Raw genomic sequence first — 115,343 nt, 5'->3', positions numbered from 1 at the left:
CCGCCGAGCAGCTCACCGGCTTCGTCGAGGAGGCGGGCCTGGCGATCGGCGCGGTGCACGGCGTACGGGTCTTCGCCGACCTGGTGCCGGGCGTGCTGGTGGACACCGAGCCGGGGGCGCTGGACGCCCTGCTCCAGCTGGAGGCGGCGGCGGCCGAACTGCCGGCGTTTCACTCCGTGGCCACCCAGCTCCACGTCCTCGGTGAGACCCGGGGTGCGCCCGGGGCCTGACCGGCCTGGTGCGACGGGCCGCCGGCCGGCGGCCCGGCCGGGCATGGAGTGTGCCACAGGCCCCCCGATCCAGGTGGTGGCGCCGTATGATCGAGGGAGGCCGCCCGGCATGACGGGCCGGTCGCCGGGGAATGAAGCCTCAGCGAGCCGGGTTCCGTCATGGTGATCCGGTTGGCCAATTGGCGTAGAGGGGCGGGTTTCACGGGGGCGATTCCCTGCCTATCCTGAAGGGACCCCCCGGGTCGCCCCGGCGACTGCACGATGAGGAGGACTCCGTGCCGCTCTCGGAGCACGAGCAGCGCATGCTCGAGCAGATGGAGCGAGCGCTGTACGCCGAAGATCCCAAGTTCGCGTCGGCGCTCGAGGGAAGCGGGCTGCGTACGTACACCCGGCGGCGGGTCTACCAGGCGGTCGCGGGCTTCCTCGTAGGTATCGCGCTCCTCATGGCAGGTGTGATCGCCCAGTATCCCTGGGTGAGCGTGGTGGGCTTCCTGGTGATGCTGGGATGCGCGCTGCTGGCCGTGACCGGCTGGCGCAAGGCTCCCAAGCCGGGCGAGCGGCCCGCCGTCGGCCCGCACCCGGGCCGTCAGGCCCGTTCGAAGCGCTCCATGATGGACCGCATCGAGCAGCGCTGGCAGCGCCGCCGCGACGAGCAGGGACGATAGCCCCCGCCCGAGCGGCACATCACGAACGGCTTGTGTGAGGAGCCGACCACGACTCGTGGTCGGCTCCTTGCTCATGCCGTGCCTCGCCTCCATGGCCGGCCAGCCGGCCCCGGCCCCGGCGCCCGGTCGCCCGGCCCCGCCCGTCCCGCCCGCGGTGGTTTGTCGGCCCAGGAAGACGCGCCCCGGCAGGACGCGGCTCGGCGGGCTCGGCGGTGGACGATCCCGGGGCAGGACGCGGCCCGGTCCGTCACGACGCGGCTCGGAGCGCCCCCCGGCCGGTCCGTTCCCCTCGGTGGTCGCCCGGGGCGGGCCCTGGCGACCACCTCGCGCCGGGCGGTCAGCCCTGCTGGCGCGAGGGCTGGCGCGAGGGGCGGCGCAGGGCCGGGCGGAGAGCCGCGGCGCGGGCGCGGAGGGCGGCCGAACGGGCGGAGAGGGCCCAGGACAGACGCGCGGTCGAGCGGGGGGCGAGGGCGGCGCGCAGCCGGGCGCCGCGCGAGGCCGAGCCGCGCAGCCCCGCGACGACCCGGCGGACGTCGTCGGCGAGCCCCGGCATCGGGCTCGGGCTCGGCGCGTAGAGCACCTGCTCCAGGGCGTCGGCCAGCCGGTGGGCCGAGGCGGCGGCCACCGGGTCGATCCGTCCCGCCCGGACGATCCGCTCCGCCGTCCTGCGCGGGGTCTGCGACTCGTCCGGGAAGATCCCGAAGTCCCAGGCCGTGTCGGTCAGTTCCTGCCAGACGGCCAGCCGGTGCGGGAGCGCGTCCGCCGGGCCCCGGCCGTGCGCCCCCAGCCGGACGGCTCTTCTCCGCTTCCGCCACAGCAGCGGTGACAGCAGCAGGACGAGCACGGCGAGCCCGCCCAGGGCCCAGCCCGTGACCACCCCCCACGGCGTGCCGCTGTCCCCGGCGGGCAGCGCCGCCTGCGCGGACGGGCTCGGGCACTCCTGGAGCCGCTTCATCTGCGGGGTGCAGCCGGTGCTCGCGGACGGCGCGGCGGACGGCTGCGAGCTGGCCCCCTGGGACGGCAGCGCCGGGTTCGGCAGCGTCGAGTTCGAGGGGTCCGAGGTGGTGTACTGCGGGACCGTGCCCCGGGTCGGCGTGGGCTCGAAGCGGGTCCAGCCGACGCCCTGGAAGTACAGCTCGGGCCAGGCGTGCGCGTCCTTGAGCCCCACCTGGACACTGCCGTCGCCCTGCGCGGCACCGGGGGCGAAGCCCACCGCCACCCGCGCGGGGATGCCGAGCGTACGGGCCATCGCCGCCATGGTGAACGAGAAGTGCACGCAGAAGCCCCGCTTGTCCCTGAGGAACCGTGTGATCCCCTGCGAGCCCGAGCCCACCTCGACCTGAGTGTCGTACTGGAAGCCGCCTTCGAAGGAGAACCAGTTCTGGAGCTTCACCGCCTGCTCGTAGTGGTTCGCCGCTCCCGCCGTGACCCGGCGCGCGGTGCTCGCCACGACGCCCGGCAGGCTGTCGGGCACCTTGGTGTACTCGCGCTCCAGGGCCGCGGGAGGCTGCCCGGCAGTGGCGAGCTGCTCCGCCGTCGGCTGCACCTCCAGGCTCTTGACCTGGTACGACAGCCCGCGGGTGTTCTGCCCGTGGTCGCCGACCAGGGTCATGCCCACGGGCTCGTAGCGCCAGCTGCCATCGACCCGCACACCGCTCGGTGGGTACGGCATCGGCAGCCAGTCCTGCGCGTACCAGTCGGCGGCGGCGACGGAGGTGGTGATCTCGGTGCGCCGGACGCCGCCGTCCAGGCCGGACGGGCTGGGGAACGGGTCCGGCACGCCGACGATGTGCCGCTGGGACGGCTTCCAGGTGGTGCCGTCGAAGTCGTCCAGGGAGACGATGCGCAGATACAGGTCGGAGGCGTTCGGGGAGTTGGTGCGCAGGCTGAGGACCGTGCGGTTCTCGTCGACGTTCAGGCTGTCGCGCAGGGACACCAGCGGGTTCACCGCCGAGATGGTGCCGCCGCCCCCGATGCCCGAGCCCACGCCGCCGTCGCCGTCCAGCAGGCCGCCGCGCATTCCGGGCAGGGCGAGCGGCACCACCAGGGCGACACCCAGCGCGACCGCGCCGATCCGGCGTCCGGTGCGGATCGGGGCCACCGCGCCGCCGGACCCGCCGCCCGGCGCCCGTGCCGCACCGCCGAACACCCGGCCCCACTGCGCGAGCCGGTCCCGGCCCTCGACCAGCAGCAGCATGAGGTAGCCGGCCGCCGCCAGGAGGAACCACAGCCAGGCCGAGCCGCCGTCGGACAGCCCGGCCGCCACGGAGTACAGCGCGAGCAGCGGGAGTCCGGCGGGGGCCGCGCTGCGCAGGGTCACCGCGAGGGTGTCCACGATCAGCCCGATCACCAGCACACCGCCGATGAGCATCAGCCGGATGCCGTCGGACAGCGGCGCCGGGATCGCATAGCGCCCGACGTCGTCACCGCCCTGCTGGAGCAGGGCGGCCAGCCGGCGGAAGGCGTCCGGACCGGGGATCAGCCCGGCGATCGCCTGCTGCCGGGCGAAGAGGAGGGTGAGCAGCAGCAGGGTGGCCAGGGCCTGCGCCGCCACGGTCAGCGGGCGCGCCAGCGGCACCCGGCGGGCCGCCACGCCGACGCCCGACTGCACCGCGAGCATCAGTGTCGCCTGGAGGATCCAGGTGGCGGGGGAGACCAGCGGCAGCAACGCGCACGCCGCCATCAGTGTGGCCACCGCCGCACACAGCGCCAACCGCGTCCGCCCGCTCATCCCCGCCCCTCCCGCCGGCCCACCGGCCGGGTCACGCCGCTCATGCCCCTGTCCCCACTCGCCCGCGCCCCGGCCAGGGACGCCGCGACATCCCGACGCGCCCGGAGCCGGGACCCGGCCCGCGCTCGCTGCCGGAGACCGCGCCCACTTCTGCGCGCGTTCCCGCTCCCGCACCCGACGCGGGGCCCGAGCCCACTGCCACGGCCTCGCCGCCCGTTCCGTCGGCCACCCCGGGCCGCCCCCGCACCTCCGGTGGCGGATCCCGGCCCGGTACCCGGCGGTGATCCACCCGGCCGCCGCGGCGCCCGGCCCGCCGCCGTGCCGCCCATCACGGCCTTTCCCCGGCCGCGCCCGCGCCGCGCGCCGCCACCGGTCCGCCCGTGCCCGGCCCCGCCGGGCCGGATCCCGCCCGGCTCGCCGCCGTCGACGGGGCGAAGTGGGAGCCGCCGACCGGGCCTGAGGCGGAGCGCTCATGGTCCGCCCGGCGCCATGCCTCGTCCAGGGACATGCCCCGGGGCACGCGCACGGCCGTCCAGCCCGTGTCACGGAGCATCCGCAGCCGCGCACCGGCCGCGTCACCCGCCGCGGGTGCGCCCGCCGGGTCACGGTTCCAGTCCTCGCTGTCCAGGACGAAGGCGACCGCGCCCCCGCTGCGCTGCCGCATCTTCGCGGCCATCGTGGTCTGTGCCTCGTCGAGATCGCCGAGGAAGGCCACGAGCAGGCCCTCATTGCCGCCGCGCAGCACGTCGTAGGCGCGGGAGAGGCCCGCTCCGTCCGAATGGTCGATCACGGCGAGGGTGTCCATCAGCAGCCCGGCCGCGTCCGCCGAGTCCTGGCCGGCCCCCGCGAAGCCCTCCGAGCCCTCGCCCGGCACCGAATCACCGGTGTCGGTCAGCAACCGCACCGAGAAGCCGCGCTCCAGCATGTGCACCAGGACGGAGGCGGCACCGGAGACGGCCCACTCGAAGGCCGCGTCGGGGCCCGCGCCCCGGTAGGCGACGGCGCGGGTGTCCAGCAGCACCGTGCAGCGGGCCCGCTGCGGCTGCTCCTCACGGCGCACCATCAGCTCGCCGTAGCGCGCGGTGGAGCGCCAGTGCACGCGGCGCAGATCGTCCCCGTAGCGGTAGCCGCGCGGGATCACGTCGTCCTCGCCGGCCAGCGCCAGCGAACGCTGCCGCCCGTCGCCGTACCCCTTGGCCTCACCGCTCAGCCGCACCGGCGGCAGCGGCTCCACGCGCGGGACGACCGTGAGCGTGTCGTAGGCGGAGAAGGAGCGGGTCAGCTCGCACATCCCGAACGGGTCGGTCAGCCGCAGTTGCAGCGGGCCGAGCGGATAGCGCCCGCGCAGGTCGGAGCGGACCCGGTAGGACACCTCGCGGCGTCCGCCCGGCTCCATCCGGTCCAGGACGAAGCGCGGCCGGGGCCCGAGGACGTAGGGCACCCGGTCCTGGAGCATCAGCAGGCCCGTGGGGAGCCGGGAGACGTTGTCCATCCGCAGATGGACGCGGGCCTCGGCGCCCGCGGGCACCCGCCCGGGGCTGAGGCGGCGGCTGCCCGCGACCCGGTGGCGGGTGCGGTGGAGCACGGCCGCGCAGACCAGGGGCAGCACGGCCAGCAGCAGCCCGACCCGCAGCAGTTCGCCCTGCCCGAGGATGTACGCGCACACGGCCGCCGCGATCCCGGCGGCCAGGAAGGACCGGCCGCGGGTGGTGAGACCCGAGAGCGCCGTACGGAAGCCGCCCCGGCCGCCCTGCTCGTCCTCCGCGCGCGCGGGCCCCGGGCCGGTCATCACAGCCTCCGCGGCTGCTGCCGGCCGAACTCCGGCGCGGTGTTGCCCATTCCGAGGCCGCCGCCCGCCTGGGCCGCCGCGGGCACCGGGGTGCGCTGCACGATCTCGTCGACGACCTGCTCCGCCGTCCGCCGGTTGAGCTGCGCCTGCGCGGTGGGCAGCAGCCGGTGGGCCAGCACCGCGACGGCGAGCGCCTGCACGTCGTCGGGCAGCGCGTACTCCCGGCCGCTCAGCGCGGCCGACGCCTTCGCCGCGCGCAGCAGATGCAGGGTCGCGCGCGGGGAGGCGCCGAGTCTGAGGTCGGGGTGGGTGCGGGTGGCGGCGACCAGGTCGACCGCGTACCGCTGCACGGCCTTGGCGACGTGCACCGCGCGGACCGCGTCGATGAGCTTCACGATGTCGTGCGCGTGCGCCACCGGTTGCAGGTCGTCCAGGGGGCTGACGCCGCCGTGCACGTCCAGCATCTGCAACTCGGCCTCCGGGCTGGGGTAGCCGATGGACACCCGGGCCATGAAGCGGTCGCGCTGCGCCTCGGGCAGCGGGTAGGTGCCCTCCATCTCGACCGGGTTCTGCGTGGCCACCACCATGAAGGGGGCGGGCAGTTCGTAGGTCTGCCCGTCGATGGTGACCTGGCGCTCCTCCATGGACTCCAGCAGCGCCGACTGGGTCTTGGGGGAGGCGCGGTTGATCTCGTCGCCGATCACGATCTGCGCGAAGATGGCGCCCGGCTTGAACTCGAAGTCCCGGCGCTGCTGGTCCCAGATGGACACACCGGTGATGTCCGACGGCAGCAGGTCGGGCGTGAACTGGATGCGCCGCACCGAGCAGTCGATGGAGCGCGCCAGCGCCTTGGCGAGCATCGTCTTGCCCACGCCGGGGACGTCCTCGATGAGGAGGTGCCCCTCGGCGAGCAGAACGGTCAGCGAGAGCCGTACGACCTCGGGCTTGCCCTCGATCACTCCTTCCACCGAACCGCGGACACGCTCCACGGTGGCGGTCAGATCACCCCCCACGCCCGACCGCGCTCGCGCGGGGGCACCCCCATGGCTCGCTCGATCGTCATAGGTCGTCACCGGCCCTCCTCGGCCCGTCCCCGCACCCGTCGCCGGGCGGGGGATTCCCCAGATTTCCGGGCCGACGCCCCGCTGCGCGGACCGGGCCCACCCCGAACACGACATCACCCGGAAGGTCCCGCGTGATGTCACACCCCGCATTCTTGCCGCCGTTACCGATTCGTGTCACTCGCCTGTGGACAACTGGCCGCGATATTCGGGTTTCACGACTTTTCACCGTGGACGACGCGCAACCCGCCCGCATGGCGTCGCGGTCCCGCCCGCATGTCACCGACGCCCCGCCCCGGCACCCCGGGGCGGGGCCCGGGGTCACTCCGGGTCGATCTCGCGCAGCCGGCCCGTGCGGACGTCGAACACGAAGCCGCGCACGTCGTCGGTGTGCGGCAGGAACGGCGAGGTGCGCACCCGCTGCATCGACTGCCGCACGTCCTGGTCGGCGTCCTTGAAGGCCTCCACCGCCCAGGAGGGGCGCTGTCCGACCTCCATCTCCAGGTCGTGGCGGAAGTCCTCGGTGATGGTCTGCATGCCGCAGTTGGTGTGGTGGATGAGCACCACCCGGCGGGTGCCGAGCGCGCGCTGGCTGATGGCGAGCGAACGGATCACGTCGTCGGTGACCACACCGCCCGCGTTGCGCAGCGTGTGGCAGTCGCCGAGCCGCAGACCGAGCGCGGCGTGCAGGTCGAGACGGGCGTCCATACAGGCCACGACGGCGACCTGGAGGACCGGCCGGGCGTCCATGCCCGGGTCGGTGAACGCGTCGGCGTAGGTCCCGTTGGCCGTGACGAGCCGGTCGATGACGGAACGGTCCGTTATGGCGTCCTCGGGACCGGCGGGAACTGATGCGGAAGTCGTCATACTCATGACGTTACTGGGCGTGCGCGCCGCGGTCTCGTCGTGGGAGCGGACAAAGAACATCACAGTGGCTTGTTGTGAGAGAACCCACACACAGGGTGATCCGCGTCCATGCGGGTGAACCGGCGGCCCGCGCCGTGTCCCGGCACTCCGGCGGGCGACGCGCAGGCCGGTTGATTGACCGGGCGACACGGTGGACTAAAGTGACGCGAAGCGGGAGGCGCAGCCCTCCCTGCTGCACGGCATTTCCCCGGAGACCACGGCTCGCGCCCGACAGTCTCCCCACGTGCGCGGCGCGTACGTACGGCTCGGCCTCCTCCCGCTCCCGGTCGGCTGACGCTTCCGGCGCCGGCAGGGCCCCCTCGTCCCGCGAGCGGTCGGGGACCCGGCGGTGCGTGCGGGCCCGCCGGACCTGAGAGGGCCCCTTGAGCGACAGCCGACACGTCCCCGTGATGCTCCAGCGGTGCCTGGATCTGCTGGCACCCGCCCTGGAGCGGCCGGGAGCGGTGGTCGTCGACTGCACCCTCGGGCTCGGCGGACACAGCGAGGCGCTGCTCACCCGCTTCCCCGAGGCCCGCCTCGTCGCCCTGGACCGCGACAAGGAGGCGCTGCGCCTGTCCGGCGAACGCCTCGCCCCCTTCGGCGACCGCGCCACCCTGGTGCACGCCGTCTACGACGAACTGCCCGACGTGCTCGACAGGCTCGGCCTGCCGCGCGTGCGGGGCGTCCTGTTCGACCTCGGGGTCTCCTCCATGCAGCTCGACGAGGCCGACCGCGGCTTCGCCTACGCCCAGGACGCGCCCCTGGACATGCGCATGGACCAGTCGGCCGGCATCGGTGCCGCCGAGGTGCTGAACACCTACCCGCCCGGCGAACTGGTGCGCATCCTGCGGGCCTACGGCGAGGAGAAGCAGGCCAAGCGGATCGTGGCCGCCGTGGTGCGCGAGCGGCAGAAGGAGCCCTTCACCCGCAGCGCCCGCCTGGTGGAGCTGATCCGCGACGCGCTGCCCCAGGCCGCCAAGCGCACCGGCGGCAACCCCGCCAAGCGCACCTTCCAGGCGCTGCGCATCGAGGTCAACGGCGAACTCGCCGTGCTGGAGCGGGCGATCCCGGCCGCGGTAAAGGCCCTCGACGTCGGCGGAAGGATCGCCGTACTGTCGTACCAGTCGCTCGAAGACCGCCTGGTCAAGCAGGTGTTCGCGGCCGGAGCCGCCACGACCGCGCCCTCCGGGCTCCCGGTCGTCCCCGAGCGCTACCAGCCCCGGCTCAAGCTGCTCACCCGCGGTGCCGAACTTCCCACCGAGGAAGAGATCGCCGAGAACCGGCGGGCGGCACCGGCCCGGCTGCGCGGTGCCGAGCGCATCAGGGAGGACGCCGAGTGAGCCAGGGGGACCAGTGAGCAGCAAACCCGAGCCGCGGGGGCGTGCCGCCCGGCTGGCGCGGCTCCTGCCGGGAAAGGGGCCCCAGGCCGCCCGCGCCCCCTTCGTCCTGCTCGTCGTGCTGCTCCTGGGCGGCGGCCTCATCGGACTGCTGGTGCTGAACTCCGCGCTCAGCGAAGGCGCCTTCCAGATGGACGACCTGAAGAAGGACACCAAGAACCTCACGGACGAGGAGCAGGCCCTCCAGCGGGACATCGACTCCTACTCCGCCCCCGACGCCCTCCAGCGCCGCGCGCGGCAACTGGGCATGGTGCCCGGCGGTGATCCCGCCTTCCTGAACCCCGACGGCACCGTCAAGGGCGTGCCCTCCGCCGCCGCCGAGCAGTCCGCCGCCTACGACCTCCCGGTGTCCGTACGGCCGCCCGAGAGCCTGACGGGCAGCGTGCCGCCCGCGGCCCCCGCTCCCGCGGCCGACGGCACCGCCCCGGACACCGGGCAGAGCGCGCCCGCCGCGCCCCCCGGGAGCGACACCGCCGCGCCCACCGGGCAGGCCGACGCGACCGGACCTCAGCCCGCCACGACCCCGACCCCCGGCAGGTGACGGAAGTGACCGACAGGGAACCGCCGCGCCGCCGCGTGCCCGGACCCGCCAGGCCCGCCAGGCAGGCCCGCCCCGGCGGCGGCAGGCAGCGGCCCGGCCCCGGCGCCCGTCCGGCCCGCCGCCCCAACTCCACCTGGCGGCCCCCGCCGGTGCGCGTCCTGCGCCTGGGCAGCCCCCGGCCCAGACTGCGCATGGTCGCCCTCGCGCTGACCCTGGTGATGCTCGTCTTCGTGGTCCGGCTGCTCCAGGTGCAGGCCGTCGACGCCGGTGCCTACGCGGCCAAGGCCGAGGCCAACCGCTACGTGGTGCACACCATCGCCGCCGAGCGCGGCGGCATCACCGACCGCAACGGCGTCTCCCTGGCCACCAGCGTGGACGCGAACGACATCACGGCCGACCCGACGATGTTCACGCGCGAGAGCCTCAAGGTCGGCGACGGCCCCGAACAGGCCGCCGCGCTGCTCGCCCCGATCATCGGCCAGGACCAGGCCCAGCTGGCGAAGAAGCTGCGCACGGCGAACACCCGCTACGTGCTGCTGGCCCGCCGCCAGACCCCGCAGGTCTGGACGCAGATCAAGGACCTGAAGGCCGCGCTCGCCCAGAAGGCGCGCACGGACAAGACCGCCGCCAACGTCCTGGCCGGGGTCTTCTCCGAGCCCAGCACCAAGCGCGTCTACCCGGGCGGCGACCTGGCCGCCGCGCTGCTGGGCTGGGTCAACGCCGAGGGCAAGGGCGGCGGTGGCATCGAGCAGCAGCTCGACAAGCAGCTGGCCGGCAAGCCCGGCAAGATCCGCTACACCCAGTCGGGCGGCCGCGAGGTGCCCACCGCGGGCACCACCGGCACCCCGGCCGTCCCGGGCACCGACGTCGAGCTGACCATCGACCGCGACATCCAGTGGGCCGCGCAGAACGCCATCACCCAGCAGGTGCGCGACTCCCGGGCGGACCGCGGCTACGTGATCGTGCAGGACACCCGGACCGGCGAGATCCTCGCCATGGCGAACTCCCCGGGCTTCGACCCGGGCGACCTGGCCCACGCCGACCCGGCGGCGCTCGGCAACGCCGCCGTCCAGGACGCCTTCGAGCCCGGCTCCACCGCCAAGCTCATGTCGATGGCCGCCGTGCTGGAGGAGGGCGTGGCCACCCCGGGCACCCATGTGGTCGTACCCAACCGGCTGCACCGCGGCGACCGGCTCTTCCAGGACGACGTCGACCACGAGACCTGGTACCTCACGCTCAACGGCGTGCTCGCCCGGTCCAGCAACATCGGCACGATCCTGGCCACCGGACGGCTCGGCAAGACCCAGCCGGAGGCCAACAAGGTCCTCTACTCGTATCTGCGCAAGTTCGGCATCGGCGGCTACACCGGCATCCACTTCCCCGGCGAGACCAAGGGCATCCTGGCGCCGCCCGAGAAGTGGTCCACTTCGCAGCAGTACACGGTCCCGTTCGGCCAGGGCTTCTCCCTCAACGCGCTCCAGGCGGCGTCCATCTACTCGACGATCGCCAACGGCGGGGTCAGGATCCAGCCGAGCCTGGTGCGCGGCACCAAGGGACCCGACGGCCGCTTCACCCCGGCGGCCGAGCCCGCGAAGCAGCGGGTCGTGAGCGCCGAGACGGCCAGGGAACTCTCCCAGATGCTGGAGTCCGTGGTCGACGACGAGCAGGGCACCGGCCTCAAGGCCCGCATCCCCGGCTACCGCGTCGCGGGCAAGACCGGTACGGCCAACCGTGTGGATCCGGCCACCGGCAGATACCGCGGCTACACCTCGTCCTTCGCCGGTTTCGCCCCGGCCGACAACCCCCGCATCACCGTCTACTGCGCGATCCAGAACGCCACCAAGGGCAACTACTACGGCGGCCAGATCTGCGGTCCGATCTACAAGCAGGTCATGACGTTCGCGCTGAAGACCCTCCAGGTGCCGCCGACCGGCGCGCAGACCGCGAACCTGCCCGTCGACTACAAGCCCTGACCCGCCGGGCAGCCCCTTTCGGCCCAGCCCGCCCGAGCCCGTACCCCGAGCGCCCCAGCGGCCCCCGACCGGCACGCAGCACCCGCCGGAACCCGTACCACCGGACCAGAACCACCAGGAACCAGCCCGTGACAACGATCACCCCCGACCCCGGGAACCGCCGGCCGCCCGCGGCCTCGCTTCGCCCGCAGGCCGGTGAGCCCGGTACGCTCACCGCCGTGTCACACCCTGATCAGTCCCAAACCACCCAGAAGGGCGCTTCCGTGACGTACCCGGGACCGCCGCGACCGGTTCAGGTCACCGCCATCCCCCTCGCGGAGCTGGCCGATCAGCTGGGTACCGCGCGACCGGACCGCAGCGCCGAGGTCACGGGCATCACCCACGACTCGCGTGCCGTGCGCCCCGGCGACCTGTACGCCGCCCTGCCCGGAGCCCGCGCGCACGGCGCCGACTTCGTCACCCAGGCGGCGAGCCTCGGCGCGGTCGCCGTGCTCACCGACCCGGCGGGCGCCGCCCGCGCCGCCGCGACCGGCCTGCCCGTGGTGGCCGTCGAGGACCCGCGCGCGCGGATGGGCGAGCTGGCGGCGTCCATCTACGGCAGGCCCGGCCGCGACCTGCTCCAGATCGGCATCACCGGCACCTCCGGCAAGACCACCACCGCCTACCTCGTCGAGGGCGGCCTGAAGACCGCGCGGTCCACCGGTCTGATCGGCACGGTGGAGATGCGCATCGGCGACGAGCGCATCAAGTCCGAGCGCACCACACCCGAGGCCACCGACCTCCAGGCCCTGTTCGCCGTGATGCGCGAACGCGGCGTCGAGGCGGTCGCCATGGAGGTCTCCAGCCACGCGCTGGTGCTCGGCCGGGTCGACGGCTGCGTCTTCGACATCGCCGTCTTCACCAACCTCAGCCCGGAGCACATGGAGTTCCACTCCGGCATGGAGGACTACTTCCAGGCCAAGGCGCAGCTGTTCACCCCGGAGCGCAGCAGGCTCGGCGTGGTCAACCACGACGACGAGTACGGCCGCCGGCTCGCCCGGGAGGCCACCGTCCCGGTCGTCACCTTCTCCGCCGAGGGCCACCCGGACGCCGACTGGCGCGCCGAGGACGTGCAGGTCGGACCGCTCGACTCGACGTTCACGGTGGTCGGCCCCGAGGGGCAGCGGATCGCCGCCAGGTCCCCGATCGCCGGCCCGTTCAACGTCGCCAACACCCTCGCCGCGATCGTCGCGCTGGCCGCCGCCGGACTCGACCCGCAGTCCGCCGCCGACGGCGTGGCCGCCGTCCCGGGCGTGCCGGGCCGCCTGGAGCGCGTGGACGCCGGACAGCCCTACCTCGCGGTCGTCGACTACGCGCACAAGACGGACGCCGTCGAGTCGGTGCTCAAGGCCCTGCGCAAGGTCACCAAGGGCCATCTGCACGTGGTGCTCGGCTGCGGCGGCGACCGCGACACCACCAAGCGCGCCCCGATGGGCGCCGCGGTGGCCCGGCTCGCCGACACCGCCGTGCTGACCTCCGACAACCCCCGCTCCGAGGACCCGCTCGCGATCCTGGCCACCATGCTCCAGGGCGCCGCCTCGGTGCCCGCGCACGAGCGCGGCGAGGTGCTCCTGTTCGAGGAGCGGGCCGCCGCCATCGCCGCCGCCGTGGGCCGGGCCCGGCCCGGGGACACCGTCCTGGTCGCGGGCAAGGGCCATGAGCAGGGCCAGGACATCGCCGGTGTGATCCGCCCCTTCGACGATCGAGAGGTCCTGCGCGAAGCCGTCCGCACCAGCCAGGGATGACCGCCCGTGAGACCAGGGACGGCCCCGTAGAACTGAACGCCCAGGGACGACCGTCCGTACGACCCAGGGATTGAAAATCCAGAAGACCCAGGGGATGAACTTGTGATCGCCCTCTCCCTCGCCGAGATCGCAGCAGTCGTCGGCGGGCAGACGCACGACATACCGGATCCGTCCGTCCAGGTCACCGGACCCGTCGTCCGGGACTCCCGGGAGGCGGTGCCCGGCAGCCTCTTCGTCGCCTTCGCCGGCGAGCGCGTGGACGGCCACGACTTCGCCGCGGACGTCGTCGCGGCGGGCGCCGTCGCCGTGCTGGCCTCCCGTCCCGTCGGCGTGCCCGCGATCGTGGTCGAGGACGTGCAGTGCGCCCTCGGGGCCCTCGCCCGCCACGTCGTGGCCGAGCTGGGCGCGACCCTCGTCGCCCTGACCGGCTCCGCGGGCAAGACCAGCACCAAGGACCTGATCGCCCAGGTGCTGCGGAGCAAGGCCCCGACCGTGTTCACGCCCGGCTCGCTCAACAACGAGATCGGGCTGCCGCTGACCGCCCTGACCGCCACCGAGGAGACGAAGTACCTCGTCCTGGAGATGGGCGCCCGCGGCATCGGCCACATCCGCTACCTCACCGGGCTGACCCCGCCGAAGGTGGGCCTCGTGCTCAACGTCGGCAGCGCCCACATCGGCGAGTTCGGCGGCCGGGAGCAGATCGCCCAGGCCAAGGGCGAACTGGTCGAGTCCCTGCCGCCGGCCGCGGAGGGCGGCACCGCGATCCTCAACGCCGACGATCCGCTGGTCCGTGCCATGGCCTCCCGTACACAGGCGAAGGTGCTTCTTTTCGGAGAGGCGGGCGAAGCGGACGTACGCGCCGAGAACGTGAGACTCACGGACAGCGGACAGCCCTCCTTCAGGCTTCACACACCCTCCGGTGCATGCGATGTGACCATGCGCCTGTACGGTGAGCACCACGTGTCGAACGCGCTCGCCGCGGCCGCCGTCGCCCATGAGCTGGGCATGTCCGCAACGGAGATCGCCACCGCGCTCTCCGTTGCGGGCTCCCTCTCCCGCTGGCGGATGGAGGTCACCGAGCGCCCGGACGGCGTGACCGTCGTCAACGACGCCTACAACGCCAACCCGGAGTCCATGCGAGCCGCCCTGCGCGCGCTCGCGGCCATGGGCAAGGGGCGGCGGACCTGGGCGGTGCTCGGCAAGATGGCCGAGCTCGGGGACGAGGCGCTCGCCGAGCACGACGCGGTCGGACGGCTCGCCGTCCGGCTCAACGTCAGCAAGCTCGTCGCGGTCGGGGGCAGGGAAGCGTCCTGGCTGCAACTGGGCGCATACAACGAGGGTTCGTGGGGTGAGGAGTCGGTGCACGTGTCCGACGCACAGGCGGCGGTCGACCTGTTGCGCAGCGAGTTGCGCCCGGGGGACGTCGTGCTCGTGAAGGCGTCCCGTTCGGTCGGTCTGGAGAGCGTGGCCCAGGCGCTCGTCGAGACCGGTGCCGAGGGTGAGGTCGCCGCCCGATGATGAACCAGGTCCTGTTCGCAGGAGTCATCGGTCTCTTCCTGACGCTGGTCGGCACCCCGCTGCTGATCAAGCTGCTGGCCCGCAAGGGCTACGGCCAGTACATCCGGGACGACGGCCCGCGCGAGCACGCCAGCAAGCGCGGTACGCCGACGATGGGCGGTATCGCCTTCATCCTGGCCACGGTCGCCGCGTACTTCCTGTCCAAGGTGATCTCCGGCAAGCCCCCGACGTACTCGGGTCTGCTGGTGCTCGGCCTCATGGTCGGCATGGGCATGGTCGGCTTCCTCGACGACTACATCAAGATCGTCAAGCGCCGTTCGCTGGGTCTGCGCGCCAAGGCGAAGATGGCGGGCCAGCTGATCGTCGGCATCGGCTTCGCGGTGCTGTCGCTGATGTTCTCCGACAACCGCGGCAACACCCCCGCGTCCACGAAGCTGTCGTTCATCACGGACTTCGGCTGGACCATCGGCCCGGTGCTGTTCGTGATCTGGGCGCTGTTCATGATCCTGGCGATGTCCAACGGCGTGAACCTCACCGACGGTCTGGACGGTCTGGCCACCGGCGCCTCCGTGCTGGTCTTCGGCGCCTACACCTTCATCGGCGTCTGGCAGTTCCAGGAGTCCTGCGCCAACGCGATGACGCTGACCAACCCCAACGCCTGCTACGAGGTGCGCGATCCGCTGGACCTGGCGGTCGTCGCCTCCGCGCTGATGGGCGCCTGCCTCGGCTTCCTGTGGTGGAACACCTCGCCGGCCAAGATCTTCATGGGCGACACCGGTTCGCTGGCGCTCGGCGGCGTCCTCGCGGGCCTGGCCATCTGCTCGCGCACCGAGCTGCTGATGGCGCTGCTGGGCGGCCTGTTCGTCCTCATCACCATGTCGGTGGTCATCCAGGTCGGCTCCTTCCGGCTCACCGGGAAGCGGGTCTTCCGGATGGCGCCGCTCCAGCACCACTTCGAACTCAAGGGCTGGTCCGAAGTGCTCGTCGTGGTCCGTTTCTGGATCATCCAGGGCATCTGTGTGATCGTCGGACTCGGCCTCTTCTACGCGGGATGGGCAGCGGACAAGTGACCGACTGGCAGGGGAAGAACGTCACCGTCGCCGGACTCGGCGTCTCCGGGATCCCGGCGGCCAAGGTCCTGCACGGCCTCGGCGCGCACGTCACCGTCGTCAACGACGGCGACGACGAACGGGCCCGTGCGCAGGCGGCCGAACTGCGCACCCTGGGCGTCACCGTGCGCCTCGGCGACGGCGACACCCTGCCCGAAGGCACCGAGCTGATCGTCACCACGCCCGGCTGGAAGCCGGACAAGCCGCTGTTCCTGGCGGCGGACCGGGCGGGCGTCCCGGTCTGGGGGGACGTCGAACTCGCCTGGCGGCTGCGCGGTCTGGACGGCCGCGAGCCGGCCCCCTGGCTGGCCGTCACCGGCACCAACGGCAAGACCACCACCGTGCAGATGCTCGCCTCCATCCTGACGGCGGCGGGCCTGCGCACGGCGGCCGTGGGCAACATCGGCGTCTCGCTGCTGGACGCCGTCCTCGGCGAGGAGCGCCACGACGTGCTCGCCGTCGAACTCTCCAGCTACCAGCTGCACTGGGCGCCCTCGCTGCGCGCCCACTCCGCCGCCGTCCTCAACCTCGCCCCGGACCACCTCGACTGGCACGGCTCCATGGAGGCGTACGCCGCCGACAAGGGCCGCGTCTACGAGGGCAACCAGGTGGCCTGCGTCTACAACGCGGCCGACCCGGCCACCGAGGACCTGGTGCGCGCGGCCGACGTCGAAGAGGGCTGCCGGGCCGTCGGGTTCACCCTCGGCACCCCGGCGCCCTCCCAACTCGGCGTGGTGGAGGGCATCCTGGTCGACCGGGCCTTCGTCGAGAACCGGCACAAGAACGCCCAGGAACTGGCCGAGGTCTCCGACGTCCGCCCGCCCGCCCCGCACAACATCGCCAACGCCCTTGCCGCCGCGGCCCTCGCGCGCGCCTTCGGCGTGCCCGCCACGGCCGTACGGGACGGCCTGCGGGCCTTCACCCCGGACGCGCACCGCATCGCGCACGTGGCCGACGTGGACGGCGTCGCCTACATCGACGACTCCAAGGCCACCAACACCCACGCGGCCGAGGCGTCGTTGGGAGCATATGAGTCGATCGTATGGATTGCGGGCGGTCTGGCGAAGGGCGCGGACTTCGACGAGCTGGTCGCCCGCTCGGCGAAGCGGCTGCGCGGCGCCGTCCTCATCGGCGCCGATCGCGCGCTGATCCGCGAGGCCCTGGCGCGACACGCCCCCGAAGTCCCCGTCGTCGACCTCGACCGGACCGACACTGGGGCCATGCTCCAGGCGGTCCGGGAGGCGCGGCGGCTGGCCGCCACGGGCGACACGGTACTCCTCGCCCCGGCCTGTGCCTCCATGGACATGTTCACCAACTACAACCAGCGCGGCGACGCGTTCGCGGAGGCCGTTCGCGAACTCGGCACCCGCTGACCCCGGCCGCCCCCGCCGCCGGGCGACCTTGGGAGGGACGCGTGGGACCCGCGAGCCGAGCCAGGCGTACGCCGCCGACGTACCGCGGAGGCGGAGATGCCCGGTAGTCCCGGCAGCCGCCAGGGCCGCCCGCCCGTGCAGCGGGCCGGCCGCGGGCCCGCCGTGGCCCGCGGCCCGCGCGACAACGCCGTACGCACCCTCGTCACCCGCGCCCGCAAGGCCTGGGACCGGCCGCTCACCGCGTACTACCTGATCCTCGGCGGCAGCGCGCTGATCACCGTGCTGGGCCTGGTGATGGTCTACTCGGCCTCCCAGGTCACCGCGCTCCAGATGGCGCTGCCCGGTTCGTACTTCTTCCGCAAGCAGCTCCTGGCCGCCGTGATCGGCGCCGGACTGCTGCTGGCCGCCGCCCGGATGCCGGTGAAGCTGCACCGGGCGCTGGCCTACCCGATCCTGGCGGGCGCGGTGTTCCTGATGGCGCTGGTGCAGGTGCCGGGGATAGGGATGTCGGTCAACGGCAACCAGAACTGGATCTCGCTGGGCGGCTCCTTCCAGATCCAGCCCAGCGAGATCGGCAAGCTGGCGCTGGTGCTCTGGGCCGCCGACCTCATCGCGCGCAAGCAGGAGAAGCGGCTGCTCACGCAGTGGAAGCACATGCTGGTGCCGCTCGTCCCGGTCGCCTTCATGCTGCTCGGACTGATCATGCTCGGCGGCGACATGGGCACCGCGATCATCCTCACCGCCATCCTGTTCGGCCTGCTGTGGCTGGCGGGCGCGCCCACCCGGCTGTTCGTCGGCGTGCTGTCGGTCGCCGGCCTGATCGGCCTGGTCCTCATCAAGACCAGCCCCAACCGCCTGGACCGGTTCGCCTGCGTCGGCTCCACCGACGTGACCAAGTGCTGGCAGGCGGTGCACGGCATCTACGCCCTGGCCTCCGGCGGATTCTTCGGTTCCGGCCTCGGGGCGAGTGTGGAGAAATGGGGTCAACTCCCCGAAGCCCACACCGACTTCATCTTCGCCGTGACCGGTGAGGAACTGGGTCTCGCGGGCACTCTGTCGGTGCTCGCCCTGTTCGCGGCTCTAGGCTATGCGGGCATCCGCGTGGCCGGACGCACGGAGGAACCCTTCGTCAGGTATGCCGCGGGAGGCGTGACCACCTGGATCATCGCGCAGGCGGTGATCAACGTCGGTGCGGTGCTCGGTCTGCTGCCGATCGCCGGTGTCCCGCTCCCGCTGTTCTCCTACGGAGGATCCGCCCTGCTGCCGACCATGTTCGCCATCGGGCTGCTGATCGCCTTCGCGCGAGACGAACCCGCTGCGCGGGCGGCGCTTGCCATGCGGCAACCTCGCTTTGGTAGAAAGCGGGCAGGAGGCTCCGCGGCCGGCCGCTCAGCCGGCCGGAGGGCCGCGCGGACCCCCGGCCGGAATCCCGGACGGGAGGCCGTCGGGGGCTTCGGCCGCGGCTCGGACCGGGGATCCGGTGCAGGATCGGGTCAGGGTTCCGGCCAGGGGCCTCGGAGATGGAACACGATGCGACGGCGCGCCTCGGCGGCGCGTTCGTCCGGAGAGCGGTGAATTTCGGTGCATGTCGTACTCGCCGGCGGAGGTACCGCGGGCCACATCGAGCCCGCGCTCGCCCTCGCGGACGCCCTGCGCAGGCAGGACCCGACCGTGGGGATCACGGCCCTGGGCACGGAGCGGGGCCTGGAGACCCGGCTCGTGCCGGAGCGCGGTTACGAGCTGGCGCTGATCCCGGCGGTACCGCTGCCGCGCAAGCCCACGCCCGAGCTGATCACCGTCCCGGGCCGGCTGCGCGGCACGATCAAGGCGGCCGAGCAGATCCTGGAACGCACCAAGGCCGACGCCGTGGTGGGCTTCGGCGGCTATGTCGCCCTGCCCGGCTATCTGGCCGCCAAGCGGCTCGGTGTGCCCATCGTGATCCACGAGGCCAACGCCCGCCCCGGCCTGGCCAACAAGATCGGTTCGCGCTACGCGGCCCAGGTCGCCGTCTCCACCCCGGACAGCAAGCTGCGCGGTGCCCGCTACATCGGCATCCCGCTGCGCCGGGCCATCGCCACGCTGGACCGGGCGGCCGCGCGGCCGGAGGCGCGCGCGATGTTCGGACTCGACCCCAACCTGCCCACGCTGCTGGTCACCGGCGGCTCGCAGGGCGCCCGCCGGCTCAACGAGGTGGTCCAGCAGGTCGCTCCCTGGCTCCAGCAGGCGGGCATCCAGATCCTGCACGCGGTCGGCCCGAAGAACGAACTGCCGCGCGTGCACCAGATGCCGGGTATGCCCCCCTATATCCCGGTAAGTTATCTGGACCGGATGGACCTCGCGTACGCCGCCGCCGACATGATGCTCTGCCGCGCCGGCGCGATGACCGTCGCCGAACTCTCCGCCGTCGGACTGCCGGCCGCCTATGTCCCGCTGCCCATCGGCAACGGCGAACAGCGGCTGAACGCCCAGCCGGTGGTCAAGGCGGGCGGCGGACTGCTGGTCGACGACGCGGACCTCACCCCGGAGTGGGTGCAGCAGCAGGTGCTGCCCGTGCTCGCCGATCCGCACCGGCTGTACCAGATGTCCCGCGCCGCCGGTGAGTTCGGCCGGCGCGACGCCGACGAACTGCTCGTCGGCATGGTGTACGAGGCCATCGCCTCGCGCCGTTAGGACCATATGAACGAAGGGGATCGACAGCGTGGCCGGAGCGACTTCCGAGGAACGCGGTGAACGCCGGCGGGAGTCGCCGTCCGGCCCGCCCCTGATCCGCCGGTTGCGGCGGCTGCCCCTTCGCGCGCTCGTCCTGGCGGCCGTGGCCGTGCTCCTGCTCGGCGGCGGCACCCTCTGGGTCCTCTACGGCTCCTCGTGGACCCGGGTGGAGCGCGTCTCGGTCTCCGGGACAAGGGTGTTGACCGCCGCGCAGGTGCGCTCGGCCGCCGCGGTGCCGGTGGGCGACCCGCTGGTCTCCGTGGACACCGGCGCCGTCGCCGCCCGGCTGCGCCACCGGCTGCCCCGCATCGACTCGGTCGCCGTGGTGCGCTCGTGGCCGCACGGAATCGAGCTGAAAGTCGTCGAGCGCACCGCGGTCATGGTGGAGGAAAAGGGCGGAAAGTTCGTCGAAGTGGACGCCTCCGGCGTCCGTTTCGCCACGGTTTCGCAGGCGCCGAAAGGCGTTCCCGTCCTGGAATTGTCGCTTTCCCGCACCGCCGCCACGGCGGCGAGTCTGCGCCGTTTCGACGAGGCGCGCCTGGTGCGCGAGGCCGTCACGGTGGCCGGCCGCATCCCGGCCGCGGTGGCCCGCACGACCCGCGCCGTCAAGGTCCGTACCTACGACGACATCTCGCTGGAGCTGAGCGGCGGCCGCACCGTGTCCTGGGGCAGCGGGGAGGGCAGTGCCGCGAAGGCCCGGGTGCTCACCGCGCTGCTGAAAGCCACCCCCGACGCCCGGCACTTCGACGTGAGTGTCCCCATCGCCCCGGCGTCATCCGGGAGTTGACGGGTATACGTGCAGGCCAGCACCCTGGTTGGGCACCGCTATGCCTGATCACATAGGGTGAAAAGAAAAACGGGAGGTTCGGCGTGTTCGTTGAACGGGCGCCACTTGTCGACTTAGTGTCCTGTTCAGAAGACTTCAAGGAACAGGCACACTGGTAACCCTAAACTTCAGGGTTAGGGTTCGGGTCGGCGTTACGGACCGTCCCATTCGGCATCAGCCGTCGCGGCGCGGACAGCGCGCAACGACGGCGACGTAATTCGAGGCGAGAGGCCTTCGACGTGGCAGCACCGCAGAACTACCTCGCAGTCATCAAGGTCATCGGTGTCGGCGGCGGTGGTGTCAATGCCATCAACCGGATGATCGAAGTCGGTCTCAAGGGCGTCGAGTTCATCGCCATCAACACCGACGCACAGGCGCTGTTGATGAGCGACGCCGACGTCAAGCTGGACGTCGGCCGCGAACTGACCCGCGGACTGGGCGCCGGGGCCAACCCGGCCGTCGGCCGCAAGGCCGCCGAGGACCACCGCGAGGAGATCGAAGAGGTCCTCAAGGGGGCCGACATGGTCTTCGTGACGGCCGGTGAAGGCGGCGGCACCGGCACCGGCGGCGCGCCCGTCGTGGCCAACATCGCGCGCTCCCTGGGCGCCCTCACCATCGGCGTGGTCACGCGCCCGTTCACCTTCGAGGGACGGCGCCGCGCCAACCAGGCCGAGGACGGCATCGCCGAACTCCGCGAAGAGGTCGACACCCTCATCGTCATCCCCAACGACCGGCTGCTGTCCATCTCGGACCGCCAGGTCAGCGTGCTCGACGCGTTCAAGTCCGCGGACCAGGTGCTGCTGTCCGGTGTGCAGGGCATCACCGACCTGATCACCACCCCCGGCCTGATCAACCTGGACTTCGCCGACGTCAAGTCGGTCATGTCCGAGGCCGGTTCGGCGCTCATGGGCATCGGCTCGGCCCGCGGCGACGACCGCGCGGTGGCCGCCGCCGAGATGGCGATCTCCTCCCCGCTGCTGGAAGCCTCCATCGACGGCGCCCGCGGCGTCCTGCTCTCCATCTCCGGCGGCTCCGACCTCGGCCTGTTCGAGATCAACGAGGCCGCCCAGCTGGTCAGCGAGGCCGCCCACCCCGAGGCCAACATCATCTTCGGCGCGGTCATCGACGACGCCCTCGGCGACGAGGTGCGGGTCACCGTGATCGCGGCCGGCTTCGACGGCGGCCAGCCCCCGGCCCGCCGGGAGAACGTCCTCGGCTCGGCCTCCTCCTCGTCGTCCGCGCCCCGCCGCGAGGAGCCCGCTCCGGTACGGCAGTCCGAGAGCCGTCCGACCTTCGGCTCGCTGGGCAGCGTGACGCCCAAGGAGGAGCCGGAGCCGGTCGCGCCCGAACCGCTGAGCGACCTCACCACCGCTCCGCCCGCCCCGCCGGCGCCGCGCACCTACACCGACAGCGCGGCCGAGGAACTGGACGTCCCGGACTTCCTGAAGTGATAGGACCGCGCGACACCGTGAACGGCGCGCACTTCGCTTTCACCGACCGGTGGGGCGGGGTGAGCGCCGTTCCGTACGAGGAGCTGAACCTCGGCGGCGCCGTCGGCGACGACCCCGGTGCCGTACGGGCCAACCGCGCACGGGCCGCCGCCGCTCTCGGGCTCGACGCGGCCGACGTGGTCTGGATGAACCAGGTGCACGGCGACGACGTCGCGGTCGTGGACGGCCCCTGGGACCCCGGCGCGGACGTCCCGTCCGTCGACGCGCTCGTCACCGCCCGCCGGGGACTCGCCCTCGCCGTGCTCACCGCCGACTGCACCCCGGTGCTGCTCGCCGACCCGGTCGCCGGGATCGCCGCCGCGGCCCACGCGGGCCGGCCCGGCATGGTGGCCGGGGTGGTGCCCGCCGCCGTGCGGACCATGGTGGAACTCGGCGCCGACCCCGCCCGGATCACCGCCCGCACCGGACCCGCCGTGTGCGGCCGGTGCTACGAGGTGCCCGAGGCGATGCGCGCCGAGGTGAGCGCCGTCGAGCCGGCGGCGTACGCCGAAACGAGCTGGGGTACGCCGGCGCTCGATGTGAGCGCCGGAGTGCACGCACAACTCGAGCGCCTGGGAGTGCGCGACCGGGAGCGGTCGTCGGTCTGCACCCGGGAGTCGGACGACCACTTCTCGTACCGCCGCGACCGCACCACCGGTCGGCTCGCGGGCTATGTCTGGCTGGACTGATGAGGCATGACGGAACGTAAGGACGAACTCGCCGCGAATCTGGCGAAGGTGGAGGGGCGCATCGCCGCCGCGTGCGCCGCGGCCGGGCGCCCCCGCGAGGACGTGACCCTCATCGTGGTCACCAAGACCTACCCGGCCTCGGACGTGCGGATCCTGGCGGACCTCGGGGTGCGCCAGGTCGCCGAGAACCGGGACCAGGACGCGGCGCCGAAGGCCGCGGAATGTGCGGATCTGCCCTTGAATTGGCATTTTGTCGGTCAACTTCAGACCAACAAAGTGCGATCCGTCGTCGGTTACGCGGACGTCGTGCAGTCCGTGGACCGCGCCCGGCTGGTCACCGCGCTCTCCAAGGAGGCCGTGCGCGCGGGCCGCGAACTCGGGTGCCTGATCCAGGTGGCCCTGGACGCGGGCGAGCAGGCGCGGGGCGAGCGGGGCGGCGTGGCGCCGGGCGGCGTCGGGGAGTTGGCGGACCTCGTCGCGAACGCTCCGGGACTGCGGCTCGGCGGCCTGATGACCGTCGCGCCGCTGACCGGGGAGTACGCCGGCCGCCAACAGGCGGCGTTCGAGCGGCTCATGGATTTGTCGACCTCCCTGCGCCGGGACCATCCTGCTGCCACCATGGTCTCGGCAGGGATGAGCGCGGACCTCGAACAGGCCGTGGCCGCCGGAGCGACACATGTGCGCGTCGGCAGCGCGGTACTCGGAGTCCGCCCCGGCCTCGGGTAACGTCGCCAAGAAGTCGGACCACAGCAGAAAATATGGTCAATACCGCCGAAGAAGGCGCAACGACCTCGTGGATCGCGGGGACTTGGCGGTCGTCAGTCGATCCACCACAGAGCGGAGGACTCAGAGAATGGCCGGCGCGATGCGCAAGATGGCGGTCTACCTCGGCCTCGTGGAGGACGATGGGTACGACGGCCGGGGTTTCGACCCCGATGACGACTTCGAACCCGAACTCGACCCGGAGCCCGAGCGGGACCGCAGGCGGCACGAGCCGTCGCACCAGCCGCACGGTACACATCAGCAGCAAAGGGACGAACCGGTACGGGTGATGCAGCCTCCGGCACCCCGCGAACCCGTGTCCCATTCCGCTTCGCTCCCGGCGGAATCCCCTCGTCCGGCGCGTATCGCGCCCGTGGCATCCATCACACAAGAACGCGCGAGCCTGGAGAAGAACGCACCGGTGATCATGCCCAAGGTCGTGTCGGAACGTGAGCCGTACCGCATCACCACACTTCACCCCCGGACCTACAACGAGGCCCGTACCATCGGGGAACACTTCCGTGAAGGCACTCCGGTGATCATGAATCTGACGGAGATGGACGACACGGACGCGAAGCGACTTGTCGACTTTGCGGCCGGTCTGGTGTTCGGTCTCCACGGCAGCATCGAGCGGGTGACACAGAAGGTGTTTCTGTTGTCGCCTGCTAACGTCGATGTCACGGCGGAGGACAAGGCCCGCATCGCAGAGGGCGGGTTCTTCAACCAGAGCTGAGACGCACCACCGGACAACCGGCACGGAACAGGGGAGAGGGAAGCACCGATCATGGGCGTGGCCATGGAGGTTCTCTACATCGCGCTGATGGTGTTCCTCATCGTACTGATCTTCCGATTGGTCATGGATTATGTGTTCCAGTTCGCCCGCTCGTGGCAACCCGGCAAGGCGATGGTGGTCGTTCTGGAGGCCACCTACACTGTCACCGATCCACCGCTGAAGCTTCTGCGGCGGTTCATCCCGCCGCTGCGTCTCGGGGGCGTGGCGCTCGACCTGTCCTTCTTCGTTCTGATGATCATCGTCTACATCCTCATCTACATCGTGGGAAGCCTCGCGACGTGAGTGTGGACGATACGGTCTTGCCGACTGCCGATGACTACGTTGAGGTGAAGAGATGCCGTTGACCCCCGAGGACGTGCGGAACAAGCAGTTCACGACCGTCCGCCTCCGAGAAGGCTATGACGAGGACGAGGTCGATGCCTTCCTCGACGAGGTCGAGGCCGAGCTGACCCGTCTGCTCCGTGAGAACGAGGACCTGCGCGCCAAGCTGGCCGCGGCCACCCGTGCCGCCGCGCAGAACCAGCAGAACATGCGCAAGCCTCCGGAGCAGCAGCAGGACCAGCAGCAGCACCCGCAGCACCCCCAGCACCAGCAGCACCAGCAGCAGGGGCCGGGCATGCCCCAGCAGGGCGGGATGCCGCAGCAGGGCATGCGAGGTCCCGGCGCTCCGGTGCCCGCCGGCATATCGGGCCCGCCGCAGCAGCAGATGGGTGGCCCCATGGGTGGTCCGCCCCAGCTGCCGAGCGGTGCCCCGCAGCTGCCCGCCGGCCCCGGCGGACAGGGCCCGCAGGGCCCCGGCCCGATGGGTCAGGGTCCCGGACCGATGGGCCAGGGCCCCGGTCCGATGCAGGGGCAGATGGGTCCGGGCCCGATGGGCGGTCCGAACCCGATGGGCGGTCCCGGTCCGATGGGCCAGGGTCCCGGTGGCGACAGCGCCGCGCGGGTGCTCTCGCTGGCCCAGCAGACCGCCGACCAGGCGATCGCCGAGGCCCGTTCCGAGGCCAACAAGATCGTCGGCGAGGCCCGTTCGCGCGCCGAGGGTCTGGAGCGCGACGCCCGCGCCAAGGCCGACGCGCTGGAGCGGGACGCGCAGGAGAAGCACCGCGTCGCGATGGGCTCCCTGGAGTCCGCCCGTGCCACGCTGGAGCGCAAGGTCGAGGACCTGCGCGGCTTCGAGCGCGAGTACCGTACGCGTCTGAAGTCGTACCTGGAGTCGCAGCTGCGCCAGCTGGAGACCCAGGCCGACGACTCGCTGGCCCCGCCGCGCACCTCGCCGGCGGCCGCTTCGCTGCCGCCGTCCCCGGCGCCCTCCATGGCTCCGGCCGGTGCGAGCGCTCCGTCCTACGGCGGCAACGGCGCGATGGGCGGTCCGTCCGGCCCGTCCGGTCCGTCCTACGGCGGCCAGCAGCAGATGTCCCCGGCGATGACCCAGCCGATGGCACCGGTCCGGCCGCAGGGCCCGTCCCCCATGGGCCAGGCCCCGTCTCCGATGCGCGGCTTCCTGATCGACGAGGACGACAACTGAGGCGCCCTGACGGGTTCCTGAGCGAACGCACGAACAAGGCGTCGGCAGCCTGAGAGAACGGCCCCGGAGGATTTCCTCCGGGGCCGTTCTCGTGTGCACGGGCAGCGGCTGGTCGCACGGGCGCCCCGCGCCCCCCGGGAGGGGGCGCGGGGCGCCGCACGCGGCTACGCCTTGCGCAGCCGGAACGTCAGGGACAGGCCCTCGTCGGTGAACGGGTCACCGTAGGTGCCGTCCGCCTCGCCCCGGGCGAAGTCCGTGGCCAGGACCTCGTCGGAGATGAGCCCCGCGTGCTCGGACAGGGCCGCGATGACCGCCGGGTCCGTGGAGGTCCAGCGCAGCGCGATCCGGTCCGCGACGTCCAGGCCGCTGTTCTTGCGCGCCTCCTGGATGAGCCGGATGGCGTCGCGCGCCAGACCCGCCTGCCGCAGCTCCTCGGTCAGCTCCAGGTCGAGCGCCACCGTCGCGCCCGAGTCGGACGCCACCGACCAGCCCTCGCGCGGGGTCTCGGTGATGATCACCTCGTCCGGGGCCAGCGTGACGGTCTCGCCGTCGACCTCCACCGACGCCGTGCCCTCGCGCAGCGCCAGCGACAGCGCCGCGGCGTCGGCCGCCGCGACGGCCTTCGCCACGTCCTGGACGCGCTTGCCGAACCGCTTGCCCAGCGCACGGAAGTTGGCCTTCGCGGTGGTGTCCACCAGTGACCCGCCGACCTCGCTGAGCGACGCCAGCGAGGAGACGTTCAGCTCCTCGGTGATCTGCGCGTGCAGCTCGCGGTCCAGGGTGTCGAAGCCCGCCGCCGCGACCAGCGCGCGCGAGAGCGGCTGGCGGGTCTTGACGCCCGACTCCGCGCGGGTGGCCCGGCCCAGCTCGACCAGCCGCCGTACCAGCACCATCTGCCGGGACAGCTCGGGGTCGATCGCGGACAGGTCGGCCTCGGGCCAGGAGGCCAGGTGCACCGACTCCGGGGCGCCCGGCGACACCGGCACCACCAGGTCCTGCCAGACCCGCTCGGTGATGAACGGGGTCAGCGGGGCCATCAGCTTGGTGACCGTCTCGACGACCTCGTGCAGCGTGCGCAGCGCGGCCTTGTCGCCCTGCCAGAAGCGGCGGCGCGAACGGCGGACGTACCAGTTGGACAGGTCGTCCACGAACGCGGAGAGCAGCTTCCCGGCACGCTGCGTGTCGTACGCCTCCAGGGCCTGCGTGACCTGGTCGGTCAGCGCGTGCAGCTCGCTCAGCAGCCAGCGGTCCAGCAGCGGGCGGTCGGCCGGGGCCGGGTCCGCCGCGCTCGGGGCCCAGTTCGACGTACGGGCGTACAGCGCCTGGAAGGCGACCGTGTTCCAGTAGGTCAGCAGCGTCTTGCGCACCACCTCCTGGATGGTGCCGTGGCCGACCCGGCGGGCCGCCCAGGGCGAACCGCCGGCCGCCATGAACCAGCGCACCGCGTCCGCGCCGTGCTGGTCCATCAGCGGGATCGGCTGGAGGATGTTGCCCAGGTGCTTGGACATCTTGCGGCCGTCCTCGGCGAGGATGTGGCCCAGGCACACCACGTTCTCGTACGACGACTTGTCGAACACCAGGGTGCCGATCGCCATCAGCGTGTAGAACCAGCCGCGGGTCTGGTCGATCGCCTCGGAGATGAACTGCGCCGGGTAGCGGCTCTCGAACAGCTCCTTGTTCTTGTACGGGTATCCCCACTGCGCGAACGGCATCGAACCCGAGTCGTACCAGGCGTCGATGACCTCGGGCACGCGCACGGCCGTCGCGTGGCAGCCCTCCTCGGGGCAGGCGAAGGTCACCTCGTCGATGAACGGGCGGTGCGGGTCGAGGCCCGACTGGTCGGTGCCGGTCAGCTCGGTCAGCTCCGCGCGGGAGCCGACGCAGGTGAGGTGGTCCTCGGCGCAGCGCCAGACGGGCAGCGGGGTGCCCCAGTAGCGGTTGCGGGAGAGCGCCCAGTCGATGTTGTTGTTCAGCCAGTCGCCGAAGCGGCCGTGCTTGACGGTGTCCGGGTACCAGTTGGTCCGCTCGTTCTCCGCCAGCAGCCGGTCCTTGACGGCGGTGGTGCGGATGTACCAGGACGGCTGGGCGTAGTACAGCAGCGCGGTGTGGCAGCGCCAGCAGTGCGGGTAGCTGTGCTCGTAGGGCAGGTGCCGGAAGAGCAGGCCGCGCTCGCGCAGGTCCTCGGTGAGCCGCTCGTCGGCCTTCTTGAAGAAGACGCCGCCGACCAGCGGCAGGTCCTCCTCGAAGGTGCCGTCCGGGCGGACCGGGTTGACCACCGGCAGCCCGTAGGAGCGGCACACCCTGAGGTCGTCCTCGCCGAAGGCGGGGGACTGGTGGACGAGGCCCGTGCCGTCCTCGGTGGTGACGTACTCGGCGTTGACCACGTAGTGGGCGGGCTCGGGGAACTCGACCAGCTCGAAGGGGCGCCGGTAGGTCCAGCGCTCCATCTCGGCGCCGGTGAAGGACTCGCCGGTGGTCTCCCAGCCCTCGCCGAGCGCCTTGGCGACCAGCGGCTCGGCGACGACGACCTTCTCCGCGCCGTCCGTGGCGACGACATAGGTGACGTCCGGGTGGGCGGCGACGGCCGTGTTGGACACCAGGGTCCAGGGGGTCGTCGTCCACACCAGGAGCGCGGCCTGCCCGGCCAGCGGTCCGGAGGTGAGCGGGAAGCGCACGTACACGGACGGGTCGACGACCGTCTCGTAGCCCTGCGCCAGCTCGTGGTCGGACAGGCCGGTGCCGCAGCGCGGGCACCAGGGGGCGACGCGGTGGTCCTGCACCAGCAGGCCCTTGTCGAAGATCTGCTTCAGCGACCACCAGACCGACTCGATGTACTCGGGGTCCATGGTCCGGTAGGCGTCGTCCAGGTCGACCCAGTAGCCCATGCGCGTCGTCAGCTCGGCGAAGGCGTCGGTGTGCCGGGTCACGGACTCGCGGCAGCGGTCGTTGAACTCGGCGATGCCGTACGCCTCGATGTCCTGCTTGCCGGTGAAGCCCAGCTCCTTCTCCACCGCCAGCTCGACGGGCAGGCCGTGGCAGTCCCAGCCGGCCTTGCGGCCCACGTGGTAGCCGCGCATGGTGCGGAAGCGGGGGAAGACGTCCTTGAAGACGCGGGCCTCGATGTGGTGGGCGCCGGGCATGCCGTTGGCGGTGGGCGGGCCCTCGTAGAACACCCATTCGGGGCGGCCCGCGGACTGCTCAAGGCTCTTGGCGAAGATCTTCTGCTCGCGCCAGAAGTCGAGCACCGCGTGTTCGAGCGCGGGCAGGTCGACCTGGGCGGGCACCTGGCGGTACTGCGGCTGCGTATTCAACGAGCTTCCTCCGGCGGATGTGCTGCCTACCGTCGGAGGGACGAGAGCGTTCGTGCTTCCACGCCGTGCGGCGCGCTCCCGCGGTACCACCCTCCTTGGCCCGCCGGTGCGCCGTACGCTCCGGTGAGCCCCCTCATTGGGCTCGCGATGCCGGTTCTACTGGCCCCCGGGCTGCTCCCGTGGGGTGTTCTTCCGGCGGCTCCGGGGTGATCTTCGCGTCGCGCTCGCCCCCGGGCTCACACCGTCCCCGGGTCGCTCTGGGCTGCCTGCGCCGCTACTCGTCCCCATCCACGCTTCTCGCTCCGCCCAGTGTACGGCGCTCCAGGAGCCGCGGCCGACCGGTTTTCGGCTCCCGGCGCCGGGAGCGGGGCGGGGCGCGGGTGACCCGAACGGCGGTGGCGCCGGCCGCTGGGATCGTCCGACGTGCGTCTTGTCGGATTACCGGGCGGGGAGCTGGGCACAACGCTTGCATGCCGGGCGCGGTACGCGCGAGGCGGGCGAATCGGGCGGCGTGCCCCGTTGCCGCGGGGCTTGAGTCGATTTATCGTCCCAGCACGATTCGCGAGCAAGATCACAATATGTGAAGGGGCCGCGTCCATGGTGGCGAAAAAGACCGCCGAGCAGTCGGCGTCCGACGGGTCCCGGCACACCGGCGCGGACGGCCGGACGACCGGATCCGCGCGGTCCACCGGCGCGAAGGGCGCCGCCCGCGAGACGGCCACGGGCCGCGCGAAGGGCCGTACGAAGGCCCCGGCGGAGGGCGGCACGGCCGGGGATCCGGAGCGGACCGAGGCCGCCGCACCCCGGCGCACTCCGGAGCGGAAGGCCGCCGCCCACAAGACCCCCGCGCGCAAGGCCGCCCCGGCGAAGGAGCCCGCGCCGGGCGACTCCCCGCCGAAGAGCGCCGCGCAGGGTGGGAGCGGTGCCGCTGTGGGCAGGAAGAGCTCGGGCAAGAAGGCGGGCGCGGCCGAGGCCGCGAAGCAGACGGGAGCCACGACGGTGGTTGCGAAGAAGACCCCTGGTAGGGCCAGTAGGGCCGGTACGGCCAGTACGGCCACGGCGGCCAAGACCGCGGTCCCCAAGGCGCGCGTCGCCGCGGCGGTGGAGCCGGGCGACCTCGCGGTTCGCCCGGGTGAGGACCCGTGGACCGAGGAGGAGGTCGCCGAGGCCCGCGCGGAGCTGGAGTCCGAGATGGAGCGGCTGAGCACCGAGATCAGCTCGTCCGAGGCGTCCCTCGCGGGTCTGATGCGGGACTCCGGGGACGGCGCGGGCGACGACCAGGCGGACACCGGCACCAAGAACATCACGCGCGAGCACGAACTGGCGCTGGCCGCCAACGCGCGCGAGACGCTCACCCAGACCGAGCGCGCCCTCGACCGGCTGGACGCGGGCACCTACGGCGTGTGCGAGAACTGCGGCAACCCCATCGGGAAGGCCCGCATGCAGGCCTTCCCGCGGGCCACCCTGTGCGTGGAGTGCAAGCAGAAGCAGGAACGCCGGTAGCGACCGGCGGTGAACGGGCGCCGGCGCCCCTCCTGAGCGCGTCGGCCCCGCGGGACGTGCCGTAGTCTCGTCCTCAGTCAGGTACCTAGGTCGAGGGACTCACGTGGCAGAGGCGGAGCGCATCATCGGTACGCCGGACGACACCCCGGACGCGGAGCGTCCCGGGGAGCAGCGGCAGCCCGACGTCGCGGCGGAGACGGCCGCACCAGCAGGGACGACGCCGGACGCCGGTGGCGGCGCGCCGAAGGAGTCCGGCGCCGCCGCGGACGGGCCGCCGCGGGGCAGGCGCCGCGTCGGCGTGCTGTTCGCGGTGGCCGCCGTGGCGTACGCCCTCGACCTCGTCAGCAAGATCCTCGTGGTGGCCAAGCTGGAGCACCACGCCCCGGTGCAGATCATCGGGGACTGGCTCCAGTTCCAGATGATCCGCAACTCCGGCGCCGCCTTCAGCTTCGGCGAGGCGTACACGGTGATCTTCACGGTCATCGCCGCCGCCGTGATCGTGGTGATCGTCCGGCTGGCCCGCAAGCTGTACAGCCTGCCCTGGGCGTTCGCGCTCGGCCTGCTGTTCGGCGGCGCGCTGGGCAACCTCACCGACCGGATCTTCCGCTCGCCGGGGGTCTTCAAGGGCGCGGTCGTCGACTTCATCTCGCCCAAGCACTTCGCCGTCTTCAACCTCGCCGACTCGGCGATCGTCTGCGGCGGCATCCTGATCGTGCTGCTCTCCTTCGGCGGCCGGGACCCGGACGGCACCGTCCACAAGGACTGACGGCACCGTCCACCACGACCGGGGCCCGCACCGGCGCCCGCCGGGGGAAGGCCGCACCCGGCGGACGCCCGCGCGTACGGGAGTGTCCGGCCCGTCCGGCATACTCGACGGGTGAGCACCCTTCCCGAGATCCGTACCCTGCCCGTGCCCGACGGCCTGGAGGGCGAGCGTGTCGACGCCGCCATCTCCCGCATGTTCGGCTTCTCCCGTACGAAGGCGGCCGAGCTGGCCGCGGCGGGCAAGGTGCTGGTCGACGGCACGGCGGTCGGCAAGTCCGAGCGGGTGAGCGGCGGCGCCTGGCTGGAGGTCGAGATGCCGCAGGCCCCCGCGCCCGTGCAGCTCGTCGCCGAGCCCGTGGAGGGCATGGAGATCGTCCACGACGACGACGACGTCGTCGTGATCGTCAAGCCGGTCGGCGTCGCGGCGCATCCCAGCCCCGGCTGGAGCGGACCCACGGTCATCGGCGGGCTCGCCGCCGCCGGGTACCGCATCTCGACCTCGGGCGCCGCCGAGCGCCAGGGCATCGTGCACCGCCTGGACGTCGGCACCTCCGGCCTGATGGTGGTCGCCAAGTCCGAGTACGCGTACACGTCGCTCAAGCGCCAGTTCAAGGAGCGCACGGTCGACAAGCGCTACCACACCCTGGTCCAGGGCCACCCGGACCCGACCAGCGGCACCATCGACGCCCCCATCGGACGCCACCCGAACCACGACTACAAGTGGGCGGTCACCGCCGAGGGCAAGCCGTCCGTCACGCACTATGACCTCATCGAGGCCTTCCGCGCCGCCTCCCTGCTCGACGTGAAGCTGGAGACCGGCCGCACCCACCAGATCCGCGTCCACATGGCCGCCCACCGCCACCCCTGCGTCGGCGACCTCACCTACGGCGCCGACCCCACCCTGGCCAAGCGGCTGAAGCTGACCCGGCAGTGGCTGCACGCGGTGCGGCTCGGCTTCGAGCACCCCGGCGACGGCCGCTGGGCGGAGTTCGCCAGCGACTACCCGGCCGACCTCCAGCAGGCCCTGGACCAGGTCCGCGAGGAGACCTACGCGTGACCCGGGCCGCGTACCGGACGCGGGTGGCCGCCGGCGCCGCCGACCGCGAGGCGTGCTTCGCGGTGCGCAAGGAGGTCTTCGTCACCGAGCAGGGCGTCCCCGAGGACCTGGAGTACGACGAGCTGGACGCCGTGGCGGTGCATGTGCTCGCCGTCCGCGACGACGGCACCCCGCTCGGCACCGGACGGCTGCTGCACGGCGCGGCGGCGGCCGGCCGCACCGGCGGCGACCCGGCCGTCGGCTCGCTGGGCCGCCTCGCCGTCACCGCCGCCGCCCGGGGCCTCGGCGTCGGCGCGGCCCTGGTGCGCGCCCTGGAGGACGCGGCCCGCGCGCACGGCCTGACCGCGATGGACCTGCACGCGCAGACCCACGCCCTCGGTTTCTACGAGCGGCTGGGCTACACGGCCCACGGCCCCGAGTTCCCGGACGCCGGCATTCCGCACCGGGCCATGCGGCGCGCCCTGTAGCCGCGGCCACGCGGTTCCCAGCAGGCCGACGCGGCGGACGGCATGGCACGCTGGAGGCTGCCGTGTGACCGTCCGACCCCCGGAGCGCCGAGCGTGGATCAGTTGGCCCTGTTGTTCGTCGTCCTGCTCGGGGCCGTGATCAGCGTCCCCATAGGGGACCGGCTCGGGCTGCCCGCCCCGGTGCTGATGACGCTCCTCGGGATCGTCCTGGCGGTCCTGAACTTCGTGCCGAACGTCGACATCCCGCCCGAGCTGATCCTGCCCGCGCTGCTGCCGCCGCTGCTCTACGCCGCCGTACGGCGCACCTCCTGGCGGCAGTTCGCGGCGAACAGACGGCCGATCTTCCTGCTGGCCGTGGCCCTGGTGTTCGTCACCACCCTGTGCGTCGCGGTCGTCGCCCACACCATCGTGCCGGGGCTGCCGCTGGCCGCCGCCGTGGCGCTCGGCGCGCTGGTCGCGCCGCCCGACCCGGTCGCGGCGACCGCGGTGGCCGGACAGCTCGGGCTGCCCCGCCGCCTGGTGTCCATCCTGGAGGGCGAGGGCCTGTTCAACGACGTCACCGCCATCGTGCTCTACCACGTCGCGATCGCCGCCGCCGTCAGCGGCGAGTTCTCCGCCTGGCAGGCCGGACTCGACCTGGTGCTGTCCGCGGTGGTCGCCGTGGTCATCGGCGTCGCCCTCGGCTGGGGCGCCAACAAGCTGCTGGACCTGCTGGGGGACGCCACCCTCCAGATCGGCCTGACGCTCCTGGTGCCGTACGCCTCCTATGTGCTGGCCGAGGAACTGCACGGCTCCGGCGTCCTCGCCGTGCTCACCACCGCGCTGTTCCTGGCCGAGTACGCCTACGGGGCCGACGACGTGATGAGCCGGCTGGCCGGGCACACCGTCTGGGACGTCGTCGACACCCTCGTCACCGGAGTCGCCTTCGGACTGATCGGCCTGGAGCTGCACAACGCGATCCGCACCGCGTCCGGCCGCTGGCTGGAACTGCTCGGCTGGGCCGGGGTGGTCGTGGGCGTCGTGATCCTCGTCCGGCTGCTGTGGCTGCTGCCCGCGACCTGGCTCACCCAACGTCTGCACGCCCGGCGGGACTACGACGAGGACATCCCGACGAGCTGGCGGGAGACCGTCGTCATGTGGTGGTCCGGGATGCGCGGGGTGGCCTCGGTGGCGCTGGCGCTGGCCATCCCGCTGAAGACGGACAGCGGCGCGCCCTTCCCCGACCGCGACGAGATCGTGTTCATCGCCTTCGGCGTGATCATGGTGACGCTGGTGCTCCAGGGGCTCACCCTGCCGTGGCTGGTCAAGCGGCTCGGGGTGCGCGCCGACACCGAGCGCGAGAAGGAGTTCGAGAAGGAGCTGGCGGTGCGGGCGGCGCGCGCGGCCAAGCGGCGGCTGAAGGAGATCGAGTCGGTCGAGGACCTGCCCGACGAGGTCTCGGAGCAGATGCTGCGGCGCGCCTTCGAGATCGGCCTGCGGATCAACCCGCAGATCGGCGACGAGGAGCGCCGGGAGGCACAGGAGCACCGGGTGCGCCGGATCAAGCGGCTGCGCAGGATCCAGGCCGAGATGCTGAGCGCCGCCCGGCACGAGGTGCTCGCCGCCCGCAGCGAGCCGGGCGCCGACCCGGAGATCGTGGACCGGGTGCTGCGCCACCTCGACGTGCGCAGCCTGCGCTGACCCGTCGGCGGCCGGGCCGAACTAGTCTCGGTGGCATGACACGCAACGTAGTGATCAGCGGTGGCGGTACGGGCATCGGGCTGGCCGCGGCGCGGGCGTTCGCCGCGGACGGGGACCGCGTCCTGCTGCTCGGACGGCGCGAGGAGGTGCTGCGCGAGGCACGGGTGCCGGGGGCGCTCGTCCGCGCGGCCGACCTCACGGACGTGGACGACGTACGGCAGGTCGCCCGCTTCGTCGCCGAGGAGATGGGCGCCGTGGACGTGCTCGTGCACAGCGCGGGCGGCTCCGGGCTGCTGGAGGAGCGGCCGGAGCGGGACGACCCGCTGGAGCGGACCGCCGACGACTGGACCCTCAACTTCCGGCTCAACACGCTGACCGCCGTGCTGCTCACCGAGGCCCTCAGACACCGGCTCGCCGAGCCCGGCGGGCGGGTGCTGTTCCTCAGCTCCATCGCCGCCTACCGGGGCTCGGGCAGCGGTGCCTACGGCGCGGCCAAGGCGGCCCTGCACCCCTACGCCCACGATCTGGCCCGCCAGTTGGGCCCGCACGGCATCACGGTGAACGTGGTCGCCCCCGGCTACATCGAGGACACCGGCTTCTTCGGCGACGCGATGGACGACGAGCGCCGCGCCCGGCTCGTCGCCGAGACCTCGACCGGCCGTGCCGGCACCCCCGGCGATGTCGCCGCCACCCTGCACTGGCTGGCCTCCCCGGCCGCCGCGCACGTCACCTCGCAGGTCGTCCAGGTCAACGGCGGCGCCGAGCGCGGCCACTGAACGGCCGGCGGCCCCGTCAGCCGCGTCCGGCGCGGGACGCGTCCAGGCCGGTGCGCGTCCCGTCCGGACCGGCGACGGGCACCGGCCGGTCCCCGTGCCCGTCCCCGGCGGCGCGGTCCCGCGGCGGCACCGCCTCGCCCGTGTTGACGCGGGGCAGCGCGTACGGGTGCTCCTCGCACAGCCACCGGAGCATCTGCTCGCGCACCGCGACCCGCACCGTCCAGATGTCGTCGGCGTCCTTCGCCGTCACCAGCGCCCGCACCTGGACGGTGGTGGGCGTGGTGTCCGTGATCTGCACGTTGCAGGCGCGGCCGTCCCAGGCCGGGCAGGTGCGCAGGATGTCGCGCAGCTTGTCGCGCATCGCCTCCAGCGGCGCGGAGTGGTCGAGGTGCCAGAAGACGGTGCCGGTCATCTGCGGGGTGCCGCGCGACCAGTTCTCGAACGGGTTGGACGTGAAGTAGGAGACCGGCATGGTGATCCGGCGCTCGTCCCAGGTCCGTACGGTCAGGAAGGTCAGCGTGATCTCGTCGACGGTGCCCCACTCGCCGTTGACGACGACGGTGTCGCCGATGCGCACCATGTCGCCGAAGGCGATCTGGAGCCCGGCGAACATGTTGCTCAGCGTGGACTGCGCGGCGACGCCGGCGACGATGCCGAGGATCCCGGCCGAGGCCAGCAGCGAGGCACCGGCCGCCCGCATCGCCGGGAAGGTCAGCAGCATCGAGGCGGCGGCCACCACGATGACGACCGCGGTGACCACCCGCATGATCAGCTCGACCTGGGTGCGCACCCGGCGCACCCGGGCCGGGTCCCGCTGCGCGCGGGAGCTGGCGTAGCGGGAGTACGAGGTCTCGACGACGGCCGCCGCGATCCGGACGGCCAGCCAGGCGGCGGATCCGATCAGCACCAGGGTCAGCGTGCGGCCGACGCCACCGCGGTGCTCCTGGAGGAGTTCGGCGCGGTCGTAGGAGCCTCTGAGCAGGGCGGAGCACAGGACGAGCTGGTAGGGCACGCGGGCCCGGCGCAGCAGTCCCCACAGCGGTGTCTCGTGGTGCCGTTCGTCGGCCTTGCGCAGCAGCAGGTCGGTGGTCCAGCCGATGAGCAGGGTGAGGACGACCGAGCCGCCGATCACGGTCAGCGGGCGGAGTGCGTCTTCCATGCCTGCGAACGTAACCGGCGGCGGCCGGGGACGAACATGTGTCTTCCGGCGGTTCGTGGGTAGGGCCGGGCCCGTGTGGCGAGGCCCACGCAGGACGTTCACATCCGGGCGGGTGCGCTCGGGCGTCGTCGTACCCGGCTGGCACCATGGCCTCATGAACATCATGCTCTTCCACTCGACCTACGGCCTCACCCCCGCGGTGCGGCAGGCCGCCGACCGGCTGCGCGCCGCCGGGCACGAGGTGTGGACGCCCGATCTCTTCGCGGGCCGTACGTTCGACTCCGTCGAGGAGGGCATGGCCTTCAAGGACGAGACAGGCAAGGACGAACTGCTCAGACGGGCGGTGCTGGCCGCCGCCCCCTACTCGGAACGCGGCCTGGTCTACGCCGGGTTCTCCTTCGGCGCCTCCGTCGCGCAGACCCTCGCCCTCGGCGACGACAAGGCCCGCGGCCTGCTGCTCCTGCACGGCACGTCCGACATCGCGCCGGGCGCCCAGGCCGACGAGCTGCCCGTCCAGCTGCACGTGGCCGAGCCGGACCCGTTCGAGACGGACGACTGGCTGAGCGCCTGGTACCTCCAGATGGGCCGCACCGGCGCCGACGTCGAGATCTACCGGTACGCCGGGGCCGGCCACCTCTACACCGACCCGGACCTGCCGGACTACGACGCGGAGGCCGCCGAGGCCACCTGGCGGGTGGCGCTCGGCTTCCTCGACAGCATCGGCTGAGCCCGCGCCGAAGAGGCCCGGACAGGTCCTAGACGCAATGCCGGTGACTTAGACGGCTGTGCCTCGTTGTCTTTCGTGTGGCGAGGGTGGGGCAGGTCAGGGTGCCTGCGGATGAGCGGTTGTCGGACCGGATCGCGATCGGGGTGCTGACGCAGGCGTTTCCGTCTCGTCTGGTCGATGAGGTGATCGCCGAGAGCGGCCGGACCGAGCAGCGCAGCCGTCTGCTGCCGGCGCGGGTGGTGGTCTACTTCGTTCTCGCGATGTGCCTGTTCTTCGGGCAGGGATACGAGGAGGTCGCCCGGCTGCTGGGCGAGGGGCTGGGTGATGGGCGGCGGTCGTGGCGGGTGCCGACGACCGCCGCGATCGGCCGGGCACGCCGGCGTCTTGGTGTGGAGCCGTTGAGGGCGTTGTTCGCCCGGGTCTGCCGACCGGTGGCCGTGCCCGGGACGGCGGGTGCCTGGTACCGGCACCGGCGTCTGGTCGCGGTGGACGGCACGTCCCTGGACGTGGCGGACACGGCGGCCAACGCCGAGTTCTTCGGCCGCCATGCCTCGACGCGCGGAGCAGCCGCGTTCCCGCAGGCACGGCTGGTCGCGCTGGCGGAATGCGGCACCCACACGGTGTTCGGGGCCGTCATCGGTCCGCAGTCGGCGAGCGAGCAGAGACTCTCCCGGCAGCTGTTTTCCCGGCTCCGGGAAGGGATGCTCCTGCTCGCCGACCGGGGCTTTTACGGATTCGAGTTGTGGCAGGCCGCCCGGGACAGCGGCGCGGACCTGCTGTGGCGGGTGCGCAAGAGCGCGGTCCTGCCCGTCACCCAGGTCCTCGGCGACGGCTCCTGCCTCAGCACGGTCCATGCCGAAAAGGACCGCAGGAGCCGCCGCAACCCGGTGGTGGTCCGGGTGATCGAGTACACCCTCGCCCGCACCGGCGACGCCACCGTCTACCGCCTGATCACCAGCCTGCTCGATCCAGAGGAAGCACCCGCGCGGGAGCTGGCCGCGCTCTACGCCCAGCGGTGGGAAATCGAGACCACGCTGGACGAGATCAAGACTCACCAACGCGGCCCGAAGCTCGTCCTGCGCTCGAAATACCCGTGGGGTGTGGAGCAGGAGATCTACGGCTTCCTCCTGGTGCACCACGCCGTCCGGCAGCTGATGCACCAGAGCGCCCTGCGCGAGGGTCTGGACCCTGACCGCCTGTCCTTCACCCGGTCCCTGCGGATCGTGCGCCGCCAGGTCCCGGCCCAGGCGGCGTTTTCCCCCCGGCCGACTCGCCCGGGCACTGGCCCGCACCCTCGCTGAGATCGCCGAACGCCTCCTGCCCCCACGCCGCCACCGCACCTGCCCCCGAGTGATCAAACGCAAGATGTCCAACTGGCCGCTCAAACGGGCCGAGCATTCCAACTGGACACCCCCCGCGCCGGACACCGTCACCATCACACGGCAGGACAGAACTTAAGTCACCGGCATTGGTCCTAGACGGGGTCGTACGCCCGCTCGACCTTCTGCGTGCCGCTGCGGGTGCGGTACGAACGGGCCCAGGACGACGTGGCGTCCGCCCGGGTGCGGTCGGAGACGACGTAGTAGTCCATCTGCGCGCGCTCGGCGGTGATGTCCAGGACGCCGTAGCCGTGGCGGTCGGTGTCGACCCAGTGGACGTGCCGGTTGGCGGCCCGGATCACCGGCGCGGCCAGTGCCGAGACGGTGCCCTCGGGGACCTTGACCATGTCGTCGAGGTTGTCGGAGGTCAGCGAGGTGACCACGAACTCGGTCGCGGCCGACGCGGACAGCGGATAGGTCCCGGCGTCCACCGGCACGTCGTTGGCCCACGCCATGTGGATGTCCCCGGTCAGGAAGACGGTGTTGCGGATGGCGTTGCCCCGCAGATGGCCGAGGAGTTCGCGGCGGTCGTCGGTGTAGCCGTCCCACTGGTCGGTGTTGATCGCCAGGCCCTCCCGGGGCAGCCCCAGCAGCTCGGCGAGCGGCTTCAGCAGGTCCGCCGAGAGCGCGCCGACGACGAACGGGGAGATCATCACCGAGTTGCCGACCAGCCGCCAGGTGGTGTCCGAGGCCGCCAGGCCCGCCTTGAGCCAGTCCAGTTGGGCACGGCCGGTGAGGGTGCGGTCCGGGTCGTCGACCGATCCCGAGCCGGTGGACGCCTGCTGCGAGCGGAAGGAGCGCAGGTCGAGCAGGGACAGATCGGCGAGCTTGCCGAAGCGCAGCCGCCGGTAGGTGGTGCCCGCGATCGCCGGGCGCACCGGCATCCACTCGAAGTAGGCGCGCTTGGCGGCGGCCTGGCGGTCGCTCCAGGCCCCCTCGGCGCCCTCGGTGTGGTTGACCGCGCCGCCCGACCAGGCGTTGTCGGCGAACTCGTGGTCGTCCCATATTGCGATGACCGGCGCCCGGTGGTGCAGTGCCTGGAGGTCGGGGTCGGTCTTGTAGCGGGCGTGCCGGATCCGGTAGTCGGCGAGCGTGAGGATCTCGTGCGCCGGTTCGTGCGGGCGCACGACGGTGCCCCGGGCCGCGTACTCGCCCGACCTGTACTCGTAGATGTAGTCGCCCAGGTGCAGCCAGGCGTCCAGGTCGCCGCGGTCGGCGAGGTGGCGGTAGGCGGCGAAGCGGCCGGCCTCCCAGTTGGCGCAGGAGACCACGCCGAAGCGCAGGCCGGACACGGCGGCGTCGTGGGCGGGCGCGGTCCGGGTGCGGGCCACGGGCGAGTCGGTGCCGCCGGCCGAGAAGCGGAACCAGTAGTCGGTGGCGGGCCGCAGGCCGCGGATGTCGGCCTTGACGGTGTGGTCCGAGGCCGCGCTCGCGACGGTGGAGCCGCGGGCGACGACGGTGGTGAACGCCCGGTCGGTGGCGACCGCCCAGCTCACCTCGGTGTCGGGACCGGCACCGGAACCCGGCAGGGCCTCCGGGACCGGGGTCACCCGGGTCCACAGCAGGACGCCGTCGGGCAGCGGGTCGCCGGAGGCCACCCCGTGCAGGAAGGCGGGCGCCCCGGTCGCGGCGCGCGCGGGCAGCGCGGCGGCGAGCGGCGCGGCCAGGACGGCACCGGCCGCGGCGGCCTTGACGACGGTACGGCGGCGCGGGCCCGGCGCGGGGCCGTCGGCGCGAAGAGGGGTCTGGGCAGGGTCGGACGCTCTGTGTCGGCTGGTCACGGCCGATCACATTACTGACCGGTACGCGCAAAGAGCGGGCGAACGGGGAAAGTTCGCCCGCTCTTCAGCGGGGATTGGCGCAGGGCCGTGCGAACCGGGACGGATCCGGCGCGCAGCGGCCCGGCCGGGTCAGCCCTTCAGCGCGGCGCCGACCACCGAGTCGAAGTCCTCCACCGTCATCGGCGCGTTGTCCGAGCCGGGGGTGGTGAGCTTCTTGCCGTTCATGACCAGGCTCGGGGTGCCCTTCACGCCGTCCTTGTTGTCGTCGAAGGACTTCGACATGGCCATGGCCCAGGCGTCGTAGGTGCCGTTCTTCACGGCGGTCTGGAACTTGGCGTTGCCCTTGAGCGCCGGGACGGTGTCCGCTATTTGGATGAGGTAGCTGTCGCTCTTGAGCTTGTCGTCGTTCTCGTCCGGGTGCCACTTGGGGGAGTAGAGCGCCGTCTTGTACTCCAGGAACGCCTCGGGGCTGACGTTGAGCGCGGCACCGAGGGCGCTCAGCGCGTTCTTGGAGCCCTCGCCCTGGTCGTGGTCGTCCAGGAAGGTGCCGGAGATGAACTGCATCTTGAACTTGCCGTCGTCGATGTTCTTCTTCAGGGTCGCGCCGACGGTCTGCTCGAACTGGGCGCAGACCGGGCAGCGCGGGTCCTCGTAGACCTTGAGGGTCTTGGCGGCCGAGCTCTTGCCGAAGACGACCGTCGTGCCGTCCTTGCCCGAGGTGTTGGCGGGCGCGACGACCTTCTCGTCCTGCACGGCCTCCCAGTGGCCGGGCTTGTTGGCCTGGACGACGGCATAGCCGATGCCGCCCGCCGCCGCCAGCACCGCGACGACCGAGACGCCGACGATGACCTGCCGCCTGACCTTGGCCCGCTTCGCCTCGCGCTCACGCTCGACGCGCAGCCGCTCCCGGGCCGCCGTCTTCGCCGACTGGCTGTTCCGCTTGCTCATGGTGGTGTTCTCCCTGTGGGCCGCGCAGCCTGGTGCGCGGACGTACGTGTGACGTGGTGGGGACCGGTCGGCCCGGACCGGTGCCGCCCCTCAGCCGAGGGCGAGGGCGGGCCGGTGGGCGCGGACGGCCGGGCGCGGCGGACCGCGTCGTCCCAGGGAGTGCACGAGGAGGCGGGCGCGCAGGGCGGTGCGGTGCGGCGCGGGGCGCGTCGGGCGCCGGACGGTGCCGCGCCGGCGGACCGTGACCGCCGCGACCGCGAGCAGCAGCGGCCGGAAGGTGGTCGCGGCCACCGCCCGCACCAGCTGGGCCAGCGCCCGCTCGCCGCGGCGCAGCCAGCCCGCCGCGAGCAGGCCCACGGCGACGTGCGCGGCCAGCAGCAGCCAGGCGGTCGCCGGGTCGGCGTGCGCGAGCAGCAGCGCGAGCCGGTCGGTGTCGGCGCCGGTCATCCGGGCCAGCGGCGTGCCGACATGGGTGCTGCTGCCGCACAGCACGTCCCAGCCGACCGAGCGCAGCGGACCGGCGAGCGGGCCGCCCGCGCTGCCGTAGCAGACCTGCTGGCCGGTGGTGAAGACGGTGTCGGCGGCCAGTTCCAGCGGGATCAGCAGGGCGGCGATCCGGCCGAAGCCGCGTTCGCGGCCCGCCAGGGCGTAGGCGAGGACGAACACGGCGCCCGCGACGGCGGCCACCGTGTTCAGCGGCAGCGGGACCTGGGACAGCAGGATGTGCGACGCGGTGCTGAGCGTCACGACCACAGCCGTGAACAGCGCCGCGCGCACGGCTCTGAGTCGGGTCCCGGATATGTCCATAGCAGAAGGAGAGTGTGGCACGTCCGCCGGTAAGGCGCCCCTAAAGGGTCCCTGTGAACGTCCCTGTCGTCACAGACCCGGAATACGGCCGTTGCGGAACAGGTCGACGAAGATCCGGTGGTCCTCGCGCGCGCGGGCCGCGTAGGTGTGCGCGAAGTCCACCAGCATCGGGGCGAAGCCCTCCTCGTCGGCCGCGATGGCGGCGTCGATGGCCCGCTCGGTGGAGAACGGCACCAGGGACTCGCCGGACTGGTCGTCGGCCGCCGCGTGCATGGCGGCCGTGGCCCGGCCGAGGTCGGCGACGACCTGTGCGATCTCCTCCGGGTCGTCGATGTCGCCCCAGTCCAGGTCGACGGCGTACGGCGAGACCTCGGCGACGAGCTGCCCCGCGCCGTCCAGCTCGGTCCAGCCCAGCCACGGGTCGGCGTGCGCCTGGAGGGCGCGCTGGGAGATCACCGTGCGGTGGCCCTCGTGCTCGAAGTAGTCGCGGATCGCCCGGTCGGTCACGTGCCGCGAGACGGCCGGGGTCTGGGCCTGCTTGATGTAGATCACGACGTCGTTCTCCAGGGCGTCGCTGTTGCCCTCCAGCAGGATGTTGTACGAGGGCAGCCCGGCCGAGCCGATGCCGATGCCCCGGCGCCCCACGACGTCCTTGACGCGGTAGGAGTCCGGGCGGGTCAGGGACGACTCCGGGAGGGTCTCCAGATAGCCGTCGAAGGCGGCGAGCACCTTGTAGCGGGTGGCCGCGTCCAGCTCGACGGAGCCGCCGCCGGGCGCGAAGCGGCGCTCGAAGTCGCGGATCTCGGTCATCGACTCCAGCAGGCCGAACCGGGTCAGCGAGCGGGCGTCGCGCAGCGCGTCCAGGAGCGGGCCCTCGGCGGTGTCCAGGGTGAAGGGCGGCACCTCGTCGCTCTTGGCGCCGGTGGCCAGGGCGTGCACCCGCTCGCGGTAGGCGCGCGCGTAGACGCTCACCAGTTCGGTGATCTGCCGGTCGCCGAGCGCCTTCGCGTACCCCACCAGGGCGACGGAGGCGGCGAAACGCTTGACGTCCCAGGTGAACGGGCCGACGTACGCCTCGTCGAAGTCGTTGACGTTGAAGATCAGCCGACCGTTCGAATCCATGTACGTACCGAAGTTCTCCGCGTGCAGATCGCCGTGGATCCACACGCGCGAGGTGCGCTCGTCCAGATACGGTCCGGCGGCGGCCCGCGCGCCGTCCCCGCCGGGGCCCTGGGCGGCCAGGTCGTGGTAGAAGAGGCACGCCGTGCCCCGGTAGAACGCGAAGGCCGAGGCCGCCATCTTGCGGAACTTCACGCGGAAAGCGGCCGGGTCGGCAGCCAGCAGCTCGCCGAAGGCGGTGTCGAAGACGGCGAGGATCTCCTCGCCGCGCTGCTCGTCGCTGAGCTGGGGGACCGACATCGCGGGTGCCTCCTGGGGGTGGTGCGTGACATGGGCGGACGGTGGGAGACCGGGGCGGGGCCGGGGCGGGTCGCCCGGCTCTCCGGCTCCTCGGGTCCTCGGGTCCTCGGGTCCTCGGGTCCTCCCGGTCAACGTCCGGCGCCGCGGGGGAGTGCCCGGTTCCCCGCCGAAGGTACGCCCGGCCGGACTCCGGGTGTCAGTGCCGGGGCATAGACTTCGACGCTGTCCCCCAGACTGTCCGCAGCCCGTCGCCGAGAGCTCTCCCAGGAGGCCGCACCGTGTCGAAGCCGCCGTTCACGCACCTGCACGTCCACACCCAGTACTCGATGCTGGACGGTGCCGCGCGGCTGAAGGACATGTTCGACGCGTGCAACGAGATGGGCATGTCGCACATCGCCATGTCCGACCACGGCAACCTCCACGGGGCGTACGACTTCTTCCACTCCGCGCAGAAGGCCGGGGTCACCCCGATCATCGGCATCGAGGCGTATGTCGCGCCCGAGTCCCGGCGCAACAAGCGCAAGATCCGCTGGGGCCAGCCGCACCAGAAGCGCGACGACGTCTCCGGTTCCGGTGGTTACACCCACAAGACGATGTGGGCGGTGGACCGCACGGGCCTGCACAACCTCTTCCGGCTCTCCTCCGACGCCTACGCCGAGGGCTGGCTCCAGAAGTGGCCCCGCATGGACAAGGAGACCATCGCCCAGTGGTCCCAGGGCATCGTCGCCTCCACCGGCTGCCCCTCGGGCGAGGTGCAGACCCGGCTGCGTCTGGGCCAGGACGAGGAGGCGCTGAAGGCCGCCGCCGACTACCAGGACATCTTCGGCAAGGACCGGTACTTCCTGGAGCTGATGGACCACGGCATCGACATCGAGCACCGGGTCCGCGAGGGCCTGCTGGAGATCGGCAGGAAGCTCGGCATCCCGCCGCTGGTCACCAACGACTCGCACTACACGTACGCGCACGAGGCCGGCGCCCATGACGCCCTGCTGTGCATCCAGACCGGCAAGAACCTCTCCGACCCCGACCGCTTCAAGTTCGACGGCACCGGCTACTACCTGAAGTCCACGGAGGAGATGTACGCCATCGACTCCTCGGACGCCTGGCAGCAGGGCTGCGCCAACACGCTCCTGGTGGCCGAGATGGTCGACACCACGGGCATGTTCGAGAAGCGCGACCTGATGCCGAAGTTCGATATCCCCGAGGGCTACACCGAGGTCACCTGGTTCAAGGAGGAGGTCCGGCGCGGCATGGAGCGCCGCTTCCCCGGCGGTGTCCCCGAGGACCGCCAGAAGCAGGTCGACTACGAGATGGACGTCATCATCTCGATGGGCTTCCCGGGCTACTTCCTCGTGGTCGCCGACTTCATCATGTGGGCCAAGAACAACGGCATCGCGGTCGGTCCCGGCCGAGGCTCGGCGGCCGGTTCGATCGTCGCGTACGCCATGGGCATCACCGACCTCGACCCGATCCCGCACGGTCTGATCTTCGAGCGGTTCCTCAACCCCGAGCGCATCTCCATGCCCGACGTCGACATCGACTTCGACGAGCGCAGGCGCGTGGAGGTCATCCGGTACGTCACGGAGAAGTACGGCGCCGACAAGGTCGCCATGATCGGTACGTACGGCAAGATCAAGGCGAAGAACGCGATCAAGGACTCCGCGCGGGTGCTGGGCTACCCGTACGCGATGGGCGACCGCATCACCAAGGCGATGCCGGCCGATGTCCTGGGCAAGGGCATCGATCTCAACGGCATCACGGACTCCTCGCACCCCCGGTACTCGGAGGCCGGCGAGGTCCGCGCGATGTACGAGAACGAGCCGGACGTGAAGAAGGTCATCGACACCGCGAAGGGCGTCGAGGGCCTGGTCCGGCAGATGGGCGTGCACGCCGCCGGTGTGATCATGTCCAGCGAGACCATCACCGAGCACGTCCCGGTCTGGGTGAGGCACACCGACGGGGTGACCATCACGCAGTGGGACTATCCGAGCTGTGAGTCGCTCGGCCTGCTGAAGATGGACTTCCTGGGCCTGCGCAACCTGACGATCATGGACGACGCCGTCAAGATGGTGAAGTCCAACAAGGGGATCGACATCGATCTCCTGGCGCTGCCGCTGGACGACCCGACGACCTTCGACCTGCTCCAGCGCGGCGACACCCTGGGCGTCTTCCAGTTCGACGGCGGGCCGATGCGCTCCCTGCTGCGGCTGATGAAGCCGGACAACTTCGAGGACATCTCCGCCGTCTCGGCGCTGTACCGGCCCGGTCCGATGGGCATGGACTCGCACACCAACTACGCGCTGCGCAAGAACGGCCTCCAGGAGATCACCCCGATCCACAAGGAGCTGGAGGAACCGCTCGAAGAGGTCCTGGCCGTCACCTACGGCCTGATCGTCTACCAGGAGCAGGTGCAGAAGGCCGCGCAGATCATCGCGGGGTACTCGCTCGGCGAGGCCGACATCCTGCGCCGGGTGATGGGCAAGAAGAAGCCCGACGAGCTGGCGAAGAACTTCACCATCTTCCAGGCCGGCGCCAAGAAGAACGGCTACAGCGACGAGGCGATCCAGGCGCTGTGGGACGTGCTGGTGCCCTTCGCCGGGTACGCCTTCAACAAGGCGCACTCGGCCGCGTACGGACTGGTGTCGTACTGGACCGCCTACCTGAAGGCCAACCATCCGGCCGAGTACATGGCGGCCCTGCTGACCTCGGTCAAGGACGACAAGGACAAGTCGGCGGTCTATCTCAACGAGTGCCGGCGCATGGGCATCAAGGTGCTCCCGCCCAACGTCAACGAGTCCGAGGCGAACTTCGCCGCGCAGGGCGACGACGTGATCCTCTTCGGTCTCTCCGCCGTCCGCAACGTCGGCACCAACGTGGTGGAGTCGATCATCCGGAGCCGCAAGGCCAAGGGGAAGTACTCCTCCTTCCCCGACTACCTCGACAAGGTCGAGGCGGTGGTCTGCAACAAGCGCACCACCGAGTCGCTGATCAAGGCCGGCGCCTTCGACGAGATGGGCCACACCCGCAAGGGCCTCACCGCGCAGTACGAGCCGATGATCGACAATGTGGTCGCGGTCAAACGCAAGGAGGCCGAGGGGCAGTTCGACCTCTTCGGCGGGATGGGCGACGAGCCCAGCGGCGAACCCGGCTTCGGGCTGGACGTGGAGTTCACCACCGAGGAGTGGGACAAGACGTATCTGCTCGCCCAGGAGCGGGAGATGCTCGGCCTCTACGTCTCCGACCACCCGCTGTTCGGCCTGGAACACGTGCTCTCCGACAAGGCCGACGCGGGCATCTCCCAGCTCACCGGCGGTGAGCACGCCGACGGCGCGGTCGTCACCATCGGCGGCATCATCTCCGGCCTCCAGCGCAAGATGACCAAGCAGGGCAACGCCTGGGCGATCGCCACCGTCGAGGATCTGGCCGGCTCCATCGAGTGCATGTTCTTCCCGGCGACGTACCAGCTCGTCTCCACCCAACTCGTCGAGGACGCCGTCGTCTTCGTCAAGGGACGCCTCGACAAGCGCGAAGACGTGCCGCGCCTGGTCGCGATGGAGCTCCAGGTCCCCGACCTGTCCAACGCGGGCGCCAACGCGCCCGTGGTGCTCACCATCCCGGCCACCCGGATCACCCCGCCCATGGTCAGCCGCCTCGGCGAGATCCTCACCCACCACCGGGGCGACAGCGAGGTCCGGATCAAGCTCCAGGGCCCGTCCAAGACGACCGTGCTGCGCCTCGACCGGCACCGGGTCAAGCCCGACCCCGCCCTCTTCGGCGATCTGAAGGTCCTGCTCGGCCCGTCCTGCCTGGCGGGCTGAGTCCGGCGGCCGGACCGACGACGAGGGGCGTTCCCGTGCGCATCGGGTACGCCCCTCGCGGGTGCCAGGGCCCGGTCAACGGCCCTCGTGCCGGTCTCAGTTGTGGCCGAAGCGCTTCTGCCGGCCCTTGCGGGCCACCTCGGTGGGACTCAGCTGCGGCGCGTGGTGCTCGGACTGCGGTTCCGACACCGAGTGCTCCGACTCCCGCGGGCCGCCCGCGCCCACGGACGCCTTCTGCTTGCTGCGGTCCTGCTTGCGGTTCTTGGCCATGGTGATCAGCCTCCTGAAGGGGGTCTAGGGGCCAGGGCCGCGACCAGATTCACATATGGCGACAATGAACGCATGTCGGATAATTACCGTATGTAACAAGGGGCATCGGACCGCGGGCCGCCGAAACGCCACGCCGAAGATCGAGTTCGGGCCGTTAACCCGGTCGTGGTCGGGCAGACTCGAAACAAGCCCGAAGCACCTCCCTGAGCAACCTCCCCGGAAAGAGGGTGGATCGCGTGGACCGCTGCATCGTCCTGGTGGACGCCGGGTATCTGCTGGGGGCCGCCGCGAGCCTCCTCGCCGGTGAGCCGTCGCGGTCCCGGATCACGGTCGACCATGCCGCCCTGATCCAGGGGCTGCGCGAGCAGGCCGAGTCGGAGACCGAGCGCCCGCTGCTGCGCATCTACTGGTTCGACGGCGCCCCCGACCGCGTCCCGCAGCCCGAGCACCGCAGGCTGCGCGTGATGCCCCGGGTCACCGTCCGGCTCGGCGCGCTCACCCGCAGCGACGGGCGCTGGGCGCAGAAGGGCGTGGACGCCGCCATGCACGCCGAGCTGACCGAACTGGCCCGCAACCGCGCCTGCTCGGACGTGGTCCTGGTCACCGGCGACGGCGATCTGCTGCCCGGCATGATGGCTGCCAAGGAGCACGGCGTCGCCGTCCACCTGTGGGCCGTACAGGCCGCCGACGGCGACTACAACCAGTCCGAGGACCTGGTCGCCGAGGCCGACGAGCGCCGCGTCCTGGACCGCACCTGGATCACCAAGGCGGTCCGCGCCAAGGAGGCGGGCGGGGTGTGCGCCCCACCGCCGGTGCCCCGGCCCGAGATCGCCGCGATCCTCTCCGCGCCGCTGCCCGAGTCCGGCCTCTCCGCGTCCCGCGAGCGCCCCGCCGACCGCCCGCGCCACCCGGCCGACGCCGGTGAGCGCGCCGCCGCCGAGGAGCGGCTGCCCGCGGCCAAGGGCGTCCCCACCCCCAAGGACCTCGCCGCCCTGCGCGCCCCCGGGGCCCAGGGCGCCGACCGGCAGCCGGCCACCGCGACCCTGCGCTGGTCCTCCGACAAGGGCTGGGTGGACCGCCCCGGCACGGCCACCGAACCGCCCGAGGCCGCCTCCATGCCCACCCTCGCCCAGCTCACCACGGCCGAGCAGCGCTGGGCGGACCGCGAGGAGGACATCACGACCGTCGGCGGCGACCCGTACGAAGTCGGACAGGTGTTCGCCCGCCGCTGGGTGGAGCGCCTCGGCGACCAGGCCCACCTCCAGAAGCTGTCGTCGATGTACCCGCGGGTGCCGCACCGCGTCGACGGCGAGCTGCTGCGCTACGCCGCCCGGTTCGGACTGCTCGCCCACAAGGACGACCAGATCGACGAGCACGACCGGTACGCCATCCGGGCCGGGTTCTGGCGCGAGATCGACGTCCGGACGGACGCCGAGCACGTCCCGGCGGGCGACTGACCCGGGCCCCGGGGCCAGCACGATGTCCGCACGCCTGCCACAGCCAGTGCCTTGAGGCGCGAGTGCCGCGCGTCGTGGAGCCGGACAGGGCGAAGCCCGGGGCGCTTCGTGAACCGTACGTCTGCTCCCGGAGGGCCCGTGTGTTCACGGGCGCCCCCAGCTCGTCTCCTGTGTCTGCTCCGCACGGTCCTGCTTCGCTGCGATGAACCGGGCGTCGGACTCCATGGAGCTGACGCCGGAGCGGCGGAGGTGGGCGCCGGACGTGATGGCCGGTCTCCTTCGGGACATGGCCGGAACAGGTCACGGCGTGCTGGAGTGGCCGAAGAGCCGAACCAGGACGCGGCAGCGGCTCGTACGGTGCTGGACTCGCTCCAGCACCGCTTGAGCAGCCACCTTCGAGCGCTGTACGCGGACCAGTGAGGCGGCACGGTTCGCACGAGCGAGCAAACGGCATCCCGTAGTTACCACAGAACCGCGCTGCCTGGGTACCTTCGGAGGGAGCACCGAAGGAGGGCCCATGTCAGATGAACACGGCCTCGGCGACCGGCTACGGGAGGTCCGCAAGCGGCGCGGTCTCTCGCAGCGCGACCTGGCGCGAGCATCGAAGGTCAGCCACTCGCTGATCACCAAGCTGGAACAGGGCGTGGTGGCCGACACCCGCATGGAGACCGCGCGGAAGCTGGCCGCCGCCCTCCGGGTGTCCACCACCACGCTGGTGGCGCGTGCGCCTGCCGAGTCCCACCCCGCGCCCGCGCTGTGGCAAGCCCTCCAGCGCGCCGTGGAACGCCCCGCCGAGCAGCCCGACGAGGAGCCGACGACCCGGGGCGTCCTGGACGGCCTGGAGACCGTCAGGGCCGCCCACTTCGGCAAGCGGATGCGAGAGGCCGCGGACCTCTTGGTGCCGCTGCTGCGGGACGCCGAAGCCCTCGGGGACTCCCCGGCCGCACGGGCGGCCCGCGCGCAGTTGCTCCAGATCGCCGGATCGACCCTGACCGGAGCCCGGCAGTTCGCGGCGGCCGAGACCGCGCTGCGCCGCGCCCTGGACGAGGCCCCGGACCGCCTGCGGGCCGCAAGCGTCGTCACCACCTGGACATGGCTGCTGGTGAGGCAGGGACGGTTCGACGCTGCTCGCGCCATGGCGGTGAAGTGGGCGGACGACGCCGAACCCCGCATGTCCCGGGCGACCGCCGAAGAGATCGCCGCCTGGGGGTGGCTGCTGATCCAGGGACACGCAGCCGCCCTCCGGGACAACCGGGGAGGGGAGGCCGCCGACATGCTGCGCCTCGCCCGGTCGGCGGCCGTCGCCACGGGGCCGCTTCGCCACGGGGACGTGCGGATCGCCACCTGGGGGCCCGCCACGGTGGCGTACAAGGCCGCCGAACAGGGTGTCGTGACGGACCGGCCGGACGAGGTGCTGGAGATCGCCCCCCGGCTGAAGGGCGGCACCGGGTCCGAGTACCACCGTCACAGGCTCGATGTGGCGAAGGCGTACACCATGACGCGTCAGCACGGCCGCGCGCTCGAAGTGCTGGGGGAGGTCGCGGCCGAGGCCCCGGAATGGATCGCAGAGCAGCCCTACGCCCGGGACACGCTGGCCGACACGATCGCCCGTCGGCGCACCCTCACCACCGAGACGCGTCAACTTGCCGACCTGGTGGGTCTACCGCTCTGAACTACGCCTTTGACACTTCGGACTGATGGCGCGCCAGACTGTCATTGAACCGGCGGAGCGGCGTCGTCACGGTTGAGACCATGACCTCTTTCGTACGCCGCGCCGTCTGCCCGCCCCCGCCTCGCAGAGCCCTGGGCGGGGCACAGGCCGGGGGAGCGTGTCCGGTGATCATGGCCGCCTCTCCGCGCCCGACCGGGCACCCCGGGTACAGCGAGACCCTGCCGCGCGAGCCCGGAAGCGCCGCCACCGCGCGCCGCTTGGTCCGCGTCGCCTTATCCGTCTGGGACCTGGAGGAGCTGGCCGACGACGGGACCCTGATCGTCACCGAGCTGGTGGCGAACGCCGTGCAGCACGCCCGGCGGGAATCCATCCGGATCACGGTCGATCGGCCCGAAGAGGACCGGGTGCGTGTCGCCGTCGTGGACTTCTCCCAGCGACACCCCGTACGTAGGCACTCGAGTCCCGAGGACGAGGGCGGGCGTGGCCTCGCGCTCGTGGAGAAGCTGGCGGCAGGCTGGGGAACCGACCCGCTGCCGTGGGGCAAGCAGGTGTGGGCGGACCTGGAGGGGCGCGGGTGACCACCGAAGAGATGTCCGGCCGCAGCATGGCCCGAGTCCACCTGTCGCAGTTGATCGAGCTGTTCGGTGCGGACGGGTGGCTACAGGTCAGAACCACCCGCGACCCCGCCACAGCTGGTGAAGCCTCGGATGCCGCTCCCGGCGGCGGCGAGCCGGAGGACGGGGAGCGGAGCTGACCCAGGGAAGGGCGAAGCCCCGGCCGGGGAACGTCACCGGCCGGGGCTTCGCCGTCTCACGTCCTCTCACGCCGCTCCCGCGGAATGTAGGGGACTGCATGGGAAATACGGCGCTGACCTGGGAAGGCGCATAAACCCTGGACGCCTGCGGACGCCAAAAGACGGCCTGTAGGGTAGACCCTTGTGAGTACGCGCGCGGCACCCGGACTTCGGCACACGGACGACGTCGTGTGCGCGGTGCGCGGACTGACCAAGACCTACCCCGCCGCCCGGGGCCGCCGCGGCACCCCGGCCACCCCCGAGGTGCGGGCCACCGACGACATCGGGCTCCAGGTGCGGCGCGGTGAGATCTTCGGGCTGCTCGGCCCGAACGGCGCCGGCAAGTCCACCCTGGTGCGGCAGCTCACCGGGCTGATGCGCCCCGACAGCGGCAGCGTGGAGATCCTTGGCCACGACATCGTGGCGCACCCCGAGCGGGCCGCCCGTGTCCTCGCCTACCTCGGCCAGGAGTCCACCGCCCTGGACGAGCTGACCGTCTCGCTCGCCGCCGAGACCACCGGCCGACTGCGCGGTCTGGACGTCCGGCGGGCGCGGGCCGAGCGGGACGCCGTCCTCGGCGAGCTGGGCCTCACCCCGATCGCCGGGCGCCCGCTCAAGAAGCTCTCCGGCGGCCAGCGCCGTCTGGCCTGCTTCGCCGCCGCGCTGGTCGGCGAGCGCCCGCTGCTCGTGCTCGACGAACCCACCACCGGCATGGACCCGGTGGCGCGGCGCGCGGTGTGGTCCGCCGTGGACCGGCGCCGCGCCGAGCACGGCACGACCGTGCTGCTGGTCACCCACAACGTCATCGAGGCCGAGACCGTCCTCGACCGGGTCGCCGTCCTGGACCGGGGGCGGGTCATCGCCTGCGACACCCCGGCCGGCCTCAAGGAACGGGTCTCCGGAGAGGTGCGGGTCGAACTGGTGTGGCGCGAGCGCGCCCCGCTGGAGGTCCCGGAGGTCGCGGCCCTCCAGGACCGGGCCGCCCGCTCGGGGCGCCGCTGGACGCTGCGGCTCGCGCCCGAGGAGGCCCGCGCCGTCGTCGCCACGGTCACCGGCGGAGCCGCCTTCGCCGCCCTGGACGACTTCACCCTCACCACGCCCAGCCTGGAGGACGTCTACCTGGCGCTGGGCGGCGCCGCCCGGCAGGGTCTGGTCAAGGCATGACCGGGCCGGACCACGCCGCGGAGCGGAAAGCGATAAGGAGCAGTTCCACGTGAGTGTCGTATCCGCCGATGTGCCGGCCGCCGTGCCGGCCGCGCAGGACACCGGCCCCGCGCGGCGGGTGGCGGTCGCCGAGCTCGCGCCGCGGGCCCGGCTGTGGCCCTCCCTCGCGGCCGTCTACCGGGCCCAGCTGTCCCGGGCGCGGGTGGCCCGGATCCCGCTGCTGTTCGTGGCGACCTTCCAGTCCGTCGGCATCATGGTCATGATGCGGGGCGTGGTCAGCGGCGGCGGCGAGGCCCGGTCGGTGGTGGCGGGCGCGTCGATCGTCGTCGTCGCCTATGTCGCGCTCAACCTGCTCGCGCAGTACTTCGGCCAGCTGCGCGCCAGCGGCGGGCTCGACCACTACGCGACGCTGCCGGTGCCGCCCGCGGCCGTGGTGCTCGGCGCGGCGGCGGCGTACGCGTCCTTCACCGTGCCGGGGACGCTGGTGACGGCGGTCTTCGGGTGCGCGCTGTTCGGGCTGCCGCTGGGCAACCTGTGGGTGCTCGTGGCGGTGATCCCGCTCGCGGGCGCGGCCCTCTCCGGGCTCGGCGCCGCCTGCGGGCTGCTCGCGGACCGCCAGGAACTGGCCACGCTGCTGGGGCAGTTGGGCATGTCGGCGGCGCTGCTGCTCGGTGTGCTGCCGCCCGAGCGGATGCCGGAGCTGATCCGGCTCGCACGCGCCCTGCTGCCGTCGACCTACGGCGTGGAGGCGTACACCCGCAGCTTCGCCGACCACCCCGACTGGGCGTGGGTCGGCATCGACATGGCCGTGTGCGCCGGGGTCGGCGTGGTCTCGCTGGCCGTGGCGACCTGGGCCTACCGCCGGGCGGCCGTCCGGTGACGCGGCCCACAGAGTCACCTGGCACGATGACAGGGTGAGCGCTCCGTTGACTCCCCCCACGCCGCCGAACCGGCGGCCCGCCTCGTCCTCGCCGTCCTCTCCGTCCTCGCAGCCCTCCTCGTCCGGCGAGGACGCCGGGCCCCCGGCGCCGCAGCCGTCCGGGCCCGCGCCGCAGGACGGGCCGAGCGCCGAGGAGCAGGAGTACGCCCGCTCCTGGCGGGCACCGGGGAGCGGAGCGGGGACGGAGGGCTCGTCGTACGCACAGGACGGCCCCGGGATACGGGCCGAGCTGCGGGAGGCCGCCGTGGTCACGGTGGCCGTGGCGCTCGGCGGCGTACTGCTGGGCCTGCTGTGGCTGTGGCTGGCCCCGCGGGTGCTCATGGTCGGGACCGTCACCCAGGACAGCTGGGCCATCTACCTCAAGGACGTCGAGGGCGAACAGGCGATCGGCATCGACGGAACGTTCACGCTGCTGGCCGTCGGACTGGGCGTGCTGAGCGCCGTGGCCGTCTTCCTCTCGCGCCGCCGCGGGGGAGTGCCCCTGGTGGTGGCCCTCTGCGTCGGCGGCCTCCTCGGCTCGCTGCTGGCCTGGCGCCTGGGCGTGTGGCTCGGCCCCCAGCAGGACATCTTCGCGCACGCCAGGGCCGTGGGCCAGGGCAAGACCTTCCCGGCCCCGCTCCACCTCGGCGCCACGGGCGCCCTCCTGGCCTGGCCGCTGGCCGCGCTGGTGGTGCATCTGGCGCTCACGGCCCTGTTCGGCCCGCGCGACCCGGACCCGTACGAGCAGGGCCCGTACGAGCAGGGCCCGGCCCAGGGCCCGGTCGCTGATCCGGCCGGCGGCCCCCAGGAGAGCGCTCCGCCGACGCCGTAGCTGCCCACCGGACTGCCCGCACCGGCCGCTGCCCACCGGCACCGCAACCGCCCCGGCGGACAGCCGGACCCCCAGGCCGACTCGCCGGAACCGGGAACCGGGAGCCGGGACGGCGGCCCGCGGTCCGGCCCTCCGCACGCGTCGGAGCGCCTCCCCGGAATCACCTGCCGGGCGGCCGGACCCCGCTCACCGAAGCAGGCAGCAGGCAGCAGGGACCGGGATCCCGGAGCGGGGGAGCCGTGGGCCGTGAGCGGGAGCGGAGGGGGCGGGGTCAGGTCCGGCCGATCGGGGCCAGTACCGCCCCGGTCAGGCGGGCCAGGTCCGCCGGGGCGAGTTCGACCTCCAGGCCGCGCCGCCCGGCCGAGACGCAGATCGTGCCGTGGGCCGTGGCCGAGGCGTCCAGGACGGTGGGCAGCCGCTTGCGCTGGCCCAGCGGGCTGATGCCGCCGCGGACATAGCCCGTGGTGCGCTCCGCGAGGGCCGGGTCCGCCATCGCCGCGCGCTTGCCGCCGACCGCCGACGCCAGGGCCTTCAGGTCGAGCGAGCCCGCGACCGGGACCACGGCCACCGTCAGCGCGCCGTCGACGTCCGCGACCAGCGTCTTGAACACCCGCTCCGGCGAGACGCCCATCGCCTCGGCGGCCTCCTCGCCGTAGGAGGGGTGGGCGGGATCGTGGTCGTAGGAGTGCACGGTGTGGGCCACGCCCGCCGCGGCCAGCGCCACCGTCGCGGGCGTCCCGCCCGACTGCTGCTTCTTCGCCTTCTTCGCCATCCGGCGCTGCTCTTTCTGCTCGGCTTCTGCTCGGCTTCTGCTCGGCGTGCCGTGTCTCGGTGTCAGTTGAAGCTGGTCGGACCGCGGGTCAGCTCCTGGGCCGGCAGCGACGGCAGGCTGCGGATGATCGACGTCTCCGAGCGCAGCAGCCGCAGCTCGTCGCGCAGCCGCGAGGAGGTGTCCGGGGCCTGGAGCAGCCGCTGCCGGGTCGGGGTGTCCAGCACCATGGCCGCCGCCACCAGGTACGACACCACGCTCGGCTCGTCCGGGAGTTCCGCGCCCGTGGCCAGGGACCGCTCGCGCGCCCCGGCCAGCCGCTTCTGGTACTGGCGGAAGGACCGCAGCACCCCCTCGGCCAGGGCACCCGCCTCGTCGCCCGGCTCCTCGGGCAGCTCCTCCAGCTCGGCGGTGAGGAACGGCCCCGAGGCGTCCACCGACAGCAGCCGCACCCGGGTGGTGCCGGTGGCCAGCACCTCGAAGCTGCCGTCGGAGCGCTCCCGTATCGTCGCCGCGTCCGCCACACAGCCCACGCCGTGGAACGCCTTGGCGGGGTCGGGCCCGAAGCCGGCCGTGGGGCCGCGCTCGGGCACGGCGGTCGGATCCGGCAGGCCGGGGGCGCTGGGCGCCACCTCGTGGCCGTCGCGGATCGCCACGACGGCGAACCGGCGCGGCTCGTCCTCGGGAGTCTTGAGCAGGGTGCGCAGCATGGCGCGGTAGCGCTCCTCGAACACGTTCAGAGGCAGCACCAGCCCCGGGAACAGCACCGAGTTCAGGGGGAAGAGCGGAAGCCGGACGGTGGTCACGGCGCAAAAGCCTAATGGTCCCGCGATCCGGCGCGTCCGCCGCGCCCGGTTCCGGTGCCGCCCGGGGCACCCGGCAGGGGCATCGAGCGGACGTCGGCGCGCAGTTCCAGGAACAGTCCGAGCGGATCGTCGGACACCCGGTCCCAGGGGAAGGACGTGGCGTAGGGGCCGATGAGCCGCAACTGCGCCAGCGCGTCCCGGTGGCGGCCCAGCCGGACCAGGACGTACGTCAGCAGATTGCGCAGCTCCGCCGGAGCGGGCGCCGCCGCCGGGAGCAGCGCGGACAGCGCGATGGCCCGGTCCGCCGCCGCGTCCAGCCGGGCCCGCCCCACCTCGGCCCCGCGCCCGGCGGCCAGGCAGGCGAGGGCGGCCCGCAGCGGCAGGCCCTGCACCAGGGCGTGCGCGGGGGCGTCCTGGGCCGCCCGGTCGGCGAAGTCGAAGCACTCGCGGTGCGCGCCGTGCGGGCCGTGGGCGGCCAGATAGCGCAGGGCGGCCACATGGCAGCCGTGGTGGTGCGGGGCGCGGCGGACGGCCGCCTCCCACAGCTCCTCGAAGTAGCGGTGCCCGGCGCGGCTGCCGCGCGCGTGGTCGAGGGCGACCCGCCAGGGCACCGGGTCCCGGTCGTCGGCGCGGGCCGCGGCGGTGATCAGCGGGCTGACCTCGCGCAGCAGATCGGCGCGGGCCGGTGAGGGCCAGGCGCGGTCCACCGCGAGCTGGGCGGCGACCAGCAGCGCGTCCGGGTCGCCGGGGGCGGCGGCGCCCCAGGCGTCCAGCCACTCGCCGCGCGAGCGCGCGAACGCGGCCAGATGACGCGCGTAGCGGTCGCGGTCCTCCCACTCGGCGCGCTCCCGGGTACCGGCGAGCAGCGCGGCGGCGGGTCCGTACGAGCCGCGGGCGGCGGCGACCAGGGCCGGACCGAGGCGTTCGTCGGGCGCGTCGAGAAGCACCTCGTCGTCGGCGGGCAGTCCGGTGGCGGGGGCGGCCCCGACGGTGGGGCGCCCGCTTCGCGGCATCCGGGTGGGGCGGATGAAGGGGGGCAGCAGAGCCATGGTGTCGACCATTGAAAGACGCAGGTCGCGGACGCGCCAGAGGGTGGGGGGAAGCCGGTGAAGGTTGTACGGCGGCCGGTCAAGGTCGGGTAAAGAGGTGACTGCCCATCAGGTGTCCGGACGCCGTCCGGACGTCCCGGCGGCGGCGTGCGCACCGGCGTGCGCACCGGCGTGCGCGGGCCTGCGGCAGGGGCGTACGGCAGGGGCGTACGGCCGGGCGGGGCGCCCCGCCTCGGGCGGGCTCAGCTGCGGCGCAGCAGCCGGGTCGCGCCCGCGGCCACCGTGGTGGCCAGGGTCCAGCCCGCCATGACCATCGCCGCCGCGAGCCACTGCCAGCCGCCGCTGAGCTGCCACTGGCTGACCTGGCCGAAGTCGATGACCGGGAGCAGCAGGTCGAGCGCGTACAGCGCCGGGTTCCACGGCGGGTGGTCGCCCGCGCCGGGCCCGGCGGCGGGCCGGCCCGCGTGCGCGAAGGCGAGCGAGCCCGCCGCCCACAGCACCGTCATCCACACCGCGGCCCGGCCCGGCCGGTAGCCGTAGGCCACCGTCCCGTCCTGCACATAGCCCCAGAGCCTGGCCGCGGGCGGCAGCGTCTCGCGGCGGCGGCGGTGCTTGGCGAGCAGCACCTCGCGCGCGTCCTCGTCCTCCCCGGCCTCGCGCAGCACCGCGGCCAGCCGCTCGTACGGCTCCGGGTTGTACTCGGCGGTCGCCGCCGCCACCCAGCCGAGGCGCTCGGCCAGCGGGAACGGGCCGCGCGGCACGAGGTTCTCGTAGACGAAGCCGCCCATGTGCAGACAGCCGGGTCCTGGCCAGCCGGCCGCCCGGTCGACGAGGGTGGAGATCCGCGCCCCGGACAGCACCACCTGGCCGCGCGGCAGCCGCTCCCCGAGGAAGCGCAGCTCGGGCGCCTGCACCCGGCGCAGCGACAGCGCCTGCTCGTCGGTGAGAGCGAACCGCGCGCCCTCCAGGTCGACGGCCTCGCCGAAGCGCCCGTCGTCCAGCCGCACCCCGCCCTGGCACTCGAAGTGCTGGATCCGCGTCCCGCGCGCCGGGGTGACCCCGCTCAGCAGCGGGGAGCCGAGGGCGGCCGGGGTCAGGTACAGGGTGCGCCCGACCGTCAGCTGCGGCGCGTTCAGCGCGAAGCGCGTGTACGGGCCGGCCAGCCGGGCGCCGCGCAGGCTCAGCGAGGCGCCTATCTTCGCGCTGCGCAGGCTCACCTCGCCGTGCGCCTGGAGCATCTCGGCCTGGAGGTCCTGGCCGACGGTGAGCCCGTCGGCGGCGATCGACCGCCCGGCGCGGTCGTGGTGCACGCTGGCCTGGTTGAGCAGCAGGTCCGTGCCGATGCGCGCGTCGGTGAGCCGGACGCCGGCCAGGAAGCGGCAGCGGGGCAGGTGCAGATCGCCCTCGGTGTGCACCCGCGCCGCCTCCAGGCGCGGCACCGCGCAGTCCACCAGGCGCACGGTGGTGAAGCGGGCCTCGGGCAGCAGCACCTCGTTCTCGAAGCGGCAGCCCGTCATCTCGACGTAGGGCACCACCGTGCCCCCGGCCAGGTCCAGCGTGCCGGTGATGCGCAGTCCGGTCAGCTTCAGGGAGGAGACACGCCCGGCGAGCGCGGGCGGTCCGTCCAGCAGCAGCCAGCAGACCACCCGCGCGCGGACGCTCCGCTGCGGCCCCCACGGGTGCAGTCCGTGCGGATCGTCCACCGCCGCGTCGCCGCCGCGCAGGTCGTACACGCTGCCGTTGCGGAAGGCCTGCCACATCCCGGCCTCGACGTCGGTCAGGTCGTCCGGCAGGTCCCCGGCACGGCTGCCGGTCCCCTCGGTCACGTTTCTTCCCTTCTTTCCCTGCTACCCGTGAGTTCGGTCGTTTTGTACAACCGGTGATGCCCGTTGTGTGACGGTCTGAACGCGGAATGTGAAGCGGATCTTCCGACTTGTACCGGAAGGCCGGAACCGTGCGCTCCCGGGCTCTGTATCAGCCATTGATACGGGCGCACGGGCCCGGAGCGCGGTCTGAGAGAATTGGAACCGTGATCTCCCGAATCGATCTGCGCGGCGACGCCCTTCCCGAGGGCCCCGCCCTGCGTGACCTGCTGCCCCGAGCCGACTTCGACGTACAGGCCGCCCTGGAGAAGGTGCGCCCGATCTGCGAGGCCGTGCATCATCGCGGGGACGCGGCACTGATCGACTTCGCCGAGAAGTTCGACGGGGTACGGCTGGAATCCGTGCGGGTTCCGGCCCAGGCGATCAAGGACGCCCTGGCGGAGCTGGACCCCGCGGTGCGCGCCGCCCTGGAGGAGTCCATCCGCCGGGCCCGTCTGGTCCACCGCGAGCAGCGCCGCACCACGCACACCACCCAGGTCGTCCCCGGCGGCTCGGTCACCGAGAAGTGGGTCCCGGTCGAGCGGGTCGGGCTCTACGCGCCCGGCGGCCGGTCGGTCTACCCGTCCTCGGTGATCATGAACGCGGTGCCCGCACAGGAGGCCGGTGTCGAGTCCATCGCGCTCGCCTCCCCGGCCCAGGCCGAGTTCGGCGGACTGCCGCACCCGACGATCCTCGCCGCCTGCGCCCTGCTCGGCGTCGACGAGGTGTACGCCGCGGGCGGCGCCACCGCCGTCGCGATGTTCGCCTACGGCACCGAGTCCTGCCCGCCCGCGAACATGGTCACCGGCCCCGGCAACATCTGGGTCGCCGCCGCCAAGCGCTACTTCACCGGCCGTATCGGCATCGACGCCGAGGCCGGGCCCACCGAGATCGCGGTCCTCGCCGACGCCACCGCCGACCCGGCGCACGTCGCCGCCGACCTGATCAGCCAGGCCGAGCACGACCCGCTGGCCGCCGCCGTCCTGGTCACCGACTCCGCCGAGCTGGCGGACGCGGTGGACAAGGAGCTGGCGCCCCAGGTCGCCGCCACCAAGCACGTCGAGGACCGCATCCGCCCGGCGCTGTCCGGCAGGCAGTCCGCGATCGTCCTGGTCGACGGCGTGGCGGAGGGCCTGAAGGTGGTCGACGCGTACGGCGCCGAGCACCTGGAGATCCAGACCGCCGACGCCGCCGCGGTCGCCGACCGGGTGTGCAACGCCGGCGCGATCTTCATCGGCCCCTGGGCGCCCGTCTCGCTCGGCGACTACGCGGCCGGCTCCAACCACGTGCTGCCCACCGGCGGCTGTGCCTGCCACTCCTCGGGCCTGTCCGTGCAGTCCTTCCTGCGCGGCATCCACATCGTCGACTACACGCGCGACGCCCTCGCCGAGGTCGCCCACCACGTGGTGACGCTGGCCGAGGCCGAGGACCTGCCCGCGCACGGCGCGGCGATCAAGGCGAGGTTCGGATGGAAGGTACCGGCCAACCAGTGAACTTCGGCATCGACGACCTCCCCGTACGCGACGAGCTGCGCGGCAAGTCCCCCTACGGCGCGCCCCAGCTGGACGTCCCCGTACGGCTGAACACCAACGAGAACCCCTACCCGCTGCCCGAACCCCTCGTCGAACGGATCGCCGAGCGGGTCCGCGAGGCGGCCCGCGGTCTCAACCGCTACCCGGACCGGGACGCGGTCGAGCTGCGCACCGCACTGGCGACGTACCTGACCCGCACCGGCGGCCACCGCGTCGGCCCGGAGAACGTCTGGGCGGCCAACGGCTCCAACGAGGTCATCCAGCAGTTCCTCCAGGCCTTCGGCGGCCCCGGCCGCACCGCGATCGGCTTCGAGCCCTCGTACTCGATGCACGCGCTGATCGCGCGCGGCACCGGCACCGGCTGGATCTCCGGGCCGCGCGGCGCGGACTTCACCATCGACGTGGCCGCCGCCGAGAAGGCCGTCGCCGGGCACCGGCCCGACGTCGTCTTCGTCACCACCCCCAACAACCCCACCGGCAACGCGGTCCCGGCCGACACGGTCCTCGCGCTCTACGAGGCCGCGCAGGCGGTGAAGCCGACCATGGTCGTCGTCGACGAGGCGTACGTCGAGTTCAGCCACGGCGCCTCGCTGCTGCCGCTGCTGGAGGGCCGGCCCCATCTGGTGGTCTCCCGGACCATGTCCAAGGCGTTCGGCGCCGCCGGGCTGCGCCTGGGCTATCTGGCCGCGCACCCCGCGGTGGTGGACGCCCTCCAGCTCGTCCGGCTGCCGTACCACCTCTCGGCGATCACCCAGGTCACCGCGCTGGCCGCGCTGGAACACACCGACACGCTGCTCGGCTACGTCGAGCAGCTGAAGTCCGAGCGGGACCGGCTCGTCGGCGAGCTGCGGGCGATCGGCTGCGACGTCACCGAGTCGGACGCCAACTTCGTCCAGTTCGGGCGGTTCGAGGACTCCCACGACGCCTGGCGGCGGATCCTCGACCGGGGCGTCCTGGTCCGGGACAACGGCGTACCGGGATGGCTGCGGGTCACCGCGGGGACCCCGGCCGAGAACGACGCGTTCCTCGATGCGGTGCGCGATCTCAAGAAGGAACAGGAGCAGAGCGGATGAACCGCGTCGGGCGCGTGGAGCGCACCACCAAGGAGACCTCCGTCCTGGTCGAGATCGACCTCGACGGCACCGGCAGGACCGACATCGCCACCGGTGTCGGCTTCTACGACCACATGCTCGACCAGCTCGGCCGGCACGGTCTGTTCGACCTGACCGTCAAGACCGACGGCGACCTGCACATCGACTCCCACCACACCATCGAGGACACCGCCCTCGCGCTGGGCGCCGCCTTCAAGCAGGCGCTCGGCGACAAGGTGGGCATCTACCGCTTCGGCAACTGCACGGTCCCGCTGGACGAGTCCCTCGCCCAGGTCACCGTCGACCTCTCCGGCCGCCCCTACCTCGTGCACACCGAGCCCGAGAAGATGGCGCCGATGATCGGCGAGTACGACACCACGATGACCCGGCACATCCTGGAGTCCTTCGTCGCCCAGGCCCAGGTCGCGCTGCACGTGCACGTGCCCTACGGACGCAACGCCCACCACATCGTCGAGTGCCAGTTCAAGGCGCTGGCGCGGGCCCTGCGCTACGCCTCGGAGCGCGACCCGCGCGCGGCCGGCATCCTGCCTTCGACGAAGGGCGCCCTGTAACCGCCATGAACAGCTTCTCCACCATCCTGATCGTCCTCGGCCTCTTCCTGGCCGGCGGCGTCTACTCCTTCGCCAAGCAGAAGATGCCCACGAGCCTGATCGTGCTGCTCTCGCTCGGCGCGGCGATGTGCATCTTCACGGGCGTGCTGCGGCTGGAGGTGTGGAATTGAGCACCGGCGGCGCCAAGAAGGTCGTGGTCTTCGACTACGGCTTCGGCAATGTCCGCTCCGCCGAGCGGGCGCTGGCCCGCACCGGCGCCGAGGTCGAGATCACCCGTGACTTCGACCGCGCGATGGCCGCCGACGGCCTGCTGGTCCCCGGCGTCGGCGCCTTCGCCGCCTGCATGCGCGGCCTGAAGGAGGCCCGCGGCGACTGGATCATCGACCGCCGGCTGTCCGGCGGCCGCCCGGTCATGGGCATCTGCGTCGGCATGCAGATCCTCTTCGCGCGCGGCATCGAGCACGGGGTGGAGGCCGAGGGCCTGGACGAGTGGCCCGGTACGGTCGCGCCGCTGGCCGCCGACGTCGTCCCGCACATGGGCTGGAACACCGTCGAGGCGCCCGAGGACTCCGAGCTGTTCGCCGGTCTGGACGCCGCCGCCCGCTTCTACTTCGTGCACTCCTACGCCGTCCAGGACTGGCAGCTGGAGACCGTCAACCCGGCGATGCGCGCCCCCAAGGTCACCTGGGCCACCCACGGCACGCCCTTCGTGGCCGCCGTGGAGAACGGCGCCCTGTGGGCCACCCAGTTCCACCCCGAGAAGTCCGGCGACGCCGGAGCGCAGCTGCTGAACAACTGGATCGGAACCCTGTGATGGCTTCGAAGCTCGAACTCCTGCCCGCCGTCGACGTCCGCGACGGCCAGGCCGTCCGCCTCGTGCACGGCGAGTCCGGGACCGAGACCTCCTACGGCTCCCCGCTGGAGGCCGCCCTCGCCTGGCAGCGCTCCGGCGCCGAGTGGCTGCACCTGGTCGACCTGGACGCCGCGTTCGGCACCGGCGACAACCGCGCCCTGATCGCCGAGGTCGCCGAAGCCATGGACATCAAGGTCGAGCTGTCCGGCGGCATCCGCGACGACGACACCCTCGCCGCCGCCCTCGCCACCGGCTGCACCCGCGTCAACCTGGGCACCGCCGCCCTGGAGACCCCCGAGTGGGTCGCCGAGGTCATCGCCCGGCACGGCGACCGGATCGCCGTCGGCCTGGACGTGCGCGGCACCACACTGCGCGGGCGCGGCTGGACCCGCGACGGCGGCGACCTCTACGAGACGCTGGCGCGCCTGGACAAGGAGGGCTGCGCCCGCTACGTCGTCACCGACATCGCCAAGGACGGCACCCTCCAGGGCCCCAACCTGGAACTGCTGAAGAACGTCTGCGCGGCCACCGACCGCCCCGTGGTGGCCTCCGGCGGCGTCTCCTCGCTCGCCGACCTGCGCGCGCTGGCCGCGCTGGTGCCGCTCGGTGTCGAGGGCGCCATCGTCGGGAAGGCCCTGTACGCGAAGGCGTTCACGCTCGAAGAGGCCCTGGAGGAAGTGTCGTCATGACGTCCGATGCCGTACGGCGCGTGCAGAGCGGAGTTCCCTGGGAAGAGACGTTCGGATTCGCACGGGCCGTCGCGGCGGGGGACCTCGTCCTGGTGGCGGGCACCACCGCCTTCCGGGGCGACGTCCTGTACGGGGAGGGCGACCCGTACGAGCAGGCGCGGACCGCCTTCGCCAGCGCGGTGGAGGCGATCGGCGCGTTCGGGCTCGGCGTGGAGTCCGTGATCCGGACCCGTATGTATCTCGGCCATGCCCGGGATATGGACGGTGTGGGCCGCGCCCACAAGGAGCTGTTCGACGCGGTGCGCCCGGTGGCGACGCTGCTCGTCGTGGACGGTTTCGTCGACCCGCGCGTCCTGGTCTCGGTGGAACTCGAAGCATTCAGAGGAAGATCAGAGGAGCCCGATTCATGACCCTGGCGGTCCGAGTCATCCCCTGCCTGGACGTGGACAACGGCCGGGTCGTCAAGGGCGTCAACTTCCAGAACCTGCGCGACGCGGGCGACCCCGTCGAGATGGCCAAGGTGTACGACGCCGAGGGCGCCGACGAGCTGACGTTCCTGGACATCACCGCGTCCTCCGGCGACCGGGAGACCACGTACGACGTGGTGCGCCGCACCGCCGAGCAGGTGTTCATCCCGCTCACGGTCGGCGGCGGCGTCCGCACCGCGCAGGACGTGGACCGGCTGCTGCGGGCGGGCGCCGACAAGGTGGGCGTCAACACGGCGGCCATCGCCCGCCCGGACCTGATCCGGGAGATCGCCGAGCGCTTCGGCCGCCAGGTGCTGGTCCTGTCGGTCGACGCGCGCCGCACCGGGGCCGGGACCTTCGAGGTGACCACCCACGGCGGGCGGCGCGGCACCGGCATCGACGCGGTGGAGTGGGCGCACCGCGCCGCCGAGCTGGGCGCGGGCGAGATCCTGCTCAACTCCATGGACGCGGACGGCACCAAGGACGGCTACGACCTGGAGATGATCGCGGCCGTCCGCAAGCACGTCACCGTCCCGGTGATCGCCTCCGGCGGCGCCGGCCGGCTCGCCGACTTCCCGCCGGCCGTCGCGGCGGGCGCGGACGCGGTCCTCGCGGCCTCGGTGTTCCACTTTCGGTGATCTGCGCATCGGCCAGGTCAAGGAGACGCTGCGGGAGGCCGGGCACCCCGTGCGGTGACCCGGCGGGCCCGGAGCCCCGGCTGCCGCAGGGCGGCCGGGGCTTTTTCGCGCGCGGATCCGCAAGGAAAATTGCGCAAGAGAAGTTGCGCAAAACTAGTTGTGCAACTTTTCCTGCGCATCTAGCGTTGCGGTCATGACGGACAGGGAACGAGACCGCCGGATCCAGGACCTGGGCACGCTCAAGGCGATCGCCCACCCGCTGCGCATGCAGCTCTACCGCGCGCTGACCATCGCCCGTACGGCGACCGCCTCCCAGCTCGCCGAGCAGGTCGACGAGGCCGTCTCCCTGGTCAGCTACCACCTGCGCAAGCTGGCCGAGCACGGGCTGATCGAGCAGGCCGAGCCGCAGACCGCGGACGGCCGCGAGCGCTGGTGGCAGCCCGCCAGCGACGGCGTCTCCATCCACGACGAGGACTTCTCGGACGCCCCCGAGAAGGCCGCCGCGCACACCGCCGCGAGCCGCCTCTTCTTCGACCAGCGCGCCGACCTGTACCGGCGCTTCCTCGACGAGCGCGTCCACTGGGGCTCCGAGTGGAGCCAGGCGGCCGACTCCTCCGAATGGCTGCTCAAGCTCACCTCCCGGGAACTGGCCGAGCTGTCCCGGCGCATGTACGGCCTCGTCCGCGAGTACGAGGAGCGCGGCCGGGCCGCCGTCGCCGCCGGTGACACCGAGGGCCGCGAGAACGTCGCGGTGCACACGTACGGCTTCCCGTTCCGCACCTGACCCCGCCGCCCCCGCGCCCGGCCCCGGCCCCGATGCCGGGAGCCCGGCCCGCCGCGTCTGAGAGGACGTACCGCCGTGACCACCACGCTCACGCCCCCGGCCGCCGCACCGCACGGCAGACCCGCCCACCGCGACCCCAACGTCCTGCGCTGGCTCGGCGGATACCTCTCCTCCGCGGTCGGCGACAACGTCTACTACATCGCCCTGTCCTGGGCGGCCGTCCAGTCCGGCACCCCCGCGCAGGCCGGGCTCGTCACCGCCGCCGGGGCGCTGCCCCGCGCCCTGCTGATGCTGGGCGGGGGAGTGGTGGCCGACCGCTACGGGCCGCGCCGGGTGGTCCTCGGCAGCACCGCCGTCCGCTCCGCCCTCGTGCTGACCGCGGCCGTCCTGCTGCTGGTCGCGAGCCCCGGGCTGTGGACGCTGGGCGCGGTCGCCGTGCTCTTCGGGCTCGTCGACGCCGTCTTCCTGCCCGCCGCGGGCGCCCTGCCCGGCCGGATCGCCGCCCGCGACCAGCTCGCCCGCGTCCAGGGCATGCGCGGCCTCGCCGTCCGCCTCGCCAACGTCCTCGGCGGCCCGCTCGGCGGCCTGGGCGTCGCCCTCGGCGGCACCGCGGGGGCCTTCGGCCTCGCCGCCCTCCTCGTCGGCATGTCCCTGCCGCTGCTGTTCCTGGTGCGGGTCGGCGGCCCCGCCCCCGGTACCGCCGAACCCGCCCGGCGCGCCCTCGGCGCCGAACTGCGCGACGGCCTGCGCCACATCCGCAAGGACCCCGTCCTGCGCCCCCTGGTCCTGGCCATCGCCCTCAGCGACCTCGGCTTCGTCGGCCCGATGAACCTCGGCCTCACCCTGCTCGCCCAGCAGCGCGACTGGGGGACCTCCGGCCTCGGCTGGGTGCTCGCCGGCTTCGGCACCGGCGCCGGGGCGGCCTCGCTCCTGCTCACCTGGCGCGGCCGGATACCGCGCGCCGGGGCGGTGGCCGCCCTCGCCAACGTCGTCTCCGCCGTCGCGGTCGCCGCCCTGGCCCTGATGCCGTCCGTACCCGCGGCCGCCGTCACGGCCCTGCTCATCGGCGTGAGCGCGGGCCTCGCCGGAGCACTGTGCGGGGCCCTGGTCCAGGCCCGCGCGGGCGCCGCCTACCTCGGCCGGGTCACCTCGGTCTCCACGCTCGTCGGGTTCGGCGTCGCGCCGCTCACCTTCCCGCTGGTCGGCGCGGGCGTCGCCCTGTGGGACACCGGTCCCGTCTTCGCGGGCTGCGCCGCGATCAGCGGCCTGGCCGGACTCGTCGTCCTGGGCGCCCGCGACCTGCGCCGCGCCGAACTCCCCTGAGGACCGGACCCGCCGGGATCAGAACCCCAGCTGCCTGGTCTCCGAGACCTTCGCGATGGCGTCCTGCTCGCCCTCCAGCTCCACCCGGGCCTTGCCCTGCCGGCCGAAGGCGAACAGCAGCAGCTCCGCCGGCTCGCCCGTCGCCGTGACCACCGGGGTCCCGCGATGGGCGACGGTCGTCTGGCCGTTGGGCCGGCGCAGCACCAGACCCGTCGGGATGCCCCGGCCCAGCAGCCGCGCGGTGCGCTCCAGACGCGACCACAGGGCCTCCTGGAAGACCGGGTCCAGCTCGCGCGGCGCCCAGTCGGGCTGCGCCCGCCGCACGTCCTCGGCGTGCACATAGAACTCGACCGTGTTGGCCGCCTCGTCCACCTGCTTGAGCTGGAAGGGTGAGAACCGCGGCGGCCCAGTCCTGATGAGCTGGATCAGCTCCTCGTACGGCTTCGCCGCGTACTCCTCCAGCACCTTCTCCAGACGCCCCGCCAGCGGCTTGATCAGCGCGCCGCCGGCCGCGTCCGGGCGCCGCTCGCGCACCACCACGTGCGCCGCGAGATCACGGGTGCGCCAGCCCTCGCAGAGGGTGGGTGCCTCGGGCCCCGCGGTTTCCAAGAGGTCGGCGAGCAGAAGCCGTTCACGCTTGGCGAAGGTCGACATGCTGTCAGCCTACGACCCCCCGGCCCGTCCGCCCACCGGACCGTCGCCCGGTCCGCCGCTCCCGCGCGGCACAATGGCACCCATGACCAGCACGCCCGGCACCGCCCGGTCCAGCAGCCTCGACCCCGAGATCGCCGCGCGGCTCAAGCGCGGCGCCGACGGACTCGTCCCCGCCATCGCCCAGCAGTACGACACCGGCGAGGTGCTCATGCTCGGCTGGATGGACGACGAGGCGCTGCACCGCACCCTGACCACCGGACGCTGCACCTACTGGTCGCGCAGCCGCCGCGAGTACTGGGTCAAGGGCGACACCTCAGGGCACGTCCAGTGGGTGAAGTCGGTCGCGCTGGACTGCGACGCCGACACCCTGCTGGTCAAGGTCGACCAGGTCGGCGCCGCCTGCCACACCGGCGACCGCACCTGCTTCGACGCCGACGTGCTGCGCGCGGACGCCACCGCCGGACCGGACGCGTCCGCCGCGTCCGCCGAGCCCTCCGTGTCCGCCCCGGACGGGGCGTCCGGCCGCGCGGATTCCGGCGCACCGGCCGCGGATCAGTAGGGTCGGCCGCCATGGACCTCGACACCTTCCGCAAGCTGGCCGGCGACCGCCGCGTCATCCCGGTCACCCGCAAGCTCCTCGCCGACGGCGACACCCCCGTCGCGCTCTACCGCAAGCTCGCCGCCGAGCGCCCCGGCACCTTCCTGCTGGAGTCCGCGGAGAACGGCCGCTCCTGGTCCCGCTACTCCTTCGTGGGCGTCCGCAGCTCCGCCACGCTCACCGCGCGCGACGGCCGCACCCACTGGCTGGGCAGCCCGCCGGTCGGCGTCCCCGTCGAGGGCGACCCGCTCGCCGCCCTGCGGGCCACCGTCGAGGCCCTGCACACCCCGCGCGACCTCGCCCAGGACCTGGGCCTGCCGCCCTTCACCGGCGGCATGGTCGGCTACCTCGGCTACGACATCGTGCGCCGCCTGGAGAAGGTCGGCCCCGGCGAGCGCGACGACCTGAAGCTGCCCGAGCTGACCATGCTGCTCACCTCGGACCTGGCCGTCCTCGACCACTGGGACGGCACGGTCCTGCTGATCGCCAACGCGATCAACCACAACGACCTCGACACCGGCGTCGACGAGGCGTACGCGGACGCCGTCGCCCGCCTCGACGCGATGGAGGCCGACCTGTCCCGGCCCGTCGCCCAGCCCCCGGCCGCGCTGCCGCCCTCCGAGCTGCCCGAGTACACCGCCCGCTGGGGCGGCGCCGACTTCCGGGCGGCCGTGGAGGACGTCAAGGAGCGCATCCGCGCGGGCGAGGCGTTCCAGGTCGTGCCCTCGCAGCGGTTCGAGACGCCGTGCACGGCGAGCGCCCTGGACGTCTACCGGGTGCTGCGGGCCACCAACCCCTCGCCGTACATGTACCTGTTCCGCCTCGACGGCTTCGACGTCGTCGGCTCCTCGCCCGAGGCGCTGGTCAAGGTGGAGGACGGGCGGGCCATGGTCCACCCCATCGCCGGTACCCGGCCGCGCGGCGCCACCCCGCAGCAGGACCAGGCCCTCGCCGACGAACTCCTCGCCGACCCCAAGGAGCGCGCCGAGCACCTGATGCTCGTCGACCTCGGCCGCAACGACCTGGGCCGGGTCTGCGAACCGGGCTCCGTCGAGGTCGTCGACTTCATGTCCATCGAGCGCTACTCGCACGTGATGCACATCGTCTCCACCGTGACCGGCCGCGTCGCCGCCGGCCGCACCGCCTTCGACGTGCTCACCGCCTGCTTCCCGGCCGGCACCCTCTCCGGCGCGCCCAAGCCGCGCGCCCTCCAGATCATCGACGAGCTCGAACCCTCCCGGCGCGGCCTGTACGGCGGCTGCGTCGGCTACCTCGACTTCGCCGGGGACTCCGACACCGCCATCGCCATCCGCACCGCCCTGCTGCGCGACGGCACCGCCTACGTCCAGGCGGGCGCGGGCATCGTCGCCGACTCCGACCCGGTCGCCGAGGACACCGAGTGCCGCAACAAGGCCGCCGCCGTGCTGCGCGCGGTCCACACCGCCAACCGGCTGGCCCCGTAGGGCCGCTGCGGGCGGCGCGCGCGGCCGGTGGGGCGCATCTCACGGAACCCCGGGTGACGCTCCGCCCGCCGCGCAGGCGATAGTGGAGTACGTGACTGCCGTACCTCACCCCCGTCCCGAGGCCGCCGCCGCCCGCTCCGGCCGCCGCAGCCTCGCCGTCGCCCTGCTGTGCGGGGCGGCCGGCGCCGCCGTGGCGCTGCTGGCCTCCCGGCAGCGCTGGGCGGAGGGCACCGCGTCGGTGGCCGGCGGGGCCTTCCCGCTGACCGCCAAGGGCAGCGACATCACGGGCGTGCCCGCGGCGCTCGCCGTCGTGGGACTGGCCGCGCTGGTCGCCGTCTTCGCGGTCCGCCGCTCCGGGCGCGTGCTGGTCGCCGCCCTGCTCGCGCTCTCCGGCGCGGGTACCGTCGCCGCCGCCCTCAACGGCGCCTCCGACGGCGGCGCGCTCGACGAGAGGGCCGCGCAGGCGTCCGGCGACACCGCCGCGACCGCCGCCTCGCTCAGTCACACCGGCTGGCCCTACGTCGCCGCGGCCGGCGGCGTGCTGCTCCTGCTCGCCGGTCTGCTGGCCCTGCGCTACGGCAGGTCGTGGCCCGCGATGTCCGGCCGCTACGAACGCTCCGGCGCGCCGCGCCCCCGCGCGGCCAAGCCCCTCGACCCCGACCGGCCCGAGGACCTCTGGAAGGCCCTCGACCGCGGCGAGGACCCGACCGGCACGGGCCCCGCCTGACCGCCGCCCGGCCGGTCCGCCTTCCCGATGGGATGAAACGGGTCGCGAGGAGCGACCCCCGCTCACGTCGCGTGCACGCGTACGGGACAATGGATCCGAGCATCCGGCTCGGATCCGTACCGGCGCCGCACAAGCGACGTACAAGCAACGAGGAGCAAGTCATGGCGGGCAGCAGCCACGGTCACACCCCGGCCGCCTGGACCGGTGTCATCATCGCCTTCATCGGTTTCTGCGCCGGTGGCGCCTTCATGGTGATGGCCCAGCCCGTCGGCTTCTGGGTCAGCATGGGCATCGTGCTGCTCGGCGGTGTCGTCGGCGGCGTCATGCGCCTGATGGGCATGGGTCAGAAGAACGAGCACCCGGTGCACCAGGTGGCCGCCAAGGGCGCCCCGGCCGGCGCCAAGGGCTGACAGCCTCGGCGCGGACCGCGCGGCACGACGGGAAGGGGCGGCCGGCAGCCGCCCCTCACGCGTGTGTGCGACGCGCCCGCCGCGCATCCCGCGCGCGCGGGATGCGCGCCGCGGGCAGAATGCGACAGGTGAACGCAGACAGTCAGCGGGCGCCGCGCGGCCGGACGCCCGTCCCCGGCCCCCGGGGCGCCCGCGACGACGGGACGGCTCCCGGGGCGCGTCCCGGACAGGTGCTCGGACGGCTCGCCGTACCCGGCGCGGTGCTCGCGGCCGTCGCCGGTGCCTTCGCGTACGTCGCGGTGGTGGACCCCGGCGAGCCGGGGCACTACCCCGCCTGCCCGCTGCTGCGCCTCACCGGCCTGTACTGCCCCGGCTGCGGCGGACTGCGCAGCGCCCACGCCTTCGCCCACGGCGACCTCCTCACGGCCCTGCGGGACAATGCCCCGGCCGTCCTCGGCTATCTGGCCTTCGCCGTGCTGTGGACCCTGTGGACCGTCCACGCGATCCGCGGGCGCCCCCTGCGTCTCACGCCGCCCCCGGCGCTCCTGTGGAGCCTGGGCGCCCTGTTCGCGCTCTTCGCCATTGTCCGGAACCTGCCGTTCGGCGGCTGGCTCCACCCTTGATCGTCCGGTGTCTGTCCAGGTAATGGGACCGCGGTCGGCCGGATGCGAGCCCTCGCCCCTCCTGCGGATACCATCGCAGTGACCACCGGTTCCGCCCGCTTGATCCGCCAGATCCGCACGATCCGCCGCAGGCGGCCCGCCGGAGGCCGCTCGACCCGCTGGAACATCCCACCGTCTGGAAGGGGGCCGCTCGCGTGAGTGTGCTCGACGAGATCATCGACGGAGTCCGTGCCGACCTTTCGGAGCGGCAGGCGCGCGTCAGCCTCGACGAGCTCAAGGAGCGCGCGGCGAAGGCGCCGGCCGCCAAGGACGGGCTCGCCGCGCTCGGCGGCGACGGCGTCAAGGTGATCTGCGAGGTCAAGCGCTCCAGCCCGTCCAAGGGCGCGCTGGCCGCGATCGCCGACCCGGCCGGACTCGCCGCCGACTACGAGGCGGGCGGCGCCTCCGTCATCTCGGTCCTGACCGAGCAGCGCCGCTTCGGCGGCTCGCTCGCCGACCTGGAGGCCGTCCGCGCCCGCGTGGACATCCCCGTGCTGCGCAAGGACTTCATCGTCACGTCGTACCAGCTGTGGGAGGCCCGTGCCTACGGCGCCGACCTCGCCCTGCTGATCGTCGCCGCCCTCGACCAGCCGGCCCTGGAGTCGCTGATCGAGCGCGCCGTGTCCATCGGGCTCACCCCGCTCGTGGAGGTCCACGACGAGGACGAGGTCGAGCGCGCGGTGGACGCCGGCGCCAAGGTGATCGGCGTCAACGCGCGCAACCTGCGGACGCTGGAGGTCGACCGCGACACCTTCGAGCGCGTCGCGCCGGAGATCCCGGACAGCGTCGTCAAGGTCGCCGAGTCCGGGGTCCGCGGCCCGCACGACCTGATCGCCTACGCCAACGCCGGCGCCGACGCCGTCCTGGTCGGCGAGTCCCTGGTCACCGGCCGCGACCCGAGGACGGCCGTCGCCGACCTGGTGGCCGCCGGGGCGCACCCCGCACTGCGGCACGGCCGCGGCTGAGACGCCGGTAGGCTGGGCACCGATGACGCTCACCATGACGACCGCCGACCGGCACGCGCGCCTGGCGCGCGGCTGCCGCCCCCGGGGCTGCCGCGCCCCGGCGCGGCGGGTGCACGGCCGGCGCGTCCGGTACGTCATCGGTGCCGAACCGGGGCAGGTCAACGGCCGTCGATGGCAGCGCCCCTGACGGGGCGCGAGCAACCGCGTCCGGCCCGCCGCCGGACGCCGTCCCGCCCCCACGGCGCACAGTGTTGTCCCACGCACTCACCGTGAGGTTCTGGCATGCCCAGCGAATTCTTCTTCCCCGACCAGGACGGTCAGGTCCCCAGCGCCGAGGGCTACTTCGGCGCGTACGGCGGCAAGTTCATCCCGGAGGCCCTGGTCGCCGCCGTGGACGAGGTCGCCGTCGAGTACGACAAGGCGAAGGCCGACCCCGCCTTCGCCCGTGAGCTGGACGATCTGCTCGTCCACTACACCGGCCGGCCCAGCGCCCTGACCGAGGTGCCCCGCTTCGCCGAACACGCGGGCGGCGCCCGGGTGTTCCTCAAGCGCGAGGACCTCAACCACACCGGCTCCCACAAGATCAACAACGTGCTCGGCCAGGCGCTGCTCACCAAGCGCATGGGCAAGACACGGGTGATCGCGGAGACCGGCGCAGGACAGCACGGCGTCGCCACCGCCACCGCCTGCGCCCTGTTCGGCCTGGACTGCACGATCTACATGGGCGAGATCGACACCGAGCGGCAGGCCCTGAACGTGGCCCGGATGCGCATGCTCGGCGCCGAGGTCGTGGCCGTGAAGTCCGGCAGCCGCACCCTGAAGGACGCCATCAACGAGGCGTTCCGCGACTGGGTCGCCAACGTCGACCGCACCCACTATCTGTTCGGCACCGTCGCCGGACCGCACCCCTTCCCGGCCATGGTCCGCGACTTCCACCGGGTCATCGGCGTCGAGGCGCGCCGCCAGCTCCTGGAGCGCGCCGGACGGCTGCCGGACGCCGCCGTCGCGTGTGTCGGCGGCGGCTCCAACGCCATCGGCCTCTTCCACGCCTTCATCCCCGACACCGGCGTCCGCCTGATCGGCTGCGAGCCGGCCGGGCACGGCGTGGAGAGCGGCGAGCACGCGGCGACCCTGACCGCGGGCGAGCCCGGTGTGCTGCACGGCTCCCGCTCCTACGTCCTCCAGGACGACGAGGGCCAGATCACCGAGCCGTACTCCATCTCGGCCGGGCTCGACTACCCGGGCATCGGCCCCGAGCACTCCTACCTCAAGGACTCCGGCCGCGGCGAGTACCGCGCCGTCACCGACGACGCCGCCATGCGGGCGCTGCGTCTGCTGTCGCGCACCGAGGGCATCATCCCGGCCATCGAGAGCGCCCACGCGCTGGCCGGTGCCCTGGAGGTCGGCCGGGAGCTGGGCCCGGACGGGCTGCTCGTGGTCAACCTCTCCGGGCGCGGCGACAAGGACATGGACACCGCCGCCCGCTACTTCGGCCTGTACGACACCGACGCCGAGGTGGCCGCCGACGCGGCCGACACCGCCGAGATCGAGGGGGACGCCAAGTGAGCGGCACCATCCAGCTTCTGTCGGACACCCTCGCCGCCGCCCGCGCCGAGGACCGCGCCGCGCTCATCGCCTACCTCCCGGCGGGCTTCCCGACCGTGGACGGCGGCATCGAGGCGATCAAGGCCGTCTTCGACGGCGGTGCCGACGTCGTGGAGGTCGGGCTGCCGCACAGCGACCCGGTCCTGGACGGCCCGGTCATCCAGACCGCCGACGACATCGCCCTGCGCGGCGGTGTGCGGATCGCGGACGTCATGCGCACGGTCCGCGAGGCGCACGCCGCCACCGGCAAGCCGGTCCTGGTCATGACGTACTGGAACCCCATCGACCGCTACGGCGTGGAGCGGTTCACCGCCGAGCTGGCCGACGCGGGCGGCGCCGGGTGCATCCTGCCCGACCTGCCCGTCCAGGAGTCCGCGCTGTGGCGCGAGCACGCCGACAAGCACGGTCTGGCGACCGTCTTCGTGGTGGCGCCCAGCAGCAAGGACGAGCGGCTCACCGAGATCACCGCCGCCGGCTCCGGCTTCGTCTACGCCGCCTCGCTCATGGGGGTCACCGGCACCCGCGAGTCGGTCGGCGCGCAGGCCCAGGACCTGGTGCGGCGCACCCGCGGCACCGGCACGGGACTGCCCGTCTGCGTCGGGCTCGGCGTCTCCACCCCGGCCCAGGCCGCGGAGGTCGCGGGCTTCGCCGACGGTGTCATCGTCGGCTCGGCGTTCGTCAAGCGGATGCTGGACGCCCCGGACGCCGCCGCCGGTGTCGAGGCCGTCCGGGAACTGGCCGGCGAACTGGCCCGCGGGGTGCGCGGCCAGGCGTAGCCGGGCACGGGCCGCGCGGCCCGGACGCGGTGCCGCGGCCGCGGCGGACGCCGCAGAACGGACACAGCAGAACATTCGGTCACTCGAACGGGTGGACCTGGGACCGGGGAGGCGCAATGCGCCTCCCCGGTTCGTTCTGGGGGTGTGAGCGAGAAGAACCATGACGCGAAGCGCACCGCCCGGCAGCGGCTGGCGGTCCAGCGCGAGAAGCAGAAGGCCTCGGAGCGGCGCCGGCGCACGCTGATCGTGGCCGCCAGTGTGGTCTGCGTGCTGGCCCTGGCGACGGTGATCGGCGTGCTCGCCGCGAACTCCGGCAAGGACAAGAGCAGCAGTGCGGGCCCGGTCGCGGCGCCCTCGGGCGCGCAGGGCAAGGACGGTCTCGCGATCCCGGTCGGCAAGGACGGCGCCCGGTCGACGCTCACCGTGTGGGAGGACTTCCGCTGCCCGGCCTGCCAGGCGTTCGAGGCGGCGTACCGGCCGACGGTGCACTCCCTCGTCGACTCCGGCAAGCTCCGGGTCGAGTACCACCTGGTCCGCCTGATCGACGGCAACCTCGGCGGCAGCGGCTCGCTGCGCGCGGCCAACGCGGCGGCCTGCGCCCAGGACGCCGGACACTTCCCGGCCTTCCACGACGTGCTCTACGACAACCAGCCCAAGGAGACGGACGACGCCTTCGCCGACAACGCCACGCTGATCCGGCTGGCCGGCAAGGTGAAGGGCCTGGACACCCCGGCCTTCCGCGCCTGTGTCGACAAGGGGACGCACGACAGCTGGGTCGACAAGTCCCACCAGGCGTTCCAGTCCGGCGGCTTCTCGGGCACCCCGACCGTCCTGCTGAACGGCAAGAACATCCTGGAGGACCGGTCGATGACCCCGGCCAAGCTGAAGCAGCAGGTCGAAGCGGCCGACAAGGGATGAGCGCGCGCCGGGTGGGAGCGGGGCAAGGCGCGGGTAAGGGTCCGGTGAGGGTCGGGTGCGTCCCCGGGCGGTGCGGTTCCCGGGCGGCGGCCCGTTATGGACCCGTAGCCGGGCTGCTCGTCCTGGGCCCGCTCCGGCTGCGGTAGCGTCGACCCTGCCATGGAACTTGCCTACATTCCCAGCCCGTCGCACGGAGTGGTGTACCTCGGTCCCCTTCCGCTGCGCGGCTACGCGTTCTGCATCATCATCGGCGTCTTCGTAGCCGTCTGGCTCGGCAACAAGCGCTGGGTCGCCCGCGGCGGCCGGTCCGGCACGGTGGCCGACATCGCCGTCTGGGCCGTCCCGTTCGGCCTGGTGGGCGGTCGGCTCTACCACGTGATCACGGACTACGAGCTGTATTTCGGCGAGGGCCGTGACTGGGTGAACGCCTTCAAGGTGTGGGAGGGCGGCCTCGGCATCTGGGGCGCCATCGCGCTGGGCGGGCTCGGCGCGTGGATCGGCGCCCGCCGCCGCGGGGTGCCGATGCCCGCGTACGCCGACGCGGTGGCACCGGGCATCGCCTTCGCCCAGGCGCTGGGCCGCTGGGGCAACTGGTTCAACCAGGAACTGTACGGCCGGGAGACCCATGTCCCCTGGGCGCTGCACATCACCTCGACCACGGACGGCCGGGTCCCCGGGTACTACCACCCGACCTTCCTCTACGAGTCCCTGTGGTGCGTCGGCGTCGGCTTCCTGGTGATCTGGGCCGACCGCCGCTTCAAGCTGGGCCACGGCCGGGCGTTCGCCCTGTATGTCGCCGCGTACTGCCTGGGCCGCGGCTGGATCGAGTACATGCGCGTCGACGACGCCCACCACATCCTGGGCCTGCGGCTGAACGACTGGACGGCCCTGCTCGTCTTCCTGCTCGCCGTGGCCTACATCTGGATCTCGGCGAAGAAGCGGCCGGGCCGCGAACTCCAGGTCGAGCGCGGCCTGCCCGCCGAGGGCGAGACGGCGGCCGGGGCGGAGACCGGCGGGACCGGCAGGACCGCCTCCGCCCCGGACGGCGCCGCGGACAGGGCCGAGAAGGACACCCCCGACGACGCGGCCGGGCCCGTGGACGGCCCCGCCGGCAAGGCGGGGGACGCGGACGCGAAGGCGGATCCCGGCCCGCGGGACGCCGGTCCCGGCGGCGCGGACGAGGACGGCGCGGCCGGGGCCCCGGCCGAGGCCGGGGTGAAGGACGAGGCGGGTACGGCCAAGAAGGGCTGACCGGCGCGGCCGCGCGCGGTCGTCCGTGGCCGGCCGCGGGCCGCAGGCACAAGGAGGGCGCTCCCGTCGCGGGGGCGCCCTTCGCGTGCGCGGGACCGGCAGCCGCGGGAGCAGCATCCGCGGGATCAGCATCGGCGGGCCAGCGCCAGGGTGCGCCGCGCCGCCGCGACCACCGCCGCGTCGATGAAACGGCCGTCCGCGAGGGCCTGCGCGCCCGGGTCCATGGTGGCCGCCTTGACGACGGTCTCGGCCTCCTCCAGTTCGCGGTCGGTCGGCAGATAGGCGCGCTCGATGATGGGGAGCTGCCGGGGGTGGATGGCCGCCCGGCCGAGGAAGCCCAGCGAGCGGCCGTGCGCGCAGGAGGCCGCCAGCCCCTCCAGATCGCGGATGTCGGGGTGCACGGACTGGGCGGGCGGGGCCAGTCCCGCCGCGCGCGCGGCGACGACGACCCGGGCCCGGCACCAGTCGAGCCCGGTGTCCTGGCGCACCCCGAGGTCGGCGCGGAGGTCGGCCTCGCCGATCGAGACACCGCGCAGGGACGGGTGCGCCGAGGCGATGGCGTACGCCTGCTCGACGGCGAGGGCGTTCTCCAGCAGCGCGTACAGCGGCGGCCCCGCGCCGTGCCCGGTGCCGCCCGCGCCGTCCGGTGCGCCGCCGTGCTCGGTCCGCCGCGCGATCCGCACCACCTGCTCCGCCGACGTCACCTTGGGCAGCCGCAGCCCGGCCAGGCCCGGCCGGGCGGCGACGGCGGCCAGATCGGCGGCGGCCAGCGGCCCGTCCAGGGCGTTGACCCGCACATGGACGGGGACCGGCGGCGGCTCGGTCAGGAGTTCCGCGGTGGCGGCGCGGGCGTACTCCTTGCGGTCCGGGGCGACCGCGTCCTCCAGGTCGACCACGACCACGTCGGCCCCGCAGGCGAGGGCCTTGGCGACCACCCGCGGGCGGTCGCCGGGGGCGTAGAGCCAGGTCAGCGGGAAGGCGGCGGTGACCGTCACAGGACGCCCTCCGCGCGCAGCGCGGCCACTTCCTCCGGGGTGAGGCCCAGCTCGGCCAGGACCGCCTCGGTGTCGGCGCCGTGCGGCCGCCCCGCCCAGCGGATCGCGCCCGGGGTGTCGGAGAGCCGGAACAGCACGTTCTGCATGCGCATCCGGCCCAGCTCCGGGTCGAACAGGGTGGTGAGGGTGCCCAGCGCCTGGTACTGCGGGTCGGCGACCACGTCCCGGACGTCCTGGATCGGCGCGATGGCGGCCTGGGCCTTCTCGAAGGCGGCCATGACCTCGGTGCGGGTGTGCCGGGCGATCCAGCCGCCGACCGCCTCGTCGAGGAGGTCGGCGTGCGCCGCCCGCCCGGAACCGGTCGCGAACCACGGCTCGGCGATCAGTTCCGGGCGCCCCACCAGGCGCAGCACGCGCTCGGCCACCGACTGCGCCGAGGCGGAGACCGCCACCCAGGTGCCGTCCGCGGTGCGGTAGGTGTTGCGCGGGGCGTTGTTCTGGGTGCGGTTGCCGGTGCGCGGCTGGACGTAGCCGAGCTGGTCGTACCAGAGGGGCTGTGGACCCAGCACGGTCAGGATGGGTTCGATGATCGCCATGTCGACGATCTGCCCCCGGCCGGTGCGCTCGCGGGCCGCCAGCGCGGTCAGCACGGCGTACGCCGTGGCCAGCCCGGCGATGGAGTCGGCGAGCCCGAAGGGCGGCAGCGTGGGCGGCGCGTCCGGCTCGCCGGTGATCGCGGCGAAGCCGCTCATCGCCTCCGCCAGGGTGCCGAAGCCGGGCCGGGACGCGTACGGGCCGAACTGGCCGAAGCCGGTGACCCGGGCGAGCACCAGGCGCGGGTTGGCCGCCGAGAGCTCCGGCCAGCCCAGCTCCCAGCGCTCCAGGGTGCCGGGGCGGAAGTTCTCCACGATCACGTCGGCGGTCGCGGCGAGCAACAGCAGGGTGGCCCGGCCGCCGGGGCGGGACAGGTCCAGGGTGACGGCGCGCTTGTTGCGGCCGAGCAGCTTCCACCACAGGCCGACGCCGTTCTTCGCCGGGCCGTGGCCCCGGGCGGGGTCGGGCCTGGCCGGATGCTCGACCTTGATGACCTCGGCGCCGAAGTCGCCGAGCATCATGGCCGCGATGGGCCCGGCGAACAGCGTGGCGAGGTCCAGGACGCGCAGTCCGGTGAGCGGCGGCGCGGTGTCCGACGGGTCGGTGTGCGGCGAGTCGGTGTCTGGCGGGTCGGTGTGCGGCGGCGCGGTGTCCGGCGGGACCGTGGCGTGCGCCTCGGTGGCATCGGGGTCGGGCGTCATGGGCGGGACGCCTCCTGGTGGGTGAGCCGGGCCAGCGCGTCGAAGCCGGTGCCGTCGAAGTCGGCGACGGTGGTGGCGAGCCGGTTCTTGAGCGGGGCGGTCCAGCGGTCGGGGAGCGCGGCGGGGGACCCGGCGAGCAGCCCAGCGACCGATCCGGCGGTGGCGCCGTTGGAGTCGGTGTCCCAGCCGCCCGACACCACCCGGCAGATGGAGCCGGTGAAGTCGCCGTCGGCATGGGTGAGGGCGGCGGCGATCAGCGCGGTGTTCGGCACGGCGTGCACCCAGTGGTACCCGGCGTGCGCCGTGTGCAGTTCGTCCACGACGGTGTCGAAGTCCGCGTGGGCGCCGGCCAGCCGGACCGCGTACCGCACCGCGCGGGCCAGCCGGGAGCCGGGCGGCACCACCCGCAGCCCGGTGGCCAGGCAGGCGTGCACGTCGTGGGCGCCGCTCGCGGCGGCGGCGATCACGGCGGCGGCGAACATCGCGGCGTAGACGCCGTTCCCGGTGTGGGTGAGGGCGGCGTCCCGGTACGCCTGCTCCGCGGCGGCCCCCGGATCGCCCGCGTTGGTCCAGCCGTGCACGTCGGCGCGGATGAGGCCGCCGATCCACTCGCGGAACGGGTTGCGGTGGCGGGCGGTGCGCGGCGGTTCGATGCCGAGCAGCAGATTGCGGTAGGCGACGCGCTCGGCGGTGAAGGTGCGGCCGGCGGGCAGCTCGTCCAGCCACAGGCGGGCGAGGTCGGCGGTGGTGAAGCCGCGGCCGTGGCGGCGCAGCAGGAGCAGACCGAGCAGCGGGTGGTCCAGGTCGTCGTCCTCGGGCATGCCGTCGATGTTCTCGGCGAGGCAGGTGGCCGCCGAGCGGCGGTTCCAGGGGTGGGCGGCGGCCAGGTCCTCAGGCACGCCCCGGGCGGTGAACCAGGTGCTCAGCGGCCAGTTCCCGGTGGCGCGCGCGAGCTCCCGGATGCCCTGGAGCGGGATCTTCTCCACCGGCTTGCCCAGCAGGCAGCCCGCGGCCCGGCCCAGCCAGGCGGCCTCGAAGCGTTCGACGGCGGGCACGGCCCTGGGGCGCGGAGCGACACGGCCCGGCCAGCCGGGGCACAGCTCCCTGATCGCGTCCGGGTCGGTGGGCTCCGCCTCGGCCAGCCGGCTGGGCAGCTCGGCCAGTTCGTCCAGCAGGTCCTCGGCCAGCAGCCGCAGATAGCGCGAGACGGGCTCCGGCGAGGCCCCGGCGCGCGCCGGGGCGTCGGGGCCGCCCGCCGCCCGCCACCGCGCGGCCACCGCCGCCGGTTCGCGGCCGTCCTGGGCCGCCTGGCGCAGCTCGTGACCGAGCAGATCCTCCGGCTGCACCCAGGTCAGTCGGAGCATCCCGCACCTCCCAGCAGGGCGAACGCCCGCTCGTGCGCCCGCCGTCGGCGTACGTCCTCGGCGAAGACCTCGCGCGCCACCGCGGTCAGCGTGCGCGCGGGCTCCCACAGGTCCAGGCGGCTGGCCTCGGCCACCGCCTTCGCCCAGTCCTCGGGCACCGGGGAGCCCAGCGCACCGGCCAGCGCCCCGGCCATGGCGGCGATGGAGTCGCAGTCGCGGCCGTAGTTCACCGCGCCGAGGACGGCCCGCCGGTAGTCGCCGCGCGCCACCAGCAGCAGGCCCAGCGCGACGGGCAGTTCCTCGATCGCGTGCAGCCGGGACGGGCGGCGCGCGCCCAGCGAGGGGCTGCGGTAGTCCGGGCCGACCGTGTCGTACGGGGCCACCGCCGCGCGCAGCGCGCCGAGCGCCGACTCGATGTCCGGGCAGCGGCGGGCCGCCGCGCAGACGTCCTCGATCGCCGCCCGGGTGCCGTCCTCGGCCAGGGACAGACAGGCCGACACGACCGACTCGGCACTCGCTCCCGGCGAGCAGGCCGCCGCCACCCCGGCCGCGAGCACGCCCGCCGCCTCCCGGCCGTAGGAGGACTGGTGGGCGCCCGCGACGTCCAGGGCCTCCGCGTACGCGGCCCGCGGGTCGCCCGCGTTGACCAGGCCGACCGGCGCCATGTACATCGCGGCACCGCAGTTGACGATGTTGCCGACGCCCGCCTCACGCGGGTCGGCGTGGCCGTAGTGCAGCCGCGTGACCAGCCACTTCTCCGCCAGGAACACCCGGTGCAGCGGCAGCGCCTCGCGCTCCAGCTCGGGGATCCAGCGCGGGTTGGTCATCAGGTCGGGGACCAGGTGGTCCGCGACGGCGTAGGCGTCGAGGTGGTCGCGGACCCGGGCGTACACCCGTACCAGCGCGTGGGTCATCAGGGTGTCGTCGGTGACGTGGCCGTCGCCCTTGTGGTACGGCGCGAGGGGGCGGGCGGTGGACCAGGCGTCGCCGTGCCAGGGGCCGACGATCCCGTGCACCCGGCCGCCGTGCCGCTCGGCGATCTGCTCGGGGGAGTAGCCCTCGACGGGTCCGCCGAGCGCGTCGCCGACGGCGGCGCCGACCAGGGCACCGGTGATCCGCTCGTCCAGACTCGCTCCCGGATCGGCGGTTTCTTCTTCTCTGGGCGTCATGCCCCGAATCATCCTCCTGGCGGGGCCGGTTGTACGGCTTCCAGGAGTCCGGCGAGTTCCACGAGGTCGGTGCCGGTGAGGCGGGGCAGCACACAGCCGGACAGGGTGCGGCAGGCGTCCCGCCAGGGCCCGGGGATCGCCGCCGCGCCCTCCAGCGCGCCGGTGAGCGCGCCCGTCAGGGCGGGGGCGGAGTCGGCGACCCGGGACAGGCAGGCGGCGGCGGGCAGCGCCCGCGCGATCCGGCCGTCCGCCGCCGTGGCCAGGGCGAGCGCCACCGGGACGGTCTCGGCGGCGGCGACGCCGTAGCTGTAGACGTGGTCCACGATCTCGTGCTCCAACAGCGGTACCAGCGCGAACGCGTCCGCGCAGTCCGCGGCCAGCTTCAGCGCGTGCCGTGCGTTGCGGCCGATCTCGGTGCCGTCGGGGAGTTCGGCGAGCGCGGCCGACACGCAGGCGTCGGTGCCCCGCCCGGCGAGGGCCAGGGAGAGCGCGGCGGCCATCGCGCGGGCGCCGTGCACGCCGTCGCCGTCCTGGGTGTAGCGGGCGTCGAACTCGGCCAGGGCGGCGGCGCGCCCGGGGTCGCCGGGGTGGGCCACGGCCAGGGCGCAGGCCCGTACGCAGGCGGCGTCGTCGAAGTAGTGCGGGTTGTCGTGGCCGGTGGCGGGCGGGCGCAGCCCGGTGGCCAGGTTGCCGAGGCCCGCCCGGACGGAGATGCGGGCGCGCAGCGGCAGCACCGCCGACTCGATCTCGGCGGCGCGTCCGGCCGCGGCGGCGACCTCGGCCGCCACGGCGTTCCAGGTGAGGTCGATCGCGGCGCGGGTCCGGCGGTCCCGGCTGAGGTCGCCGAGCGCGCCGTCGTCCCCGGCCCGCAGCACGGCCTCCGCCGCGAACACCGCCCACTCGGCGTCGTCGGAGGGGCCCAGGCGCAGCGGTTCGGGGGACTGGTTCAGCGCCACGGGCACGGGCAGCGTGGTCGTCGCGTTCTCCTCGGCGAAGGTGTCCAGCTCGCGGGTGAGCCGCCGGGTCCACTCCGGCATCCGGGCCGCCCGGTGCCGCGCGGCCGGCCAGCCGGCCGCGTCCCCCGCCGCGAGCCCCAGCAGCAGCCCCTCGACCCGCCGCCCGCTCACTGCCCCGCCTCGCCCTCGTCGACGGTCAGCGCGTACGCGCCGGCCCCGGCGAGCGGCCCCGGCACGGGCACCGCCTCGGGCGCGCGGGGCGGTTCGCCGGGGCCCGGGTCCGGCTCGGCGGGGCACCTGGGCGGGGCGGGCGCGGGGCGCGCGGGTGCGGAACGGGCCTCCCGCGCGGGCGCGGCCGCGGGGGAGCGGGTGTCGTGCGCGGGCAGGGCGGGTCCGTGCCCCGGGAGCCCGGCCGTGGCGCCGGGGCGTACCGGGCCGGTGAGAAGGCGGCCCACCGGAGCGGGGGGCGCGGAAGGGGCGGGAGGCGCCGAAGGGGCGGGCGCGGCCCGCGCGGGGCGCACGGGTACGGGCCCCGGGCCCCGGCCCGTACCGTTTCCGGCCCTCGGACCGCTTGTGCCCCCCGCGCCGTCTCCGGTGCTCGAACCTCCTCCGACGCTCGAACCGCATCCGGAACCCGGGCCGTTCCGGGCACCTGGGCCCGCGGTGGCGTGCTGGCCTGTACCGGTGTCCGGGCCTGTCCCGGTGTGCTGGCCGGTGCCGATGCTCAGGCTGGCACCGGCTCCGGCGCTTGGTCCCGCGGTGGCGTGCTGGCTTGTACCGGTGTCCGGGCCTGTCCCGGTGTCCTGGCCTGTGCCGATGCTCAGGCTCGTACCGGCTCCGGCACCTGGTCCCGTCCCGGCGCGCTGACCCGCACCGACACCCAGCCCCGCACCGATGTCCAGCCCCGCACCGGCACCCGCCCCCGCTCCGGCGTTCAGCCCCGTCCCGCCACCCGGCCCCGCACCCCCTCCGTCGCCCGGATCGATCACCGCCCGTGCCACCAGGAGGTCCGCCACCTCCAGTACGTGCCGGCCCGCCACCGAGGGCAGGCAGGTGCCGCGGGCCGGGCCGATGGCCGCCGCCCAGTCCTCGGGGACGGCGGCCACGCCCTGGGTCGCGCCGGCCAGGGCGCCCGCGACCGCGGCCGTGGTGTCGGCGTCGCGGCCCATGTTGACGGCGGTGAGGACGGCGTCGCGGAAGTCGCCGTCGGCGGCGGCGTACGCGCCGAAGGCGAGGGCGACCGCCTCGGGGGCCAGGTCGGACCAGGGGTAGCCGGCGATGACGACGGCGGAGCGGATCGCGCGTTCGCCGCGGTGGGCGGCGGCCGCCGCCCGGCGCAGCGAGCGGGCCGTCCAGGAGTCGTCCGGTACGACGGCCAGCGCGGCGGCCACGACCGCGACCGGCGGCGCGCCCGCCATGGCCGCCGCCACCCCCGCCGCCACGGCCCGGCCGCCGTGGATGCCCTCGCCCTCGTGGCTGACCGAGCCGTCGACCGCCACCAGGCGGGCCGCCTCGGCGGGGCGCCCGGCGGCGAACACCCCGAAGGGCGCCGCCCGCATCGCCAGCCCGTCGCTCCAGGCGTGCCGGTGCTGGGCGGAGACGGGCGCGGCCAGGCCCCGGCGGAGGTTCTCCAGGGTGCCGCGCTCGCTGAAGCCCGCGCCGCGGAAGGGGCCCTCGGCGCGGACGGCGATGTGCTCGTGCCAGGCGGCCTCCACGTGCGCGGGGGTGAGCGCGGAGCCGTGCCGGGCGAGCAGCAGCCCGCTGAAGAGGGCGTACTCGGTGTCGTCGGTCCCGGCCGGGCGGGCGGCGACGTAGCCGGTGATCCGGCCCCAGCGGGCGCGGATCTCGGAGGGTCTGAGATTCTCCGCGGGCGCGCCGAGGGCGTCCCCGACGGCGAGGCCGAGCAGCGCGCCGCGTGCCCGGTCGCACACGCGGGCCGGGGGGACGCCGTCGGTCGATGCCATCGCGGGCTCTCCTCTCCACGGCGCCCGGCGAAGGGCGCGGAACCCTGTGGGCCCTCTGGGCATGTGTCCCCCGGCGGCGGCCAGGCCGCAGCCTGGAGCGGCCCGCTGTCACCCGTACGACATCTGGGCAGGGTCTCGCACGGATGAGCAAAGTCAGGTAAAGCCGCAGGTTAGCTCAGCCTTTCCTTGCTGGCGGAGCGGAATGCCGGGGCGTAGATTCGGCGTTGTCGAAAAGTAGAACCAGTCCAAAAGCAAGCCTTGCCTAAGCATTCTGGGGGACTCTCATGGCCATCCTCGACACCGAAGCGACCCTGCACGAGGCGCACCGCGACAACCACACGCACCGCGATGTGAACGGCGGCTGGCTGCGCCCGGCGGTGTTCGGGGCGATGGACGGCCTGGTCTCCAACCTGGCCCTGATGACCGGTGTCGCGGGCGGCGCGGTGAGCCACCACACCATCGTCCTCACCGGGTTCGCCGGTCTGGCCGCCGGTGCCTTCTCCATGGCGGCCGGCGAGTACACCTCCGTCGCCTCCCAGCGGGAGCTGGTCCAGGCCGAGCTGGACGTCGAGCGGCGTGAGCTGCGCAAGCACCCGCAGGACGAGGAGGACGAGCTGGCCGGCCTCTACATGGCGCGGGGCGTCCAGCCCGAGCTGGCGCGCGAGGTGGCCCGCCAGCTCTCCCAGGACCCGGAGCAGGCCCTGGAGATCCACGCCCGCGAGGAGCTGGGCATCGACCCGGGCGACCTGCCCTCGCCGCTGGTCGCCGCGGTCTCCTCGTTCGGCTCGTTCGCGCTGGGCGCGCTGCTGCCGCTGCTGCCCTATCTGCTCGGTGCCGACGCGCTGTGGCCCGCCGTGCTGCTCGCCCTGGCCGGGCTCTTCGGGTGCGGCGCGGTGGTGGCCAAGGTGACCGCGCGGAGCTGGTGGTACAGCGGTTTGCGGCAGCTTGCCCTGGGTGGTGCCGCCGCCGGTGTGACGTACGCCCTGGGCATCGCGTTCGGAACGGCCGTAGGATGACGTCACCGGAACTTATGCCCTTCACTGCATAAGTAACCGTTTCCCGCTGGTTTCGAGCGTGTGACCACCGGGCATGAGCCGTAAGCGCTGTGGGCAAAGAGGCCCGGAGCACACCCCCTGGGGCGGGCGCGCCGCCGCCCACCCCGCCTCCCGGGTCCGGCCGACGGACGGGGATCCGACCGATCCCGCCCCGCAGACCCCCAGTCGAGACCTCCACCGCCGGGTGCGGAGACCCCGCCGCCGACCCTGCGGTGTCCGCATGCTGGAACGAAGTATCCACTTTCCGGGACCCGCTCCATCATGTAACCTGCACGAAATTTCGCACTTCCAGCAGAGGGCCAACGTCGTCCCTCGGCACCAGCACATGCCAGATGACGACGACGGGAGAGCCGATGCGTACGCCGCGCCAGCCGTCCCAGCACTCCACGAACGGCCGAAACTGGTCGTTCATGGATGCTCGCCCTGCTGCGCAGGGTATGTACGACCCCCGCAACGAGCACGACGCCTGCGGCGTCGGCTTCGTGGCCACCCTCACCGGCGAGGCGAGCCATGCGCTGGTCGAGCAGGCGCTCACCGTCCTGCGCAACCTGGAGCACCGCGGCGCCACCGGTTCCGAGCCCGACTCGGGCGACGGCGCCGGCATCCTCTCCCAGGTGCCCGACGCGTTCCTGCGCGAAGTGGCCGGATTCGAACTGCCCGCCGCCGGCGCCTACGCCGTGGGCATCGCCTTCCTGCCCGAGGACGGCATCGCCGAGGCCGTCTCACAGATCGAGACGATCGCCGCCGACGAGGGCCTGACCGTCCTCGGCTGGCGCGAGGTCCCCGTCGCCCCCGCGCTCCTCGGCGCCACCGCCCGCTCCACCATGCCCGTCTTCCGCCAGCTCTTCGTCGGCGACGGCACCAGCGAGGGCATCGCCCTGGACCGCAGGGCGTTCGTGCTGCGCAAGCGCGCCGAGCGCGAGGCGGGCGTCTACTTCCCCTCGCTGTCCTCCCGCACCCTCGTCTACAAGGGGATGCTCACCACCGGCCAGCTGGAGCCGTTCTTCCCGGACCTGTCCGACCGCCGCTTCGCCTCGGCCGTCGCCCTCGTCCACTCTCGCTTCTCCACCAACACCTTCCCGAGCTGGCCGCTCGCCCACCCCTACCGGTTCGTCGCCCACAACGGCGAGATCAACACCGTCAAGGGCAACCGCAACTGGATGCGCGCCCGCGAGTCCCGGCTGCACTCCGGGCTGTTCGGCGGCCGGGACAAGGCGATCGACCGGATCTTCCCGGTCTGCACGCCCGACGCCTCCGACTCCGCCTCCTTCGACGAGGTGCTGGAACTGCTGCACCTGGGCGGCCGCTCCCTGCCGCACGCGGTGCTGATGATGATCCCCGAGGCCTGGGAGAACCACGCCTCCATGGACCCGGCCCGCCGCGCCTTCTACGAGTACCACTCCACGATGATGGAGCCCTGGGACGGCCCGGCCTGCGTCACCTTCACCGACGGCACCCAGGTCGGCGCCGTGCTCGACCGCAACGGCCTGCGCCCCGGCCGCTACTGGGTCACCGACGACGGCCTCGTCGTCCTCGGCTCCGAGGTCGGCGTCCTCGACATCGACCCGGCCCGCGTCGTGCGCAAGGGCCGCCTCCAGCCCGGCCGCATGTTCCTCGTGGACACCGCCGAGCACCGCATCATCGAGGACGACGAGATCAAGGCGTCCCTCGCCGCGGAGAATCCGTACGCCGAGTGGCTGGAGGCCGGCGAGATCGAGCTGGGCGACCTGCCCGAGCGCGAGCACATCGTGCACACCCACGCCTCGGTCACCCGCCGCCAGCAGACCTTCGGCTACACCGAGGAAGAGCTGCGCGTCATCCTCGCGCCGATGGCCAAGGCCGCCGCCGAGCCGATCGGCTCCATGGGCACCGACAGCCCCATCGCGGCCCTCTCCGAGCGCCCGCGGCTGCTCTTCGACTACTTCACCCAGCTGTTCGCGCAGGTCACCAACCCGCCGCTGGACGCCATCCGCGAGGAACTGGTCACCTCGCTGCGCAGCTCGCTCGGCCCGCAGGGCAACCTGCTGGAGCCCACCGCGGCCTCCTGCCGCAGCGTCGTCCTGCCCTTCCCGGTGATCGACAACGACGAGCTGGCCAAGCTCATCCACATCAACGCCGACGGCGACATGCCCGGCTTCAAGGCCGCGACCCTCTCCGGTCTGTACCGGGTCTCCGGCGGCGGCCAGGCGCTGGCCGCCCGCATCGACGAGATCTGCGCCGAGGCCGACGCCGCCATCGACAACGGCGCCCGGCTGATCGTCCTGTCCGACCGGCACTCCGACGCCGAGCACGCGCCCATCCCGTCGCTGCTGCTCACCGCGGCCGTCCACCACCACCTCATCCGCACCAAGCAGCGCACCCACGTGGGCCTGCTGGTCGAGGCCGGCGACGTCCGCGAGGTCCACCACGTCGCCCTGCTCATCGGCTACGGCGCCGCCGCCGTCAACCCGTACCTGGCGATGGAGTCCGTCGAGGACCTGGTCCGGGCCGGCACCTTCCTGCCCGGCATGGAGTCCGAGCAGGCCATCCGCAACCTGATCCACGCCCTCGGCAAGGGCGTCCTCAAGGTCATGTCCAAGATGGGCATCTCCACCGTCGCCTCCTACCGCGGCGCCCAGGTCTTCGAGGCCGTCGGCCTGGACGAGGGCTTCGTCGAGAAGTACTTCAACGGCACCACCACCAAGATCGGCGGCGTCGGCATCGACGTCATCGCCCGGGAGGTCGCCGCCCGCCACGCCAAGGCCTACCCGGCCTCCGGCATCGCGCCCGCGCACCGCGCGCTGGACATCGGCGGCGAGTACCAGTGGCGCCGCGAGGGCGAACCGCACCTGTTCGACCCGGAGACCGTCTTCCGCCTCCAGCACTCCACGCGTTCGGGCCGCTACGACATCTTCAAGAAGTACACCGACCGCGTGAACGAGCAGTCCGAGCGGCTGATGACGCTGCGCGGCCTGTTCGCCCTGAAGACGGACGAGAACGGCACTTCCGGCCGGGCGCCGATCCCCGTCGAGGAGGTCGAGCCGGTCTCCGAGATCGTCAAGCGCTTCTCCACCGGCGCCATGTCGTACGGCTCCATCTCCCAGGAGGCGCACGAGACCCTCGCCATCGCCATGAACCAGCTGGGCGGCAAGTCCAACACCGGTGAGGGCGGCGAGGACGCCGAGCGCCTGTACGACCCGGCGCGCCGCTCGTCCATCAAGCAGGTCGCCTCCGGCCGCTTCGGCGTGACCAGCGAGTACCTGGTCAACTCCGACGACATCCAGATCAAGATGGCCCAGGGCGCCAAGCCCGGCGAGGGCGGCCAGCTGCCCGGCCACAAGGTGTACCCGTGGGTGGCCAAGACCCGGCACTCGACGCCCGGCGTCGGCCTGATCTCCCCGCCGCCGCACCACGACATCTACTCCATCGAGGACCTGGCCCAGCTGATCCACGACCTCAAGAACGCCAACCCGGCCGCCCGCATCCATGTGAAGCTGGTCTCCGAGGTCGGCGTCGGCACGGTCGCGGCCGGTGTGTCCAAGGCCCACGCGGACGTCGTGCTGATCTCCGGCCACGACGGCGGCACCGGCGCCTCCCCGCTGACCTCGCTCAAGCACGCGGGCGGCCCCTGGGAGCTGGGCCTGGCCGAGACCCAGCAGACCCTGCTGCTCAACGGCCTGCGCGACCGGATCGTCGTCCAGACCGACGGCCAGCTCAAGACCGGCCGCGACGTCGTCATCGCCGCGCTGCTGGGCGCCGAGGAGTTCGGTTTCGCCACCGCGCCGCTCGTCGTCTCCGGCTGCGTCATGATGCGCGTCTGCCACCTGGACACCTGCCCCGTCGGCATCGCCACCCAGAACCCGGTGCTGCGCGACCGCTTCGCCGGCAAGGCCGAGTACGTGGTGAACTTCTTCAAGTTCATCGCCGAGGAGGTCCGCGAACTCCTCGCCGAGCTGGGCTTCCGCTCCATCGAGGAGGCCGTCGGCCACGCCGAGATCCTCGACGTCACCCGCGCCGTCGACCACTGGAAGGCGCAGGGCCTGGACCTGGCACCGCTGTTCCACGTGCCCGAACTGCCCGAGGGCGCCGCCCGCCACCGGGTGACCGCCCAGGACCACGGCCTGGAGAAGGCCCTCGACAACGAGCTGATCCGGCTCGCCGCCGACGCCCTGGCCGCCGGCTCCGCGGCCGACGCCCAGCCGGTGCGCGCCCAGGTCGCCATCCGCAACATCAACCGCACCGTCGGCACCATGCTCGGCCACGAGGTGACCAAGAAGTTCGGCGGCGCCGGGCTGCCCGACGACACCGTCGACATCACCTTCACCGGCTCCGCGGGCCAGTCCTTCGGCGCCTTCCTGCCGCGCGGCATCACCCTGCGCCTGGAGGGCGACGCCAACGACTACGTCGGCAAGGGCCTGTCCGGCGGCCGGATCGTCGTCCGCCCCGACCGCGCCGCCGACCACCTCGCCGAGTACAGCGTCATCGCGGGCAACACCCTCGCCTACGGCGCCACCGGCGGCGAGATGTTCCTGCGCGGCCGCACCGGTGAGCGCTTCTGCGTCCGCAACTCCGGCGCGCTGGTCGTCTCCGAGGGCGTGGGCGACCACGGCTGCGAGTACATGACCGGCGGCCACGCGGTGGTCCTCGGCGAGACCGGCCGCAACTTCGCGGCCGGCATGTCCGGCGGCGTCGCCTACGTGATCGACCTGGACCGCGACCACGTCAACGCCGGCAACCTGGACGCCGTCGAGGCGCCGGACGAGACCGACCTGCGGTGGCTGCACGACGTGGTGCGCCGGCACGCCGAGGAGACCGGCTCCACGGTCGCCGCGAAGCTGCTCGCCGACTGGCCGGCCGCCGCCGCCCGCTTCAGCAAGATCATCCCCCGTACGTACAAGGCAGTGCTCGCCGCCAAGGACGCCGCCGAGCGAGACGGTCTGTCCGAGACCGAGATCACCGAGAAGATGATGGAGGCGGCGATCAATGGCTGATCCGAAGGGCTTTCTGAACCACGGCCGCGAGGTCGCCACCTCCCGCCCGGTCGAGGAGCGCGTCAAGGACTGGAGCGAGGTCTACGTCCCCGGCTCCCTGCTGCCGATCATCAGCAAGCAGGCCAGCCGGTGCATGGACTGCGGCATCCCGTTCTGCCACAACGGCTGCCCGCTCGGGAACCTCATCCCCGAGTGGAACGACTACGCCTACCGCGGGGACTGGGCCGCCGCCCAGGAGCGGCTGCACGCGACCAACAACTTCCCGGAGTTCACCGGCCGCCTCTGCCCGGCCCCCTGCGAGTCGGCGTGCGTGCTCGGCATCAACCAGCAGCCGGTCACCATCAAGAACGTCGAGGTCTCCATCATCGACAAGGCGTGGGAGACCGGGGACGTCGCCCCGCAGATCCCCGAGCGCCTGTCCGGCAAGACCGTCGCCGTCATCGGCTCGGGCCCGGCCGGACTGGCCGCCGCCCAGCAGCTCACCCGGGCCGGCCACACCGTCGCCGTCTACGAGCGCGCCGACCGCATCGGCGGCCTGCTGCGGTACGGCATCCCCGAGTTCAAGATGGAGAAGCGGCACATCAACCGCCGTATCGAGCAGATGCGCGCGGAGGGCACCCGCTTCCGTACCGGCGTCGAGGTCGGCCGCGACATCTCGGCCACCGCCCTGAAGAAGCGCTACGACGCCGTCGTCATCGCCGCCGGTGCCACCACCGCCCGCGACCTGTCCGTCCCGGGCCGCGAGCTCAGGGGCGTCCACCAGGCGATGGAGTACCTGCCGCTGGCCAACAAGGTCCAGGAGGGCGACTACGTCAGCCCGCCGATCTCGGCCGCCGGCAAGCACGTCGTCGTCATCGGCGGCGGCGACACCGGCGCGGACTGCGTGGGCACCGCCCACCGCCAGGGCGCGGCCTCCGTCACCCAGCTGGAGATCATGCCCCGCCCCAACGAGGAGCGGCACCCGGTCGGCCAGCCCTGGCCCACCTTCCCGGTCCTCTACAAGGTCACCTCGGCCCACGAGGAGGGCGGCGAGCGGATCTACTCCGCCTCCACGACCCACTTCGAGGGCGACGAGGACGGCAACGTACAGTGGCTGCACCTGGCCGAGGTCGAGTTCACCGACGGCAAGCTCACCCAGAAGCCGGGCACCGAACGCAAGATCCCGGCCCAGCTGGTCACCCTCGCCATGGGCTTCACCGGCACCGACCGGGACAACGGCCTGGTCGAGCAGTTCGGCCTGGAGCTCGACGAACGGGGTAACATCGCCCGCGACGCCGACTTCCAGACCAACGTGCCCGGCGTGTTCGTGGCCGGTGACGCGGGCCGCGGCCAGTCGCTCATCGTATGGGCGATCGCGGAGGGCCGCTCGGCCGCCCGCGGCGCCGACCGCCACCTGACGGGCGCCAGCGACCTGCCGGCCCCGATCCGCCCGACGGACCGCTCGCTCATGGTCTGACGCGCGGCCGACACAGACGTCCCGTACAACGGCGTACGGAACACCGTCGGCGCCTGCCCGCCCGTCCCCGACCGGACAACAGGGCAGGCGCCGTCACATGTCCGAAACCGCGCGGCCCCGCCCGGCGTCCTGATGAGCGGGACACACGGGACACGGGGGAGGCGCGGGACACATGGCCGCGATCAGTCTGAGCAAGGTGGAGGAGACGGCGCCCGCGCTGGTCAGCCTCTACAAGAGCGCGGGGGTCTCCCTCACCAAGCACGGCCTCACCGGTCAGCGGGCCGCCGTCTACCTCGTCCTGGACCACTCCGGCTCCATGAGCCCGTACTACCGCGACGGCAGCGTGCAGGCCCTCGCCGACCGGGTGCTGGGCCTGGCCGCCCATCTCGACGACGACGGCCGCGTCCCGGTGGTGTTCTTCTCCACCGGCGTCGACGCCGTCACCGAGATCGCCCTCGCCGACCACGAGGGCAGCGTCCAGCGCGTCGCGGCCGGTCTCGGCCACATGGGCCGCACCCACTACGACGTCGCCATGGACGCCGTCATCGACCACTACCTCGACTGCGGCGCCACCGACCCCGCCCTGGTGGTCTTCCAGACGGACGGCGGCCCCTCCAGCAAGGCCGCCGCCGAACGCCATCTGTGCAAGGCCGCGAAGCTCCCGCTCTTCTGGCAGTTCATCGGCTTCGGCAACGCCCGCAGCCGGCAGTTCGACTTCCTGCGCCGGCTCGACGAACTCGCCGTGCCCGCGCGGCGCGCCGTCGACAACGCGGGCTTCTTCCCGGCCGGCCGCGACCCGCGCAGGATGTCCGACGAGGAGCTGTACGACCGGCTCGTCGGCGAGTTCCCGCAGTGGCTCGCGGCGGCCCGCGCCGCGGGGATCGTACGGGACTGAGACCGGCCGCCCGCGCCGCGCGGCACGTCACACGGGCACGCCCGCGCCGATCCGGCGGACCTGCTCCTCGGTCAGGGACAGCCGCAGGGCGCCCGCGTTCTCCGCCGCGTGCGCCGCCGAGGACGTCCCCGGAATGGGGATCACGTTGGGGGAGCGGTGCAGCAGCCAGGCCAGGGCGACCTGCGCCCGGGTCGCGCCCAGTTCGTCCGCGACCGCGGCCAGCGCACCGCCGTCCGCCGCGTGCGCGCCCCGGGCCACCGGGAAGTACGGCAGGAACGCGATGCCCAGACGGGCGGTGTGGTCCACCACCGGGTCATGGCCGCGCTCCGCCAGGTTGTACATGTTCTGCACACTCGCGATGGGGGCGACGGCGGAGGCGGCCGTCAGCTGCGCGACCGTCACCTCCGACAGCCCGATGTGCCGCACCTTGCCCTCCTCCTGGAGCTGCCGCAGCGCGCCGATCTGGTCCGCCAGCGGATACCCCGGGTCGATGCGGTGCAACTGGAGCAGATCGATGCGGTCGGTGCGCAGCCGCCGCAGACTCAGCTCGGCCTGCTGGCGCAGATACGCCGGATGCCCGTGCGGGATCCACTCCGCCGCGCTCGGCCGCAGCACCCCCGTCTTGGTGGCCAGGGCCACGCCGTCGCGGTACGGGTGCAGCGCCTGGGCGAGTAACTCCTCGTTGGCGCCCAGCGCGTAGGCGTCCGCCGTGTCGAACAGGTCCACCCCCGACTCGGCCGCCGTGCGCAGCACCTCCAGCGCCGTGGCCCGGTCCGCGGGCCCCCGCCACACCGGCGCGGCCGCACGGGAGCGCTCAAGCTCCGTGTCCGCCAGACGCATGGCGCCGAAACCGATCCGGCGCACCTCCACATCGCCGCCGATACGGAAAACCTCGGTGATCGTCATGGCAGTGACGATAAGAGATCACGCGGTCACAGGAGGTCGGACGCCGCATCGCACCCTGTGAAGGACGTCACGTGCGCATCCGCAGCCCCGCGCCTCATGTGTCGCACTCCAGCACCGTCCGGCACAGCCCGCACCGCGCCCTGACCCGGCCCCGCACCGGCACCCGGATCCGCTGGAGGCAGGTCGGGCACGGGAACGACACCCGCAGCGGCTCCGTCCCGCCCGCCGAGAACGCGTACGGCACGTCCGCGTCCCCGGCCGGCGGCGGGCCGTGCTCCTGGGCGTGCCGCCGGTCGCGCGCGTACCGGCGCCGGCCCGTCCAGCCCGCGGCCGTCAGCGGCGGCCGCCGCGCGTCACCGGCCGCCCGCGCCCGCCCCTTCACATACGCCTCATAACCCTGCGCGCTGGTGAACCACGTCGAGGGATCCTCGCCGAACAGCAGCGCCCGCTTGGCCAGGACGTAGCCGAACTCCTCCGGCGTCAGATAGCCGAGCTTCTGCGAGGAGGCGCCGTCCTCCCGGAAGGCGTCCAGCAGCAGCCAGCCCGCGCCCAGGTACGTCGCCGCCGTGTCCGTGAGGATCTCGTTGTCCCGGGTGCGCGGGAAGGACAGGTCCAGGCGGTGCAGATAGACGTGCATCACCTCGTGCGCCAGGGCCGCGCCGATGTCCCGGCGGTGCGTACGGAACCGGTCGTTCAGCTCCACGAAGTACTCGGGGCCCGCCGTCAGCTCCACGTTCGCCGCGTGCGTCATCTCCCGGAAGCCGACGATCAGGCGGGCGTCCGGCAGCCCGTAGTGCCGCACCAACTCATGGGCCACCCGCTGGGCGCCCAGATGCAGGTCGTCGGTGTCGGCGAACGCCACGTCCGCCGGGGCCACGCTCGTCGCGAACGTCCGGACGGTCTCGTACGACAGCCGCCGGTACAGCGCCGTGATCGCGGCCCGCACCGTCTCCAGATGCGGGAAGCCGTGCTCGACCGGCCCGCCGTTCGCCACGTCCGCACCCCCAGAGCCGACCGGACACCTCTTCCCGCTGCCTCCCACTGTAGGACCGGACCCCCGGCTCCACCTGATCAAGGCGCGGGCCACCCGGCGGGGTTGACTAGGCTTGCCCCCCATGAGCACCAGCAGCACCGGTAACGGTGACGTCGACCCCGCGGTCCGCCGGGAACTCGCCCGGCTGCGCGACAGCATCGACAACATCGACGCGGCCGTCGTCCACATGCTCGCCGAGCGGTTCAAGGCGACCCAGCAGGTCGGCCACCTCAAGGCCGCCCACCAGCTGCCGCCCGCCGATCCGGGCCGCGAGTCCCGCCAGATCGCCCGGCTGCGCGCCCTCGCCGAGGACGCCAAACTCGACCCGGCCTTCGCGGAGAAGTTCCTCAACTTCATCATCGCCGAGGTGATCCGCCACCACGAGCGCATCGCGGAGGACTCCGCGGGCGACCGGCCGGCACCGACGAGCTGACCTGGGCCGGCCTAGGCCGGCCCGCACTGGTTCGGACCGCCCCGGGCCGACTCGGACGGGTCCGGGCCGACTCGGACTGGTCCGTCTGATCTGTCTGATCTGTCTGGTCCGGCTGATCCGGAAGCGCTCGGGGAAGGTCCCGGGGGAAGGCCCGGGAAGGCCCGGAGAAGGTCCGGGAAGGCCCGGAGGAGGGGCGTATCGGGCGTAGCGGCCTCGGAAGGGCCCGTCGCCCGCCGTCCGCGCCCCCGCCCAGCCGCCCCGGCGCGCGCCGGCACCCGCCCGGCGCGCGTGAGGGCACCCCCCCTTGCCCGGCACCCCGGCCCGACCCGTCTCCCGAACCCCCTCGTGCCCCGCCCCCGCCATCGGGCAGCATGGCGTGCATGTCCGTACTCACGCGCGACGAAGCGCAGACCCGTGCCCAGCTCCTCGATGTCCACCACTACCACGTCGACCTCGACCTGACCGTCGGGGAGGAGACCTTCGACTCCCGCACCCTGATCCGGTTCTCCGTACGCACCGGCCAGGACGGCACGGACACCTTCGTCGAGCTCAAGCCCGCCGAACTGCGCTCCGCCACCCTCGACGGACAGCCCCTCGACCCGGCCCGCCTCGACGGGAACCGCCTGCCGCTGACGGACCTCGCCCCCGGCGAGCACGAACTGCGCGTCGACGCCGCCATGCGCTACTCCCGCACCGGCGAGGGCATGCACCGCTTCACCGACCCCTCCGACGGCGAGACCTACGTCTACACCCAGCTGTTCATGGAGGACGTGCAGCGCGTCTTCGCCGCCTTCGACCAGCCCGACCTCAAGGCCGTCTTCGATCTCACCGTCAAGGCCCCCGAGGGCTGGACCGTCCTCACCAACGGCATCGCCGAACACACCGGCGGCGGCGCCTGGAAGGCCGCCACCACCCCGCCGCTGTCCACCTACCTCGTCGCCGTCGCCGCCGGCCCCTGGCACTCGGTGCGCACCGAACACCGCGGTCTGCCCTTCGGCATCCACTGCCGCCGCTCCCTCGCCCCCCACCTGGACGCCGACGCCGACGAGATCCTCGACGTCACCCGCGCCTGCTTCGACCGCTACCACGAGAAGTTCGAGGAGCCCTACCCCTTCGACTCCTACGACCAGGCGTTCGTCCCCGAGTTCAACGCGGGCGCCATGGAGAACCCCGGCCTCGTCACCTTCCGCGACGAGTTCGTCTACCGCTCCGCCGTCACCGACACCGAGCGGCAGACCCGCGCCATGGTCATCGCCCACGAGATGGCCCACATGTGGTTCGGCGACCTCGTCACCCTGCGGTGGTGGGACGACATCTGGCTCAACGAGTCCTTCGCCGAGTACATGGGCTACCAGACCACCGCCGAGGCCACCCGCTTCACCGGCACCTGGACCGAGTTCGGCCTCTCCCGCAAGTCCTGGGGCTACGACGCCGACCAGCGCCCCTCCACCCACCCCGTCGCCCCCGAGGCCGTCGACGACACCGCCTCCGCGCTGCTGAACTTCGACGGCATCTCCTACGCCAAGGGCGCCTCCGCGCTGCGCCAGCTCGTCGCCTGGCTCGGCGAGAAGGACTTCCTCGCCGGCATCAACACCCACTTCCGGCGCCACCGGTTCGGCAACGCCACCCTCGCCGACTTCATCGACTCGCTGGCCTCCGCCACCGACCGCGACGTCCACGCCTGGGCCCAGGCATGGCTGCGCACCACCGGCGTCGACACCCTCGTCCCCACCGTGCGCGCCGACCACGGCGCCTGGCACCTCGACATCGCGCACCGGGGCAGCTCCGGAACCTGGTCCGCGCCCGATCCCGCCGAGGACCGGGACGGCACGAAGCACGCCGGGAGCCTCGCGCCCGGCGGCGGCAGCCGACCGCACCGCATCACCGTCGGCGTCTACGACCACGACCTCCACGACGCCGGCCGGCTGACCCTGCGCACCCGCGTGGAAGCCGACGTGCCCGCCACCGGCGACGCCGGCATCAGCACCGGCGGCCCGCGCCCCGCGCTGCTCCTCCTCAACGACGGCGACCTCACCTACGCCAAGATCCGCTTCGACGCCGAGTCCTTCCGCACCGTCCGCGAGAACCTGTCGGGCCTGCCCGACCCGCTGAGCCGCACCGTCGTCTGGAACGCCCTGCGCGACGCCGTGCGCGACGGCGAACTGGCCCCCGGCGTCTATCTGGAGACCGCGCGCGCCCACCTGCCGCGCGAGAGCGACCTCGCCCTCGTCGAGGCCGTGCTCTCCTTCGCCCGCGTCCACATCGCCGACCGCTGCCTCGCCCCCGAGCAGCGGCCCGCCGCCCTCGCCACGCTCGCCTCCGTGTGCCGCGACCTGATCCGCCGCACCGAGGACGGCGACCACCCCGGCCTGCGCCTCATCGCCGTACGCCACTTCATCGACGTCGCCGCCCACCCCGACACCATCGCCGCCTGGCTCGCCGACGGCACCGTCCCCGGCGGCCCCGAACTCGACCCCGAGCTGCGCTGGCGCGTCCTCGCCCGGCTCGCCGTCCTCGGCGCCACCGACGAGTCCGCCATCGCCGCCGAACTGGAGCGCGACCCGTCCGCCAGCGGCCGGGAGGGCGCCGCCCGCTGCCGCGCCGCGCTGCCCGACCCGGACGCCAAGCGGGCCGCCTGGGAGGCGATGTTCGCCTCCGACGACCTCTCCAACTACCTGTTCACCGCCACCGCCCAGGGCTTCTGGCAGCCCGAACAGGCCGACCTCGTCGCCCCGTACGTGGCCCGCTACTACGCGGACGCCGTCGCCCTCTCCGCCCGCCGCGGTCCCGCCATCGCCGCGGCCGCCGGACGCTACGCCTTCCCCGCCCACGCCGTCGACGCCGAGCACCTGCGCCTGGGCCGGGCCTGCCTGCGCGAGGACGACCCGATCCCGGCCCTGCGCCGCAAGCTCGACGACCAGCTCGACGACCTGGCACGGGCGCTGCGCGTCCGCGAGGCCGGGCGGACGGGGGAGCGGGCGGAGCAGGGGGAGCCCGGCGAGCCGGAGGAGACGGCGGTGCGCTCGGGGGCGTAGTACCAGGGGCGTACGACCCGGCTGGGCCCTGACTGGTCCCCGTCTGGTCCCTGACGACGATGCGCGGGCCGGTCGTCCTTCCTAGGCTCGGACCCCGGAAGGACGACCAGCCCGCGGGCCGGCCCGGACACCGTCCCACCGTCCGGAGCCCGCCCGCGCCACGCCCCACCACGGAGGAAACCGTGATCGTAGTCACCGGCGCCACCGGCAACGTCGGCCGTGCCCTCGTCGAGCGCCTGGCCGCCGCCGGCCGGCCCGTCCGGGCCCTGACCCGCGACCCGCAGCGGGCCGGACTGCCCGAGGGCGCCGAGGTGGTGCGGTTCCGGCCGGACGACCCGGCCGCCCTGTTCGCCGGGGCGGACAAGCTCTTCCTGTACGTCCAGGCGGCGGGCGACCGGACGGCCGCCTTCCTGGCGGCGGCCCGCGAGGCGGGCGTCCGGCATGTCGTCCTGCTCTCCTCCGCCATCATCACGGAGGGCGCCGACGAGACTCACCCCATCCACGTCATGCACGCCACGGCGGAACGGGAGATCCGGGCGAGCGGCCTGGAGTGGACGCTCCTGCGGCCGGGCGCCTTCGCCACCAACGCCTTCCAGTGGGCCGGGCAGATCCGCGCCGGGGACGAGGTCCGCGGCGTCTTCGCGGACGGCATGACCGCGCCCATCCACGAGGACGACATCGCCGCCGTCGCCGAACGCGTCCTGCTCGACGGCGGCCACGAGGGCGCCGCCCACCGCCTCAGCGGGCCGGCGGCCATCAGCAACGCCGGCCAGGTCGCCGCGATCGGCCGCGCCCTCGGCCGCACGCTCACCTACACCGAGGTGCCCCCCGAGCAGGCCGGCCCCGAACTCTTCCCGCACGTGCCCCCGCACATGCTCCAGAGCCTGCTCGACACCTTCCGCCACACCGTCGGCGCCACCCCCGAGACCACCACCACGGTCGAGGACATCACCGGCACCCCCGCCCGCCCCTTCGCGACCTGGGCCGAGGACCACAGGAAGGACTTCGGAGCCTGAGACACGGAGGAGGGAGACACCGCGAGCGCCGCGGGACGCGCTGCGCGTGCGCTGGTGGGGCGGGGCCCCGGGGGGTGCTGGGGGCAGGCGGACGCGGGATGCCTACGGCCGGGGCCGGACCCTGCGGCGCGGTCGCGGCCCTGCTGTGGGGCCCGGGGCGACCGGGCCGCCCGGTCACCCGGCGGCCCCGCACACCACGCCGCGGCGCGCCGCGCCGGTACGGCCGTGGGTCCGGCGCGTGTGCGGGGCGGCTCCACACCACCCGGCGACCGGGGCCGCGCCCGGGGCGCCTACGTCGCGTCCGGCGCCCCCGGCCGCCGGGCCCCGGCCCCGGGCTGTCCCAGCCGTCCGGGAGCGGCAGCCGGACCTCATGGCGCCGAGCCCGAGCCCGAGTCCGTACTGCACGGGCCGCCCGGCCGACCGGTGCGCGTCTGGCCGACCGGCCGGTGATCGTCAGGCCGACGGGCAGGCCCGGCCGCCCGGCACAGGCGTGCCGGGCCCTGCACGGGGAGGTCCGGCCGTCCCCGGCCGGTAGCCGTCACGGCGACAGGCAGCTCCGTCCGCCGGGTCCCGGCCCCGGGCTGTCCCAGTCGTCCGGGATCCGGCCACCGAACACATGCGGCGCGGAATCCCCGTGGTCCCGGCTCCCCGCCCCGCCGGACCCGTCCGGCACGGCGGCTCGCCTCCGCCGTCCGCGGCGGCGCCGCCCGCTCGCCGGACGGGCGCCGTCCAGGGAGCCCGAGCGGCCAGCCGCAGGTGGCACGGGCGCAGGCCCCGCGGGCGGTCGGCCCGGCAGGGCGGCAGGTACCGCGGGGCCCTGCGCGCGCCCGTTCGGCCAGGCGGCAGGCACCGGAGACCCCTGCCCGCCGTCGGTCGCCGGTAGCGCCAGAGCCCGGAGCCGCCAGAGCCCGGCGGAGCCGTACGCCCCGGCGCTCGGGCGTGCGGTCGAGCGCCGGGGGCGCGGGCTCCGTGTGCTCCCTGTGCGGCAATACCCCTGGGGGCCCCGCTCGTTGGACTTTCCGGGCACCCCGCCTTCAGGCGGACAAACCGGATGCTCCTGGCCCGCGTACCCCTAAGGACAGCCCATGGGCACTCCGCACCCGCCCGCACCGCGGGTCAGCCTCGCCTCCGGGCCCGACGGCCGCCACGCCCTGCGGCCGCTGCTGGACACCGTGCTCGACGCGCTGGACAGCGGACGGGCGGCCCGGGGCGGGCCGCTGCCCGCGGGCGGCCCGGAGGCCGTCGCCGCCCGGGTCCGCGCGGCCGCCGGGGTCGTACTGCCCGAGTACGGCGAGCCCGACGCCCTGCGCGCCCTCGTGCACGCCCTGGCCGAGGGCGCCGCCGACCCCGCCGACCCGCTCTGCGCCGCCCATCTGCACTGCCCGCCCCTGGCCGTGGCCGCCGCCGCCGACCTCGCCGCCGGCGTCCTCAACCCCTCGCTCGACTCATGGGACCAGGCACCCGCCGCCTCCGCGCTCGAAGCCCTCGTCACCCGCGCCCTCGCCCGCACGGCGGGATGCGCCGACGCCGTCGTCACCACCGGCGGCACCGAGTCCAACCACCTCGCGCTGCTCCTCGCCCGCGAGAAGCGGGGCGGCGGCATCCGTCTCGTCCACGGCGCCAACGCCCACCACTCCCTGCCCCGCGCCGCCTGGCTGCTCGGCCTGCCCGCCCCCGTGCGCGTCCCCGCCCCCGCCGGCACCCTCGACCCCGCCGCCCTGGCCGAGACCCTCACCGCCCTCACCGGACCCGGCGCCCCCCGCACCCCGCTCCTGGTGGCCGCCACCGCCGGGACCACCGACGCCGGACTCATCGACCCGCTCCCCGAGATCGCCGCGCTGAGCGCCGCGCACGGCGCCCGGCTGCACATCGACGCGGCCCACGGCGGCGGCCTCCTGTTCAGCGACCGCCACCGCCACCTGCTCACCGGCCTCGACGCCGCCCACACCGTCACCCTCGACCTGCACAAACTCGGCTGGCAGCCGGTCGCCGCCGGACTCCTCGCCGTGCGCCGCGGCGGCGACCTCGACGCCCTGCACCACCACGCCGACTACCTCAACGCCGACGACGACACCGAGGCCGGCCTGCCCGACCTCCTCGGCCGTTCCCTGCGCACCACCCGGCGCCCCGACATCCTCAAGATCGCCGTCACCCTCAAGACCCTCGGCCGCGCCGGACTCGGCGCGCTCGTCGACGAGGTCTGCGCCCACGCCCGCGCCCTCGCCGACCTCGTCGAGGACCACCCCGGCCTCGAACTGCGCGGGCGCCCCGTCATCAGCACGGTCCTGTTCCGGCCCGCCGGGGCCCCCGACGACGCGGTGGCCGCCGTACGCCGCCGCCTGCTCACCGACGGCCGCGCCGTCCTCGGCCGGGCCCGCCTGGACGGCCGGCTCTGGCTCAAGGCCACCCTCCTCAACCCCCGCACCCGGCCCGACGACCTGGCCGCCCTGCTGAAACTGGTGGAAGGAACCACCCCCCGATGAGCCACCCCCACGCCCCGACCGGCCCCCACCCGCCGACCGGCCGCCCCCCGGCCCAGCACTCCCCGGCGAACCGGACGGCCGCCGACCGGCTGCCGCAGAGCCGCCCCCCGATGGACCGCACCCCCACCCAGACCGCCCCCCGCGACCTGGTCGGCATCGGCGTCGGACCGTTCAACCTCTCCCTGGCCGCCCTCGCCCACCCCCTCACCGGACTGTCCACCGCCTTCTACGAGCAGCGCCCCCGCTTCGACTGGCACCCCGGCCTGCTCATCGACGGCGCCCGCCTCCAGGTCCCCTTCCTCGCCGACCTCGTCACCCTCGCCGACCCCGCCAGCCACTGGTCCTTCCTCAACTACCTCAAGGCCCGCGACCGGCTCTTCCCCTTCTACTTCGCCGAACGCCTCCACATCGAGCGCGCCGAGTACGACGCCTACTGCCGCTGGGTCTCCGACCAGCTCCCCGCACTGCACTACGGCCACCAGGTCGACACCGTCCGCTGGAACCCCGAACACCGCCTCTTCGAGGTCGACTTCACCCAGCTCGACAGCGACGGCGAGGCCGAGGCCCTGGGCCGCACCTACACCCGCAACGTCGTCCTCGGCGTCGGCACCGAACCCCACGTCCCCGAACCGCTGCGCCCCCTGGCCGGCGCCCCCGGCGCCCTCGTCGTGCACGCCGCCGACTACCTCGACCACCGCGACGCGCTCCTCGCCGCCGGGCACGTCACCGTCGTCGGCTCGGGCCAGTCGGGCGCCGAGGTCTTCCTCGACCTGCTCAAGGGCCGCCCCGCCGGCCACGAGCGGCTGCACTGGATCGGCCGCACCGAGGCATTCGCCCCCATGGAGTACTCCAAGCTCGGCCTGGAACACTTCACACCCGACTACACGCGCTACTTCCACGCCCTGCCCGAGCCCGTCCGCGACCGGCTCGTCCCCGCCCAGTGGCAACTGCACAAGGGCGTGGACGCGAGCACCCTCGCCGCCATCCACGACGAGCTGTACCACCGCACCCTGCACGGCGGCTGGCCCGACGCCGTCCTCACCCCCGGCGTCCGCGTCCGCACCGCGGGCCGCGTCGCCGGAAACAAGGTCGAACTCCACCTGGAACACCCCCAGCAGGACGCCCGCAGCCGCCTCACCACCGACGCCGTCGTCCTCGCCACCGGCTACCGGCCCCGCCCCCTGGGCCACCTCCTCGCCTCGCTCGACCCCTACCTGCGCCGCGACCAGAGCGAACGCCCCCGCGTCGACGAGCAGTACCGCCTCCTCCTCGACCCCGCCGTCAGCGCCGCCGGCTGCCACGTCTACGTGCAGAACGCCGAACACCACACCCACGGCGTCGGCGCCCCCGACCTCGGCCTCGCCGCCTGGCGCAGCGCCACCATCCTCAACTCCGTGACCGGCACGGCCAGCTACCCGCTGCCCGCCCGCACCGCCTTCACCAGCTTCGGCCTGCGACAGCAGCGGCCCCAGGTCCCGCCCGCCCACCAGTTCAAGGCACTCGCCCCTCTGGCGGACGGGACCTGAGGCCGCGCCCCCGCCACCGCACCGCTGCCCGCGGCACGGACACACCGGCCCGGGACACCGGCCCACCGGCTGCGGGGCCGGTGCACCGGCCACCGCACCGGCCCGCCGGTCAGAACACCGGCGTACCGTCCCGCGTCAGCTTCCAGTCCACCGACGCGAAGTCCTTCGGGTCCAGCACACCCTTCGCCGTCGCCCACTCGGCGATCCGGGTACGGATCTCCGTCGACTCCGACCACAGCTCCTTCGCCGCCGCCACGTGCGGGAACGCGCCGCCGCCGTTGGCGCGGTAGTTGTTCACCGCCAGCACGAACTGCTGCGCGTCGTCCAGCGGCGCACCGTTGAACGTCAGGTTCCGGATCCGCGAACCGGCCGGCCGGGCGACGTCGATGTCGTACGCCAGCCTCGACACATAGTCGTAGTTGTAGTCCGGCCGGCCGCCCGCGTTCGTCAGCTTCTCCACGTCCACGGGCGCGCCCGCCGCCGTCTGCACGTAGTAGCCCGCCGAGTACTCCAGGTACTCCCGCACCTGCGCGCCCGTCATCAGCTTCGCCACCAGTGTGTTGTCGTACACGTACAGGCTCGACAGGTCCCGGATCGTCACATCGCCCGCCGAGATCTGCGAGGTCCGCGAGAACGGCGACGCCTGCGCGATCACCGGCAGCGCGGCGTACTGCGTACCCGCCAGCGCCGCCTTCACCACGTCCTCCTGGACCTTGGTGATCAGATCGATGATCGGCGCGTCCTTGTAACGGGCGTCCACCGTCGTCAGCGTCTGCGTGGCCTGCCCGACGACCTGGTTGACGTACTGCACCACCTTCTTGTGCTCGTCCTCGAGCAGCCTGGTGATCTTCGGGTCGTCCGGCACCGCGTTCGAGTTGCGCAGCGAGGCGGCGACCGACTCCACCTCCCAGCGGCCCCGGGAGAACACCAGCTCGATGTCGAACAGGGTCAGCCGCTCCGCGAAGCACAGCGGCTCCGACAGCACCACCGTCTTCCCCGACTTCTCGTTGACGACCTTCAGCTCCGGGATCTCCAGATGCGCGTGCCCCACCAGGATCGCGTCGATCCCCGGCACCAGCCGGGCCACGTTCGCCGCCGCGTCCTCCACGTACGGCAACTGGTCACCGTAGGACGACTGGCCCGACGTACCCGAGTGCGCCGACACGATCACCACGTCCGCGCCCATCGACCGCAGCTTCGGCACCCACTTCGCCGCCTGCTCCTCAAGACCCGGAAACGTCAGCTTCCCCTGCACATACGCCTTGTCCCAGATCGCGATGCCCGGGTTGGTCAGCCCCAGCACGGCCACCTTCACCGGAGCGGCACCCGGCACATGGAACGTCTTCATGACGTACGGCGCGAACGCCGGCCGCTGCGTCTTCGCGTCCAGCGCGTTCGCACCCAGCAGCGGGAAACGGCACTGCTGCTCGAACTTGCGCAGCGTCTCGATGCCGTAGTTGAACTCGTGGTTGCCCAGCGCCGCCGCGTCGTACCCGATCGCGTTCATCGCCTGCGCCATCGGGTGCACCGGACCGCCCTTGGCGGTGATCGGGTCCACCTTCGCGTAGTAGTACGACAGCGGGGTGCCCTGGATCGTGTCACCCGCGTCCAGCAGCAGCGTGTTGCGGCGGCCCTTCTCCTCGCGGACCTGGTTCACCAGCGTCGAGATGCGCGCCAGGCCCTGCGCGTTGCCCGCGCCGTCCGTGTACTCCGCGTCCTTGAAGTAGTCCCAGTTGAAGACGTGCCCGTGCAGGTCCGTCGTGCCCATCACGGTCAGCGAGTACCGCTTGGGATGCCGCCCGTGCCCATGCCCGTGACCGTGTCCGTGTCCGGGGGTCGCGGCCTCGGCCGCCGGAGCCGCCGCCGCACCCGCCAGCGCCACCCCCGCCCCGGTCACGGCGGACTTCTTCAGGAACTTCCGGCGGTTCAACGCCATGTCTGGTTCTCCTTGCGAAGGATCGGCTTGCGAGGACCGGCCCGCGGGCCGGTCGGAGCGCGGCCGGCCGCGGACGGCCGACGACGCGCGTAGACCGACCATGGATGGACGCGCGTAGATTCTGGCCGGGACATGCCGAAGCGCAACAGTCCCCGCAGGTTGCGATCTGATGACCGCCGCCCCGTGCCCCCGCCCCGGCACCCGGTGGCACAGTGGGAGGCATGACCTTCGCCGCCCCCGAGGAACCCGGCCCCGCCGTCCCGTACGGCACCCCCGACGCCCCGCGCATCGCCGTCCGCGGCGAGGCCCACCTCGAAGTCGACCCCGAGATCGCCCGCATCGGCGTCACCGTCAGCGCCCGCGGCAGGGACCGCCGCTCCGCCCTCGACGACCTCACCCGCCGCAACACCGCCGTCCTCGACCTCGTCCGGTCCTACGGCCCCGCCGTCGAACGGCTGGAGACCGGCGCCTTCTCCATCGCCCCCGAACCCGCCCGCCACGGCCGCGGCGAACGCGTCCGCACCTACCACGGCGCCGTCCACCTCACCGCCGAACTCACCGACTTCACCGCCCTCGGTGAACTCACCACCCGACTGGCCGACTTGGACCTCACCCGAGTGGACGGCCCCTGGTGGGAACTGCGCCCCGGCTCACCCGCCCACCGCGAGGCCCGCCGACAGGCCGTACGCGCCGCCGTCCAGCGCGCCAAGGAGTACGCCGAGGCCCTCGGCACCACCCTCGCGGCCCTCGTCGAGATCGCCGACATCGACGCCGAGGGCAGCGCCTCCTTCCCGCCGTACGCCGGACGCGCCCGCGCCGCGGCCTTCGGCGCCCCCGGCGGCGCCCCCGAGGAGGCGGCCCCGCTCGACCTGGAACCCCAGCGTCAGCACGTCCACGCGCAACTCAACGCGCGATTCACCATGAAACCGCCCAAACTGTAAACACGTCAGAACAACGGACCGAGAGCGAGCCCCCACACCGCCCCCACACCCCGACCGACACCGCACACCCGCCGGAAACCCGCCGAACGCTCAGAGGAGCACCACCCCGCACACTTCAACACTTGTCAATAACCCTTCATCCAAAGGTCGTTGAACAGTCACGTCGCACCAAATCCCTACCGACAGGTAAGGCCTAGGCTCACACCATGCGCCGAGCGAAGATCGTCTGTACCCTGGGGCCCGCCACCGACACGTACGACCGGATCAAAGCCCTGGTCGACGCCGGAATGGACGTCGCCCGCTTCAACCTCAGCCACGGCGAGCACGCCGAACACGACGAGCGCTACCAGCACGTACGCAAGGCCGCCGACGAGACTGGCCGCAGCGTCGGCCTCCTCGCCGACCTTCAAGGCCCGAAGATCCGCCTCGGCCGCTTCCGCGAAGGACCCGTACTCCTCGAACGCGGCGACACCTTCACCATCACCGTCGAAGAAGGCGTCGAGGGCGACCGCCACCGGTGCGGCACCACCCACGCCGGCCTCGCCGACGACGTCACCCCCGGCGAGCGCATCCTCGTCGACGACGGCAAGGTCGGCCTGGAGGTCACCGCCGTGGACGGACCCCGCGTCCGCACCCGCGTCACCGAGGGCGGCATGGTCTCCGACCACAAGGGCCTCAACCTCCCCGGCGTCGCCGTCTCCGTCCCCGCCCTCTCCAAGAAGGACGAGGACGACCTGCGCTGGGCGCTGCGCACCGGCTTCGACGTCATCGCGCTCTCGTTCGTGCGCAGCGGACGCGACATCCTCGACGTCCACCGCATCATGGACGAGGAGGGCCGCCGCCTGCCCGTCATCGCCAAGATCGAGAAACCGCAGGCGGTCGAGGCCGTCGACGAGATCGTCGCCGCCTTCGACGGCATCATGGTCGCCCGCGGCGACCTCGGCGTCGAGATGCCCCTCGAACAGGTGCCCATCGTCCAGAAGCGCGCCGTGAAACTGGCCCGGCGCAACGCCAAACCGGTGATCGTCGCCACCCAGATGCTGGACTCCATGATCGACAACTCCCGCCCCACCCGCGCGGAGGCCAGCGACGTCGCCAACGCCGTCATCGACGGCACCGACGCGGTGATGCTCTCCGGCGAGACCAGCGTCGGCAAGCACCCCGTCACCGCCGTCCGCACCATGGCGAAGATCGTCGCCGCCGCCGAGGAGGTCATCCTCGCCCGCGGCCTGCCCCCGCTGACCGAGCACAGCAAGCCCCGCACCCAGGGCGGCGCCGTCGCCCGCGCCGCCGCGGAGATCGGCGACTTCCTCGGCGCGCGGTTCCTCGTCGCCTTCACCCAGTCGGGCGACACCGCCCGCCGCCTCTCCCGCTACCGCTCACCCATCCCCGTCCTGGCCTTCACCCCCGAGCCCGCCACCCGCTCCCAGCTCAGCGCGACCTGGGGCGTCGAGACCTTCCTCGGCCCGCACGTCGACTCCACCGACGCCATGGTCGCCCAGGTCGACGAACTCCTCCTGCGCCACGGCCGCTGCGAGAAGGGCGACGTCGTCGTCATCACCGCCGGCTCCCCGCCCGGCGTCCCCGGCTCCACCAACCTGGTCCGCGTCCACCACATCGGCGAGGACGACCGCCCGCGGTAGGGGACCGTCAGTACTTGGGCCCGATGTGCGCGTCCATGAGGGCCACGGAGGCTTTGCGGGCGACGGAGATGTTCCAGCCGTGGGCCTTCCACTCGACACCCAGCCGGTCGAGGGTGTCGGTGCAGAGCCGCGTGATGTCCGCCGACAGGTTGGTGAAGAAGTACCGCGGGTACTCGTAGCGCTTGCGCTCACCGCCGACGAGACGGGTCGTCCAGTTGGTGATCCGGCAGCCGTCCGAGTGGATGAGCCCCCGGACGAACTCCCAGGGATACGCGTCGACGATCTCCTGCTGCCAGGGGGCGAGCGCGATGCGGCGCTCGTGCTTCCTGCCGGTGCCGTGCTGCGGGAACAGGCGGGGCCAGTGCCGGGAGTAGCTGGTGATCATGGTGCATCCCTGCTTCTGCTCGTCGTACACCCCGACGCCGGGCCGCACCGCCGTGATGGCCTCCCGGCACTCACGGAGGAGTCCGGGCCAGGCGTCGGCACATGCGATCCGCAGGTAGTGGCCGCCGCGCGGATGCGGGCTGAGACACCCGTCGCCCAGATACAGGCCCAGCAGATAGGCGTACGCCGCCTCGTCCGCGGGCGGCCCCGGGTCGGTGGGCGCCATGCGGGGCAGGGGTTCGAGGCGGACGCGCCAGGAGCGGATCGCGGCGCGGGAGACGCCGGTCTGCTTGCTGACGGAGTTCAGGCTGCGCCCTTGTGCGAGCAGGGCGAGGGCGTGCTTGCGTGTGCCGAGGTCGTACATGTGACCACCGTCGCGGGGCGGCGGCGACGGCACGCGGCAAAAAGCGGATGTTCACGAGAACGTGGACATCCGCTGGGGAAGCGTGACCTTGGGAACTATGGAAAAGTACCCCGGGTCGGATTCGAACCGACGCTGGATGGTGTTTGAGACCATTGCCTCTACCGCTGGGCTACCGGGGCGCCCTTCGAAATGAAGATCGACGGTCACCCGCCGTGCCCCCACCTTACCGCAGCTAGGTACGCTCTTGGGAGCAGTATCTGCCTCCCCCGGAACAAGGAGCGCCCCCGTGACCGGCCCCGAGTCGCCCCAGTCCGTCGACGCCGCCGCCGGCGACGACACGTCGCATGTCCCGCCGCTGACGACCCGTGTGGTCATCGCCGAGGACGAGGCGCTGATCCGTCTCGATCTCAAGGAGATGCTGGAGGAGGAGGGCTACAGCGTCGTCGGTGAGGCCGGGGACGGTGAGCGGGCGGTGGAGCTGGCCCGGGAGCACCGGCCGGATCTGGTGATCCTGGATGTGAAGATGCCGAAGCTGGACGGCATCTCGGCGGCGGAGAAGATCGCCGAGGAGAGCATCGCCCCGGTGCTGATGCTGACGGCGTTCTCGCAGCGTGATCTGGTGGAGCGGGCGCGGGACGCCGGTGCGATGGCGTATCTGGTGAAGCCGTTCAGCAAGAGTGACGTGGTGCCGGCGATCGAGATGGCGGTGTCGCGGTTCACGGAGCTGCGGGCGCTGGAGAAGGAGGTCGCGGATCTCTCCCAGCGGCTGGAGACCCGGAAGCTGGTGGACCGGGCGAAGTCGGTGTTGCAGACGGAGTACGGGCTGACGGAGCCGGCGGCGTTCCGCTGGATCCAGAAGACGTCGATGGACCGCCGGATGTCGATGCAGCAGGTGGCGGAGGCGGTCATCCAGGACAGCGAGGAGAAGAAGGCGGCCAAGGGCGGGAAGCCGGTGCGGTCCGAGGAGGACTGAGCGGCGCCCGCCTGCCGGTGCGTGCGGAGAGGCCCGCACCCCCTGACCGGGGTGCGGGCCTCTGCGTGTGCGGCGGGTGCGGTCCGGTGGGCTCAGTCCTCGCCGAGGTAGGCCTTGCGGACGGATTCGTCGTGCAGGAGGTCGCGTCCGGTGCCGGAGAGGACGATGTTGCCGACCTCCATGACGTGTCCCTGGTCGGCGAGGGAGAGCGCGGCCTGGGCGTTCTGTTCGACGAGCAGGATGGTGGTGCCCTGGGACTTCAGCTCGACGATCGTGGACATGATCTTCTGCATCATGATGGGCGACAGGCCCATGGACGGTTCGTCGAGCATGAGGAGCTTGGGCTGGGACATGAGGGCGCGGCCCATGGCGAGCATCTGCTGTTCGCCGCCGGAGAGGGTGCCGGCGGCCTGCTTGCGGCGTTCGCCGAGGATGGGGAAGAGGTCGTAGGCGCGCTGGATGTCCTTCTCGATGCCTTCCTTGTCCTTGCGGAGGAAGGCGCCGAGCTGGAGGTTCTCGGCGATGCTGAGGCGGGGGAAGATGTGCCGGCCCTCGGGGGAGTGGGCGAGTCCGAGGGCGACGATCTTGTGGGCGGGGACGCCGGTGAGCGGCTTGCCGTCGAAGACGATCTTTCCGCCGCTGGGCTTGAGCAGGCCGGAGAGGGTGCGCAGGGTGGTGGTCTTGCCGGCGCCGTTGGTGCCGATGAGGGTGACGACCTCGCCCGCCTCGACGCTGAAGGAGATGCCTTTGACGGCCTCGATCTTGCCGTAGGCGACCCTGAGGTCCTCGACCTCCAGGAGTGCGGTCACTGGGCTTCTCCCTTGGTGCTGTGCTCCGCTTCGGCCTCGGCGGCTTCCGCCTCGGCCGCCTCGACCTCGGCGGCCTCCGCGTCGCCGGGGGCGCCTTCGAAGGGTTCGCCGAGGTAGGCGGCGACGACGCGTTCGTCGGCCTGGACGACGTCGGAGGTGCCCTCGATGAGTTTCTCGCCCTGGACGAGGACGGCGACGCGGTCGCAGAGGTTGAAGATGAACCGCATGTCGTGCTCGATGACGAGGACGGCGATGCCCTGCTCACGGATGGCGAAGACGAGTTCTTCGGTGGCGCGGGTTTCCTGGGGGTTCATGCCGGCCGTGGGCTCGTCGAGGAGCAGCAGGCCGGGTTCGCTGGCGAGTGCGCGGGCGATCTCCAGTTTGCGCTGTTCGCCGTAGGGGAGATTGCGGGCGAGATGGTCGCGTTTGTGGGCGAGGCCGATGAACTGGAGCAGTTCCATGGCCCGTTCTTCGCTCGCTTTTTCCGCTTTCTTGAATCCGGGGCCGCGCAGGAGTGCGGACCAGAGTCCTTCTTTGGTGCGGGTGTGCCGTCCGATCAGCACGTTTTCCAGGACGGTCATGTTGGCGAAGAGCCGGATGTTCTGGAATGTGCGGGCGATTCCGGCCTGGGTGACCAGGTGGGGTTTGGGGGGAAGGACGGTGCCTTTGTAGGAGACGGTTCCTTCGGTGGGGACGTAGAGGCCGGTGAGGCAGTTGAAGAAGGTGGTCTTGCCGGCGCCGTTGGGTCCGATGAGTCCGACGATCTCGCCGCTGTTGACGGTGAAGTCGACGGAGCGTACGGCGGTGAGGCCGCCGAAGCGCATGGTGACGTCACGGGCTTCGAGTACTGGTGTCGTCATCGTCCTCACGCCCCTGCCTTGGTGACGGCCGGGTCTTCGGGGAGCGTCTTCTGTTCGGGTACGTCGAGTTGTCCGGTCTCGTGGAACTCCAGCTGGCGGCGGCGGTTGGCGATGATGCCCTCCGGCCGGAACCGCATGAGGAGGACGAGGGCGAGGCCGAAGGCGAGGAGTTCGTAGTTCTTGAGGAACTGGAGCTTCTCGGGGATGAGGTAGAGCATGCTGGCGCCGAGGAGGGGGCCGCTGACGGTGCCCATGCCGCCGAGGACGACGGCGGCCAGCAGGAACGCGGAGTTGGGCGGGGCGGCGCCGGCGAACTGGTAGGGCGTGGGGACGACGGAGTAGCTGACGTGGGCGCTGACGGTGCCGGCGAGTCCGGCGAGCGCGGCGCCGAGGGCGAAGGCGATGAGCTTGACGCGGAAGCCGTTGATGCCCATGGCGGTGGCGGCGGTCTCGTCCTCGCGGATGGCGACCCAGGAGCGGCCGATGCGGGAGTCGGCGGCGCGGGTGAAGACCAGCACGACGATGGCCGTGAAGATCAGCATCAGCAGGAAGTAGTTGGCGAAGCGGCCCAGGGTGAAGGAGCCGATGTCGTGCGGGTCGCCGAAGTTGAACCCGAACATCTCCAGGTCGGGGATGTTGGCGATGCCGTTGGGGCCGTTGGTGATGTCGGGTCCGGAGGAGCCGTCGAGGTTGTTGACGGCGATGCGGAAGATCTCTCCGAAGCCGAGGGTGACGATGGCGAGGTAGTCGCCGCGCAGCCGCAGGGTGGGGGCGCCGATGAGGACGCCGAAGACGAGGGAGGCGCCCATGCCGACGAGGACGGCTCCCCAGAAGGGGAGTTGGGTGCCGGAGAAACGGGAGTACTCGGAGCCGGAGACGAGGGCCGCGGCGTAGGCGCCGACGCCGAGGAAGGCGACGTAGCCGAGGTCGAGCAGGCCGGTGAGTCCGACAACGATGTTCAGGCCGAGCGCGACGGTGGCGAAGATGAGGATGTTGACGCCGATGTTGGCGTTGTGGTCCTCGGTCTGGGTGAAGGGGAAGACGGCCGCGGCGAGGAAGGCCATGGAGGTGGCGAATCCCTTGTGGCGGGCGTTGAGCGCGGAGAAGCGGTCGGTGAGTCCGGCGCTGAAGAGGGCCCAGGCGGAGAAGACGACGAGGAGTCCGAAGCCGCTGAAGGTCTCGCCGTACTCGTCGTCGGGGGTGCTGATGCCGTAGGTGAAGACGACGAGTCCGAGGGCGAGCGCGAGGGTGATGGCGACGCGTTCGGCCCAGGCGGGCAGCGGGGCGGGGCGCGGGATGTCGTCGGCCTTGGCGAAGTACGACTTCCAGGTGTCGCCGGGGCGCGGCAGGGCGAGGGCGCCGATGACGGGCAGCAGTGAGGCGACGGCGGCGACGTAGCCGCCGGGTTCGAGGTTGGCGAGGCCGCCGAGTTCGATGGCGATCGCGAGGATCGTGTACCAGGTGACGGCGAAGGCGGCCAGGGCGGTGAGGAAGACGGGGGCGGTGGTGCGGGCGGGGTTGAGCCAGCGCAGTCCGCGGACGTCCCAGAGGGTGAGGGCGTACAGGAGGGTGAGGATGCCGCCGGTGAGGGTGAGGAGCTGGAGTCCTGCCGGGTAGGCGGTGACGGTGAGGTCGCCGGGGAATTCGGCGGTCCAGGTCCAGGCGAGCATGGTGCTGGCGATGGTGGCGACGGCGCCGACGGTGGTGAGCAGCCGGGCGGCGCCGTGCGGCAGCGGGATGAGCGGGGTGCCCCCGTCGGGGCGGGTGGTGTCGGTCATGGTGCTCACGCCCTGTCCGCGACGCGTTCGCCGAGCAGGCCCTGTGGCCTGAAGAGGAGGACGAGGATGAGGAGGACGAAGGCCCATACGGAGGCCCAGCCCTGGCCGCCGAACTGGTCCATGCCGGGGATGTCGGCGATGTAGGCGGTGGCGAGTCCTTCGGCGAGGCCGAGGACGATGCCGCCGAGCATGGCGCCGTAGATGTTGCCGATGCCGCCGAGGACGGCGGCGGTGAAGGCCTTGAGTCCGGCGACGAAGCCCATGTCGTAGTTGACGCTGCCGACGCGGAAGCCCCAGGCGATGCCGGCGACGGCGGCGAAGAAGCCGCCGATGGCGAAGGCGATGACGATGATGCGGTTGGTGTCGATGCCCATGAGCTGGGCGGTGTCCGGGTCCTGGGCGGTGGCCTGCATGGCGCGGCCGGTGCGGGAGGTGCGGACGAAGAAGGCGAGGGCGCCCATGCAGACGGGGGCGGCTATGAGGACGAAGAGTTCACCGGACTGGATCTTGAGGCTGTCGGTGATGTTGAACGGGCCGCCGGGCAGCTGGGGGAACTTGCGGGCGTTGTCGGCGTGCGGGTACCAGTTGAAGACGGCCTGCTGGAGGGCGAGGGAGAGGCCGATGGCGGTGATGAGGGGGGCGAGGCGTGGGGCGCCTCTGAGCGGCCGGTAGGCGAATCGTTCCGCTCCCACCGCGATGAGCACGGCCACCAGGCCGCCGCCGATCAGCATGAGGGGGAGGGCGATCCACATGGATGTGCCGTCGGGCAGGACGAGATAGACGGAGAGGGCGCCGAAGCCGCCGGTCATGAAGATCTCGCCGTGGGCGAAGTTGATGAGCTGGACGATGCCGTACACCATCGTGTAGCCGATGGCGATCAGCCCGTACATCGAGCCGAGAATCAGCCCGTTGGCCAGCTGTTGCGGCAGAGTGTGCACCGCAAGGCCTCCATGTGGGTGCGGAGAGTGACGGGGGAGAGAGGTCGGGCCGCGCGGTGACGGGTCGTCGTGGCCGCGCGGCCCTGGTGTCGTCCGTGCTGAGGCTGGGTCAGCTTGCGTTGTACGTACCGGTCTTGACGGACTTCCACACACCGTTGGTGACTTGGTACAGGGTGAGCTGCTTGTTCTTGGTGTCGCCGTACTGGTCGAAGCCGACCGGTCCTGCGATGCCCTCGAAGTCGATCTTCTGGAGCTGGTCGACGACCTGCTGGCGGGCGTCGGAGGGGACCTTGCCGTCCTTCACGACGTTGCCGACGGCCTTGATGATGGCGGTGGCGGCGTCGTAGGAGTAGCCGCCGTAGGTGCCGTAGTCGCCCTTGTAGCCACCGGACTTGTACTTGTCGATGAACTCCTTGGCGGCGGGCAGGGTGTCGACGGGGACGCCGACGGAGGTGACGAAGTCGCCCTCGGCCGCCTTGCCGGCGGTCTGGATGTAGGTCGGGGTGAACATGCCGTCGCCGCCCATCAGCGGGATCTTGGCACCGGCGTCCTTGAGCTGCTTGGTGAGGACCTGCGACTCGTCGTACTGGCCGCCGTAGTAGAGGAGTTCGGCGCCCGAGTTCTTGATCTTGGTGACGAGGGTGGAGAAGTCCTTGTCACCGACGTTGATGTGGTCGGTGCCGGCGACGGTGCCGCCCTGCTCCTTGAACTTCTTGCCGAAGATGCCGGCCAGACCCGCTCCGTAGGTCTGCTTGTCGTCGACGACGAAGACCTTCTTCTTCTTGAGGGTCTTGAAGACGTAGTCGGCCGCGAAGCCGCCCTGCACCTCGTCGGTGATGGCGGTGCGGAAGTACGTCTTGAAGGGGCGGACCTTGTTGCCGGAGACCCAGTCCTTGCCCTGCGTCAGCTCGGGCGCGGTGTTGGACGGGGAGATCTCGGCCAGGTTGGCGGAGGCGAAGACCTTCTGCATGGTCTGCGCGACACCGGAGTTGAGCGGGCCGACGACGCCGAGGACGTCCTTGTTGGCGACCAGCTGGGAGGCGTTCTGCTGGCCGGTCGGCGGCAGGGCCTTGTCGTCGAGGGCGACGACCTTGAAGGTGACGCCGGGGACGAGCTTCTTCTCGTTG

At 73.0% G+C, this 115,343-nt stretch carries 97 protein-coding genes, 1 tRNA gene and 2 pseudogenes (2 of these 100 only partly in view); 67 read left to right on the top strand and 33 right to left on the bottom strand.

From position 1 onward, the window contains the following. Both R4Z62_RS08100 and R4Z62_RS08095 read left to right on the top strand, forming a co-directional pair. A protein-coding gene (locus tag R4Z62_RS08100; protein ID WP_064532568.1) for a methyltransferase crosses the window boundary here: on the top strand, window positions 1-230 show its 3' end. Its footprint begins 556 nt before the window's first position; 230 of the gene's 786 nt are visible here — the last part of the coding sequence; its start codon lies off the left edge, out of view; it ends in the stop codon at window positions 228-230. A 275-nt stretch (window positions 231-505) separates the two neighbouring features. Then, entirely contained in the window at window positions 506-895 is a 390-nt protein-coding gene (locus R4Z62_RS08095) for an SCO2097 family morphological protein (protein WP_491519429.1), read from the top strand. A gap of 337 nt (window positions 896-1,232) precedes the next feature. Here R4Z62_RS08095 and R4Z62_RS08090 read toward each other — a convergent pair whose 3' ends face one another. The 4 genes from R4Z62_RS08090 to R4Z62_RS08075 form a co-directional block, all read right to left on the bottom strand. Continuing rightward, window positions 1,233-3,626, bottom strand: coding sequence for a transglutaminase TgpA family protein (locus R4Z62_RS08090; RefSeq protein ID WP_491519428.1), 2,394 nt, complete (start codon window positions 3,624-3,626; stop codon window positions 1,233-1,235). Between the two features lie 328 nt (window positions 3,627-3,954). After that, window positions 3,955-5,415 carry a DUF58 domain-containing protein gene (locus R4Z62_RS08085; RefSeq protein WP_064532562.1) on the bottom strand — a complete coding sequence of 487 codons (1,461 nt, stop codon included), beginning with the start codon at window positions 5,413-5,415 and terminating at the stop codon, window positions 3,955-3,957. Then, window positions 5,415-6,488 (bottom strand): AAA family ATPase, encoded by a 1,074-nt coding sequence (locus tag R4Z62_RS08080; RefSeq protein WP_381743733.1) that lies wholly within the window; start codon window positions 6,486-6,488, stop codon window positions 5,415-5,417. Before R4Z62_RS08080 ends, R4Z62_RS08085 begins: the two co-directional genes overlap by 1 nt. Window positions 6,489-6,797: 309 nt before the next feature. Further along, window positions 6,798-7,343 (bottom strand): beta-class carbonic anhydrase, encoded by a 546-nt coding sequence (locus tag R4Z62_RS08075; RefSeq protein ID WP_018567467.1) that lies wholly within the window; start codon window positions 7,341-7,343, stop codon window positions 6,798-6,800. 422 nt (window positions 7,344-7,765) lie between these two features. On the opposite strand from R4Z62_RS08075, the gene rsmH reads away from it, so the two are divergent. From rsmH to R4Z62_RS07995, 16 genes are all read left to right on the top strand, one after another. Further along, window positions 7,766-8,722, top strand: a complete 957-nt coding sequence (gene rsmH, locus R4Z62_RS08070) for a 16S rRNA (cytosine(1402)-N(4))-methyltransferase RsmH (RefSeq protein ID WP_491519427.1) — start codon at window positions 7,766-7,768, stop codon at window positions 8,720-8,722. Between the two features lie 13 nt (window positions 8,723-8,735). Next, entirely contained in the window at window positions 8,736-9,320 is a 585-nt protein-coding gene (gene ftsL, locus R4Z62_RS08065) for a cell division protein FtsL (RefSeq protein ID WP_491519426.1), read from the top strand. A 5-nt stretch (window positions 9,321-9,325) separates the two neighbouring features. Continuing rightward, entirely contained in the window at window positions 9,326-11,293 is a 1,968-nt protein-coding gene (locus R4Z62_RS08060; RefSeq protein WP_491519425.1) for a peptidoglycan D,D-transpeptidase FtsI family protein, read from the top strand. 263 nt (window positions 11,294-11,556) lie between these two features. Next, complete coding sequence (locus tag R4Z62_RS08055) at window positions 11,557-13,077, top strand: UDP-N-acetylmuramoyl-L-alanyl-D-glutamate--2,6-diaminopimelate ligase (RefSeq protein ID WP_491519424.1); 1,521 nt, start codon at window positions 11,557-11,559, stop codon at window positions 13,075-13,077. Between the two features lie 102 nt (window positions 13,078-13,179). Beyond that, complete coding sequence (locus R4Z62_RS08050) at window positions 13,180-14,595, top strand: UDP-N-acetylmuramoyl-tripeptide--D-alanyl-D-alanine ligase (protein ID WP_491519423.1); 1,416 nt, start codon at window positions 13,180-13,182, stop codon at window positions 14,593-14,595. Beyond that, window positions 14,592-15,665, top strand: a complete 1,074-nt coding sequence (gene mraY, locus R4Z62_RS08045) for a phospho-N-acetylmuramoyl-pentapeptide-transferase (protein WP_064532549.1) — start codon at window positions 14,592-14,594, stop codon at window positions 15,663-15,665. The genes R4Z62_RS08050 and mraY overlap by 4 nt, the downstream gene beginning before the upstream one ends. Then, window positions 15,647-17,077, top strand: a complete 1,431-nt coding sequence (gene murD / locus R4Z62_RS08040) for a UDP-N-acetylmuramoyl-L-alanine--D-glutamate ligase (protein WP_382847435.1) — start codon at window positions 15,647-15,649, stop codon at window positions 17,075-17,077. Before mraY ends, murD begins: the two co-directional genes overlap by 19 nt. Window positions 17,078-17,173: 96 nt before the next feature. Next, window positions 17,174-18,652, top strand: coding sequence for a putative lipid II flippase FtsW (ftsW, locus tag R4Z62_RS08035; protein ID WP_491519422.1), 1,479 nt, complete (start codon window positions 17,174-17,176; stop codon window positions 18,650-18,652). Between the two features lie 6 nt (window positions 18,653-18,658). Beyond that, window positions 18,659-19,747, top strand: coding sequence for an undecaprenyldiphospho-muramoylpentapeptide beta-N-acetylglucosaminyltransferase (murG, locus tag R4Z62_RS08030; protein WP_064532544.1), 1,089 nt, complete (start codon window positions 18,659-18,661; stop codon window positions 19,745-19,747). A gap of 28 nt (window positions 19,748-19,775) precedes the next feature. Further along, a complete protein-coding gene (locus R4Z62_RS08025; protein WP_355479859.1) occupies window positions 19,776-20,573 on the top strand; it encodes a cell division protein FtsQ/DivIB in 798 nt (265 codons plus the stop codon). A gap of 278 nt (window positions 20,574-20,851) precedes the next feature. Beyond that, complete coding sequence (gene ftsZ, locus R4Z62_RS08020) at window positions 20,852-22,063, top strand: cell division protein FtsZ (protein ID WP_064532540.1); 1,212 nt, start codon at window positions 20,852-20,854, stop codon at window positions 22,061-22,063. Then, entirely contained in the window at window positions 22,060-22,791 is a 732-nt protein-coding gene (pgeF, locus tag R4Z62_RS08015; RefSeq protein ID WP_491519421.1) for a peptidoglycan editing factor PgeF, read from the top strand. The genes ftsZ and pgeF overlap by 4 nt, the downstream gene beginning before the upstream one ends. Window positions 22,792-22,797: 6 nt before the next feature. Then, a complete protein-coding gene (locus R4Z62_RS08010) occupies window positions 22,798-23,517 on the top strand; it encodes a YggS family pyridoxal phosphate-dependent enzyme (protein ID WP_389596995.1) in 720 nt (239 codons plus the stop codon). Window positions 23,518-23,644: 127 nt separating this feature from the next. After that, on the top strand, window positions 23,645-24,286 hold the full coding sequence (locus R4Z62_RS08005) for a cell division protein SepF (protein ID WP_018567481.1): 642 nt from the start codon (window positions 23,645-23,647) through the stop codon (window positions 24,284-24,286). Between the two features lie 51 nt (window positions 24,287-24,337). Further along, on the top strand, window positions 24,338-24,628 hold the full coding sequence (locus R4Z62_RS08000) for a YggT family protein (RefSeq protein ID WP_018567482.1): 291 nt from the start codon (window positions 24,338-24,340) through the stop codon (window positions 24,626-24,628). Between the two features lie 52 nt (window positions 24,629-24,680). Then, window positions 24,681-25,871: a DivIVA domain-containing protein gene (locus tag R4Z62_RS07995; protein ID WP_355479851.1), complete on the top strand. Its 1,191-nt coding sequence runs from the start codon at window positions 24,681-24,683 to the stop codon at window positions 25,869-25,871. A 164-nt stretch (window positions 25,872-26,035) separates the two neighbouring features. Here R4Z62_RS07995 and ileS read toward each other — a convergent pair whose 3' ends face one another. Next, window positions 26,036-29,182: an isoleucine--tRNA ligase gene (gene ileS / locus R4Z62_RS07990; RefSeq protein WP_491519420.1), complete on the bottom strand. Its 3,147-nt coding sequence runs from the start codon at window positions 29,180-29,182 to the stop codon at window positions 26,036-26,038. 597 nt (window positions 29,183-29,779) lie between these two features. Here ileS and R4Z62_RS07985 point away from each other — a divergent pair. The 6 genes from R4Z62_RS07985 to R4Z62_RS07960 all read left to right on the top strand — a co-directional run bounded on the left by R4Z62_RS07985 (window position 29,780) and on the right by R4Z62_RS07960 (window position 35,430). Further along, a complete protein-coding gene (locus R4Z62_RS07985; RefSeq protein ID WP_064532528.1) occupies window positions 29,780-30,685 on the top strand; it encodes a TraR/DksA family transcriptional regulator in 906 nt (301 codons plus the stop codon). 103 nt (window positions 30,686-30,788) lie between these two features. Then, a complete protein-coding gene (gene lspA / locus R4Z62_RS07980) occupies window positions 30,789-31,451 on the top strand; it encodes a signal peptidase II (RefSeq protein WP_491519419.1) in 663 nt (220 codons plus the stop codon). A gap of 111 nt (window positions 31,452-31,562) precedes the next feature. After that, window positions 31,563-32,507 (top strand): RluA family pseudouridine synthase, encoded by a 945-nt coding sequence (locus R4Z62_RS07975; RefSeq protein ID WP_064532525.1) that lies wholly within the window; start codon window positions 31,563-31,565, stop codon window positions 32,505-32,507. Further along, window positions 32,504-32,974 (top strand): GNAT family N-acetyltransferase, encoded by a 471-nt coding sequence (locus R4Z62_RS07970; protein ID WP_064532523.1) that lies wholly within the window; start codon window positions 32,504-32,506, stop codon window positions 32,972-32,974. The genes R4Z62_RS07975 and R4Z62_RS07970 overlap by 4 nt, the downstream gene beginning before the upstream one ends. A gap of 93 nt (window positions 32,975-33,067) precedes the next feature. Beyond that, window positions 33,068-34,654, top strand: a complete 1,587-nt coding sequence (locus R4Z62_RS07965) for a Na+/H+ antiporter (protein WP_491519418.1) — start codon at window positions 33,068-33,070, stop codon at window positions 34,652-34,654. 35 nt (window positions 34,655-34,689) lie between these two features. Further along, on the top strand, window positions 34,690-35,430 hold the full coding sequence (locus R4Z62_RS07960) for an SDR family NAD(P)-dependent oxidoreductase (RefSeq protein WP_064532518.1): 741 nt from the start codon (window positions 34,690-34,692) through the stop codon (window positions 35,428-35,430). A 16-nt stretch (window positions 35,431-35,446) separates the two neighbouring features. Here the strand turns inward: R4Z62_RS07960 and R4Z62_RS07955 are convergent, their stop codons facing one another. Further along, the gene (locus tag R4Z62_RS07955) at window positions 35,447-36,589 is read right to left on the bottom strand and encodes a mechanosensitive ion channel family protein (protein ID WP_064532516.1); all 1,143 of its coding nucleotides are present in this window, start codon (window positions 36,587-36,589) and stop codon (window positions 35,447-35,449) included. 154 nt (window positions 36,590-36,743) lie between these two features. Between R4Z62_RS07955 and R4Z62_RS07950 the strand changes: the two genes are divergently transcribed. After that, entirely contained in the window at window positions 36,744-37,316 is a 573-nt protein-coding gene (locus R4Z62_RS07950) for a dienelactone hydrolase family protein (protein WP_064537309.1), read from the top strand. A 77-nt stretch (window positions 37,317-37,393) separates the two neighbouring features. Further along, window positions 37,394-38,617 carry an IS4 family transposase gene (locus R4Z62_RS07945; protein WP_491519417.1) on the top strand — a complete coding sequence of 408 codons (1,224 nt, stop codon included), beginning with the start codon at window positions 37,394-37,396 and terminating at the stop codon, window positions 38,615-38,617. Window positions 38,618-38,790: 173 nt separating this feature from the next. Here the strand turns inward: R4Z62_RS07945 and R4Z62_RS07940 are convergent, their stop codons facing one another. From R4Z62_RS07940 to R4Z62_RS07925, 4 genes are all read right to left on the bottom strand, one after another. Further along, window positions 38,791-40,476: an alkaline phosphatase D family protein gene (locus R4Z62_RS07940; protein ID WP_491519416.1), complete on the bottom strand. Its 1,686-nt coding sequence runs from the start codon at window positions 40,474-40,476 to the stop codon at window positions 38,791-38,793. A gap of 129 nt (window positions 40,477-40,605) precedes the next feature. Beyond that, window positions 40,606-41,424 carry a thioredoxin domain-containing protein gene (locus R4Z62_RS07935; RefSeq protein WP_064532513.1) on the bottom strand — a complete coding sequence of 273 codons (819 nt, stop codon included), beginning with the start codon at window positions 41,422-41,424 and terminating at the stop codon, window positions 40,606-40,608. A 90-nt stretch (window positions 41,425-41,514) separates the two neighbouring features. After that, window positions 41,515-42,231 (bottom strand): hypothetical protein, encoded by a 717-nt coding sequence (locus tag R4Z62_RS07930; protein WP_355479844.1) that lies wholly within the window; start codon window positions 42,229-42,231, stop codon window positions 41,515-41,517. A gap of 69 nt (window positions 42,232-42,300) precedes the next feature. Then, window positions 42,301-43,650, bottom strand: a complete 1,350-nt coding sequence (locus R4Z62_RS07925) for a DUF2252 domain-containing protein (protein ID WP_064532509.1) — start codon at window positions 43,648-43,650, stop codon at window positions 42,301-42,303. A 278-nt stretch (window positions 43,651-43,928) separates the two neighbouring features. Between R4Z62_RS07925 and dnaE the strand changes: the two genes are divergently transcribed. Continuing rightward, entirely contained in the window at window positions 43,929-47,468 is a 3,540-nt protein-coding gene (gene dnaE / locus R4Z62_RS07920; protein ID WP_064532507.1) for a DNA polymerase III subunit alpha, read from the top strand. A 96-nt stretch (window positions 47,469-47,564) separates the two neighbouring features. Here the strand turns inward: dnaE and R4Z62_RS07915 are convergent, their stop codons facing one another. Further along, the gene (locus R4Z62_RS07915) at window positions 47,565-47,738 is read right to left on the bottom strand and encodes a hypothetical protein (protein WP_173860813.1); all 174 of its coding nucleotides are present in this window, start codon (window positions 47,736-47,738) and stop codon (window positions 47,565-47,567) included. A 236-nt stretch (window positions 47,739-47,974) separates the two neighbouring features. Between R4Z62_RS07915 and R4Z62_RS07910 the strand changes: the two genes are divergently transcribed. From R4Z62_RS07910 to R4Z62_RS07880, 7 genes are all read left to right on the top strand, one after another. After that, window positions 47,975-49,195, top strand: a complete 1,221-nt coding sequence (locus R4Z62_RS07910; protein ID WP_064532505.1) for an NYN domain-containing protein — start codon at window positions 47,975-47,977, stop codon at window positions 49,193-49,195. 517 nt (window positions 49,196-49,712) lie between these two features. Next, window positions 49,713-50,867 (top strand): helix-turn-helix domain-containing protein, encoded by a 1,155-nt coding sequence (locus R4Z62_RS07905; RefSeq protein ID WP_491519415.1) that lies wholly within the window; start codon window positions 49,713-49,715, stop codon window positions 50,865-50,867. Between the two features lie 170 nt (window positions 50,868-51,037). After that, the gene (locus tag R4Z62_RS07900; protein ID WP_491521850.1) at window positions 51,038-51,445 is read left to right on the top strand and encodes an ATP-binding protein; all 408 of its coding nucleotides are present in this window, start codon (window positions 51,038-51,040) and stop codon (window positions 51,443-51,445) included. Then, window positions 51,442-51,621 carry a hypothetical protein gene (locus R4Z62_RS07895; RefSeq protein WP_491519414.1) on the top strand — a complete coding sequence of 60 codons (180 nt, stop codon included), beginning with the start codon at window positions 51,442-51,444 and terminating at the stop codon, window positions 51,619-51,621. Before R4Z62_RS07900 ends, R4Z62_RS07895 begins: the two co-directional genes overlap by 4 nt. Window positions 51,622-51,849: 228 nt before the next feature. Next, complete coding sequence (locus R4Z62_RS07890; RefSeq protein ID WP_064532503.1) at window positions 51,850-52,824, top strand: ABC transporter ATP-binding protein; 975 nt, start codon at window positions 51,850-51,852, stop codon at window positions 52,822-52,824. Window positions 52,825-52,873: 49 nt separating this feature from the next. Further along, complete coding sequence (locus tag R4Z62_RS07885; protein ID WP_491519413.1) at window positions 52,874-53,704, top strand: ABC transporter permease; 831 nt, start codon at window positions 52,874-52,876, stop codon at window positions 53,702-53,704. A gap of 34 nt (window positions 53,705-53,738) precedes the next feature. Continuing rightward, a complete protein-coding gene (locus R4Z62_RS07880) occupies window positions 53,739-54,575 on the top strand; it encodes a DUF2567 domain-containing protein (RefSeq protein WP_491519412.1) in 837 nt (278 codons plus the stop codon). Between the two features lie 271 nt (window positions 54,576-54,846). Here the strand turns inward: R4Z62_RS07880 and ybaK are convergent, their stop codons facing one another. From ybaK to R4Z62_RS07860, 4 genes are all read right to left on the bottom strand, one after another. Further along, entirely contained in the window at window positions 54,847-55,347 is a 501-nt protein-coding gene (gene ybaK, locus R4Z62_RS07875; protein WP_064532497.1) for a Cys-tRNA(Pro) deacylase, read from the bottom strand. A gap of 62 nt (window positions 55,348-55,409) precedes the next feature. Next, complete coding sequence (locus tag R4Z62_RS07870) at window positions 55,410-56,150, bottom strand: LON peptidase substrate-binding domain-containing protein (protein WP_064532495.1); 741 nt, start codon at window positions 56,148-56,150, stop codon at window positions 55,410-55,412. A gap of 11 nt (window positions 56,151-56,161) precedes the next feature. Further along, window positions 56,162-57,211, bottom strand: a complete 1,050-nt coding sequence (locus R4Z62_RS07865) for a hypothetical protein (protein ID WP_355479835.1) — start codon at window positions 57,209-57,211, stop codon at window positions 56,162-56,164. A 230-nt stretch (window positions 57,212-57,441) separates the two neighbouring features. After that, a complete protein-coding gene (locus R4Z62_RS07860) occupies window positions 57,442-59,025 on the bottom strand; it encodes a hypothetical protein (RefSeq protein WP_064532491.1) in 1,584 nt (527 codons plus the stop codon). 203 nt (window positions 59,026-59,228) lie between these two features. Here R4Z62_RS07860 and hisD point away from each other — a divergent pair, with 203 nt between their 5' ends. The 10 genes and pseudogenes from hisD (at window position 59,229) to R4Z62_RS07810 (ending at window position 67,010) form a co-directional block, all read left to right on the top strand. Next, window positions 59,229-60,554, top strand: coding sequence for a histidinol dehydrogenase (hisD, locus tag R4Z62_RS07855; protein WP_491519411.1), 1,326 nt, complete (start codon window positions 59,229-59,231; stop codon window positions 60,552-60,554). Then, entirely contained in the window at window positions 60,551-61,666 is a 1,116-nt protein-coding gene (locus R4Z62_RS07850; RefSeq protein ID WP_491519410.1) for a histidinol-phosphate transaminase, read from the top strand. Before hisD ends, R4Z62_RS07850 begins: the two co-directional genes overlap by 4 nt. Next, entirely contained in the window at window positions 61,663-62,256 is a 594-nt protein-coding gene (gene hisB / locus R4Z62_RS07845) for an imidazoleglycerol-phosphate dehydratase HisB (RefSeq protein ID WP_018567512.1), read from the top strand. The genes R4Z62_RS07850 and hisB overlap by 4 nt, the downstream gene beginning before the upstream one ends. A gap of 5 nt (window positions 62,257-62,261) precedes the next feature. Further along, window positions 62,262-62,426, top strand: coding sequence for a hypothetical protein (locus R4Z62_RS07840; RefSeq protein WP_018567513.1), 165 nt, complete (start codon window positions 62,262-62,264; stop codon window positions 62,424-62,426). Next, entirely contained in the window at window positions 62,417-63,070 is a 654-nt protein-coding gene (hisH, locus tag R4Z62_RS07835; protein WP_381743769.1) for an imidazole glycerol phosphate synthase subunit HisH, read from the top strand. The genes R4Z62_RS07840 and hisH overlap by 10 nt, the downstream gene beginning before the upstream one ends. Next, window positions 63,070-63,798 (top strand): bifunctional 1-(5-phosphoribosyl)-5-((5-phosphoribosylamino)methylideneamino)imidazole-4-carboxamide isomerase/phosphoribosylanthranilate isomerase PriA, encoded by a 729-nt coding sequence (priA, locus tag R4Z62_RS07830; RefSeq protein ID WP_018567515.1) that lies wholly within the window; start codon window positions 63,070-63,072, stop codon window positions 63,796-63,798. Before hisH ends, priA begins: the two co-directional genes overlap by 1 nt. After that, entirely contained in the window at window positions 63,795-64,208 is a 414-nt protein-coding gene (locus R4Z62_RS07825) for a RidA family protein (protein WP_381743771.1), read from the top strand. Before priA ends, R4Z62_RS07825 begins: the two co-directional genes overlap by 4 nt. Further along, window positions 64,205-64,961: pseudogene (hisF, locus tag R4Z62_RS07820) on the top strand (imidazole glycerol phosphate synthase subunit HisF). The gene R4Z62_RS07825 and the pseudogene hisF overlap by 4 nt, the downstream one beginning before the upstream one ends. Window positions 64,962-65,096: 135 nt before the next feature. Beyond that, entirely contained in the window at window positions 65,097-65,687 is a 591-nt protein-coding gene (locus R4Z62_RS07815) for an ArsR/SmtB family transcription factor (protein WP_491519409.1), read from the top strand. Between the two features lie 75 nt (window positions 65,688-65,762). Beyond that, entirely contained in the window at window positions 65,763-67,010 is a 1,248-nt protein-coding gene (locus R4Z62_RS07810; RefSeq protein WP_491519408.1) for an MFS transporter, read from the top strand. Window positions 67,011-67,028: 18 nt separating this feature from the next. Here R4Z62_RS07810 and R4Z62_RS07805 read toward each other — a convergent pair whose 3' ends face one another. Continuing rightward, window positions 67,029-67,664, bottom strand: coding sequence for a TIGR03085 family metal-binding protein (locus tag R4Z62_RS07805; RefSeq protein WP_382844023.1), 636 nt, complete (start codon window positions 67,662-67,664; stop codon window positions 67,029-67,031). 82 nt (window positions 67,665-67,746) lie between these two features. Between R4Z62_RS07805 and hisI the strand changes: the two genes are divergently transcribed. The 11 genes from hisI (at window position 67,747) to lgt (ending at window position 77,039) form a co-directional block, all read left to right on the top strand. Next, window positions 67,747-68,223, top strand: a complete 477-nt coding sequence (hisI, locus tag R4Z62_RS07800; protein WP_382844024.1) for a phosphoribosyl-AMP cyclohydrolase — start codon at window positions 67,747-67,749, stop codon at window positions 68,221-68,223. Between the two features lie 11 nt (window positions 68,224-68,234). Further along, complete coding sequence (locus tag R4Z62_RS07795) at window positions 68,235-69,725, top strand: anthranilate synthase component I (RefSeq protein WP_064532471.1); 1,491 nt, start codon at window positions 68,235-68,237, stop codon at window positions 69,723-69,725. Between the two features lie 82 nt (window positions 69,726-69,807). Then, window positions 69,808-70,452, top strand: a complete 645-nt coding sequence (locus tag R4Z62_RS07790) for a TIGR02234 family membrane protein (protein WP_064532469.1) — start codon at window positions 69,808-69,810, stop codon at window positions 70,450-70,452. A gap of 161 nt (window positions 70,453-70,613) precedes the next feature. After that, the gene (locus tag R4Z62_RS07785) at window positions 70,614-70,862 is read left to right on the top strand and encodes an HGxxPAAW family protein (protein ID WP_018567524.1); all 249 of its coding nucleotides are present in this window, start codon (window positions 70,614-70,616) and stop codon (window positions 70,860-70,862) included. 119 nt (window positions 70,863-70,981) lie between these two features. Further along, window positions 70,982-71,485: a DUF2752 domain-containing protein gene (locus tag R4Z62_RS07780; RefSeq protein ID WP_382844028.1), complete on the top strand. Its 504-nt coding sequence runs from the start codon at window positions 70,982-70,984 to the stop codon at window positions 71,483-71,485. Window positions 71,486-71,679: 194 nt separating this feature from the next. Continuing rightward, window positions 71,680-72,489 (top strand): indole-3-glycerol phosphate synthase TrpC, encoded by an 810-nt coding sequence (trpC, locus tag R4Z62_RS07775; protein WP_018567526.1) that lies wholly within the window; start codon window positions 71,680-71,682, stop codon window positions 72,487-72,489. A gap of 22 nt (window positions 72,490-72,511) precedes the next feature. After that, window positions 72,512-72,676 carry a tryptophan biosynthesis modulator TrpM gene (gene trpM, locus R4Z62_RS07770; RefSeq protein ID WP_018567527.1) on the top strand — a complete coding sequence of 55 codons (165 nt, stop codon included), beginning with the start codon at window positions 72,512-72,514 and terminating at the stop codon, window positions 72,674-72,676. Between the two features lie 95 nt (window positions 72,677-72,771). Further along, window positions 72,772-74,055, top strand: coding sequence for a tryptophan synthase subunit beta (trpB, locus tag R4Z62_RS07765; protein WP_064532465.1), 1,284 nt, complete (start codon window positions 72,772-72,774; stop codon window positions 74,053-74,055). Continuing rightward, complete coding sequence (gene trpA, locus R4Z62_RS07760; RefSeq protein ID WP_064532461.1) at window positions 74,052-74,870, top strand: tryptophan synthase subunit alpha; 819 nt, start codon at window positions 74,052-74,054, stop codon at window positions 74,868-74,870. The genes trpB and trpA overlap by 4 nt, the downstream gene beginning before the upstream one ends. Window positions 74,871-75,014: 144 nt before the next feature. Continuing rightward, a complete protein-coding gene (locus R4Z62_RS07755; protein ID WP_491519407.1) occupies window positions 75,015-75,788 on the top strand; it encodes a DsbA family protein in 774 nt (257 codons plus the stop codon). 159 nt (window positions 75,789-75,947) lie between these two features. Further along, window positions 75,948-77,039 (top strand): prolipoprotein diacylglyceryl transferase, encoded by a 1,092-nt coding sequence (lgt, locus tag R4Z62_RS07750; RefSeq protein WP_079158868.1) that lies wholly within the window; start codon window positions 75,948-75,950, stop codon window positions 77,037-77,039. 125 nt (window positions 77,040-77,164) lie between these two features. Here lgt and R4Z62_RS07745 read toward each other — a convergent pair whose 3' ends face one another. The 6 genes and pseudogenes from R4Z62_RS07745 to R4Z62_RS07720 form a co-directional block, all read right to left on the bottom strand. After that, window positions 77,165-78,034, bottom strand: coding sequence for an HpcH/HpaI aldolase/citrate lyase family protein (locus R4Z62_RS07745; RefSeq protein WP_064532454.1), 870 nt, complete (start codon window positions 78,032-78,034; stop codon window positions 77,165-77,167). Then, window positions 78,031-79,329: a CaiB/BaiF CoA transferase family protein gene (locus R4Z62_RS07740; protein ID WP_491519406.1), complete on the bottom strand. Its 1,299-nt coding sequence runs from the start codon at window positions 79,327-79,329 to the stop codon at window positions 78,031-78,033. The genes R4Z62_RS07745 and R4Z62_RS07740 overlap by 4 nt, the downstream gene beginning before the upstream one ends. After that, window positions 79,326-80,693 carry an ADP-ribosylglycohydrolase family protein gene (locus R4Z62_RS07735; protein ID WP_491519405.1) on the bottom strand — a complete coding sequence of 456 codons (1,368 nt, stop codon included), beginning with the start codon at window positions 80,691-80,693 and terminating at the stop codon, window positions 79,326-79,328. Before R4Z62_RS07735 ends, R4Z62_RS07740 begins: the two co-directional genes overlap by 4 nt. Continuing rightward, the gene (locus R4Z62_RS07730) at window positions 80,681-81,862 is read right to left on the bottom strand and encodes an ADP-ribosylglycohydrolase family protein (RefSeq protein WP_491519404.1); all 1,182 of its coding nucleotides are present in this window, start codon (window positions 81,860-81,862) and stop codon (window positions 80,681-80,683) included. Before R4Z62_RS07730 ends, R4Z62_RS07735 begins: the two co-directional genes overlap by 13 nt. Window positions 81,863-81,870: 8 nt before the next feature. Further along, window positions 81,871-82,989 carry an ADP-ribosylglycohydrolase family protein gene (locus R4Z62_RS07725; protein ID WP_491519403.1) on the bottom strand — a complete coding sequence of 373 codons (1,119 nt, stop codon included), beginning with the start codon at window positions 82,987-82,989 and terminating at the stop codon, window positions 81,871-81,873. Window positions 82,990-83,777: 788 nt separating this feature from the next. Continuing rightward, window positions 83,778-84,782, bottom strand: a pseudogene (locus R4Z62_RS07720) (ADP-ribosylglycohydrolase family protein); the annotation flags it as partial. Between the two features lie 284 nt (window positions 84,783-85,066). Between R4Z62_RS07720 and R4Z62_RS07715 the strand changes: the two are divergent. After that, window positions 85,067-85,798 carry a VIT1/CCC1 transporter family protein gene (locus R4Z62_RS07715; protein ID WP_064532443.1) on the top strand — a complete coding sequence of 244 codons (732 nt, stop codon included), beginning with the start codon at window positions 85,067-85,069 and terminating at the stop codon, window positions 85,796-85,798. Window positions 85,799-86,096: 298 nt separating this feature from the next. On the opposite strand, the gene R4Z62_RS07710 is transcribed toward R4Z62_RS07715, so the two are convergent. Continuing rightward, window positions 86,097-86,249, bottom strand: coding sequence for a hypothetical protein (locus R4Z62_RS07710; RefSeq protein WP_398334170.1), 153 nt, complete (start codon window positions 86,247-86,249; stop codon window positions 86,097-86,099). Between the two features lie 25 nt (window positions 86,250-86,274). On the opposite strand from R4Z62_RS07710, the gene gltB reads away from it, so the two are divergent. The 3 genes from gltB (at window position 86,275) to R4Z62_RS07695 (ending at window position 93,158) form a co-directional block, all read left to right on the top strand. Then, entirely contained in the window at window positions 86,275-90,807 is a 4,533-nt protein-coding gene (gene gltB / locus R4Z62_RS07705; RefSeq protein WP_491521849.1) for a glutamate synthase large subunit, read from the top strand. After that, window positions 90,800-92,263 (top strand): glutamate synthase subunit beta, encoded by a 1,464-nt coding sequence (locus R4Z62_RS07700; protein WP_491519402.1) that lies wholly within the window; start codon window positions 90,800-90,802, stop codon window positions 92,261-92,263. Before gltB ends, R4Z62_RS07700 begins: the two co-directional genes overlap by 8 nt. Before the next feature lie 172 nt (window positions 92,264-92,435). Beyond that, entirely contained in the window at window positions 92,436-93,158 is a 723-nt protein-coding gene (locus R4Z62_RS07695; RefSeq protein ID WP_037893637.1) for a vWA domain-containing protein, read from the top strand. A gap of 27 nt (window positions 93,159-93,185) precedes the next feature. Here the strand turns inward: R4Z62_RS07695 and R4Z62_RS07690 are convergent, their stop codons facing one another. Together R4Z62_RS07690 and R4Z62_RS07685 are read right to left on the bottom strand one after the other, a co-directional pair. Further along, complete coding sequence (locus R4Z62_RS07690) at window positions 93,186-94,064, bottom strand: aldo/keto reductase (protein WP_491519401.1); 879 nt, start codon at window positions 94,062-94,064, stop codon at window positions 93,186-93,188. A gap of 94 nt (window positions 94,065-94,158) precedes the next feature. Continuing rightward, on the bottom strand, window positions 94,159-95,058 hold the full coding sequence (locus R4Z62_RS07685; protein WP_064532429.1) for a hypothetical protein: 900 nt from the start codon (window positions 95,056-95,058) through the stop codon (window positions 94,159-94,161). A 121-nt stretch (window positions 95,059-95,179) separates the two neighbouring features. Between R4Z62_RS07685 and R4Z62_RS07680 the strand changes: the two genes are divergently transcribed. The 5 genes from R4Z62_RS07680 to R4Z62_RS07660 all read left to right on the top strand — a co-directional run bounded on the left by R4Z62_RS07680 (window position 95,180) and on the right by R4Z62_RS07660 (window position 103,590). Beyond that, complete coding sequence (locus tag R4Z62_RS07680; RefSeq protein ID WP_064532427.1) at window positions 95,180-95,530, top strand: chorismate mutase; 351 nt, start codon at window positions 95,180-95,182, stop codon at window positions 95,528-95,530. A gap of 371 nt (window positions 95,531-95,901) precedes the next feature. After that, window positions 95,902-98,565: an aminopeptidase N gene (pepN, locus tag R4Z62_RS07675; protein WP_491519400.1), complete on the top strand. Its 2,664-nt coding sequence runs from the start codon at window positions 95,902-95,904 to the stop codon at window positions 98,563-98,565. Between the two features lie 182 nt (window positions 98,566-98,747). Then, complete coding sequence (locus R4Z62_RS07670) at window positions 98,748-99,581, top strand: NAD(P)H-binding protein (RefSeq protein WP_491519399.1); 834 nt, start codon at window positions 98,748-98,750, stop codon at window positions 99,579-99,581. 1,085 nt (window positions 99,582-100,666) lie between these two features. Further along, on the top strand, window positions 100,667-102,064 hold the full coding sequence (locus tag R4Z62_RS07665) for a pyridoxal phosphate-dependent decarboxylase family protein (RefSeq protein ID WP_491519398.1): 1,398 nt from the start codon (window positions 100,667-100,669) through the stop codon (window positions 102,062-102,064). Next, entirely contained in the window at window positions 102,061-103,590 is a 1,530-nt protein-coding gene (locus tag R4Z62_RS07660; RefSeq protein ID WP_064532420.1) for a lysine N(6)-hydroxylase/L-ornithine N(5)-oxygenase family protein, read from the top strand. Before R4Z62_RS07665 ends, R4Z62_RS07660 begins: the two co-directional genes overlap by 4 nt. A gap of 109 nt (window positions 103,591-103,699) precedes the next feature. On the opposite strand, the gene R4Z62_RS07655 is transcribed toward R4Z62_RS07660, so the two are convergent. After that, window positions 103,700-105,526 carry a bifunctional metallophosphatase/5'-nucleotidase gene (locus tag R4Z62_RS07655; RefSeq protein WP_491519397.1) on the bottom strand — a complete coding sequence of 609 codons (1,827 nt, stop codon included), beginning with the start codon at window positions 105,524-105,526 and terminating at the stop codon, window positions 103,700-103,702. A gap of 221 nt (window positions 105,527-105,747) precedes the next feature. Between R4Z62_RS07655 and R4Z62_RS07650 the strand changes: the two genes are divergently transcribed. Then, window positions 105,748-106,467, top strand: coding sequence for an SIMPL domain-containing protein (locus R4Z62_RS07650; protein WP_382844058.1), 720 nt, complete (start codon window positions 105,748-105,750; stop codon window positions 106,465-106,467). 206 nt (window positions 106,468-106,673) lie between these two features. Further along, window positions 106,674-108,110: a pyruvate kinase gene (gene pyk, locus R4Z62_RS07645; protein WP_491519396.1), complete on the top strand. Its 1,437-nt coding sequence runs from the start codon at window positions 106,674-106,676 to the stop codon at window positions 108,108-108,110. A 7-nt stretch (window positions 108,111-108,117) separates the two neighbouring features. Here pyk and R4Z62_RS07640 read toward each other — a convergent pair whose 3' ends face one another. Then, on the bottom strand, window positions 108,118-108,858 hold the full coding sequence (locus R4Z62_RS07640; RefSeq protein WP_491519395.1) for a helix-turn-helix domain-containing protein: 741 nt from the start codon (window positions 108,856-108,858) through the stop codon (window positions 108,118-108,120). Window positions 108,859-108,964: 106 nt separating this feature from the next. Continuing rightward, window positions 108,965-109,037: transfer RNA gene (locus R4Z62_RS07635), tRNA-Leu, on the bottom strand. 107 nt (window positions 109,038-109,144) lie between these two features. On the opposite strand from R4Z62_RS07635, the gene R4Z62_RS07630 reads away from it, so the two are divergent. Further along, the gene (locus R4Z62_RS07630) at window positions 109,145-109,831 is read left to right on the top strand and encodes an ANTAR domain-containing response regulator (RefSeq protein ID WP_018567553.1); all 687 of its coding nucleotides are present in this window, start codon (window positions 109,145-109,147) and stop codon (window positions 109,829-109,831) included. Window positions 109,832-109,923: 92 nt separating this feature from the next. Here the strand turns inward: R4Z62_RS07630 and R4Z62_RS07625 are convergent, their stop codons facing one another. The 5 genes from R4Z62_RS07625 to R4Z62_RS07605 all read right to left on the bottom strand — a co-directional run. Next, on the bottom strand, window positions 109,924-110,640 hold the full coding sequence (locus R4Z62_RS07625; protein ID WP_491519394.1) for an ABC transporter ATP-binding protein: 717 nt from the start codon (window positions 110,638-110,640) through the stop codon (window positions 109,924-109,926). Next, window positions 110,637-111,500 carry an ABC transporter ATP-binding protein gene (locus R4Z62_RS07620; RefSeq protein ID WP_037893656.1) on the bottom strand — a complete coding sequence of 288 codons (864 nt, stop codon included), beginning with the start codon at window positions 111,498-111,500 and terminating at the stop codon, window positions 110,637-110,639. Before R4Z62_RS07620 ends, R4Z62_RS07625 begins: the two co-directional genes overlap by 4 nt. 5 nt (window positions 111,501-111,505) lie before the next feature. Then, on the bottom strand, window positions 111,506-113,278 hold the full coding sequence (locus R4Z62_RS07615) for a branched-chain amino acid ABC transporter permease (RefSeq protein WP_491521848.1): 1,773 nt from the start codon (window positions 113,276-113,278) through the stop codon (window positions 111,506-111,508). A 5-nt stretch (window positions 113,279-113,283) separates the two neighbouring features. After that, window positions 113,284-114,216, bottom strand: a complete 933-nt coding sequence (locus R4Z62_RS07610; RefSeq protein WP_064532403.1) for a branched-chain amino acid ABC transporter permease — start codon at window positions 114,214-114,216, stop codon at window positions 113,284-113,286. A gap of 109 nt (window positions 114,217-114,325) precedes the next feature. Next, on the bottom strand, window positions 114,326-115,343 hold the 3' portion of the coding sequence (locus R4Z62_RS07605) for a branched-chain amino acid ABC transporter substrate-binding protein (protein ID WP_491521847.1). It continues 197 nt past the right edge of the window; the window shows 1,018 of its 1,215 coding nt (coding positions 198-1,215); the start codon falls outside the window, past its right edge; the stop codon is at window positions 114,326-114,328.

It is taken from the genome of Streptomyces sp. PL-25 (assembly GCF_058344915.1).
Note: the sequence above shows the minus strand (reverse complement) of the source record. Positions and strands in the feature narration are given on the sequence as shown.

What these genes read in the sequence shown, in the direction of transcription:
- R4Z62_RS07900 (WP_491521850.1), top strand. Translation starts at nt 51,038, where the DNA reads ATGGCCGCCTCTCCGCGCCCGACCGGGCACCCCGGGTACAGCGAGACC.
- R4Z62_RS07655 (WP_491519397.1), bottom strand. Translation starts at nt 105,526, where the DNA reads ATGGCGTTGAACCGCCGGAAGTTCCTGAAGAAGTCCGCCGTGACCGGG.
- R4Z62_RS07815 (WP_491519409.1), top strand. Translation starts at nt 65,097, where the DNA reads ATGACGGACAGGGAACGAGACCGCCGGATCCAGGACCTGGGCACGCTC.
- R4Z62_RS07950 (WP_064537309.1), top strand. Translation starts at nt 36,744, where the DNA reads ATGAACATCATGCTCTTCCACTCGACCTACGGCCTCACCCCCGCGGTG.
- trpB (WP_064532465.1), top strand. Translation starts at nt 72,772, where the DNA reads ATGCCCAGCGAATTCTTCTTCCCCGACCAGGACGGTCAGGTCCCCAGC.
- R4Z62_RS08075 (WP_018567467.1), bottom strand. Translation starts at nt 7,343, where the DNA reads ATGACGACTTCCGCATCAGTTCCCGCCGGTCCCGAGGACGCCATAACG.
- R4Z62_RS08010 (WP_389596995.1), top strand. Translation starts at nt 22,798, where the DNA reads ATGACGGAACGTAAGGACGAACTCGCCGCGAATCTGGCGAAGGTGGAG.
- R4Z62_RS08090 (WP_491519428.1), bottom strand. Translation starts at nt 3,626, where the DNA reads ATGAGCGGGCGGACGCGGTTGGCGCTGTGTGCGGCGGTGGCCACACTG.
- R4Z62_RS07680 (WP_064532427.1), top strand. Translation starts at nt 95,180, where the DNA reads ATGAGCACCAGCAGCACCGGTAACGGTGACGTCGACCCCGCGGTCCGC.
- R4Z62_RS07690 (WP_491519401.1), bottom strand. Translation starts at nt 94,064, where the DNA reads ATGACGATCACCGAGGTTTTCCGTATCGGCGGCGATGTGGAGGTGCGC.
- R4Z62_RS07865 (WP_355479835.1), bottom strand. Translation starts at nt 57,211, where the DNA reads ATGGTCGACACCATGGCTCTGCTGCCCCCCTTCATCCGCCCCACCCGG.
- R4Z62_RS07620 (WP_037893656.1), bottom strand. Translation starts at nt 111,500, where the DNA reads ATGACGACACCAGTACTCGAAGCCCGTGACGTCACCATGCGCTTCGGC.
- R4Z62_RS07995 (WP_355479851.1), top strand. Translation starts at nt 24,681, where the DNA reads ATGCCGTTGACCCCCGAGGACGTGCGGAACAAGCAGTTCACGACCGTC.
- murD (WP_382847435.1), top strand. Translation starts at nt 15,647, where the DNA reads ATGGGCAGCGGACAAGTGACCGACTGGCAGGGGAAGAACGTCACCGTC.
- gltB (WP_491521849.1), top strand. Translation starts at nt 86,275, where the DNA reads ATGTACGACCCCCGCAACGAGCACGACGCCTGCGGCGTCGGCTTCGTG.
- R4Z62_RS07805 (WP_382844023.1), bottom strand. Translation starts at nt 67,664, where the DNA reads ATGTCGACCTTCGCCAAGCGTGAACGGCTTCTGCTCGCCGACCTCTTG.
- R4Z62_RS07695 (WP_037893637.1), top strand. Translation starts at nt 92,436, where the DNA reads ATGGCCGCGATCAGTCTGAGCAAGGTGGAGGAGACGGCGCCCGCGCTG.
- lgt (WP_079158868.1), top strand. Translation starts at nt 75,948, where the DNA reads ATGGAACTTGCCTACATTCCCAGCCCGTCGCACGGAGTGGTGTACCTC.
- hisI (WP_382844024.1), top strand. Translation starts at nt 67,747, where the DNA reads ATGACCAGCACGCCCGGCACCGCCCGGTCCAGCAGCCTCGACCCCGAG.
- pyk (WP_491519396.1), top strand. Translation starts at nt 106,674, where the DNA reads ATGCGCCGAGCGAAGATCGTCTGTACCCTGGGGCCCGCCACCGACACG.
- ybaK (WP_064532497.1), bottom strand. Translation starts at nt 55,347, where the DNA reads ATGGCGAAGAAGGCGAAGAAGCAGCAGTCGGGCGGGACGCCCGCGACG.
- hisB (WP_018567512.1), top strand. Translation starts at nt 61,663, where the DNA reads ATGAACCGCGTCGGGCGCGTGGAGCGCACCACCAAGGAGACCTCCGTC.
- R4Z62_RS07735 (WP_491519405.1), bottom strand. Translation starts at nt 80,693, where the DNA reads ATGCTCCGACTGACCTGGGTGCAGCCGGAGGATCTGCTCGGTCACGAG.
- R4Z62_RS07930 (WP_355479844.1), bottom strand. Translation starts at nt 42,231, where the DNA reads ATGGACATATCCGGGACCCGACTCAGAGCCGTGCGCGCGGCGCTGTTC.
- R4Z62_RS07640 (WP_491519395.1), bottom strand. Translation starts at nt 108,858, where the DNA reads ATGTACGACCTCGGCACACGCAAGCACGCCCTCGCCCTGCTCGCACAA.
- R4Z62_RS07915 (WP_173860813.1), bottom strand. Translation starts at nt 47,738, where the DNA reads ATGGCCAAGAACCGCAAGCAGGACCGCAGCAAGCAGAAGGCGTCCGTG.
- R4Z62_RS07730 (WP_491519404.1), bottom strand. Translation starts at nt 81,862, where the DNA reads ATGACGCCCAGAGAAGAAGAAACCGCCGATCCGGGAGCGAGTCTGGAC.
- trpM (WP_018567527.1), top strand. Translation starts at nt 72,512, where the DNA reads ATGACGCTCACCATGACGACCGCCGACCGGCACGCGCGCCTGGCGCGC.
- R4Z62_RS07700 (WP_491519402.1), top strand. Translation starts at nt 90,800, where the DNA reads ATGGCTGATCCGAAGGGCTTTCTGAACCACGGCCGCGAGGTCGCCACC.
- R4Z62_RS07660 (WP_064532420.1), top strand. Translation starts at nt 102,061, where the DNA reads ATGAGCCACCCCCACGCCCCGACCGGCCCCCACCCGCCGACCGGCCGC.
- R4Z62_RS07710 (WP_398334170.1), bottom strand. Translation starts at nt 86,249, where the DNA reads ATGAACGACCAGTTTCGGCCGTTCGTGGAGTGCTGGGACGGCTGGCGC.
- R4Z62_RS07780 (WP_382844028.1), top strand. Translation starts at nt 70,982, where the DNA reads ATGCGACAGGTGAACGCAGACAGTCAGCGGGCGCCGCGCGGCCGGACG.
- R4Z62_RS07615 (WP_491521848.1), bottom strand. Translation starts at nt 113,278, where the DNA reads ATGACCGACACCACCCGCCCCGACGGGGGCACCCCGCTCATCCCGCTG.
- R4Z62_RS07650 (WP_382844058.1), top strand. Translation starts at nt 105,748, where the DNA reads ATGACCTTCGCCGCCCCCGAGGAACCCGGCCCCGCCGTCCCGTACGGC.
- R4Z62_RS08085 (WP_064532562.1), bottom strand. Translation starts at nt 5,415, where the DNA reads ATGACCGGCCCGGGGCCCGCGCGCGCGGAGGACGAGCAGGGCGGCCGG.
- R4Z62_RS07925 (WP_064532509.1), bottom strand. Translation starts at nt 43,650, where the DNA reads ATGTCGGTCCCCCAGCTCAGCGACGAGCAGCGCGGCGAGGAGATCCTC.
- R4Z62_RS07785 (WP_018567524.1), top strand. Translation starts at nt 70,614, where the DNA reads ATGGCGGGCAGCAGCCACGGTCACACCCCGGCCGCCTGGACCGGTGTC.
- R4Z62_RS07795 (WP_064532471.1), top strand. Translation starts at nt 68,235, where the DNA reads ATGGACCTCGACACCTTCCGCAAGCTGGCCGGCGACCGCCGCGTCATC.
- R4Z62_RS07960 (WP_064532518.1), top strand. Translation starts at nt 34,690, where the DNA reads ATGACACGCAACGTAGTGATCAGCGGTGGCGGTACGGGCATCGGGCTG.
- pepN (WP_491519400.1), top strand. Translation starts at nt 95,902, where the DNA reads ATGGCGTGCATGTCCGTACTCACGCGCGACGAAGCGCAGACCCGTGCC.
- priA (WP_018567515.1), top strand. Translation starts at nt 63,070, where the DNA reads ATGGCTTCGAAGCTCGAACTCCTGCCCGCCGTCGACGTCCGCGACGGC.
- R4Z62_RS08000 (WP_018567482.1), top strand. Translation starts at nt 24,338, where the DNA reads ATGGGCGTGGCCATGGAGGTTCTCTACATCGCGCTGATGGTGTTCCTC.
- mraY (WP_064532549.1), top strand. Translation starts at nt 14,592, where the DNA reads ATGATGAACCAGGTCCTGTTCGCAGGAGTCATCGGTCTCTTCCTGACG.
- R4Z62_RS08005 (WP_018567481.1), top strand. Translation starts at nt 23,645, where the DNA reads ATGGCCGGCGCGATGCGCAAGATGGCGGTCTACCTCGGCCTCGTGGAG.
- R4Z62_RS07740 (WP_491519406.1), bottom strand. Translation starts at nt 79,329, where the DNA reads ATGACGCCCGACCCCGATGCCACCGAGGCGCACGCCACGGTCCCGCCG.
- R4Z62_RS07825 (WP_381743771.1), top strand. Translation starts at nt 63,795, where the DNA reads ATGACGTCCGATGCCGTACGGCGCGTGCAGAGCGGAGTTCCCTGGGAA.
- R4Z62_RS07905 (WP_491519415.1), top strand. Translation starts at nt 49,713, where the DNA reads ATGTCAGATGAACACGGCCTCGGCGACCGGCTACGGGAGGTCCGCAAG.
- ftsW (WP_491519422.1), top strand. Translation starts at nt 17,174, where the DNA reads ATGCCCGGTAGTCCCGGCAGCCGCCAGGGCCGCCCGCCCGTGCAGCGG.
- R4Z62_RS07840 (WP_018567513.1), top strand. Translation starts at nt 62,262, where the DNA reads ATGAACAGCTTCTCCACCATCCTGATCGTCCTCGGCCTCTTCCTGGCC.
- R4Z62_RS07955 (WP_064532516.1), bottom strand. Translation starts at nt 36,589, where the DNA reads ATGGAAGACGCACTCCGCCCGCTGACCGTGATCGGCGGCTCGGTCGTC.
- R4Z62_RS07715 (WP_064532443.1), top strand. Translation starts at nt 85,067, where the DNA reads ATGGCCATCCTCGACACCGAAGCGACCCTGCACGAGGCGCACCGCGAC.
- R4Z62_RS07665 (WP_491519398.1), top strand. Translation starts at nt 100,667, where the DNA reads ATGGGCACTCCGCACCCGCCCGCACCGCGGGTCAGCCTCGCCTCCGGG.
- R4Z62_RS07985 (WP_064532528.1), top strand. Translation starts at nt 29,780, where the DNA reads ATGGTGGCGAAAAAGACCGCCGAGCAGTCGGCGTCCGACGGGTCCCGG.
- R4Z62_RS07935 (WP_064532513.1), bottom strand. Translation starts at nt 41,424, where the DNA reads ATGAGCAAGCGGAACAGCCAGTCGGCGAAGACGGCGGCCCGGGAGCGG.